Source organism: Ruegeria sp. CJ2, assembly GCF_056536745.1.
In genome coordinates, this window is the sequence record NZ_JBQFQF010000002.1 from 57,216 (window position 1) to 171,715 (window position 114,500).

The window sequence follows — 114,500 nt, forward strand, 5'->3', positions numbered from 1 at the left end:
TTTCGATCAAACGCACCGCCGACCTGCGCGCTCCGCGGTCGATGTAGTCAAAGAACTCGTTGGAATAGATATGCGACATGACCACTCTCTAAATTGAGTTTTCTTCGCGATAGACCCACAGACGCAGGATCACGAAGTTTATGATGGGAAGAACAACAACGACCAAACCGGCGGCAACCGGTTCGGCAAGGACCAGTCTGGGGGCAAGGACGCCCGTTATCATCGAGGAGACGACCAAGCCGATCGCGATCATGCACAAAAACCGGCCAAACTGACCGGGTGCCACCACGGGTTTGCCAAACGTCCAAGCGGTTTGGCCAATATATTGAATGACGATCGCGGAGCCGAAGGCCAGCAGGTTTGCGATCCAAGGGGAGTTGAACACCTGTAGCAGCCCCAGATACGCCAAAAAATAGTATGCGGCGACACCGGTTCCGACGACAGCAAACCGAAATATGCGTTTGCGCTCAGTCATGACGTCTTTTGCGCTCTTTCGGAGAGAGTTTCGACGCCGTTGCCAACCTGTTCATCCACAAAGAACAGCGGCCGCCCCTTTGCCTCGACATAGAGCCGTCCAAGATATTCACCGATAATGCCCAGCGTCAGCAATTGAATGCCTGAAAAGAAGCTGATGACCAGAACGGTAGACGCCCAACCAGCGACAGTGCTGTACAGGATCAGCGACCAGAACACGTAGACCGCCATCAATGCGGCAACGAGCAAGGTCAGAAAGGCCAGCCGGGTGGCCATCTGCAAGGGCTTGATCGAGAAACTCGACAAAGCATCAAACGCCAGCCGGATCATCTTGGACATGGGATACTTGGTCTCGCCTGCCACGCGGGGGTCGCGTACATATTCGATGCCAATCTGCTTGAACCCAGCCCAAGCGAACATTCCCCGGATGAACCGGGACCGCTCGGGCATATCCAATACCGCGTCCAGTGCGCGGCGGCTAACCAGACGGAAGTCGCCCGTATCGTTGGGTATTGGAACATCCGACAGTCGATTCAGCACCCGATAAAACCCATGTGCAGTCATCTTCTTGAACCAGCTCTCGCCCTTGCGTTCGCTGCGGCGCCCATAGACCACGTCATACCCGCGATCCATCATGGCCATCATATCTTGCAGCAGTTCGGGCGGGTCCTGCAAATCGGCGTCCAGCATGAAAATCCGCTGCCCCTTGGCCGCCATCAATCCCGCCGTCAAAGCGACCTGATGCCCACGGTTCGTTGACAGTTTTATGCCGCGCACGCCTGGGTGACTTTCACACTGCTTGCAGATTTGGTCCCACGTGGCATCGGTGGAGCCATCATCCACCAGCACAATCTCCCGGTCGGCTGACCAGGGATCAGTTGCCGCGACCAGACGCTCGACCAGCATCGGCACAGAGTCCTCTTCGTTCATACAAGGAACGACAACAGACAATAACATTTAACCTCCGAACGCGAACTGTCCTGCTCGATTATGTGCGATGGGATCGCTTTTTCTAGAACACGTCGCTTTGGTTTTTTTCTCGTTTTGGGTCGCTGCCCTTGATATCCCAACTGTCACAATTCGCTAATCGGTAAGTTCCAGTTTTCGAACCGTAGTTACCGCCGCGACACATCCTTAGGGCCAGCCGCAATCGACCAACCCAGTGACGCCTTACCGTACTTATTGCCGCCCCATGTGGCAGCAATGCGCCAATCTTGCGACATAGGACGGAAAGCTGGCGAAATCGGAAATTCCAGATGTCAAAAACCCGCTTGGACCAGAAAAAACTTAACACGAAAACAATATAGTTCCGCACAAGATGGAAATTTTGGAACATTCTTCCCGGCAGAGCGGTGGTCAATCACTTTCAAATCACATATTCAATGCCGCGAGTGTAAAACAGGCAGATATCAGACCCGTGTTCGACCTACCTGCGCAGCGTGCGCATCTTTCCGAAAAGTATGACCTTAGCCCCTCACCGGAACTGGCAGCCAGCATGGAAGATGTCTATGCGCGCATGTCCCGCGTTGTTTCGCCGATGGATTGGGCGATCTATGCGCCCTATGTCAAGGCGATCAATGATCTGAAAGCCGAACGCAACGCCGTCGTCCTGGGTCATAACTACATGACGCCTGAGATTTACCACGGCATTTCGGATTTCGGCGGTGACAGCCTGCAATTGGCGATCAAAGCAACCGAGGTCGAAGCGGACGTAATCGTGCAATGCGGCGTGCATTTCATGGCCGAGACGTCCAAAATCCTCAGCCCGGACAAGACGGTTCTCATGCCCGATATGGACGCGGGCTGTTCTCTGGCTGAATCCATCACGGCGGACGGCGTAGCCGAAATGCGCCGCCGTTATCCCGGTGCGCCAGTGGTGTCTTACGTCAACACCACAGCCGAGGTCAAAGCAGCCTCGGACATCTGCTGCACATCCTCCAATGCGGCCCAGATCGTTGCGGCGCTGGACAGTGACACGATCATCATGACGCCTGATCAGTATCTGGCGCAGAACGTGGCCCGGGACGTTCCGCAAAAGAACATCGTCTGGTGGGAAGGGTCCTGCATCGTTCACGAACAATACTCGGCCAGCGATCTGCGGGATTTCCGCGAATGGAACCCCGGCACCCGACTGATCGCGCATCCAGAATGTCCCCCGGACGTGGTGGCCGAGGCGGATTTCTCGGGCTCCACCAGCGGCATCATCAAATACGTGACGGATGAAAAACCCGAAAAAGCGTTGCTGATCACCGAATGCTCAATGGCATCAAACATTGCCGATGAATTGCCCGAGGTAGACTTTGTGGGCCCATGCAACATGTGCCCATACATGAAGAAAATCACCCTCGAAAAAGTGCTTTATGCACTGGATACCATGACCGGACAGGTCGAAGTTGACGCAGATGTGGCCGATAAAGCCCGTTTGTCAGTACAGCGGATGATCGACCTTTCGCGCAAACTGGGTATCTGACCGGGCGGATGCAACACGTCAGCACCAAGCGCGTGGTCATCATCGGCGCGGGGCTTGCCGCCGTCTATGCTGCGTTGAAGCTGGCGCCGCGCCCTGTCGTCATGATCTCGCCCGAGCCGCTGGGAACCGGTGCCAGTTCCGCCTGGGCGCAGGGCGGTGTCGCCGCTGCGATGGCCGAAACGGACAGCCCCGAGTCCCACGCCGACGACACAATGCGCGCGGGGGCAGGTTCGGTTCTGCAAGAGGTAGCCGATTTCGTCACGCGCGCCGCTCCAGACCACATTCTGGACCTGTCAGAGCTTGGCACTGGTTTTGACCGAACCAGCGACGGGGCCTTTGTTCAATCCCGAGAGGCGGCACACTCTGCCGCCCGCGTGGTCCGGGTGAAAGGCGATCAGGCGGGCGCAGAAATCATGCGCGCCCTGATTACCGCACTGCGCGCGACGCCGTCGATCCAAGTGATTGAAGGGGTGCAGGCCATCGGCCTGGAAAGTGATGGCCTGCAGGTTCAGGGCGTCTACCTGACCCCAGCGAATGGATCGGATACGCCCCCGATCGCCTTGCACGGGGCGGGCTATGTGTTGGCAACTGGCGGGTCCGCCGGGCTTTATGCCCAAACAACCAACCCTGCCCGCATTAGGGGTCAGGGCGTCGGCATGGCAGCACGTGCTGGGGCCCAAATCGCAGATGCAGAGTTCATTCAGTTCCACCCGACAGCGATCAACGTCGGCGAAGATCCCTGCCCGCTGGCCACAGAAGCCCTGCGCGGCGAGGGTGCAGTATTGATCGACAAGACCGGTCACAGGTTCATGCCGGAACTGCACCCAGATGGAGAGCTCGCGCCTAGGGATATTGTCGCCCGCGCGGTCTTTCTGCAAACCCAGTCCGGCCTGCAACCTGCGCTGGATACGCGGCAAGCTATCGGCGCTGAGATCGCCTCGCATTTTCCTGCGGTGACCGAGGCCTGCCGTCGCAATGGTGTCGATCCTGTTTTGTCGCCCATACCCGTCACGGCCGCAGCGCACTATCATATGGGCGGCGTTGCGGCAGACCTGTCCGGTCGCAGCACCCTCAAGGGGCTTTGGGTTTGCGGCGAAGCAGCCTCGACCGGGCTGCATGGGGCAAACCGGCTCGCGTCAAACGGATTGCTAGAGGCTTTGGTGTTTGCACGCACCTGCGCCCGGGACATCGCAAAGCATGTTCCTTGCACAAAGGCCGAACCGATAGATCTGACCTTTGCAGCCAGTTGCGAAACACCGATCTTGCAAGCCACGGCAGACCTGCGCGGGATCATGACGGATCTGGTCGGCGTCGTTCGCAAGGGAACAGGTTTGCGTCGGGCCTTGATCCGCATTGCTCAGCTCGAAGCCGAAAACCAAAACGCACCGGCATTTCTCAATATGACGGCGACCGCGACGCTGATCGCGGCGGCGGCTTTGATGCGCGAGGAAAGCCGCGGGGCGCATTACCGATCGGATTTTCCGCAGACGCATTCCGGCCCCGGACAACGATCAATGCTGACGCTTGAACAGGCGCTGGCATATCGAGAAAAATTCACAAAGGAAAACGTATGACCGTTCCCGCCCTGCCCGACCTGATCCTAGAACCGATTGTCCGCGCGGCGTTGATGGAGGATTTGGGTTCCAACGGCGACATCACCTCGTTGACGGTCATACCGCCAGAAACAACCTACTCTGCTCGGCTTAACGCGCGTGAAGATGCGGTGGTGTCCGGCATGCAGGTGGCAGAGCTTGCCTTTCGTCTGGTCGACCCTACGCTTGAGATCGTGCGCCACGTGCAAGACGGCCAACGCTGCACCAAGGGAGACACCTTGTTGGAGATACACGGCCGTGCAGCCTCGATCCTGTCTGGTGAACGCGTGGCGTTGAACTTTGCCGGGCGGCTCACGGGGGTGGCCACGGCGACTGCTGCTCTGGTTGCCGAAACCAAGGGCACCAAGGCGCGGATCACCTGCACCCGCAAGACAACGCCGGGCCTGCGGATCGTCGAAAAACAGGCTGTGCTGCATGGCGGTGGGTTTAATCACCGCTTCTCATTGTCCGACGCCATTCTGATCAAGGACAACCACATCGCCGCAGCCGGAGGCGTTCGGGCGGTCCTCGAAGCAACCAAGGCACGTGCGTCCCACATGATGAAGGTCGAAATCGAAGTCGACCATTTGGAGCAACTGGAAGACGTGCTCGAAGTTGGGGGTGCGGATGTCGTCTTGTTGGATAACATGACCCCGGACACCCTGACCAAGGCGGTTTCGATGGTAGACGGGCGGATCATGACCGAAGCTTCGGGCAACGTGACCAAAGAAACCGTGGCCGCGATCGCAGCAACGGGCGTCGACTATATCTCGTCCGGGGCGCTGACGCATTCCTACCGAACAATCGACCTGGGTCTGGATTTCTAGGCTGGGTGGCGGAGAGACAGGGATTCGAACCCTGGAGACGGTTTCCCGCCTACACACTTTCCAGGCGTGCGCCTTCGACCACTCGGCCACCTCTCCGTGGGCGCGATATTTGGACTATCGCTTGGGGATTTGCAAGGCCCGATTATAGCGAAAATTCAACCTTTTCGGATCGGGCTGAAACCGACCTCAGACCTCGTCCCCGTCGCCGTCGGGCATATCAGCCTCGGTCATCTCGATCGGGGAAGACTTGGCTGTGTCGGTCGGGGTGTTCCCCGCCTCATTTGCCGGTTCAGGCGTAGGCGCGGCTGACGATTCCCTAAGCGTCTCCGGATTACGCAGCCAGACATCGCGTTGGGCAAACGGAATCTCGATACCTTCGTCGGCAAAGCGCCGGTTAATCTCGTGATTCATGTCCGATTTTACCGAAAGCACCCAGTTTACATCGCGCAGGATGGCCCGGATTTCAAAATCCAGCGAATCCGCGCCAAACCCTTGGAACACAACGCTGGGTGCTGGGTTGGCCAATACCATTGGGTGGGCATTGGCAACCTCACCCAATATCTTTTCAACCAGCTTGGTATCCGTCCCGTATGCGACGCCAACAGGAACAATGACGCGCCCAATGGTATTGCCGCGCGTATAGTTGGTTACGACGCCGCTGATCAGGTCAGAGTTGGGAACGATCACATCCGTACGATCAAACGTCTCAATCCGCGTAGACCGGACCGAGATGTCGCGCACATAACCCATCATCCCGTTAACGTCGATCCAATCCCCTTTCGAGATCGGGCGCTCGACCAGCAGGATAATCCCCGACACAAAGTTTGAGACAATGGTTTGCAGTCCAAAGCCGATCCCAACGGACAACGCGCCAGCGACAATCGCCAGCGAGGACAAGTCGAACCCGGCAACCATGATGGCGATCAGTGCGGCCAGAAAAATGCCGACATACCCTGTGCCCGAGACAATCGCGTTCTGACCGCCGGGATCAATGCTTGTCTTGGGCAACAAAGAGTTCCGCAAACCGCCTTGCAGCATACGGGTCAGGCCATACCCGATCAGGAACACGATCACGAACACAAAGAAGTTGCTGGGCGATATCGTCACCCCGCCGATATCGAACCCCAAAAGCAGGCGCGACCATGCTTCAAGCAGATCGGTCTGACGCGCGCCCCAGTACAGCGCAAGGATCGGCAAGGCAAAAATGGCCAGAGCGAAACCGACCAGTACCGAAAACAGCGAGTCCCAGACGGCTTCGCCCTGCCCCGTAATCCAGCCATAAACCTGTGTGATAAAGCGCTGAAAGATCACCAGCGCGGCAATCAGGACCAGCGTTTTGACGGCTGGAAAGACGATAGCCTCGGCCGCATTCGTATACCCGAAGACGGCCAGAACAGGTGTCGCAATACCGAGAAGCAACAAGGCGCGACGCAGGAATTCGACCAATTGGCTAAAGCCCGCTGCCCGGCCCGTACTTGTGGCTTCGGCTTCATCCAGTTGCCCGTCATTGGTGCGGACATGGCGCACACGCAGCAGCAGCAAAGCCGTGGCCACAATGACAGGAAAGCTCACCACTGCACGCGTGGAATCCGAGATATTTTCGATCTGTTCGAACAGGATGGCCAGCTCGTGAAGGATGAGCATCAAGGCCAGCAAATCAATATAGACACGAAGTTCTTTGATCTCGGCGGCGGACAGGCGCTTGAACCCTCTGGCCTGCCCCATCAGGTATACTTGCCGCCCGATCCAGTCATAAAAGAAGATAATTCCGGCCCAGTATGGCACTTCCTCAAGCAGCAACGTGCCCCGTACACCCAACACCCCGGTCAGGTTAATTGCGACAACTGCGGCCAGAACGCCCAACCACGGAAGGATGATCCGCAACAGGGATATCACGAAGGTCCAGACACCGGTGCCAGAGCCCCCCAACATCCGCAGGTAATCTCCGCCCTTCTCGGACCAGTGCCGTCCAAAGACCAGCAGCACCGCCGAGATGACCAACAGCACAAAAATCCCCAACCCGCGCTCTCGCATTTGCTCGCGCGCGACGTCGGTTCTCAGGTTTTCGGTTATTTCATTGATCAGACCACGGGCGGCTTCTTTCACATCCACCCATGCAGGTGACCAATATGACGGGTTGAGCGGCGATGGGCCACGTTCCAACAGCTCTTTGGTCTGACGGTGCCGGATGATCTGGTCTATTTCACTGATCAGCCCGTTGGCCCTGCTATACGCCTCTTCGGATATAATGCGCGGGACCCGAAGGCTGTTGAGTTGTTCTTCCAGATGCTTGCGGATTGTCGCGATGTCTTCGGGTTCTGCGGCGTCCCCTTCGGGTTCCGGACCCAAGGCCTTGAGCTGACTTTCCAGCGTTTGGATACGCTCTGTATTCGCGCTACGCGCGCGATTGAAGTCGTCTCGGTACTCATTGATTTCGGAACGCAAGTTTTCCAACGCGGCATTCGAAGCACGGTTCGCTTCAATTACCGCTTCGGCCCGGTCCGCCGTGCTGATCCACCCCTGATAATACTCGCTTTGTCGATCCGTAAGCTGGGCGGCGACAGGGCCGCCCAAAACGGCAAAGCAAACCGATACTAAGGCGAGGAACAGGCGGACCTGCCGCAGCATCATACGTCCTCGAACACGCCGGGAATGCTGCGGGGCGCTTCGGTCATCCAATCAGGCACCGGCAATTCCTTTTCACGCAGGAATTCCGGGTTGAACAGTTTGGACTGATAGCGCGTGCCATAGTCACACAGGATGGTGACAATGGTATGTCCCGGCCCCAGATCCTTGGCCAGTCGCACGGCGCCAGCCATGTTGATCGCGGTCGAACCGCCCATGACCAGACCTTCCTCGCGCAGCAGATTAAAGATGTAGGGCAGCGCCTCGTTATCCGTCATCTGATAGGCGTAGTCCGGCTTGAACCCCTCAAGGTTCTTGGTGATGCGCACCTGACCGATCCCTTCGGCGATCGAGCTACCCTCCATCGCGATTTCACCGGTGGTGTAATAGGAATAAAGCCCCGCACCCATCGGATCGACCAGGCCGATCTTGACCCCCTTGGGCTGCAAAGCATCCGCGACGCCCGCCAATGTCCCGCCGGAACCCACGGCGCTTACAAAACCATCTACCTTGCCGCCGGTTTGCTCCCAGATTTCGGGGCCAGTGGTTTCCACATGCGCCTGACGGTTTGCCACGTTGTCGAACTGGTTGGCCCAGATCGCTCCATTGGGTTCGGTCTGCGCAAGTTCCTCGGCCAGTCGGCGCGAGTAATGCACAAAGTTATTGGGGTTGCGATAAGGCGCGGCGGGAACCTGAACCAGTTGCGCCCCGGCAAGCCGCAGCATGTCCTTCTTTTCTTCGGACTGGGTTTCCGGGATCACGATCACGGTCTTGAACCCCATCGACGCCCCAACCAGCGCAAGGCCGATTCCGGTATTGCCTGCGGTGCCCTCGACAATGGTTCCGCCGGGCTTCAACTCACCGCGCGCGATGGCGTCCTTGATGATATAAAGGGCCGCGCGGTCCTTGACCGATTGGCCGGGGTTCATGAACTCGGCCTTGCCAAGGATTTCACACCCGGTTTCTTCGCTGATGCGTTTCAGCCGGATCAACGGCGTTTTTCCTACTGCGTCAGCAAGGTCTCGTGCAATGCGCATGGCACCCTCTTTTCTTTACATATCAACGAAGATTTACAGTCGACGCGCGACAACCACAAGCCGCGATAGCTATGCCCGCAAACGGTTCCTGTGCCGCGCCAGCCAGTTGGCCAGCGCCAACAGGGGTAAGTCCTTGAACGCGTTACCGTCCACACGGTCCATAAATTCGATAAAAGGCAGGATTTGAGTGCGAATATCCTCACCTTCCGACGCAACCCCACCGTTTTCAACCGTCTTCGTCAGATCGGCCAGCCCGACGTAAAGATGAATATACTCGGTCGATGACCCGCTCGACGAATAGGCCCCGCCTACGTATTCTAGGCTGGTCAGGCTGACCTGCGCCTCTTCAAGCACTTCTCGCCGGGCCGCCAGTTCGGGGGATTCTCCGGGGTCGATCATTCCCGCCACCGGCTCCCACATCCAGGGTTCGGGATCGTCGATGAGGTAAACCGGCGCCCGGAATTGTTCCACCAGCAAGACCGTGTCCCGCGCAGGATCATAAGGCAACACCACAACCGCGCTGCCCTGCTTCAGCGCGCTCCGATTCAGGACCGGCCCCATTGTCCCATCATGCTGGCGGTGCTGAACCCGAATTTCGTCCATGCCGAAATAGCTGAGATAAGCCCGCTCGTGCTGATGCAGAACGACATCCGTCTTAACGTCGCGAAGATCACCGGTTTGTCGACGCCGCGCAGCCAGTCGCGCCCAAGCCCGCGTGCGGATCGACGGAAAGCTGCGGGAAATAGCGCCTGCATCCATCCGACCGTAAAAGCTCATCACCTCTTGCGCTGCGGCGATGGACAGTTCCCCCCACTGATCGGTCCAGCCCTGCAGGGACCACCTTTCGCCGGGAACCCATAGATCGGGTTCGGGGAAGAAAATGCTGGCCTGCGTTTTTGAGCCGTCTTCCAGATTGATCGTTCGGGGGCTGAGGTCATAGTCGAACCCGCCTTCATAAAACACCAGACGCCTCAGGTCTTCCGGACCCAGCCCCCGCACCAGCAGACCACCCGCATAGGAGGATTTTTCTTCGACAATCGTCGGGAACGGGTGCCCGTCGACGCCATAAACCGCGTGCCCCGGCAAGGTGGCCTGCGTTATCTCAAGCTGGGACAATGGACGCCCCAGCACCAATTCCAACAATGGCAGGTATCTGAGCGTTCCGTAGAAGAAGAGATTGGACAAAGAAAGAATTCTCGTGTGCAGGCAGTAGGTTAGCGCCAGCGGCGGCTGGCTTCTTCTGTAGCAAGACCTGCCACCAACGCCCCGATAGCCAAGGTCAACAGGATTTCAGGGGTCAAAAGCAACTGGCCATATTCAATGCCGATCTGGAAAATCGCAAGCAGGGCCTCAAATGGGCCATTGTACCGGTGACGCATCGCCAAGCTGAACATTTCGTAACAGCCCTGAATGAACAGCCCCCAGAAAACCAAGGTGGCAATCCCCGTGAGGCCGTTATTGATCGCCGCGGTCCACCCCTTGCCCGCGCGCTTGCCCATGACAGTCCAGCCACAAACGACGCCCAAGACCATGTTTACAAAGGTGAAAGCGCCGTAATCCTTGCCCTCTTCCCCATTCTCAATGATCATGCTCGACACGAGGAATGCCACCACCAAAAGACAGACGGCGGCAATAAGACGTGAGGCACTGGGCATTGGGCAGATCCGTTCACTACGCTGGTTTTGCTACGGTAATCTGTGTCACATCGCAATTGCCAGTGTCAAAGGCTGCGCCGCAGGCGGTCAAATAATAATTCCACATGCGGCGAAAACGCTCATCAAATCCCAGTTCGGAAATGACGTCCCATTTATCGTTGAACGTCTCGTACCAGCGTCGCAGAGTCAGATCGTAACTTTTGCCGAACTCCTTTGATGTTACGACATTCAGCCCGGCTTGGGTGACCTGCTCTTTCAACACAGACGGCGCTGGAAGCATTCCGCCCGGAAAGATATATTTCTGAATGAAATCAACGCCGTTACGGTAAACATCCCATCTGTGATCCGCGACGGTTATTATCTGTAACGTCGCCTGCGCCCCGGGCTTCAGACGCTCTCGCACCGTCTCAAAATACACAGGCCAGTATTTTTGCCCAACCGCTTCGAACATCTCAATCGACGCGATGCCGTCATACTGGCCCCGCTCGTCACGATAGTCCTGCAGCTTGAACTCAACCAAGTCGGAAAGACCTGCATTTTCAATTCTCTGCCGGGCAAACCTCAACTGTTCTTCGCTGATCGTCAACCCTGTGACCCGCAAGCCACGCTCCTTCGCGGCGTATTCTGCGAACCCACCCCAGCCGCAACCAATTTCAAGAATATGATCCCCCGGCTTTGCGCCCATTTCATCGACCAAACTGGCGTATTTTGCCGTTTGTGCATTTTCGAGACTTTCCTGCCCCGTCTCAAACAATGCGCTGGAATAGGTCATCGTATCATCCAGCCACAAGGCATAGAAATCATTACCTAAATCATAGTGATACGAGATGTTCTTTTTCGCCTGTTTCCGACTGTTGCCGTGCAACCAGAACCGCAGACGTTCATAGGCCTGAACGAGAAACTTACCGGTAAAGTCGTCATACACGGTCTCGGTACCCAAATGCACGAGATCCATGAAAGACCGCAGGTCCGGGGTACTCCAGTCTCCTTCCAGATAGGCGTCGGAAAAGCCCAGCTCACCTTCGCGGATCAGGCGTGCGAAAACGTCGGGGTTGTGAATATCCACCCGCGCGACCGGTCCGGGCTTGGCACCTTCCGAGCGAAAGATGCGACCATCCGGCAGAGCGATATCCAATCGCCCGGACTCCATCTTGTTCAGCATCTTCAGAACTTGCGCGAAATATCTCGGCAGGCCCTTTTGTCCCTCTGTCGTCGTATGGATCATCCGCTTTCCCCTGTGCGGTTGTTGTTTCAGGCTAGGATGAGATTGTGTTTCTGGCAAGTTTTCAGTTCCTTACTGGTTTATTCGGCCCTCGTACGCCGCAAGCGCTCGTGCGCGACCGACGGGTAATTCAACGATTGGGTCGGGATACAACTCCGTCTCCGCCAGGCCCCATGAACGTGGAACAGCGTCAAAATACGTACGTGCCGTTGCGGGCGGGTTTGATTGCCCTTCGGCGATCCATTTGCGCACATAATCCCCGTTGGGATCGAATTTCTCTTGCTGGGTCAGCGGGTTGAAAATCCGAAAAAACGGCGAAGCATCAGGGCCCGAGCCTGCGACCCACTGCCAGCCCATCGCGTTACACGCCGGATCCCAGTCGATCAGGCAGTCCTCAAACCACCGCATCCCAATTTTCCAGTGCGTCATCAGATGCTTGGTCAAGTAACTGGCTGTGATCATGCGCGACCGATTGTGCATCCGACCGGTCACGTACATCTGGCGCATCGCGGCATCCACCACTGGAATTCCGGTTCTGGCCGTTTGCCATGCAACCACTTCGGGACGAGTGACGTCCGTATTCCACGAAAACGCCTCCCACTCTGGCCTCCAGTTATCCGTTAACAGGTGGGGCGTATGAAACATCAGGTGGTACGCGAACTCTCGCCACGCAAGCTGGCGCAAGAAGGCATCGGTCTCTGACACGCCGGTCAACGCCGCGTTTTGAACCGAATGCCATACGGTGCGCGGACTGATTTCCCCCAAAGACAGGTATTCGGACAGATTGGACGTTGCATCACGATCCAGCCGGTCCCTGTTTTCGGAGTAACACGAAATCCGATCCAAAAAGCCGTGCAGCGCTTTGCTCGCAGCCACTTCGCCTGCCCGCACATATGGGGCCACGATTGCCGCCCCCCGGTTCATGCCCGAAGCCAGGTTCCACTCTGACAAGTCGTCGGAATTCGGCCAAATCTGCGGTCCGGTCAGTGTTGTAGGGGCAGGCTCGGGAAACGCGACATCCCGGCCTTTTATTGCCTTCCACATTGGCGTGAAAACGCGAAACGGCTGACCGGATTTGGTTGCTACGGTCCAGGGCTCGAACAAGAGGTGACCCGCGAAGGATCTCGCCTTAACGCCCTGCTCAGACAACCACGACTTTATTTCGGTATCCCGTGCAATCGCATCGGGATCGTATGCCCTAGACCAGTATACAGCCGTTGCTCCAGTCTGCGCGACGAGGTCTTCAAGAACAGCAAGCGCACGCCCGCGACGCAGAACCAAACGACTACCCAGATTGTTCAGTGCCCGCGCCAGAGCATCCACGCTCAATCCCAAACGCCATTTCGGTGCAGACCCAAGCGCTTCGGCCTGATCATCCAGAATAAACAGTGGAATAACCGGTCGCCCGGACGCAGCAGCTTCGGTCAGCGCGGGATGGTCCGACAGGCGCAAGTCCCGTCGGAACCAAACAATAATCGGTGGCCGCTCGTTTTCCATTTTCGCCCTGTTTTCTTCGATCTACGAAACAGAGCGGAAACTGGATCACAAAACGGCGTCAAGTGCATTCAATAATTGATCAATTTCCTGCTGAGAGGTGTAGTGCGTAAAGCTGACCCGCAGCACGCCTTGGGTCAGATCGACCCCCATCGCCTGCAACGGACGCACGGCGTAGAAGTCGCCGCCACCGGCCATGATGCCATAATCCACGAGATCAGCCGCGACCTGCTCGGCGTTGCGCGTGAGGGCCATCGCAACTGTCGGGGCACGTTTGCTTGCATCCGACGTTCCAATCAGCCGAATGGCGTTGCGATCCTTGACTGCGTCCAGAACCGGCTGAAGCAAGGCCACTTCTTGCGCGCGCATAAGGTCGTGAACAAAGGCACCGCGTTCCGTGGCGTCGCCGTCCGGCCCGTTGTGATGGTCACACAGAAGGTCGACGTAATCCGCCATACCTGCGCTCGCCGCGATTTGCGCGTGGTCAGGACCGGCAGGTGTAAAGCGTTTATACAGCGCATCCGCGTTGAAATAATGCGCCTGGTTGGGCAGCAGGTCCCCCAAAGATCGCCGGACAACCATGCAGCCCTGGTGCGGCCCATAGGTCTTGTAGGCGGAAAACAGATAGATATCCGGCCCAAGGTCCCCAACATTGGGAAACCCGTGCGGTGCATATGAAACGCCGTCAACGCAGACGAAAGCGCCCGCCGCATGCGCGATGGCGGTGATTTCGGTAACCGGGTTAATCTCTCCGATCACGTTCGAGCAGTGCGGGAAACAGACAAGACGCACCTTTTCGTCCAGCAGGTGTTCAAGATCGTGCGGGTTCAGGGACCCGGTCTCGGGGTCGATCTGCCATTCACGGATTTCGATGCCGTCATCCTCAAGCCGCCGCCAAGGGCCCGAGTTCGCTTCGTGATCCTGATTGGTCACAACAATCGCCTCGCCGGGCTTCATCCATTGGCGGAATGCCTGCGCCATAACATAAGTGTTCTGAGTTGTTGACGGGCCAAAGCTCAGCTCATCCGTTTCAACGCCCAAAATAGCGGCCATCCGGCTGCGGGCCTCGTCCATTTCCTCACCCGCCAAACGGCTGGCCTCATAGGGGCCATAAGGTTGAACCTTGCGCTTGGTATAATAACGGGTCAGCCGGTCGAGAACCGGTTTGCAGGTGTAAGAACCGCCCGCATTCTCAAAAAACGCCTGCCCTTGCAGGCTGGGTTCGGAAAACGCGGGGAACTGTGACCGAACAAAATTGATATCCAGAGTGCTCATGGCACGGGCCTCCTTGATCATGCGCATAAATCCATGAGGAGCCCGCGCATGATTTCGGTCCCCTCGAAAATCATGGCAGGTCTTCCAGCCCAGCCTGTGCCTTCGAAACACCGGCAGCCCTTGCGGATCACAAGGACGGGGCCAAATTGCCCAGAACAGCATTTGTCGTCAAGCGGGCCTGCAATCACGACACATAAAAAAGCCGGGCGTTTAAGCCCGGCTTTGCGACGTGAATTGGGTTATTTAACCCTGAACCTTGGTGTAAGTCCCCTCGCCCGCGAGAATACCGCGGAAGCCGCCCGGTTCATCCAGACCAAAAACGATCAGCGGCAGGTTGTTGTCTCGCGCAAGCGCAATGGCCGATGCATCCATCACCCGCAGTCGCTTGGCCAGCACATCGTCATAGGTCACCGTATCATAGCGCACGGCATCGGCGTGTTCTTTAGGGTCTTTGTCATACACGCCATCAACACCGTTTTTACCCATGAAGATCGCCTCGCACGCCATTTCATTGGCCCGCAGCGTCGCGGCAGTGTCCGTGGTGAAGTACGGGTTTCCGGTCCCGGCGGCGAAAATGCAAACCCGCTTTTTCTCAAGGTGGCGAACGGCGCGGCGGCGGATATAGGGTTCACAGACCTCGTCCATCCGAATGGCCGAGATAACGCGGGTAAATACGCCGACTTCTTCCAAGGCGGACTGCATCCCAAGCGCGTTCATCACGGTCGCCAGCATTCCCATGTAATCAGCGGTCGTGCGCTCCATCCCCTGTGCCGAACCGCTTAGGCCACGGAAAATGTTGCCGCCGCCAATGACCATGCAGATTTCAACGCCCAGATCGTGAACGGATTTCACCTCTTGCGCGATGCGCTGAACGGTTGGCGGATGCAGGCCAAAGCCCTGATCCCCCATAAGCGCTTCTCCGGATATTTTCAGCATCACGCGCTTGTACTTTGTTTTCGGGGGTTCAACGGTGTCGGTTGTCGGGGAAAGGCTCATGTTGCGCTCCGGGCTGGCACGGGTTTAATTCCGGCGCAAAATGAAGCAAAACCTCGGCAGGTTCAATGCGGATGGTAAGGAATGAGGCGTGCCGGGATGACCAGTGCAAAAACTCTGCAGATTTTGGATCGCCTGCCCAGAATTTCGGATGGTGTTCCGGTGCTGATCGCTGGCCCGACGGCGTCTGGAAAATCCGCATTGGCCTTAGAGATCGCTGAACGGTTCGGCGGCGCCATCGTCAATGCAGATGCCAGTCAGGTATATGACTGTTGGCGCGTGATTTCGGCCCGCCCTTCGGCCGAAGAAGAAGCACGCGCACCGCACGTTTTATACGGCCATGTCCGGTATGATCAGGAGTATTCAACGGGCCACTGGCTGCGCGACATCAAACCGATATTGGCAGGAGGTCAACGCCCGATCATCGTGGGCGGGACCGGGCTGTATTTCTCGGCCCTCACCGAAGGTATGGCGGATATTCCTGCCACCCCTGCCGACGTCCGGGCCGAGGCAGACGCTCTGGACCTGACCACCCTTATGGATGGGGTCGATGCCGAAACTCTGGCGGGCATCGACACACAAAACCGCGCCCGTGTTCAACGTGCCTGGGAGGTGCAACGGTCCACGGGCCGAAGCCTGCGCGACTGGCAGGCCGATACACCGCCCCCGATACTGCGGTTACAAGACACCGTGCCCATAGTTTTTGACGTGGACAAACAATGGCTTCTGGACAGGATCACGCGCCGTTTTGACATGATGCTTAACACTGGCGCCCTTGAGGAAGTGGAAGCCATGCGCGACAGGTACGATCCCGCGCTTCCTGCCTGTAAAGCCATCGGCGTACCCGAACTTGTGGCTTACCTTGATGGTCACATGTCGTTGGAAGACGCCCGTGAGCGCGCGACAATATCGACCCGGCAGTTTGCCAAGCGCCAGCGGACATGGTTCCGCGCACGGATGAAATCCTGGAATCGGGTAGATTTCTCAAAGTGATACCTTACGCGGGAAAGTCTCTGGCACCTGCAATTTCACCACGAGCGCAAATTCCCACGAATCCCTGATTCCGACGCAGGCAAAAGGACGGACCGAGGCGCGTTCGCCGGGCGGTGTTGCCGATAATCTCATACCGCCGATGTCGCTTTTGTGCCTCGAATGACGATTTCGAACATTGACCTGATTTAAAATCTGGTGCCGAATGTCGTCATGGGGATGGTCAAAATTCGAAAAACACGAACCCGAGAACCTGCTGCCCGACTTGTTCGGGTCTGAGCTGTTCGTAACTTTACCGACAAAAAATCTATGTCACAGGGAGAGACATAAATGGAAAACCAAACAATCACCGGAGCACCGATGCACTGGGCTGCAGAAATGCATGCGCAAGAGTATCGGGACGGTAAGCTTAGCCGACGCGAATTCATGGCGCGCGCAACAGCGTTGGGCGTCGCGGTGCCAGCCGCATATGGCATGATCGGTCTGCAATCACCCGCAGCCGCTCAGGAACCTCAGCGTGGCGGCACCATTCGCTATCAGATGGAAGTCCGCGCCCTGAAAGACCCGCGCACCTATGACTGGACACAGATCGCCACCTTCACCGCAGGCTGGCTGGAGTATCTGGTCGAGTACAACAATGACGGCTCATTCAAGCCCATGCTGCTGGAAAGCTGGGAAGCAAATGATGACGCGACCGAGTACACTCTGAACGTCCGCAAGGGCGTCAAGTGGAACAACGGTGACGACTTCACCGCCGAAGACGTCGCGCGCAACATCGAAGGCTGGTGTGACGCAGGGCTCGAGGGCAACTCGATGGCGTCACGTATGGCGTCGCTTGTGGATGAGAGCACTCAGAAAGCCGCTGATGGTGCCATCACAGTTGTCGATTCTCATACCGTAAAGCTGAAGTGCAGCGCCCCGGACATCACCATCATTCCGGGCATGGCCGACTATCCGGGTGCAATCGTCCACAGCAGCTTTGACGCAAACAACATTCTGGCCAACCCGGTCGGCACCGGCTTCATGATCCCCGAAAGCCACGAAGTTGGAGTCAAAGGCGTTCTTGTACGCAACGAAGGTTTCGAATGGTGGGGCTATGAGGCCGGCAAAGGCGGCTATATCGACCGGATCGAGTTCATCGACTACGGCACCGACCCTGCGGCATTCCTGGCTGCTTATGAGGCCGAAGAGATCGACATGAACTGGGAGTCGGTCGGCGAGTTTGTCGATATCTTTGACAGCATCGGCCTTGTGCGTTCTGAAATCCCGTCGGGCTTTACCATCGTCATTCGCCCCAACCAGCTGGCCGAAGATGAGAATGGCAACAAGATCTATGGCGACAAGCGTGTCCGTCAGGCTCTGGCCATGGCGGTCGATAACGAAATCTGTCTTGAGCTTGGTATGTCAGGTTACGGCATTCCCGCAGACAACTGCCACGTCGGTCCGATGCACCCTGAATATGACTCGGCCGTAACCCGCATCCCCTATGATCCAGCCGCGGCAAAAGCGCTGATGGATGAAGCGGGAATGGGCGACTTCGAGCATGAAGTTCAGTCCATCGACGATGACTGGCGTCGCAACACAACTGCGGCTGTCGTCGCACAGCTGAACGATGCGGGCATCAAGGCCAAGCACACGATCCTGCCTGGCTCGACCTTCTGGAACGACTGGACCAAGTACCCCTACTCGTCGACCAACTGGAACCACCGTCCGCTGGGCACACAGGTTCTGGCGCTGGCCTACAAGTCTGGGGTGGCCTGGAACGAATCCGGCTTTGCCAATGACGAGTTCGATACGCTGCTGGCCGAAGCGAACTCGATCGCGGACGTCGACAAGCGCCGCGAGGTGATGGCCAAGCTGCAGGCGATCATGATCGACGAAGGCGTCGTCATCCAGCCATATTGGAGGACCGCAATGCGCCACCACCGTGACAACATGGTGGGTGTCGAAAAGCACATCGCGGACCTGCCGCAACTGTATAAGTTCGGCATCGTTTCCTAAGCCAAAAAACACAAGGCCGCGCCCGTTGGGTGCGGCCTTTTCGTCCTGATTACGGCGACCAGAATAACAGCGATGCGTGCGGCGAACCCGCCGACACGCTAGCCTACCAACAGGGGCTACCATGGGACTTTTCATACTAAGGCGCGTCGGCATTATGCTGTTGACCGCACTGTGCCTTACCTTCCTGGTCTTCTTTCTGACCAACCTCTATCCGAACCTTGAAAAGCTGGCGAAGACGCAGGGCAATTTCAGGATGTCGGACGAGCAAGTCGAAAGCTTTCTGGAAAAAGGCGGCTACCTTCAGCCAACGCCCATAAAATATGGCGAATGGCTGGGTGTTTTACCTTCGTACAGACACACGAATGAAGACGGCACGGTGCAAGGCAGATGTATCCTGCCCGGCAAAACAGCCGAAGAATCTCCGAATTTCTGCGGGATTTTGCAGGGGTATTGGGGATATTCGACGGTCTTCAAAGAAGAAGTCTCAACTGTTGTTGGTAACCGGCTTGCACTGACGGGCCGTCTGATGTTCTGGGTCATGCTGCTGATGGTTCCATCCGCTTTGATCCTTGGAATTCTGGCGGGCATGAAAGAAGGGTCAGCCACCGACCGGACCCTTTCGACCTTTGCGATCACCACCACGGCAACGCCGGAATATGTGTCGGGTGTTATCTTCATCGCAATCTTCACCTCGTCTGCGGTCGGCTTGAAGTGGTTCAAAGGGACCGCCACGCAAGCCATGGAAAACCCAACGTTCGAGAACTTTTTCCTGCCGGTGCTGACCATTGCGCTATACGGAATGGGCTATATTGCCCGTATGACGCGCGCCTCGATGACCGAGGTGATGACGGCGCAATACATCCGAACCGCCCGACTGAAAGGCGTCTCGTTCCCCAACATCGTCATGAAACACGCGCTGCGCAACGCGCTGATCGCGCCGTTCACCGTAATCATGCTGCAGTTCCCATGGCTGCTGAATGGTGTGGTGATCGTCGAGACCCTGTTCAACTACAAGGGCTTTGGCTGGGCGCTGGTGCAGGCGGCGGGGAACAATGACATCCAGCTCCTGCTCGCGATTTCGGTCGTGTCGGTCTTTGTGGTGCTGGTGACGCAGCTGATTTCGGATATCGGCTATGTCTACCTCAACCCACGCATCCGTATTTCGTAAGGAGGGATAGATCATGGAACCACTTACCTGGACCGGCTCTATCGCCTTCCTGAACCCGTTACTGGCCATCGCCTTGGCGCTGATGGTTATTTCGATCCTGGCCTGGATACTGGCCAGCTTCATCCTGCCGGAACCCCAGATGACCGTGAACCCGGATGGGACGCTGACATCTGGATCGGGCGTGCGAAACCTCATTCAAACCGTGCTGCGCTTTAGCTTTCTGGCAAGCGTTGGTTTGGGCGTTGCCTATATCGTTTTAGGTGTCGTCATGGGGACAAGCGCAGGCATCATCGGGGCTATGGCCCAACAATTCCTGCCTGTCTGGTTGTCGTTGGTCCTTCTCTATGCCATGTCGATCGCGTTCAAACGCAAGCTGGGTTTGTACGGCAAACTGTTTGACAGCCCGATTGGTATGATCGGCTTTGGTCTTGTGATGTTCTGGGTGTTTACCGGTATCTTTGGCGCGCTTGACCTGATCGTGACGCATGACCCGCTCTCGCAGGTTTCGGGGATGAAAAACAAGGTGCCCGGAACGCCCCTGCCCAGCATCGAAGACGGGGAATATGCGTGGTATTTGCTAGGGGGCGACAATCTTGCCCGGGACGTGTTCAGCCGCATGGTCAAAGGGGCGTGGATCGTCGTTCAGATCGCTCCGCTGGCGACGATGTTCGCCTTCATGGTCGGGATCACGCTGGGCCTGCCCGCCGGTTACTACGGTGGTCGTTTGGACACGCTGTTGTCTTTCCTGGCGAACCTGATCCTGGCCTTCCCGGTGATCCTGCTGTTCTACCTGCTTGTGACGCCCGAGATCGTGGCAACAGGGGTGCCCAACTATATGGCGGCCATCCTGTTCATCTTCCCGATCATCTTCCTTGGTGTGCTTCTGAACTCGCGCTATTACACAAGGCCGACGTTCCGCACACCGCTTTTGATTGGCGTTCTGGGTGTCGCGCTGTGGCTGTATCTGTCGCTGATCTCTACAAGCGGATACATCGTTAACACCGACAACTACAGCATTTGGGGATTGCCCACCTATCTGGACCTTTTTGACGTGCCCGGAGGAATTCTGGTCGTCTTTGTCTCGGTGGTTTTTGTGAACTCACCAACCGTGTTCCGTATCGTGCGCGGATTGGCGATGGACATCAAAACCCGCGACTATGTCGCCGCCGCTCAGACACGCGGTGAAGGGCCGTGGTACATCATGCTGTGGGAAATCCTGCCAAATGCACGGGGTCCGCTGATCGTCGATTTCTGTCTGCGGATTGGCTATACCACTATCCTTTTGGGGACTTTGGGTTTCTTTGGACTGGGATTGCCGCCGGAGAGCCCGGACTGGGGGTCCACGATCAACGAAGGGCGTAAGCTGTTGTCGATCTATCTGCACCCGGCCCTACCGCCTGCTTTGGCCTTGTTGTCGCTGGTTCTTGGTTTGAACCTTTTGGCGGATGGTCTGCGCGAAGAAAGTCTGAAGGACTGATTGTGATCGAAGGCCGGGGGCTTTGCCCCCGGACCCCCAGGATATTTTTAGCCAGATGAAGGGGATCCCCTGACTCTCGCGAGGAGTAAGCAAGATGAACAAACTGGCGGATTATGACGGGCCAATTCTTGAGATCGACAAGCTGTCGATTTCGTTTTTCACCCGTTTGCGCGAGATACCGGCTGTGATGGATTTCTCGGTCAGTGTGCAGCCCGGAGAGGCTGTCGGACTGGTCGGAGAATCCGGGTGCGGCAAATCCACCGTTGCGCTGGGGGTCATGCAGGACCTTGGCAAAAATGGGCGCATCGTGGGCGGTACGATCAAATTCAAAGGGCGCGATCTGGCCGAGATGACATCCGACGAGCTGCGCGATATTCGCGGCAATGAGATCGCGATGATCTATCAGGAGCCGATGGCCTCGTTGAACCCGGCCATGAAGATCGGCAAGCAGTTGATGGAAGTGCCGATGATCCACGAAGGCGTCGGCGCTGAAGAGGCTTATGCGCGCGCGCTTGAAGTGGTCACCGACGTGCGCCTGCCTGACCCTGAGCGGATGCTGAACTCTTTCCCGCATCAGTTGTCGGGGGGACAGCAGCAGCGGATCGTGATCGCAATGGCGCTGATGTCGAAGCCCGCGCTTTTGATACTGGATGAGCCTACGACGGCGCTGGACGTAACGGTTGAGGCTGCCGTGGTCGAGCTGGTCAAGGATCTTGGCAAGAAATACGGCACCTCGATGCTGTTCATCTCGCACAACCTTGGTCTGGTGCTGGAGACCTGTGACCGGCTTTGCGTGATGTATTCCGGTGAGGCTGTTGAGCGCGGATCAATCCATGACGTGTTCGACGAAATGCAACACCCGTATACGCAGGCGCTGTTCCGCTCAATCCCCCTGCCCGGGGCGGATAAGAATGCGCGTCCTCTGGTGGCCATCCCCGGAAACTTCCCTTTGCCGCATGAACGTCCGCCGGGGTGCAATTTCGGGCCGCGCTGCGACTATTTCGAGGAAGGCCGGTGTGACGCGCAGAACATTCTGATGGAGGCCGTGCCGGGCAATGACCGCCACCATACGCGGTGCCTGAAGTTCAAGGAGATCGACTGGAACGCGCCGATCACAGTGTCTGAGCAGAAGGAAAAGGCCGAAATCGGTCGCACCGTTCTGAAGATGGACAACCTCAAGAAATATTATGAGGTGGCTGCGAATGCCCTGTTCGGTGGCGGTGAGAAGAAGGTTGTGAAAGCCAATGAGACGCTGAGTTTCGAAGCTCATGAGTCCGAGACCTTGGCCATCGTAGGCGAGTCGGGTTGTGGCAAATCCACTTTTGCCAAGGTTCTGATGGGGCTGGAGACAGCGACAGATGGTCAGATCCTGCTGGACAACCGCAACATCGAAGCCGTGCCGATCGAGGAGCGCGACGCCAAGACAGTTGGCGAAGTGCAGATGGTGTTCCAGAACCCGTTCGACACGCTGAACCCGTCCATGACCGTCGGTCGTCAGATCATTCGGGCGCTGGAGATTTTCGGCGTAGGAAATTCCGAGGCTGAGCGCAAGAAGCGGATGCTGGAGCTTTTGGACCTGGTGAAGCTTCCACGCGCCTTTGCCGATCGGATGCCGCGGCAGTTGTCAGGTGGGCAAAAGCAGCGTGTCGGTATTGCCCGCGCCTTTGCCGGGGACGCACGGATTGTTGTGGCCGACGAACCGGTCTCGGCGCTGGATGTGTCGGTGCAAGCTGCCGTCACGGACCTGCTGATGGAGATTCAGCGCGAACACAAAACCACGCTTTTGTTCATCAGCCATGACCTGTCCATTGTACGGTACCTGAGCGACCGGGTGATGGTGATGTATCTGGGTCATGTGGTCGAGTTGGGAACGACGGATCAGGTCTTCTCACCGCCGTATCATCCCTATACCGAGGCCCTGCTGAGCGCCGTCCCGATCGCCGATACGTCAATCGAAAAACAGCATATCGTTCTGGAGGGCGACATTCCGTCAGCCATGAGCCCCCCACCCGGCTGCCCCTTCCAGACACGGTGCCGCTGGAAATCCGAGGTGCCGGATGGACGGTGTGAGCATGACGTGCCGCCTGTGAAAACACTCGCCGACGGTCATCAGATTAAATGCCATCTGGCCGATGACATCCTGGCCCGGATGGAGCCCGTCATCAAAATCGCGGCGGAATAGACGCTCATTTCAAAAGAACCGGTCAAAGTGCCGGTTCTTTTTTTCGGAGTGGTTCGGTTAGCCGCCCCAGATGACCTTCACGTAGTTCTGGGTTTCCTTGTACGGCGGAACACCGCCGTGCTTTTCAACCGCCTTTGGACCCGCGTTATAGGCCGCCAAAGCCAAGCGCCAGGATTTGAACTTGCGGTATTGCCACGACAGATAACGCGCACCACCCTCAAGGTTCTGCTTTGGATCGTGTGGATTCACGCCCAAAAGCTGCGCAGTGCCGGGCATCAGCTGCGCCAGACCCAGCGCGCCCTTGTGCGATACCGCGTGGGGGTTCCAACCGCTTTCCTGCTGCACAAGCCGCAGAAACAACTCTTCCGGCACGTTGTGCTTGCGGGCCGCTTGACGTGCCAGAGACAGGTATTGGCCGCGGTACTTGCCGTTGTAGCGTTGATTGAACGTCCCCGTGGCTGTTTTTCGCTTGGGCTTCAGGCGTTCGGAATCGCGATACTGGGTCGCCGCACGGGTATCCAATATCTTGGCCTGCTTGAGAAAAATGTCTTTACGGCTTTTGGTAGACAATGTCTGAGCCGCAGCCGGAACTGAGACCAGCGCAAGGCAAAACCCTAAAAACCAACCAACCAGAAAACGCATTAATGCCAATCCCGCTCGTCCACGAACCCGACTGAGTATAGATATTTCATCAAAAAATGAAAGCTTGGTAAAAATATTCTGAGTGTTTTGCTGCCTGATGCCGTCTTCATCAACTGTGTTTTAACCGCGCCGCAGGCCGTATAGGGTCGCAGAGATACTCGGCGTCAGATTCGGGCGCATCAAATTCAGTCTAGAACGGGGAAATACATGGCAGGCTCAGTCAACAAGGTCATTCTGGTCGGAAATCTTGGGCGAGATCCCGAAGTCAGGACGTTCCAGAGCGGCGGAAAAGTCTGCAACCTTCGCATCGCCACCTCTGAAACATGGAAGGACCGCAACACGGGCGAACGCCGTGAGCGGACCGAGTGGCATTCGGTTGCGATCTTCAACGAAGGGCTTGTTCGTGTGGCCGAGCAATACCTGCGGAAAGGATCGAAAGTTTACCTTGAGGGTCAGCTGCAGACGCGCAAGTGGCAAGATCAATCCGGTCAGGATCGCTACTCGACCGAAGTCGTCTTGCAGGGCTTCGGTTCCACCTTGGTAATGCTGGACGCGCGCGGTGAAGGCGGCGGTGGCGGATACGGCGGTGGCCAGTCCGGTGGCTATGGCGGTGGTCAGGCTGGCGGCGGCTATGGTGACCCCTACGGCGCGCCCTCGGGCTCTCCTGCCCCTGCATCCGGCGGAATCGACGACGACGAGATTCCGTTCTAAGCAAAACGGAGATTGGTGATGACGTGGTCCTTCTCACTCGGCCGATTATTTGGGTCGGAGCTGAAGGTCCATGTCACCTTTTTCCTATTGCTGGCCTGGGTCGGGTTCGCGGCTTATTCCAGCGGCGGCGTATCGGCGGCCGTCCAAAACCTGATCTTCGTACTCGCGCTGTTCGCCTGTGTTGTGGCCCATGAATTCGGCCATGCACTTATGGCTCGGCGTTACGGGATCAAGACACCTGACATTACCCTGCTACCCATTGGCGGGCTGGCCCGGCTGGAACGAATGCCGGAGAACCCGATGCAGGAAGTCTGGGTCGCCCTTGCGGGCCCTGCTGTAAACATCGTCATCTGGATCATTCTGATCGCTTTTGGGGCCGGAATACCGTTGGAGACGATGGCCCAAATCGACAGCACAAGCCCCGGTCTTTTGAACCGGCTGGCCTATGTCAACCTGCTGTTGGCTGCCTTCAACATGATACCAGCCTTTCCGATGGACGGCGGACGAGTCTTTCGCGCCTTGCTTTGCCTGAAAATGGATCGCGTCAAGGCAACTCGGGTCGCCGCGCTTGCCGGACAAGCGGTCGCTGTGGGTTTCGGCTTTTTGGGTCTCAGCACGGGCAATCCGCTGCTGGTCCTGATCGCTGTATTTGTCTTCGTTGCAGCCAATGCGGAAAGTCAGGATGTGGCCATGCGCTCTGTCGCGCGGCAGGTTATGGCGCGCGATGCGATGATCACCGAATACCAGTCGCTTTCGCCTTCGGACACTCTGGCGACGGCTGCCCAAGCCGTCATACATACAACACAGCATGAGTTTCCGGTGCTGGACACAGACGGAACGCTCAAGGGGTTCGTTACCCGCAATCGCTTGTTTGCGGCCTTAGCCGCGGAAACCCCGCGATCAGACCTCGCCACATCCATAATGGAGGCCAATATTCCGCAGGTCGAACTCACCAGCGGGCTGGAGACTGTTCTGGAAGGTCTGCACAAGGGCGCGCCCGCCATAGCGGTCTGCACCAAAGCCGGTCACATGGTGGGCTACATTACGCGCGAAAACATCGGTGAGTTGATGGTCATCCGGGGACGCTGATCAAGCGACGGCCAGAGCATCCTCAAGCACCGACAGGACAGCTTCGCGCGGGACATCCGAGGTTACGAATGCCTGTCCGATTCCTCGTGCCAGAATGAAACGCAACTGCCCGTCTATGACCTTCTTGTCTTGCGCCATCAGGTCGACCAACGCCTCTGCGCCGGGAAGATCACCCGGAATGTCGGCAAGGTCCGTCTTCATGCCCATCTGACGCAGGTGCGCGCGAACGCGGCTGGGGTCTTCCTGCGCGCACAAGCCAAGGCGCGACGACAACTCAAACGCAAGCGCGCAACCTATCGCTACACCCTCACCGTGCAGCAAACGGTCGGAATAGCCGGTCGCGGCCTCCAACGCATGACAGAATGTGTGGCCAAGGTTCAGCAACGCACGATCGCCCTGCTCGGTTTCGTCACGCGCCACGATATCGGCTTTCATCTGAACCGATCGCGTCACGGCCCGGACGCGCGCGGCCATATCGCCGCCCGACACTTCGGTGCCGTTGGCCTCAAGCCATTCAAAGAACGCGGCATCGCCCAGCAGACCATATTTGACGACTTCGCCATAGCCTGACAGGAAATCCCTCTGGGTCATTGTACCCAAGACCGAGGTGTCGGCCAGAACCAGTGAGGGTTGGTGAAATGCCCCGATCAGGTTTTTCCCCTGCGGCGCGTTGATCCCGGTTTTCCCTCCGACCGAACTGTCGACTTGTGCCAGCAAAGAGGTCGGTATCTGCACAAAACGCACGCCGCGCCGCAACACAGCGGCGGCAAAGCCTGCCAGATCACCGATGACGCCGCCACCAAGGGCCACGACAACATCGCGGCGTTCGACCTTTTCGGCCAGCAGCCATTCGACCGCGCGCTCAAAATGCGGCCAGCTTTTGGTGGCTTCCCCAGCGGGCAAAGCCAGCGCCGACATCTCGATACCCGCAGCGGCCAGACCTTCGCGCAGGGCGTCCAGATGCAAAGCGGCCACGTTTTCGTCCGTCAAGACCGCAACCTTGGGACGGTTGAGCAAAGGCGCGATCATCTTCCCTGACTGGCCCAGCAAATCAGGCCCGATCTCTACATCGTAGGACCGCTCACCCAGCTCAACATGTACGGTTTGGTGCATTATTTCCGTTCCAAAACATCCGGGCGCGTCGTCAAAGCATCGACGACCCTGTCCACCATATTTTCAATCGACGTCTCACCATCCGAAGTCACGGCAAGGTCAGCCCGCGAATAGACCGGCACACGTTCCTCGTACAAGGCGCGCAACGTCGCATGAGGGTCCTCAGTGCGCAGCAAAGGCCGCGTGTCCTTGTGCTTGACCCGGTTCCACAGCACGTTCAGGTCTGCCTTTAACCAGACCGAAACCCCGCGCTCGGTAATCATCTGGCGATTCTGACCGGCCAGAAACGCGCCCCCGCCGGTGGACAAAACCCCTTTTTCCTCGTCCAAAAGCCGCCCGATGACCTGACTTTCCTTCGCACGAAAGAAAGGCTCACCGTCGCGTTCAAAGATTTCCGGAATGGTCATATTGGCCGCCGATTCGATCTCGGCATCGCTGTCGAGGAATGGAACGGCAAGCTTTGCGGCCAAGGCACGACCCACAGCAGTTTTTCCGGCCCCCATCATCCCCACCAAAACCACCGTTTTGTGCAGTTTGAAGCGCTGATCGGGTTCCGACGTCACGGTGTTATGCTTAATTTCGCTCATTTCACCGTGAATGACGTGATCTTGAGAAAAATGCCAGTTATAACTTGGTCAAAACACAAAATTGAGGCAGCGTTGAGCAATGGGTCGTCTGATCAAGTTCCTGATATATCTGGTTTGCCTGTGTTTCATCGGGCTGGTGGGCTACGCTTATCTGGGCCCAATCTTCGGCGTGGATTTTTCATCCCCGCAGCAAGAGATACGAGAGCCGGTAATCCTGAATGTCGAATAAGGCCGCAGTTGCTGCGCTGTTTCTCGCCACTTCGGTGCACGCGCAGCAAGAACCTCTTTCTGTTATTGAGTGGCTGAGCGAGCCACCCGAAAACCTGCCGGGCACTGTTTTGCTGGAACCACCGGTGACACAAACAGGTCTCGGGCCCGAGGTCGAGGTCACGCGGTTAGAGGCGCTGTCGCAACCCTTGGGCCTTGTCTCATCGACCGTAACCGGCCTGCCCGTCGGTCTTTGGCAGAACAGCGAAACGTATCGTCTGTCGGAACTGATTGCCCGTGTCCCGGTCAAGTACAACCCGGCCATGCAACGCCTTCTGTTTACCTTGCTGTTGTCCGAGGCGCGTGCGCCGTCCGGACCCGAGGCCGAAGAAACACTATTGCTGGCGCGTTTGGACCGGCTGATGCAGCTTGGGGCGGCTGATCCCGCGCAGTCACTGGTCCAGCTTGCCGGCCCGACCAACAGCCGCGAGCGGTTCAAACGCTGGTTCGACGCGACCTTGCTAACCGGTGACGAAGACCGAAGCTGCACCGCATTGATTGCCCAGCCCCACCTGTCGCAGGACTATGCCGCCCAGATTTTCTGCAAAGCACGCCGGGGGGATTGGCCCTCTGCCGCGCTCACCTTGGAAGCCGCGCACGCGCTGGAGGTCCTGCCCCCCGAGGATCTTGATGTCCTTGACCGTTTTCTCAGCCCCGAACTGTTCGAAGACGCGGAATACCTGCCGCAGCCGGAAAATCCGGACCCGCTGAGTTTCCGCCTGTACGAAGCCATTGGCGAGCGTTTGCCCTCTGCCCCGCTGCCTCGGGTCTTTGCAAATGCCGACCTGCGCGACGTGGCGGGCTGGAAAGCCCAGATCGAAGCGGCCGAGCGTCTGACCCGAATGGGTGCCCTGACACCGAACCAGTTGCTAGGCCTTTATACGGAACGATCCCCGGCTGCCTCGGGTGCCGTTTGGGACAGGGTTACAGCCGTTCAGCGATTTGAAACCGCGTTGAACTCGGGCGACCCGAACGCCATTGCAACAGCATTGCCCATCGTGTGGGAGCAAATGCGCAGCGTCGGGCTTGAGGTGCCTTTTGCCGAACTCTTCGCAGGTCAGTTGTCGCAGGTTACATTGGATGACCCGGCGGTCGAGCAACTGCGGTGGCGGATTGTTTTGTTGTCGGACCTTTACGAAACTGCGGCCCTTTCTGCCCCCGATCAATCAGAGGAAAGTCAGTTTTTGGCGGCGTTGGCGCAAGGTGATCCCGGTCGCGCCCCGTCCCCCTCTCCGTTAGCGGATGCGGTGGCAGAAGGGTTTGCATGGGCCGCGCCAGTGCCCTCGGACATCAATGCCCTGCTGTCCAACGACCAATTGGGCGAAGCGATCCTTGAGACGATGGAGCTTTTTGCGCATGGTTCACGCGGGAACCTTGTCGATCTGACGGCGGCCATTGCCACGTTGCGCCGCGTGGGTCTTGAGGACACCGCCCGCCGCGCTGCCTTGAACCTGCTGATCTTGCAGGGCACCTGATCATGACCGCCCCCGCCACTCAGGAGCTTTGGATTTCCACGTTTCTGCAGGCACAAGCGGCTGAGTTAGGTGCAGCCACGAACACACTGTTGGCATATGGCAGGGACCTGAAGGACTTTGCCGAGTGGTTGGACCGGCGAAAAACCGGTTTTGCAGAAGCAAGTCGCGACCAGATCGAGAGCTACTTAATCGACTGTGACGCTCAGGGGCTTTCCCAATCCACCCGCGCCCGCAGGCTTTCAGCGATCAAACAGATTTACCGATTTGCGTTTGAAGAAGGCTGGCGCGAGGCGAACCCTGCCATTCAGATCAAAGGCCCGGGCCGTCAGAAGCGCCTGCCAAAAACACTGGACGTGGCCGAGGTCGACCGGTTGCTTCAAGCAGCGCGCGAAACCGGCCGCACCAAGGCAGATCGCGTGCGCAACACTTGCCTGATGGAACTGCTATACGCCACAGGTATGCGCGTGACCGAGCTGGTTTCTTTGCCTGTGTCATCGGCACGGGGTGATCCGCGCATGCTGCTGGTTCTTGGCAAGGGCGGCAAAGAGCGGATGGTCCCCTTGTCCCCACCTGCGCGAGAGGCGCTTGCGGCCTGGTTGACTATTCGGGACGAAACCGAGGATCAAAAAGTTGCGGATGGCGGTCAGCGCTCAAAGTTTCTGTTTCCCTCGCGTGGTAAATCCGGGCACCTGACGCGACATATGTTCTTTCAACTGATCAAGGACCTGGCGGTTCAGGGTGGCGTCTCGCCGGAAAAAGTCACGCCGCACACGTTGCGCCACGCCTTTGCGACGCATTTGCTGGCCAATGGCGCGGATCTGCGTTCGATCCAGACCTTGCTTGGCCACGCTGATGTTGCGACGACCGAAATATACACGCATGTTCTGGACGAACGGCTTGCCGAACTGGTGTTAGAGCATCACCCGCTTGCCAAAGACCCCGGCGACAAGGGCTAACCCCTTGATCCGCAGGGGCCGCGCCCCCATAACCATTGCAGCAACACGAACAACCAAGGACCGATGGAACCCTCTTCTTCTCTGATCGACGGCGCATTCTGGTTTACGACCGGCGCCATTCTGTTTTTGCTTGTCCTATCAGGCTTTTTCTCGGGTTCTGAAACAGCATTGACCGCCTCGTCGCGCGGCAAGCTGCGGGCACAGGCCGACAAGGGATCACGCGGGGCGCAAAAGGCGCTGGACATCACCGATGACAACGAGCGTCTGATCGGCTCGGTCCTGTTGGGCAACAACTTGGTGAACATCCTTGCGGCGTCTTTGGCCACCGCGTTGTTTACGCGTCTCTTTGGCGAAAGCGGCGTCGCATTGGCGACACTGGTCATGACCCTTCTGGTTCTGATCTTTGCGGAAGTTCTGCCCAAAACCTACGCTATCACCAACGCAGAAAAAGCGGCCTCTTCGGTGGCCCCGCTGATCAGCGTAGTGGTGACCGTGTTCTCTCCGGTCGTAGCAGCGGTGCGTTTGCTGGTGCGCGGAGTTCTGCGCCTGTTTGGGGTGCAGATCGACCCCGACAGCAACATCCTTGCGGTACGAGAGGAAATTGCAGGCGCGCTGCAACTAGGACATTCCGAAGGCGTTGTCGAAAAAGAAGACCGCGACCGTATTCTGGGTGCCTTGGATCTGGGTGATCGGACGGTGGAAGAAATCATGCTTCACCGTTCGAACATTGAAATGATCGACGCGGACGACACGCCCGAGGTTATCCTGCAGCAATGCCTGAAAAGCCCCCATACCCGCCTGCCCGTTTTCCGGGATGAGCCCGAGAACATCGTGGGTGTCGTGCATGCCAAGGACTTGTTCCGCGCCATGTATGCGCATGCCGGAAGCAGCGAAGGTGATGCTAACCGCCTGAAAGAGTTCGATATTTCAAAGGTCGCCAACGACCCCTATTTCGTTCCCGAAACAACGACTTTGGACGATCAGATGCGGGAATTCCTGCGCATGCACAGCCACTTTGCGCTGGTCGTGGATGAATATGGCTCGCTGCGCGGTCTGATCACGCTGGAAGATATCCTCGAAGAAATCGTGGGTGAAATCGCCGACGAATTCGATCTGGATGAAGACGTCCCGGTTACACGAACCGAGGACGGTCAGTTTTTGGTCGAAGGCGCGATGACAATCCGCGACGTGAACCGCGCGATGGAATGGTCCCTGCCCGACGAAGAAGCCAATACCGTCGCAGGTCTGGTCATACACGAGGCGCAGATGATCCCGGTGAGGGGTCAGGTTTTCTCGTTCCACGGCTTCCGGTTTGAAGTCACCGCGCGCGAGGGGAACCGGATCACCGAGTTGAAAATCCGCCCTCTCTGACACGCGACCTGCGACACACCATGTCGGGAACGGAACAGTAAACCTCAGCCTGCGCTTGCAGGCTCGGGCCGAAACCGGATGGAGGCAGCAACGTGAAAACGACAACACAGGTGGCAGTCATTGGGGGTGGTGTTGTCGGATGCTCGGTCCTGTATCACCTGACCAAGCTGGGATGGTCGGACGTGATGTTGCTGGAGCGGTCCGAGCTTACCAGCGGATCCACATGGCATGCGGCAGGCGGTTTTCACACGCTCAACGGCGACACCAACATGGCCGCTCTGCAAGGCTATACGATCCGTCTGTATAAGGAACTGGAAGAGATCACCGGCATGTCCTGCGGCCTGCACCATGTGGGCGGAGTGACGCTGGCCGACAATCAGGACCGGTTCGACATGCTGCTGGCCGAGCGTGCCAAGCACCGTTTCATGGGCCTTGAGACCGAGATCGTCGGCCCCGAAGAGATCAAGAAAATCGCGCCCATCACCAATACCGACGGTATTATCGGTGCTCTTTATGATCCGTTAGACGGGCACTTGGACCCGTCGGGTACAACACATGCCTACGCCAAGGCCGCCCGAATGGGCGGGGCGACCATTGCAACGCATTGTATGGTACATGAAACGCTGCAACGGCGGGACGGTACTTGGGACGTCGTCACCGACAAAGGCACCATTCATGCCGAACATGTGGTCAACGCTGGCGGTCTTTGGGCGCGCGAGGTCGGGGCCATGGCAGGCGTGTATTTCCCGCTGCACCCGATGGAGCATCAGTATCTGGTCACCGACTCGATCCCTCAGATCGAAGCCATCATTGATGCAGGCAGCGAGCACCCGCATGTGATGGACCCCGCCGGGGAAAGCTATCTGCGGCAGGAAGGTCGCGGCCTTTGCATCGGATTTTACGAACAACCTTGCAAGCCCTGGGCCGTGGACGGAACGCCATGGGAGTTCGGACACGAGCTGCTGCCCGACGATTATGACAAGATCACCGACAGCATCGAATTTGCCTATCGCCGCTTTCCTGTTCTGGCCGAAGCCGGAGTGAAATCGGTGATCCACGGGCCGTTTACCTTTGCGCCGGACGGGAATCCTCTGGTCGGGCCTGTGCCGGGGCTGCGCAACTACTGGTCGGCCTGCGGTGTGATGGCCGGGTTTAGTCAGGGTGGCGGCGTGGGCCTGACGCTGGCCCAGTGGATGATCGAAGGCGAGCCCGAACGCGATGTCTTTGCCATGGACGTGGCCCGTTTCGGCGACTGGATCAGTCCCGGTTACACCCGCCCCAAGGTGGTCGAGAACTACCAGAAGCGCTTTAGCGTCGCCTACCCGAACGAAGAGCTACCCGCCGCGCGCCCGAACCGAACGACGCCGATGTATGACATCTTCAGCGATCTGGGCGCGGTCTGGGGACAGCAATACGGGCTGGAGGTGCCGAACTATTTCGCCCAAGCCGATGAGCCGGGATATGAAACGCCTTCCTTCCGACGCTCGGATGCGTTTTCGGCGACGGGGCGCGAGGTCAACGCTGTCCGCAGTGGCGTCGGGATTAACGAGGTGCACAACTTCGGAAAATACCGCATCACCGGAGCCAATGCTCGGGCGTGGTTGGATCGGATTATGGCCGGGCGCGTTCCACAACCGGGGCGATTGTCACTGACCCCCATGCTGTCGCCTAAGGGCAAACTGATTGGAGACTTCACCATATCCTGCCTTGGCGAAGAAGAATTCCAGCTCACCGCTTCCTATGGCAGCCAAGCGTTCCACATGAGGTGGTTCCTGCAAAACCAATCCGATGGTGTGAACATCGAAAATGTCAGTGATCGCCTGAATGGGTTTCAGATCGCAGGGCCCAAAGCCGATGAGGTGTTATTGGCCTGCACCCGGGACGACATCACGACCCTTGGTTTTCTGGATGTGCGGCGCATGACAATCGGTATGACGGACTGCATCGTTCAACGGGTCAGCTATACCGGAGACTTGGGGTTTGAGATCTATTGCGATCCGATGGCGCAGAGGCAACTTTGGTGGACTTTGTGGCAGGCTGGGCAGCCTCATGGCATGGTACCTTTTGGAATGCGCTCGATGATGAGCCTGCGTCTGGACAAGTTCTTTGGGTCCTGGATGCGCGAATACTCACCGGATTACACCGCGGCAGAAACAGGGCTGGACCGCTTCATTGCATTTTCGAAAAACGTGGACTTTATCGGCCGCGCCGCGACCGAATTGGAACGCGCAGAAGGTCCGACACGCAGGCTGGTGGCCTTCGAAGTCGACGCGGACGACGCCGATGTAAATGCCTATGAACCGATCTGGCTGGATGATCAGGTCGTAGGCTTCTGTACATCTGGCGGATATTCGCACTATGCCGGAAAATCGGTGGCGATGGGGTTCCTGCCTGTAGAGGAAATCCAAGACGGGTTGGAAGTCGCAATCGAAATTCTCGGCCAGTTCAGAAAGGCACGCGTGATCTCGGAACCCCTGTTCGATCCAGATGGTGCGCGCATGCGGGGATGACTTACGTCTTTCGGGGCGGCATTCTAGCGCTATGATTCCGTTACCCATTATCCTTTTGGCCGCCGGACAGTCGCGTCGTATGGGCGGTAAGGACAAGCTGCTGCAAGCCGTTGACAATATGCCTTTGCTGCGCCGTTCGGCAAAGACGGCGCTGCAGGCTGGCCCGGTTATTATCGCTCTGCCACCGAAGCCTCATCCACGCTACGACGCGCTCATGGGTCTGGATGTTCTTAAGGTAGAAATCCCGGATGCCATCGAAGGAATGAATGCCAGCCTGCGCAGAGCGATGCGGCATCTCCCGCCAGAGGCAAACGCCGTCATGGTTTTGTTGGCTGACTTGCCGGACATCACGCCCAACGACCTGACTGCAGTGATCGACGCGGTGCACACTCATCCAGACAACCTGATCTGGCGCGGCGCGACGTCCCAAGGGAAGCCCGGCCACCCGGTCATTTTCGACAAGGCGCTTTTCGATGACCTTGCAAGACTAACTGGCGATGAAGGCGCGCAGGCCGTCGTCCGGGCACATGCGGATCGCGTTCATCTCGTTCCCCTGCCCGGCCAAAACGCGTTACTGGACTTGGACACACCAGAAGACTGGGACGCATGGCGGCAAAAAAAGGGGGCCTGAAAAGAACGCGGCCCGGTCTTTTCAGACCGGGCCGGTGCCCAAAACAGGACTACCACTTTTCATCAATCCTGAAAGCGCGGCCATTTGTGCCGTGTAGCACGCTGGCTATTCCGCCGCTGAACCTAAACAAGACCCCCTCGTTAACATGCCGCTCAGCGCTTCCAGTGACTGTGACGGCCGTTGGCACCCCCTAGTGCCTTCGGCTCCCCTCGCTTGGGCCTGATCATCGTCACCCATCGCGCCGGGTCAGACAACGGGAAACTGGAAAGAACGGTTAATTTTCGACGTATCGGAATGGTTTTTGCGCAACATCCTGCCGAGGAAAAAACAATCAATGAGGGAACCGAAATTCGTGCTACCGACGCTAAAACCGCCCTTATGAGCGCTCTTATCCAGCAAAAGACCGGCTGCTTTTAGGCTTGTTGCGGCTGGCAAAGACTAATCGTTAGACCTAGTCACAACTAAAACACGAGCGATTGGCAAAGGGCCTGAGGAACCATTCCTTTGTTAACCAAACTGTTTCAATTCAGCCCTTTTCAGGTATTGCCTACTTACGCGTCAACAATCCAGTGATTCGAGCCATCGATTCGTCCGGCTGCACGACGTCGCATTGCCCAACCCGGACATAGGACTGGCCTATTGTGGCGAAATTAAGATTTCTTAATCTTTCAAACAGGAAACTCAAAGACTGATGCTTCATCTGCTGTTTTAACGCGCGGCCGCAACCGCGTGATACAAACAGGAGACCAAAATGAGCATCCGTAAATCCTCTCTTCTCATGCCACGCACGTCCAACTGGGTGGGTGTCACAGCGCTGAGCGCCGCTCTGCTTGCGACGACCGCCCTACCCTCGAAAGCGGACGAAGCCCTGGCCGATCTGGTTGAGAGCGTGTCACCTTCCGTTGTGACCATTATCGCGGAACAGGACGCCACCGCAGTTCCGGCCAGAGGTCAGGACTTTGATTTGGAAAGCCACCCGTTCGGTGAGTTCTTCAAACGCTTTGGTACGCCAGAAGGGTTCAACGCCCCACAACGCGGCCCGGCGCAAGGCTTGGGATCGGGCTTTGTTCTGGATGAGGCAGGATACATCGTCACTAATCACCACGTTGTCGACAACGCGTCGAACGTCACCGTTCGCCTGAGCGACGATCGCACCTTTGACGCCGAGGTTGTCGGAACCGACCCGCTGACGGACATCGCAGTCCTGAAAATCGACGCCGGTGAAGACCTGCAGGCCGTTGAATTGGGCGACAGCGACGTGATCCGCGTGGGCGAGGACGTTGTGGCAATCGGTAACCCCTTTGGCCTGAGCTCGACCGTGACAACAGGGATCGTTTCGGCCAAGGGTCGCAACATTTCCCAAGGGCCTTATGCCGAGTTCATCCAGACTGATGCGGCCATCAACAAGGGCAACTCGGGCGGACCGCTGTTCAACATGGAAGGCGAAGTAGTCGGCGTGAACTCGGCGATTTATTCGCCCAGCGGCGGATCCGTGGGTCTGGGCTTTGCAGTGACCTCGAACATCGTGGAACACATCGCGGCCGATCTGCGTGATGACGGTCAGGTCAGCCGTGGTTGGCTGGGTGTTTCGATCCAGAATGTCAGCCCGGAAATCGCAGCCGCGATGGGAATTGAGGCCTCAAAGGGCGCACTGGTGTCCGACGTGGTCGATGGAAGCCCGGCTCAGGGGATTCTGGAACAGGGCGATGTCATCCTGACCTTCAACGATGAAACAGTCGACTCAAGCAGTGACCTGCCCTTGTTGGTCGGCACGACGAAGGTGGGGACTGACAGCACCCTCACCGTTCTGCGCGATGGCAAGGAGCAACAGCTTGAGCTGACCATCGGCCAGCACCAAAGCGCCTCGGCAGACATCGACAAATCTGTAGATGAGACCGTCTCGGGAACCGCCTTGGGCGTTACCGTGGCGCCGCTTACCGACACGACCCGCGCCGAAATCGGCGTTGGTGAAAACGTCAACGGCGTGATCGTGACCGATCTTGCGCCCGAAAGCCCGGCGGCGAAGGCTGGTCTCCAGCGTGGCGACGTGATCGTGAAGCTCGGCGGGCAGGAAACCGTCACGCCGGACGCGCTCAAGGCCGCGTTGGACAGCGAAAAGACCGATCCTGCGCTGGTTCTGATCAATCGTGGCGGCAACCAGATCTTCGTTGCGGTGGAAATCGCCTGATCAGACACCCGCGCGCGCCACGTGATGGGGAATATCTGGCGTGCGCCTCCCCGGTGGATTGAATTGTCCGCTATCCACCGGGACTGCCGGGTGCGCAACGACGCACCCGGCACGTTCTGTCCCTAAAACCAGTGCTTTACCCCAAATTTTGTGTTTAAATACCAGTAGAAATAGGAGATCAGATCATGAGCCGTCGCCTGCTGATCGTTGAAGACGACGAAGACACCCGCGAGTTCATCGCCAAAGGGTTTGGCGAGGAAGGCTATGTGGTCGAACAGGCCGCGGATGGCCGTGAAGGTCTGTATCATGCCACCGACGGCGGGTTTGACGCCATTGTCCTGGACCGGATGCTGCCGGGGCTGGATGGTTTGTCCTTGATCCGTTCCCTTCGGGCCGCGGGTCTTAAAACCCCCGTCCTGATGCTTACCGCGATGAGCGCGGTTGATGAGCGGGTCAAAGGGCTGCGCTCGGGCGCGGATGACTACCTTGTAAAACCGTTTTCTTTCCAAGAGTTACACGCGCGCATTGAGGCTTTGTTGCGACGTCCTCAGGAATCTGAGGAAAACGCGACCTTGACCTGCCGCGACCTTGAGATGGACCTGCTGACCCGCAAAGTCACGCGCGACGGACACGAAGTGTCGCTGACCCCTCGCGAGTTCCAAATCCTTGAGTATTTTCTGCGCAGAAAGAACCGCGTCGTGTCGCGCACGATGCTGCTTGAGGGTGTTTGGGATTACCATTTCGACCCGAATACGAACGTGGTTGACGTCCATATCTCAAAACTGCGGCGTCAACTGGATGAAGGTGGCGGACCGCCTTTGATTGAAACCGTCCGGGGTGCCGGCTACATGATCTCTGATGGATAACCTTCAACTCTCCTTCAATAATTCCCGAACGAGATTGGTTTTCGCCAGCATGGTCCTCAGCACCTTGCTGACCGCGACGGTGCTGGCTTTGGTCTATGTCACGGCCAACCGCAGTATTGAAGGTGAGACACGATCGGTCGTGTCCGCCGAACTGACCGGGTTGGCCGATGAATACGAAAGACGCGGCCTTATCGGTCTGTTGACGGCCATCGAGCGACGCCTGCCCTCGGCATCCGAGCGCGATGCGCTGTACCTGCTAACTGATCGCTTCGGCGCGAAACTTGCAGGCAACCTCAAACAATGGCCTGCGGACGTCACCGCCGGCAGCGGATGGGTCGATCTGGAGCTGCGCCGCGCCGACAATGACGAGTTGGTTCCTATTTCCGCCGCCTCCATCCGCTTACCAGGTGGCGAGCGTCTTCTGGTCGGACGGGACGCCCTGGCGCGGCAACAGTTCGACAGGGTTCTCCTCCGCTCGGTTGGTATCGCGCTGGCGATTGCCCTTGCGCTTAGTGTCCTAACTGGGTGGTTGTTCACACGGCTGGTGTTCTCTCGCCTGTCGGACATAGCCAGCACTGCCGAGAATATTGTGTCCGGCGATTTGTCCCGCCGCATGCCCTTGCGCGGGACAGGTGATGAGTTTGATCAGGTGGCCCGCACGCTCAACACCATGTTGGACCGGATCGAGGAACTGATCAGCAACCTGCGCACAACCTCAAATTCAATCGCGCATGACCTCAGATCCCCTTTGTCACGCCTGCGTCAGAGAATTGAAACCCTGTCAGATCCAAGCAAAACGGATCTGGACCGCGAGATTGATGTGGCACGGGCCACAGCCGAAATTGACCATGTTCTCAGAGTTTTGGGACAACTTACTGACATCTCACGTGCCGAGGCCGGTGTGGGGCGCGAACAATTTGAAACCGTTGATCTGCAACAACTGGTCGGTGATGTTGTTGAACTCTATGAGCCCGTGGCCTCAGATCAGGGGGTTCAGATCACTGTCAACGGTGAGGCCACGCCAATACAGGGTCACCGCCCCTTGCTATCGCAGGCCCTGTCAAACCTTTTGGAAAATGCCTTGCGCTATGCGCCTGAAGAGACATCCATTGACATCACGATTTCCGAGGATGGCCCGTTCACCTGCATGAGTGTCCGCGATCACGGCCCCGGCGTGCCAGACGAGGACCTACCCCGCCTTCAAGTACCGTTCGTCACGCTAGACCCTGCGCGAACAGAACGAAATGCGGGGCTTGGGCTGGCGCTGGTTGCTGCGATCTCACACATGCATGGCGGCGCATTCGCAGCCAGAAACAGCGATCCCGGCCTGCAAGCGACCATCAAGCTGGGACGCCACTAGTCGCCATTGTTTTATTCTTGTACCGCTTGTCAGACGTCACATCCGTGCCGAACCAATCCGGGGGTGTAAAAGCCAGCGCCTCGGCCTCGGTCGAAAACTCAACCTCAACAAGCTGCAGCGGGGCAAGATCCCCTTGAAACACATCCAGCTCAAAGACCCGACCGTCTGTGAGCGCGCCAGTATAACGCTCTTTCTCGACCCGGCGTCCTTCAGTTTCAGGCCAGAAGGTTTCAAACTGTTCGGCCGAAATCTCCACCTCGCGCTCGACCCGAACCATTGTGCCACCGCCCTTTAGGGTCAGGTAGAACCGATCATTCTTTTGCCTAAGACGCAATTCAGCAGAATCGTCGAGTGATGTCAGATAGCCCTGCCGCACGATGGCTTTGTCCGCGCGGCTTAGATCCGGCAGGTCAGCCACAAGGAATTTACGTTCGATTTCGGTACTCATTTGTCTGAAACCACTCCGTTTTCCAACTCATCATAGAGCGTAAGATACGCGGCACTCGCCGCACTCCGACCGGCATAGATGCTGACGGGCGCCCTGTTCTGCCCCATCCGTTCGATATCCGCCGCAAACGGGACCGATGCCTGCAGGAACCGCTTTCGATACAGTTTTCGCATCGCAATCATCGTTTCAACATGCAACGTCTTTCGGCGCTGCACCATCGAGAAAAAGGCCCGCAGCTTTTTCTTAGGCAGTCCTTTCTGGTCAAAGAACGTCACCAGTTGGTCGAAGGTCCGTTCGGACAGAGTCGTTGGGATGACAGGTACGACAATCTGGTCCGCAGCCTTGAATATGTTTTCGGACAAGGTCGAAAAGTTCGGCGGACAATCCAGGATAATCACATCATAGTCGCTGCCTGCCGCAGCCAGCGCCTTCTTCAACCGCGATCTCTTGTTGCGCATGCGAGACAGAAACACATCAAAGTCGCGAAAGCTCATATTCGCCGGCAATACGTCCAGCCTTTCGAAATCACTGGCACGGATAGATTTGGTAAAACGCTCAACATCCTCGAAGAAACGAGCATCCGTCAGCTTTTTCGAAGGTTTGACCCGCAGGTAGAACCCAGACGCGCCCTGCGGATCCAGATCACATAGAAGAACAGTTCTCCCTGCCTTCGCATAGGCATAGGCCAGATTGACCGATGTCGCTGTTTTTCCAACGCCGCCCTTGTTGCTGTAACAGGCTATGATCTTCAATCCCTAGTCCTCCTTGTGGTGAAACAGGCTGCGAAACAGGTGTCTGATGTTCGCGCTGTCGAATTGCCGGAAATTTGCGATAACGCGGTCTCGTTCCGATTTCTGCCGTTGATCCAATACGGCGACCAACCCGCCGACAGACATGGCAAGTTGTGCGTTTGCCCGGTTTTGAGAGTTGCTTTGCCGTGCGACAAATTCCAAAAGCGCCTCTTGCTGGACCGAGCAGTCATTGAACAACCCAAGATTATCTTGCAGCTTTTTCAACGGCTTGATGATGGTTTTGAAGTCCCTCGCGTCGAAAAGAGGGCCAAAGAATTCCATCAGATACCGCAGCTTCTTGCAGTCGATCCGCAAATCATGCACCAGTGCATCCGGGGTCTCTGGCGTGATCTGCCGCGCCAGATTGCAGACTTTTCGGTATCGTTTCCAAATCAGGGCGCAGGCATACCCATAAGCCCCTCTGCTTGCATTCGGGCCGGGCTCCAGATTTCCCACATCCGAAAATAGCGTGGACAGGTCCTTCATCTGACGATCATATGCGGCGGACTTGAACCGGCGTGAGAGCGTGTTGAGGGCCTGCAAACGCTCTTCCTCAAACTGCGCGAACATGGCCTCAGCGCCGGGATGAAGTTTGGATGGTATTAGATTGAAATATCTTTCTTTATCCAACAAATAGACATCAAGATCACGAACCCGTCCCGTCGGGGCCATCAAGTCTGAGAACGTATGTTTCAGAGCGATCGTCTGTTCGGTCGAAAACACCCCTTTGAAAAGGCTCAACACCGATCTGACCCGCCGAAGGGACACGCGATAATCGTGCAGATATTCGGTATCAATGTCGGCAATCACACCAGCCTCGTTCTGGCGCGCAACGGCCAGGAATGTTCGAATGATGTCCGTTGCCACTTCGATGGATGGCTCTTCTTTGCCCAATGCGATATCCGGTTTTGCCCTGTATGGGGTTGCGTCGGGAAAGAGTGTCCCGAACAGTGTCTCTGCACTGCTTGCCTTCCCGGTCAGCTTTGTGCAGACCGCCTTGAATGCGCTGCTATATCCTTTCAACCGCTGAACAGACACGATGCTGAGTTGATCTGCCTCGGACTCCAAAGAATACACACAACCACGGACCTGTGTTTTTTCAAGGTCATCCAGTATCGAGAATGCTTGGGTTCGGAGCGTTCCTGTCCCAATGGCGGTCAACGCTCGTAATTCGGGGAAACCATGCAGGGCCGATTTTACGGCACCGTCCGGCAGGTTCTGAATAAACGTGCCATTCCCCTGAGCATCCTGCGTCGCCACTGCCCCATCGCACTTAAAAAGCAACAGTGACCCGGATGTTTCAATCAGGACATCTCCGGACATCCGGATAGACTGATCAAAGCAGTCCAGCACGTGAAAATTCTGAGCAGCCTTCGCCGGTGCAAGCCTCAAGCAAAGCTTCTTTAGCGGCTTTGCAATCAAGGATGGCTCGAATGCGCCTTGAATAACAAACAAGGCGTCCGCCTCTGTCATCTCGACTGTTCCTTCCGCGGCGTTTCAAGATACTCGTTCACCAGGTTTTCCACGATCTTCTGTACGCTGGTCCCCTCTTCAATCGCACGAATCTTGAGAGCCTTCAGGGTTTTTCCGTCCAGTCGCAGCGACGTGTTCTTCTTGTCCTTGGCTTTATTTTCTGCGGCTTCCTTGTTTTTGGACATGGACACCTCGCTTGACAGCATGACGTCATGAGATCGCATACGTCTGCCAATAGCAAGCCTGCCAACTGCATCCCCTACAGGCAAAAAGGAACAATTGGATGACAGCAGCAAAGGGTGGCGCTAGGACGCTGCTATGACTGATCCGGTTTCTTCCATCCGCAATCTTGGCCCCGCGTTCGAACAGGCCTGTGCACGTGCGGGCATACACTCGGCCCAAAACTTGCGCGAGTTGGGGGCGGATGCTGCCTATACCAAGTTGCTACAGTCCGGATCACGCCCGCATTTCATCGGCTATTACGTGCTGGTCATGGGCCTGCAGGGACGCCCCTGGAACGATTGCAAGGGCGATGAGAAAAAGGCGCTGCGCCAGAGGTTTGATGCGATCAAGGCCAGTGTGGGAACGGCGCCCGAGGCTCAGTTGATATCCGACCTTGATGCGATCGGCGTCCGGGTGTCACCGGATGATCTGAAACCCGCATAGAAAAAGCCGCCCTCACCTTCGGAGGACGGCTTTTCAAATTCTTCATGCGGCGCGTTAGCCGACCAGCTCGATACCCGAGAAGAAGTAGGCGATCTCGACCGCTGCAGTCTCAGGTGCGTCTGAGCCGTGGACCGAGTTTTCGCCAACCGATTCAGCAAACTCGGCGCGGATGGTGCCGGCTGCTGCGTCTGCTGGGTTGGTTGCGCCCATGACTTCGCGGTTCTTTGCAATGGCGCCTTCGCCTTCCAGAACCTGAACGACGACCGGGGCCGACGACATGAATTCGCACAGTTCGTCATAGAACGGACGCTCGGCGTGGACTTCGTAGAACTTGCCAGCCTGTTCCTTGGTCATGTGGATGCGCTTTTGCGCGACGATGCGCAGGCCCGCGTCTTCGAACTTGGCGTTGATCTTGCCAGTCAGGTTACGGCGGGTTGCATCGGGTTTGATGATCGAGAATGTGCGTTCCAGTGCCATGTCGGGCTCTCCTTAATGCTCGGCGCGACGCTCGCGCCCAAATCCATCGCGCGCCGCCTAGCACGGTATTTGGCCCAAGAAAAGCGTTATGATGACCTGACCGTCAGATCGCGTCAGGCAACGGCTCTACCCGGTCCACCCAGCGCACGTACAAAACGGCCAACAGCCCTGCGAAACTGCATGTGCTCATCATGCCCAGCACCAGGTAAGGTCCGTTTTCGGGGCTGACCAGCGCCCCCGTCATCGACGTCAGAACTGCGCCAAGTGCAACAATCATCGCGCCGGACAAACCAGCCGCGCTGCCTGCCAGTTTCGGGCGAACCGACATCACGCCAGCCGATGCATTTGCGTTGGTCAAACCGTTTCCGAAGCCCACACAGATCGCCGATCCGAAGAAAACCCAGACCGATCCCTTATCCGCCATAAACAGCAGCAGTCCAAAGAATGGCCCGGTGGATGCCACGACCCGCCCGATCAGGATCATCGTCGTCAAACGTGTTCGGGCAGCGATCCGCCCGGTGATGAAATTTCCCACCATGAACCCGCCAGTGATAATACCAATCCCCAGCCCCAGAAATGCCGGGCTAAGGTCGAACCACGCGGCGGCCACGAGGGGCGCACCGGTGATAAAGCTAAAGAAGCCTCCGATCGAAAACGCCGCGCACAAGGCGTACCCCCAGAACCGGCGGGCCCGAAACAGATGCGGATATTCGCGCAGTTGGGCGGCGAAGGTTGCTGATGGTGTGCTGTTCGTCTCACCCATATCTAGCCAAAGCAGGGCAAACATCCCTGCCCCCAGCACCGTGTACAAAATAAACCCGGCCCGCCAGCCGAATAGCATGTCCAAAGCACCCCCCAGCATCGGGCCCAGCATCGGCGCCAAGGCCATCGCCATGGCGACATATCCCAGTTTGCTGGCGGCTTCGTTTGGGGCGTACCGATCGCGGATCGAAGCGCTGGATAAAACCGGCCCGGCAACCACTGCCGCCTGAAGCAATCGAAAACCCAGAAAGACCCAGATCGACTCGGCCAGCACGCACCCCAGCGAGGCAAGAGCAAAGACGCCCAGCCCGATCAACATGATGGGCCTGCGCCCGAAACGGTCTGACAAGGGCCCTACGATAAGCTGCAATATTGCAGAAACCGCCAAGTACCCGGCCACCGAGAAGTTCACCAGCGCGTAGTCGACCTGAAAATCCCCCGCCATTTGCGCCAGCGATGGCAGGAACATGTTAAGCGACAGCACCGACAGTGCCGTCGCAAAGATCAAGGTTACCAAGGATGGGGGCGTTTGGGCCGCTCGCATGGGTCAAGAAACCGTCTGAAATCCAATCGGACCAGCGCTATCACATTGATCCCGGGATGAACATGCCAAGCCGCTGGCGGCGGCATCACGGCTCTGCTAAGAGCGGCTCATGTTACGGATCGAAGACATCAATTATGCCGTCGAAGGCCGCCCCTTGTTCGATGGGGCCAGCGCAACCATTCCCGATGGGCACAAGGTCGGCCTTGTGGGGCGCAATGGCACCGGCAAGACCACCCTGTTCCGCCTGATCCGGGGGGAGTTGGCGCTGGAATCAGGCAATATCGTGCTGCCCAAACGCGCGCGTATCGGCGGCGTGGCGCAAGAGGTGCCATCCTCCGATGTCTCATTGATCAACACCGTGCTGGCCGCAGATACCGAACGCAGCGCTTTGATGGCCGAGGCGGACAGCGCCGAGGACCCCGCTCGAATTGCCGAGATCCAGACTCGTCTGGCCGATATCGACGCTTGGTCAGCCGAGGCGCGAGCGTCCTCGATCCTAAAGGGCCTTGGATTTGATGATGAAGATCAGTTGAAACCCTGTTCCGATTTCTCGGGCGGCTGGCGGATGCGCGTCGCGCTGGCGGCGGTGCTATTTTCACAGCCCGACCTGCTGCTGCTGGACGAACCGACCAACTATCTGGACCTTGAAGGCGCGCTGTGGCTGGAAAGCTATCTGGCGAAATACCCTCATACCGTCATCATCATCAGCCACGACCGCGGGCTGTTGAACCGAGCCGTTGGCTCGATCCTGCATCTGGAAGACCGCAAGCTGACCTATTACGCGGTGCCCTATGACAAGTTCGCCGAACGCCGCGCCGAACGTCTGGCACAGGCGGAATCCGAGAACGCCAAGGCCAAGGCGCGTATTGCCCATCTGCAAAGCTATGTGGATCGCTTTCGGTATAAGGCATCCAAGGCTGTTCAGGCCCAATCGCGCCTGAAGATGATTGAACGTATCCAGCTTGTTTCCACCCCGCAGGAAGCCGCTTTGCGCGCCTTCAGCTTTCCTGAGCCCGAAGAGCTGTCACCGCCGATCATCCACCTTGAAGGCGGCGTGACCGGCTATGGCGACACCGAGGTGCTGCGCCGCCTGAATCTGCGTATTGATCAGGATGACCGCATCGCATTGCTGGGCAAGAACGGTCAGGGGAAATCGACTCTGTCCAAGCTGCTGTCCGATCGTCTGCCCCTGATGGCAGGCAAGATGACCCGCAGCTCCAAGCTGCGCATTGGCTATTTCGCCCAGCATCAGGTGGATGAGCTGTATGTGGACGAAACCCCTCTGGACCATCTGCGCCGCCTGCGCCCGGATGAGGCGCCGGGCAAGTGGCGGTCGCGTCTGGCCGGGTTTGGCCTGAACGCAGATCAGGCGGAAACGCAGGTCGGACGATTATCAGGCGGTCAGAAGGCGCGCCTGTCGCTGCTGATTGCCACGATCGACGCACCACATATGCTGATCCTTGATGAGCCGACCAACCATTTGGACATCGAAAGCCGCGAGGCGCTGGTCGAAGCGCTGACCGCCTATTCCGGCGCGGTGGTGCTGGTCAGCCACGATATGCACCTGCTGTCGCTGGTGGCGGATCGGCTGTGGCTGGTCTCGGATGGGACGGTCAAGCCGTTCGACGGCGATCTGGAAGCCTATCGCGCCCTGCTGCTGGCGCGGGACAAGCCGGTCAAGGAGAAACCTGCGGCGGCCAAGCCCAAACGCCCCTCGCGCGATACCATGCTGGCCCTACGCGCCGATCTGCGCAAATGCGAGGACCGGATCGAGAAACTGACGGATATGCATGAAAAGCTGTCCGCGAAACTGGCGGACCCGGCGCTTTATGAAGATGACCGGATCAGCGATCTGGAATCGTGGAACCGCAAGTTCGCCGAAGTGGTTGAAGCCATGCAAAAAGCCGAGGCCCTGTGGGTCGCCGCCGCGGAACGATTGGAAGAGGCCGAAGCGTCATGACGTCCCCCGTGTCCGAAACCAAAGCCATGATTTCCGGTATGCGCCCCGCGCTTCAGCCCGGTGAATTTGCCTTTGTGGTCTGGCCCCCAGACACGGAATGGCCAAAGGGCACGCGGGCAAGCTGTATTGAGGCCGAGGGCCTGTCGCTGATCGTGCCCCTTGAGGCAGCGCAGATCGGCGCGGTGGCTATGCGCTGCATCACCCTGCAGGTGCACTCCTCGCTCGAAGGTGTGGGCCTGACGGCCGCCGTCGCAGGTGCGCTTGCGCAGAACGGCATTCCCGCGAATATGGTCGCCGGGTATCATCATGATCACGTTTATGTTCCCAGTGACCTAGCAGAAAAAGCTGTGGCGGTTCTGATGGAACTTCAGCAAGGTGCCGCCGAATGATGGATCTGGCCTTTTTTGTCACCGCATTCACCACTTTATTCGTGGTGATCGACCCGTTCGGCACCACGCCGATCTTTGTGGCGCTGACGCAGGACATGGACGCCGCAACACGGCGCAAGACTGCGATCCGCAGTTGTCTGACCGCAGTTTGTATCCTGATCGCTTTCGCGGCCTTTGGCGAGGCCGTGCTGGGCTTTGTCGGTATCTCGATGGAGGCGTTCCGCGTGGCCGGGGGTGCCCTGCTGTTTCTGACCGCGCTGGACATGCTGTTTGACCGCCGCACCAAACGGCGCGAGGACCGGGCCGAGGAGGAGGAACACCCCGACCCGTCCGTGTTCCCGCTGGCCATTCCCCTGATCGCCGGGCCGGGGTCGATTGCAACGATCATTCTGTTGGCTGGTCAGCATCCCGGCGTGTTGGGTATCGTCGAGGCCTGCATTGTCATGTTGGCGGTCATGGCCGTTGTTCTGGCCTTTTTTCTGTCCGGAGGCGTAATCGCGCGCATTCTGGGCAAGACCGGCCTGAACGTCCTGACGCGCCTGCTTGGAATGCTGCTGGCCGCCCTGTCCGTACAATTCATTCTGGACGGCCTCAAAGCCTTTGGATTTGCGGCCTGACTCCCCATATGTCACTCAAGCGCATGGTTTAAGGTGAAAGTATGGACGGCGACAGCATCGCACGCATAGCGTATCTGGGACTGCTTGGCGCGGCTGTTGTCGCCTGGTTTATCTCGCAGAACAGACAGACGCTGAATAAGACGCTGCAACAGGCTATGGCCTGGGTGTTCATCTTTATCGGCGTGATTGCCGTTGTCGGCCTGTGGGAAGACATTCGCACAACCGTCGGCCCTGCCCCACAAATGACTGTAACGGGCGAAACGATCGAGGTGCCGCGCGCCCATGATGGCCACTATTATCTGCCCGTTGTGGTCAACGGAGAGCTGATCACCTTTCTGGTCGATACCGGTGCCAGTCAGATTGTTCTCAGCGCACAGGACGCCACCCGCGTAGGCATTGATCCCGATCAGTTGAACTATTTCGGCCGCGCGGCCACCGCGAACGGTGAGGTCCGGACAGCCCCCGTTCGGCTTGAGACCTTTACGGTGGGTCCAATCACCGACCAGAACGTCTCGGCCTGGATCAATGAGGGTGAGCTGCACAAATCCCTTCTGGGTATGGATTACCTGCACAGGTTCTCGAACATCCAGTTTGCAGACGGTCGGATGATTTTGTCCCGCTGAGGGCATTTCCAAATTGAGAACAAAATGAGAACATGCTAGATTGAAAGCATGTCTACTCATCTTCTTGGCCGCAAACCCGCGCGTGAAGCGCCGGGTATAAATCTTGATCCGCAGATCGCCCTGCAACTGGGTCGCGTGCACGAAGCCTGCGGCCCCGCCCGGCGCAGCTTTGCCATGTGGCTGGCGGGTCAGGCGCAGGGACCGGTGCTGTGGATTTCCCCTGCGTGGGAGCCCGGTCAGCTGAACCCAGACGGGATGATGCCCTTTGCGGATCCGGCCCGGTTCATCTTTGTCCACCCCACCCGCGCCGAAGACGTGCTGTGGTGCCTTGAAGAGGCGCTGCGCAGCGGGGCCATTCCGCTGGTGATCGGAGACCTGCCCGGTGCCCCCGGCCTGACACCCGTGCGCCGGATGCATCTGGCCGCCGAACAGGGCGGCGCGATGGGGCGGGCTCCGCTGGGGTTGCTGCTGACCCCCGGCGATGGCGGCGCGCAGGGGATCGAAACGCGCTGGCACATGGCAGCCGATCATCACGGCGAGGCCCGCCGCTGGACCCTGACCCGCCGCCGCGCCCGCGCCCTGCCCCCGGTCAGTTGGCACGCCACTCAGACCAAACCACGTGCAGGGCTAAACCTGCGCCAAGTGAAAACCCAAGACGCCCGCGTATGACACTGGCAGACGATCACACAAGATGTGACTAGCCAAAACCAAACCTGCACCCTAGCGTGCCGGAATGAGCCATCCTATCCACGACAGCCGCTATTCCTGGCTTCGCCTTTTGATCACGCTCGCCATTGCGACGGTGGCGAATGTGGGCATGTGGGCCGTGATCGTGGTGATGCCCGCAATCGAGGCGCAGTTCGACGCAGGCCGCGCCGAAGCATCGTTGCCGTATGTCCTGTCCATGATCGGCTTTGCGCTGGGCAATATGTGGCTGGGCCAACTGGTGGATCGACTGGGTGTGACCAAGGCGCTGATCGGAGCCGCGGTCCTGAGCGCAATCAGCTACCTGCTTGCAACATGGGCGCCGAACATGGCGCTGCTATCTGCGGCTCATCTGTTGCTGGGGCTGGGCACTTCGATCGGGTTCGGGCCGCTGATCGCCGATATCTCGCACTGGTTCATGAAGCGGCGCGGCATCGCCGTAGCGCTGGTAGCCAGCGGGAACTACTTGTCGGGTGCAATCTGGCCGACCTTGCTGTCCGGCATTCTGGCGCGCGAAGGCTGGCAGCAGGTCTATCTGACGCTGGCGATTATCACGGTGGTCGTTGTGATCCCCCTGTCCCTGCTACTGCGCCGTCAGGTCCCGGTCGAGGCCCATCAGACCGCAGCCGCAAACGCGCAGATCAAAGCGCACAGTGTCGGCATATCCCCCCGGGCCCTGCAATACATACTGGGTCTTGCCGGGATCGGTTGTTGCGTGGCGATGTCGATGCCGCAGGTTCATATCGTCTCGTACTGTGTCGGGCTGGGTTATGGCCCTGCTGTCGGGGCCGAGATGCTGTCGCTGATGCTGCTTGGCGGCGTGGTCAGCCGGGTTATCTCGGGGATGGTCGCGGATAAGCTGGGTGGTCTTTACACATTGCTGATCGGCTCGGTCCTACAATGCATCGCCCTGTTCCTGTTCCTTCCGTATGACGGGATGGTTTCCCTGTATGTCATCAGCCTCATGTTCGGGCTGGCGCAAGGCGGGATCGTACCCAGTTACGCTCTGATCGTGCGCGAATACATGCCTCCGCAAGAGGCTGGCGCGCGGGTTGGCTTCGTCATGATGATGACAATCATGGGTATGGCTCTGGGTGGCTGGATGTCCGGGTGGATTTACGATTTCACCGGAAATTACCAACTGGCCTTTATCAACGGCATTCTCTGGAACGGTTTGAACATAGCCATTGTTGTAACCCTGCTCAACCGATCACGCCCGCGCAGGCAAGAGGTACCCGCATGACCTTTCTGTCACGGCGCACTGTATTAGCCGGGCTTGCCACCCTGACGATGGTCCGCCCCGCGTGGGCCGCGTTACAGCCTTACGAACTGTTGCAGGACGGAACATCCGTTGACTTTACCTTTGCGCTTTCGGGCATCACCCAATCCGGCACGATGCCGATCCAGAGCGCGGATATTCAGATCGACCTTAGCAACCTGCCAAACAGCCGCGTTGCTGTTGTTCTGAGCGTTGCCGAAGCACGCACCAAAGTCCCGTTTGCCCGCAAGCCGATGCTGAGTGAAAGCGTTCTGGACGCCGCTGCCTTTCCGACCATTCAATTCGAGTCGACCAGTATTGTGTTGGGCGAAGGCGGGCGTATCTCACGCGGGGCGATGGTTATCGGCGATCTGACTTTGCGCGGCGTTACCCGCCCAATCGCGCTGCAGGCGAACCTGTTTCGGGAGCGTGGCAGCGCCACCGACAATCTTGACGATCTCTCGATCAACTTGACCGGAGCATTGAACAGGCACGACTTCGGCGCGTCTGGCTATGCCGATCTTGTGCAAGACACCGTTGGGCTGGACATTCAGGCCCGCATCAAACGTGTCGGATAGGCGAAAAACGACGCGACAAAGTCGATAAGCTGCGCGCGTCCCGTAGTGGATACGCCAATCTGAGGGCATTATGCGCACCATCATTTCTTTTGCCGCCCTGTTCCTCTCGGTCATACTGCTGCAGCTTTCGACCGGCGGCGTCGGCCCTTTGGATGCCATCTCGGGCCTCACGCTTGAGTTCACGACCGAGCAGATCGGTCTTTTGGGCTCGGCACATTTCATCGGGTTCTTTATCGGCTGCTGGTGGGCACCGCGCCTGATGGGAAGCGTCGGTCACTCGCGCGCTTTTGCTGTCTGCACCGCTTTGGGTGCAATGGGTCTTCTGGGGCATACGTTGACGGAAAACCCATATGTCTGGGCAGTACTTCGCATCGCGTCAGGCACCTGCGTCGCCGGGTGTTACACCGTGATCGAGGCCTGGCTGAACGCCAAGGTAACCAACGAAACACGCGGACGTGCGATGGGCACGTACCGGATTGCAGATATGGGCGCGTCCTTATGCGCGCAGTTGATCATCGCCGTTCTGCCGCCTGCATCCTATGTCTCATACAACCTGTTGGCTATTTTGTGCTGCGCCTCGCTGTTGCCCTTGACCCTGACCCGGGCAAGCCAACCGAAAACCCCTGACGCGCCGCGGTTGCGACCCAAGCTTGCCTGGCACAGCTCTCCTTTGGCCGTGGCAGGCGTGATCGTGGCTGCACTAAGTTCGGCATCGTTTCGGATGGTCGGGCCGGTTTACGGGCAAGAAGTTGGATTGGACGTAGACCAGATCGCTTTCTTCCTGGCGTCCTTTGTCTTGGGCGGGGCACTGGCCCAGTACCCTCTGGGCTGGCTGGCCGACAAATATGACCGCCGCTGGGTGTTGATCTGGCTGTCGGTCGCGGCCGTTCTAAGCTGCGGCGTGACCATGGCCGCAAGCGGTGCCGGGACGTTGGGCGTGATGCTGGCCGCCGGACTGTTCGGCCTGACGACCTTTCCCATCTTTTCGGTCTCGTCCGCCCACGCCAATGACTTCGCCACTACGGAACAACGGGTCGAGCTTTCTGCGGCGTTGATGTTCTGGTACGCGCTCGGGGCCATTGCCTCGCCATTCATTTCGTCCACCTTGATCCAGCAGTTCGGACCCGGTGCCCTGTTTGCATTTGTGGCAGTTGGTCATGTTGGGTTGATCGTCTTCGGCCTTGCCCGGATGCGGTCGCGCCCAACACCGGAAGAGCGCACGAATTACGTCTATGCACCGCGCACCTCTTTCACAATCGGGCGGCTGCTGAAGAAGTCGCGGGAAGAGCACAAGTCCTAGCCCTGATCGCCGAATTTTCGCATCCAAACCGGCAAGTAAGCAAAAGCCGGGGTTTTGCTGGCCGGTCACATCATGTAGACGGGCGCGCAGTTAGATACGTGGAAGCGCAAAATGGCTCGGATTCTCATCACCTCGGCGATCCCCTACATCAACGGGATCAAGCACCTCGGCAACCTGATCGGCTCGCAACTGCCTGCTGATCTGTACGCACGCTATCAGCGTGGCCGGGGGAATGAGGTCATGTTCCTGTGCGCCACCGACGAGCACGGCACTCCGGCAGAACTGGCCGCGGCCAAAGCAGGGCAGCCCGTGGCCGAGTATTGCGCCCAGATGCACGGCGTGCAGGCCGATATCGCGCGGCGCTTTGGCCTCAGTTTCGATCATTTTGGCCGTTCCTCCAGCGATCAGAACAAGCACCTGACCCAGCATTTTGCGGGTAGGCTGGACGACGCGGGCCTGATCCGTGAGGTCAGCGAAAAACAGGTCTATTCCAACGCCGATGGCCGCTTCCTGCCCGACCGCTATATCGAGGGCACCTGCCCCAATTGCGGCTATGACCGCGCGCGCGGCGACCAGTGCGAGAACTGCACCAAGCAATTGGACCCGACCGACCTGATCGAGCCGCGCAGTGCCATCAGTGGCTCGACTGATCTTGAGGTCCGCGAGACCAAGCACCTGTATCTGCGCCAATCCGCGATGAAGGATCAGTTGGATGCGTGGATCGACAGCAAGACCGACTGGCCGATCCTGACCACCTCGATTGCCAAGAAATGGTTGCATGACGGCGACGGGTTGCAAGATCGTGGCATCACCCGTGATCTGGACTGGGGTGTGCCGGTCAAGAAAGGCGATCAGGACTGGCCGGGGATGGAGGGCAAGGTCTTCTATGTCTGGTTCGACGCCCCGATCGAATATATCGCCTGCGCCAAGGAATGGGCCGATGCCAGTGGCAAACCGGATGCCGAGTGGGAGCGCTGGTGGCGCACCGACAAAGGCGCGGATGATGTGCGGTATGTGCAGTTCATGGGCAAGGATAACGTCCCCTTCCACACCCTGTCCTTCCCCGCCACCATTTTGGGCTCGGGCGAGCCGTGGAAGATGGTCGACCACCTGAAATCCTTCAACTATCTGAACTATGATGGCGGCCAGTTCTCGACCAGCCAAGGGCGCGGCGTGTTCATGGATCAAGCGCTTGAGATCCTGCCTGCCGACTATTGGCGCTGGTGGCTGCTGAGCCATGCGCCCGAAAGCAGCGACAGCGAGTTCACGTGGGAGAACTTCCAGCAATCGGTGAACAAGGACTTGGCCGACGTGCTGGGCAATTTTGTCAGCCGGATCACCAAGTTCTGCCGTTCGAAATTCGGTGAGGCCGTGCCCGAGGGCGGCACATTTGGCGAGCGTGAGCAAGAGCTTATCGCAGAACTCACCCGCCGCACCCGCGCCTATGAAGGCTTCATGGAGGCGATGGAGGTCCGCAAATCGGCGCAGGAATTGCGCGCGATCTGGGTTGCGGGCAATGAATATCTGCAATCTGCGGCACCGTGGTCGACCTTCAAAGAAGACCCTGAACAGGCGGCAGCGCAGGTGCGTCTGGGCTTGAACCTGATCCGTCTCTATGCGGTTTTGAGCGCGCCGTTCATCCCCGAAACCTCGGCCAAGATGCTGAGTGCGATGAACACGCTGGACACAAGCTGGCCGGATGACGTGGCCGAGGCGCTGAGCGGGCTACCTGCGGGACACGAGTTCGCTGTGCCGGACGTTCTGTTCGCCAAAATCACGGATGAACAGCGAGAAGACTGGCAAACCCGCTTTGCAGGCACACGCGACTAAAGTCGCGCATCATCTGAGAATACCAACACGAGGGGGCAATTTGCCCCCTTTTCTATTTCCATTTTCTTCTCTGACGTATGCGTCAGCCTACCTGACACACGATCTTCGCCCGAAGCGGCCAGGTAACCCTGCGCGCCACCGCAAGAAATTCCGCCTGCGGTCCGGCGCAAACGCGTCAACGTGCTTGAGAAATAGAAACAAACCCGCCATCCTGCCTAAAAGTTCACTCGACTCGGGCCGCGTTCGGCAATCCGGGTCGCGTTCAGTTTAATTTTATGAGGCAATTGCCATGTCCCTTGCATCGACGTTGTTGAAACTTGGCCAAAGCGGAACGAAACCCGGTTTTCTGAGGTACGCCGTGGCTTTGACCGCAATCGGACTGGCAAACCCCGCCATGGCCCAGGATCAGGGCGACGCAGCACCGCCCAAGGTGTCCATCGCCGCAGCCTACACGCAGGAAATCACTGAAGAAGCCGTTTTCATCGGGCGGGCCGAGGCACTGAACAAGGTCGACATTGTCGCGCGTGTCAGCGGATTTCTGGAAACCCAGAACGTCGAAGATGGCGCGCTTGTAAAACAGGGTGATCTGCTGTTCACCATTGAACCCGACCTCTATCAGGCGACCTTGGATGCCCGGAATGCGGACCTTGACCGGGCCGAGGCCAATCTGGAACTCGCCAAGGTCGAGCTGACGCGAAAACAGGAACTGTATGAGCGGGACGCCACGCCGGAATCGGAACGCGATATTGCGCGGGCCAATGAATTGGTTGCCGAAGCTGAGGTGAAAGCCTCGAAAGCGGCCATCCAACAGGCCCAACTGGACCTGAGCTATACCGAAATCCACGCCCCGTTTGACGGACGAATTGGCCGCGTTGCCATCAGCGTCGGGGATGTGGTCGGCCCGAATAATCCACCCTTGGTCAATATTGTCAGCGAAGCGCCGATTTACGTGAATTTTTCAGTCAACGAAAAGCAATTTACCTCGGTTTTGGAAGCTGTTGGTGAAAATCCTGCATCCCTCGCAGAAAGCGATAAAAGCCCAAATGTTCGCATCACCCTGCCTAACGGAACAGAACTGGATGAGACTGGCAAGATCGTGTTCGTCGATAACCGGATCGACCCTCTGACCGGTGCCATTTCGATGCGGGCTGAATTCGCGAATGCCAAACGGCTGATCGTCGACGGGGCGTTTTTGCACGTCCGGATCGAAGCACTGCAACCCACGCTCGAAGTGCTGATCCCGCAAGCCGCGCTGCAACGTGACCAGCGGGGCGAGTTCGTGCTGGTCGTCAATGACAAGCAGATGGTCGAACAGCGCTATATCACGACTGGCAACAACGAAGGCACCGCCGTAATCGTCAAAGACGGGTTGCGTGAAGGGGAAAGCGTCATCGTCGAGGGCCTGCAACGGGTCCGCCCCGGCGTCGCAGTCGACGCTGTCGTGGCGTCTGAGCAGCCGGGAGAATAACCCATGTTCTCAGCCCTGTTCATCAGCCGGCCAAAGCTGGCCCTTGTTATTTCGCTTGTCCTCACAATTATGGGCGCCATCGGCTATATGGTTCTGCCGGTCGCTCAGTTCCCCGACATCACGCCCCCCGTGGTCAGCGTGACAACAAACTATACTGGGGCCAATGCCGAGACTGTCGAGAATACCGTCGCTGCCCCGATCGAGGCGCAGGTAAACGGCGTCGACGACATGATTTACATGACGTCGACCTCCTCGGATAACGGAAGTTATTCGCTGAATATTACCTTTGAAGTGGGCACCGACCCGGATATCGCTTCGGTGAACGTGCAAAACCGCGTGGCGCAGGCCATGTCGTCGTTGCCGTCCGAGGTGACAGCATCTGGGGTGGTGACCCAAAAAGCCTCGACCAACATGCTGTTGCTGGTCACGCTGACTTCGCCAGAGGGCACATATGACAGCGTATTCCTGTCGAACTATGCGTCCATTAACCTGAAAGATGCGCTGGCGCGGGTTCAGGGTGTCGGTAAGGCCGATGTTCTGACCAATCTGGAATACGCCATGCGGATTTGGATGGACCCGGATCAGATGGCTGCGCTGTCTATCACACCCGGCGATGTAATCAGCGCCATTCGTGAGCAGAACGCCGAAGTGTCTGCGGGTTCGATCGGTGCCCCGCCGGTGCCGAAAGGACAGACATTCCAGTACACGATCAAAACCAAGGGCCGTCTGACCTCGGCTGAAGAGTTTGGTGACATTGTCATTCGGACCGGGGATGCGGGTTCGATTGTCCGCGTCAAGGATATCGCTCGGGTCGAGCTGGGGGCCGAGTACTACGCCGCCTCGGGCTATTTCCAAAGCGTCCCCGCGACCGTCATCGGCATTTACCAGGCCCCCGGTGCGAACGCGCTTGCCGTATCCGAACGCGTTGAGGCGGAACTGGAACGCCTTTCCCGCTCTTTCCCGACGGATGTGGAATATCAGGTTCCGTTCAACACCACCGACTTTGTCGAGCAATCTCTGAATGACGTTGTCTCAACCCTGATCCTGACCTTCATTCTGGTGATCTCGGTCGTGTTCGTCTTTTTGGGCAGTTGGCGCGCGACTATTATTCCTGCCGTTGCGATCCCTGTTTCGCTTATCGGGACGTTTGCGTTCCTGCTGGCTTTTGGAATGTCCCTGAACACGATCTCATTGTTCGCCTTGGTGCTTGCAATCGGGATCGTGGTCGACGACGCCATTGTTGTTGTTGAAAACGTCGAACGCATTATCGCGGATGAGGGGCTGCCCCCGGCGGAAGCGACCCGTAAAGCGATGGGACAGATCACCGGGCCGGTGATTGCAACCACGCTGGTTCTTCTGGCGGTGTTCGTGCCTGTGACCTTCATGCCCGGAATTTCAGGGCGGCTGTATTCTCAGTTCGCCGTGACGATTTCGACGGCCGTCGTTATCTCATCAATCAACGCCCTGACGCTGTCCCCGGCCCTGTGCGGGCTTGTGCTGCGCGCCCGCTCTGGCCCGCCCAAGGGGTTGCTGGCCGTCTTCGAAAGGTTCATTGGCACAGTTCGATCCGGCTATGTCGCGATCGTTCGCAAACTGCTGATCCTGCCGGTCATCGCTTTGGGGATCGTTGTCGCCCTTGCGATGGGGACAGGGACAATTATGTCCAAAACCTCGAGCGGCTTTATCCCGCTTGAGGATAACGGATACCTGTTCGTTGACATCCAGTTGCCCGACGCCGCAACGCTTGAACGGACCGAGGCGGTCTCTGACCGTGTGGACAAGCAAATCCAACAAATCCCGGGCGTTGCAAGTACGGTTCTGATCAACGGTTTCTCGCTGTTGAACGGAACGATCACCAATGGTGCCGCGATCTTTGTGAACCTGGATAACTGGGATGAGCGTCAGGAAGACGACCTGAGCGCCAATGCCATCCTTGGTAAGGTGCTGGCGATTGCAAATGGCGAATCCGCAGCCTCGATCGTGGCCTTCAACCCGCCACCGATCCAAGGTTTGGGCATGTCTGCGGGTGTCGAGATGGAAGTGCAGCAGACCGGGGGTGGCACACCTCAGGATCTGGCGTCGGCTGTTGGCTCGTTTGTATATTCAGCCAACCAGCGGCCCGAGATTGCGCAGGCCTATACGACGTTCCGGGCAAACGTGCCGCAGTTGTTTGTTGATCTGGACCGGGAGAAAGCCAAAACGCTGCAAGTGTCGGTTGCCGAAGTCTTCCAGACCATGCAGGCGCAGTTGGGTTCATATTACGTGAACGACTTCAACCTGTTTGGACGGGTCTACCGCGTGATGATCCAGGCCGACGGAAGCTATCGCGATAACGTCGAGGATATTTCGAACCTCTATGTCCGTTCCACCAAGGGCGAGATGGTTCCGCTTGGGACGCTGGTTGATGTCGAAAACGTGCTTGGCCCGGTTCTGCTGAAACGCCATAACCTGTTCCGTTCGGCAACGGTTACGGCGGTGCCTGCCGCAGGGCTATCGACCGGAGACGCCATCAACACGATGACCGAAGAGTCGGCCACCGCCCTGCCCCCGGGATACGCGTTCGAATGGACCGGTACAGCCCAGCAGCAGCTTGCGACCGGAGGATTGGTCATCGTGATCCTGGGTCTGGCAATCCTGTTTGGGTATCTGTTCCTTGTCGGGCAATACGAAAGCTGGACGCTTCCGGTCTCAATCCTGCTTTCCGTGGTGGTCGCCCTGTTCGGGGCTGTCGCTGCGGTGGCGATCGTGGGCAGCGACATCAACCTGTATACGCAGATCGGGATGATCATGCTGGTGGGGCTTGCGTCCAAGAACGGCATTCTGATCGTTGAATTCGCGATGGAACAGCGCGCGAACGGCCTGCCGATCAAAGAGGCCGCAGCCGAAGCCGCGTTTCAGCGTTTCCGCGCGGTTATGATGACCGCCCTCTCGTTCCTGCTTGGCGTTGTGCCGCTTCTGGCTGCAAGCGGCGCTGGCGCGGCGAGTCAGAAAGCCATCGGCGTGGCGGTGTTTGGCGGCATGCTGGCGGCGACATTGGTCGGGGTGATTGTCGTCCCGGTCCTCTACGCGCTTCTTCAGGGGTTGAGAGAGTGGCTGAAGGGCACCAAGAACGATCCCGGGCCGTCGGAAAAAACAGCCTGACCAAAAAAAGGCCCCGCTGAAACAGCGGGGCCTTTTGGTGTCGGCAGGGTTACGCCGCCGGTCTTAGGCGCGTTTCCAACCATTGTCCGATCTGGTCGATTTGTTCGGTGGTCAGTTTCAGCCCAAGTTTGTTACGCCGCCACACGACGTCTTCGGCGGTTCTGGCGAATTCTTTGTCGACCAACCATTCCAATTCGCGCTCGGTCAGAGTCGCCCCAAAATCTTCGCCCAGATCGCCGACGTTCTTTGCATTTGCAAGAATGGAACGGGCATCCGTGCCGTAGGCGCGTACCAATCGCTCTGCCCAGGCCCGGTTCAGAAAGGAATAATCGGCTTCAAGCCCGGCGATCAAATCCTGCACGCCATCTACTGGAAAGTCACCGCCGGGTAAGGATACGCCTGCCGTCCATGGACCCGGCAGGTTTGGAAAATGGTCCGCCACCTTTTCCAGCGCGCTTTCGGCAAGGCGACGATAGGTGGTGATCTTTCCACCAAACACGTTCAAAACCGGCGCACCACCCTGCGCATCAACCTTCAACGTATAATCCCGCGTGGCGGCCGTGGCGCTGCTGGCCCCGTCATCATACAGGGGACGCACGCCGGAATAAGTCCAGACGACGTCTTCCCGCGTGACAGGCATTTTGAAGTATTTCGACGCAAAGGCACACAAATAATCCTGCTCGGCCTCGGTACAAACCGGTGGCTCTGCGGGATCCGGATGGTCCTGATCCGTGGTGCCAATCAAGGTAAACTCACGCTCGTAAGGGATGGCAAAGATGATGCGGCCATCTTCGCCCTGAAAGAAGTAGCATTTATCGTGATCGAACAACTTGCGGGTTACGATATGGCTGCCGCGCACCAAACGCACACCCTCGCGTGAGTTCACACGGATCTTGGTCTGAATGATGTCACCAACCCACGGACCACCGGCGTTGATCAACATCTTCGCCTGCACCATCCGCGTCTCACCGCTGTTCTCGTCGCGGATTGTGATATGCCACAGATCATCCACCCGTGCAGCCGACATCACTTTGGTTCGGACCATGATCTTTGCACCACGGGCCTCGGCATCGCGGGCGTTCAGGACAACCAGTCGCGAGTCTTCGATCCAACAATCCGAATACTCGTAGGCCGTTTCAAACCTATCCTGTAAGGGGCCGCCTTCCGCCGCGGTCCGAAGGTTTAGCGACGTCGTACCCGGAAGAATTTTGCGCCCGCCAAGGTGGTCATACATGAACAGGCCCAAGCGGATCAGCCACGCCGGTCGCCTTCCGCGCATCCATGGCATGGCGGTGCTTAACAAGCGGGAGGTCGGCGTATCCGATTCAAACCGCATATCCTCGTGATAGGGCAGCACGAAACGCATCGGCCAGCTAATGTGGGGCATAGCCCGCAACAGGGTTTCGCGTTCAACCAAAGCTTCTCGGACCAGTCGGAACTCGAAATACTCGAGATACCGCAATCCGCCATGAAACAGTTTGGTTGAGGCCGACGATGTTGCCGAGGCCAGGTCGTTCATTTCAGCCAGCGCAACCGACAGACCACGCCCCGCTGCATCCCTGGCGATCCCGCACCCGTTGATCCCTCCACCTATGATGAAAAGATCGGTGACCTGTTCACTGCGCCCTGCCATATCCTGTCGATTCCCTTTGTCGGCGTATTCGCCGTCATTAACCCGGTGAGCACTCGGTTCGTCAATGTTGATTTTCGTTTTTGTTCGTTTTGGGAGTAATAGGAAATCTCCAACCCACTTCTAACTGGTAATCGAGCCATCGAGAGCAAATCCTTGCAATTTCCCCGAAAGCGAACAAAAACGAATTCACCACATTCCGGAGACGCCCGTGTCACTTTCATTCCGCCAGTCTGACATTCTGAAAATCGCCAAACAGAACGGGCGCGTCATGGTTGAGGAACTGGCCGAAACCTTCGATGTCACGGTGCAGACCATTCGAAGGGACCTGTCAGAGCTTGCGGATATGGGAAAACTGGACCGCGTGCATGGCGGCGCTGTGCTGCGGTCAGGTGTTTCGAACATTGGATATGAAGACCGCCGCGCGCTGAATGCGGATACAAAGATCAGCATCGCGCAAGCCTGCGCCGAGGACATCCCGGATGGCGCGTCGCTTTTCATGAACATCGGAACCTCGACCGAAGCGGTCGCGCGCCAATTGCTGAACCACAAGGACCTGATGGTCGTGACGAACAATATGAATGTTGCGAACATCCTTGTCGAAAACACGGAGTGCGAGATCGTTGTCGCCGGGGGCGTTCTGCGTCGTTCCGATGGCGGCCTGATCGGAAATCTGACGATATCGACAATTGAACAGTTCAAGTTCGACTATGCCGTGATTGGGTGTTCCGCCCTTGATGCGGAAGGCGACCTGCTGGACTTTGACTTTCAGGAAGTCCGGGTCAGCCAGACAATCATCGCGCAGGCGCGCCAGACCCTATTAGTGGCCGACCACTCCAAGTTCCAAAGAACTGCGCCGGCAAGAATAGCTTCACTCGCTGAGGTTGACGTATTCTATACGGATTTACCGGTGACCGGAGACCTACGAAAAAAATGTACGGATTGGCAGACGCGACTGAATATCAGTCAATAAAACGCTGCATCAGCGTATGTGGAGTTTATTACAAAACCGGTTCTTGTCAGGTGCGGCTTAGCCTGACACTATCACAACGTATTGCAATCGTTGCACGGCAGGGAGGGTCCGGGCCATGATCGCGCTTTTATTCGCGTTGCTTACGGCCACAATGGGGCTGAATTACTTTCGATTGACCACAGCGGCCAATGTGCTGTTTTTCATCACTCTTGCGATGAGTGTCTACTGGTTCAAGTTCCATGCAACCAGCCAATTGACGATTCAACTCTAGGGGGCTGCGATGACACCCGATCTGTCCCGGAACCTGAACGCCCTTGGCACTCTGGCTGTCAGTCTGGTTTTGCTGCTGGCCTATGTCTATCAGTTGACCCTCTACGAACTGCCCTGCCCCCTTTGCCTGCTGCAACGCGTTGGTTTTGTTGCCGTTGGGGTTGGGCTGGGGTTGAACCTTCTATACGGCGCGCGGCCCAGGCATTATGCGCTGATGCTGATTGCCGCCCTCTTTGGTATCAGCGTTTCGGTGCGGCAAATCCTGCTGCATATCGTGCCGGGCACGGGGCATTATGGCTCACCCGTACTGGGCTACCACTACTACACTTGGGCGGCGATTTGCTTTTTCCTGATCCTGCTGGGAACCGCCATCATGCTGATGTTCGACCGGCAGTATGCTGACGACACAACCGATCAGCCTCGGTTCGGCGGCAGCGCACTGGCGAAGGTCGCGTTCTTCATAATGCTGGGCTTGGCCGCCTTGAACGCAATCTCGACCCTGCTGGAATGCGGCCCGGGCATCTGCGCCGACCCGCCGACGGACTACAAACTGATTGACGAACTGGGGACCAACAACTGAGGATGGGTCAACCGTCCCTCAAGGAGGCACGAGCATGGGACTATTGGGGCAGCCGCTTGGCTACTATGACTACCTGACATTTCTTGCGCTGATATTGCTGCTTGCTGCGGTTATGGGGCTGTTTCTGTTCCTGATGGGGCTTCCGGGCCGTATTGCGATCAAGCGCAACCATCCTCATGCCGAGGCGGTCAAGATCATGGGCTGGATGGGGTTTCTGGCAATCGTGCCTTGGGTCCATGCCTTTATCTGGGCTTTCCACGACGGCACAACCGTCGACATTCGCCGTATGCCAGACGATGAACGGGATGCCGTGCGCAAAGAAATCAAGCGGTTGGGTGGAACTCTGACCGACGAATATCGCGACCGGCTCGACCCCGACGAGACGCAGAAGAGCTGAGCCAAAGGAACTGAAACACCATGTTTGTCGCCCTCGGCATTACGCTTTTCTACATCATTTTTGTCTGGTTCATTTTCTTCAAAATGCAGTGGCTGCGGTTCAACATCGCCTGGGGCATCGTGTCCTTCTGGGTGGGTGCGCACCTGCTGCTGATTTTCCTCGTTGCCTTACGGTTCTTTCAGCCGTTTTCCATCGACAGCCACGTTGTCCGCTCGACCATCCAGATCGTCCCCCGCCTGACCGAGCCGACGATCCTGACGGAGGTTTTGGTTGAACCCAACACCGAGGTCAAAAAAGGCGACCCGCTTTATCGTTTCGACGACACTGTTTTTTCGCTGGAGGTTGAGGAAGCCAATGCGCAACTGGTTGCCGCACAGCAGAACGCGAAGATCCTTGAACAGGACGTCATCGTGGCCGCAGAAGCCGTCGAACGCGCGAACGCAAAGCTGGCCTATTCACTGACGCAGCAGGCGCGATACGAAAACCTCGTCCCCGCAGGCGGCGCGCGTCAGGATGAGTTGGATCGCTGGAACGAACAGGTCACCGAGGATCAGGCTTCGATCAAGGAAGCCGAAGCAAACCTTGAGAAGGCGGAACTGGCGCTGAATTCTCAGATCGACGGGGTGAATACGGGCATCCTGCAAGCGCAGGCACAGTTGGAAAAGGCTGAGTATTTCCTTGAGAATACCACGATCTACGCCCCGGAAGACGGCATGATCGTGTCGCAACAGGCGCGACCCGGCCTTGTTGTCGGAGATATCCGTCTGGGCGCGATTGCCAGCTTTGTGACCAAGGATAACCCCTATATTCTTGCGACCTATCGTCAGCAGAACCTCAAATTTGTCGAGCCCGGCCAGGATGTCGAGGTCGCGCTGGACCTGTATCCCGGCGAAATCCTCACCGGCAAGGTCGAGGCGATCTGGTGGGCCACACGCCAAGGTCAGTACCTTCCATCCGGCCGTCTGCCAGGTTTTGAGCTGCCCAAACTACCGGGCCGCATTGCGGTGCAGATCTCGGTCGATCTTCCTGACGGCCACACGTTCCCCGCTGGTGGGCACGCGGCGGTGGCGATCTACACAGGTCAAGGCAAAAGCTTTGAGTTCCTGCGGCGCATCAATATCCGCCTATATTCCTTCGCCAACTTCATCCGGCCACTGGACATCTGAGGACGCGCAGCATGAACCGGACCAAATTCCGCAGCAGGATCATCGGTACAGCACTGAGCGCGGCATTGCTTGTGGCGTGTACTCCGGTCGGTCCTGATTTTGTGCGGCCGAATTCTCCGGTCGTGAAGGAATGGATCGAGGTGAACGACCCCAGCGCAGGACCCAGTGGCCTGACGTCACGCAGCGCGCCGGTGGTGCGCTGGTGGGAGACATTCAACGACCCGACCCTGAACAAGCTGATTGCAGAAGCTTATGCCCAAAACCTTGACCTACAAGTGGCGGGAGCACGCGTTTTGCAGGCCCGCGCGCAATTGGGCATCGCGTTTGGCGAACTCTATCCGCAATCACAGGCTATCGGGGCCTCGATCGAACGGCGTCAGATCAGCGAAAACCTTGGGCCGATTTCGGACATTAACCGGATTATCCCTTTGGACACCGAATTTTCGACCTCGCAAGTCGGCTTTGACGCGCAATGGGAGTTGGACGTCTGGGGCGCGCAACGACGAGGCGTGCAGGCTGCACGCTCGAACCTGGCGCTGCAGGTCGCGAATTATGACGACGCGTTGGTTACCCTGACCGGCGATGTGGCCGCGCTATACGTCAATATCCGTGCATTGCAGGAATCTTTGGCCGTGGCGCGCGAGAACATTCAGTTGCAGCAGGAGAGCGCGGATCTGACCGAACTCCGGTTCAAAAACGGCGTCACGACTGAGCTGGATGTACAAGAATCCCAAGCGCTATTGAACAATACCAAGGCTTTGGTCCCGGCAATCGAAAGCGACTTGCAGCAGGCCAAGAACGCGCTGGCCGTGTTGCTGGGCGCAACGCCGTCAAGAATGGCCGGCTTGCTGGGGAATTCAGGTCGTATCCCCACGGCGCGGTCCAATGTATCCGTCGGCGTTCCGGCAGAGTTGCTGCGACGACGCCCGGATGTGCGCGCGGCTGAGCTGGCGGCGGCCACGCAATCGGCGCAGGTCGGGATCGCACTGGCGGACCTTTATCCCCAGTTCATCCTGTCGGGTGCTATCGGAGTGCAGGCTTCGGGTGGCCGCGATTTGTTTTCGGCGGCCAGCACGACGGGGCTTGCCAATGCCGGGGTGGTCTGGAACGTCCTGAACTATGGCCGGATCAAGAACAATGTCCGCGCGCAGGACGCCGCCTATCAAGCCCTGATCGCGAATTATCAGAACACGGTCCTGACGGCCTATTCCGAAGTTGAAAGCGCGATGGTCGCGTACACTCAATCCCGCAAACAGGTCGGGTTTTATGAAAACAGCGTCGCTGCCTCGCGCAAGGCAGCCGAGATTGCGGTGGACCAATACCGCGATGGGGCTGCCAGCTACTCTCGCATCCTGAACACGCAAACGGCGCTGCTGCGGTCACAGGCGAATTTGATTGAAGCCAGACAGCAGGTCTCCAGCAATCTGGTCGCAGTCTACAAGGGCCTTGGCGGGGGCTGGCAGATTCGTCAGAATCAGGAGTTCCTGCCCGAGACCGTCCTTGCAGAAATGGCATATCGCACGGATTGGGGCGACCTGCTGCAAGAAACACCGACTGGGATCAGCCTGAACTGATCGCTATTTCGTCAGGCCCTTCAACCCGCCTGAAATAAGGATGTTCACCTCATACAATATGCGGGGGGCTGCCAGACCACCGGGGCTGGCCAGATAGTTCGGGCTCCACTCCGGGTCGAACTTCTGCTTGAAGGACCGCAGCCCCTCAAAGTGATAGAACTGCTCACCGTGCTCGTACACGAACCCACCAATGCGGTTCCAGATCGAGGCAAGCTGGCGGTTTTCGATCCCTGAAAATGGGGCCGCTCCCAGCGAGAACCATTGGAACCCCTGCTCTGCCCCCCACGACATCATCTCTGCAAACAGAGCGTCCATGACAAAGCTGGGGCTGTCGGGCTCATACCGCATAAGGTCCAGTGACAGTTCAGACTTGTGCCCCCCCTGAAACAGATTGGCAAACGCAACGATTTCGCCCGTATCCCCGTTGCGCAGAACCGCATGGTCGAAATACGAGAGGTATTCGTTGTCAAACCCACCAAGGGCGAACCCTTTTTCTTCGCCCGCTTTTTGGGCGAGCCAATCATCGGAAATCTTTCGCAACTCGGGCAGAACCGGCGCCAGTTGCTCTTTCGGGATGATTTCAAACACATACCCCTCCCGCTCGGCCCGGTTCTTGGCCTGACGGAAGCGTTTGCGCGACTTTCCGTCCAAGGAAAAGTCACTCAGCGGCACGCGCGCGACCTCACCGATTTTCAGGATCGACAGGCCCAGATCAAGAAAGGTCGGCAGGTATTTGGTCGAAACGCTGTAAAACGCGCAGAGCTTGCCTTCACGGTCTGCCATTTCGCGAAGTTGCCAGATCAGTTGCTGACCGGCCGTTTCATCACCAACAGGCTCTCCCTTGGTGATCAGGGCGTTACCGGTATCGGCGTAGGCCAGAAAAGCGTCTTCCTCGGGCGAGATTAGGAACTGCTTGTCGCCGGTCAGAGAGATTTGCGCCTCGGTATCTTCGCTTTCCATTACCAGACGTTCGACCGCCGCAGGGATTTCCGTGCGAACCGGTGGCGGAATGTCCCTTCCAAACAAAGAGTTCACGGCTACTACGCCCAAAATGACCGCCACAATCAGGCTTGAGCGCAGGAAACGCGACGCGTCGCCGTTCCACGCGAATTCCCACCAAAGGGAATTCTGATATTCCACATGAGAATAGGCGAACAACCCAATCCAGAATATGACGGCCAGCAGAGCAATCACACTGACAAGCCACGGGATATTCAGTCTGAAAATCGACGCACCACTCACACGGTAGAACGCACCCCGGAACATGGCAAGCAAGGCGATTGTGCCCAGCATGCTGATCGCCTCATGCGTATTCAGCCCTTTGGTCAGGGACGCCACGAACCCAACAACCATCAGCAGCATGGCCACAACCCACGCCCGATAGAGTTTTCGGAACAATCCGCGCGAGACAAGGATCAGCAAGACACCGACCGCACTGCCCGCAAGGTGAGACGCCTCGACAAAGGACAAGGGCAGGAAATCCCGCAGAACCCCTAGGTTTTGGCTACTGGTCGGCAGCGCGCCAGAGACCAGCAGGATCACCCCGGCAATGGCTGACACACCCGCAGCAACCATCGGCACGATCGGACGCAGGACTCTGTAAACCCAGGTGGCGGCTCCGCCAATTCTGCGGCGATGCGTCAACGCCGAAGCGACAGCGATTGACAGACTGGCAATAGCGAACGGCAGGAACGTGTAAACCAACCGGTACAACAACAACGCTGCAATAACGTCCGAGCGGCCCGAGGCCCCCAACCCCGCGATCAGCGTGGCCTCAAACGCACCAATCCCACCCGGTGCGTGGCTTAGGATGCCTACCGCGATGGCGCCGATGTATACGGCAAAGAAGAACGGGAAGCCAATTCCCAGATCATCGGGCATCAGGACATAGAGCGTCATGGACGCACCGAACAAGTCACCAATGGCCGCGAGGGTCAGCAATCCGGCCAATTTTCCACCCGGCAGATTGAACCCCAGCCCCCCGTAGGCCAGCCTGCGCCCGCCCTTTGCCAGCCAGATCAACAGCGTCGCAAGGCCGATCAGAAGACAGATGCCAATGACGGTTTCGACGGTTTCGTTGATCGGTAGAATTTTGGAAATCCCATCGGGATGAAGGGTCAACAGACAGCCTAGCAACAGGACCATACCCGACCAGAACGCAATCCAGGACGTCGCGATGACACCCGCGACCCGCCCAAGGTCCAATCCCAGTGAGGCATAAATGCGATACCGGATCGCTGTTCCCGTGATGTAGGAAAAGCCCAGACAGTTCGACACGGCATATCCACACGCCCCTGCCATCCCCGCAACGGGCAACGGAACCTCACCATCTGCCACGCTTTGAACCGCGAAAACGTCGTACAGGGACAGGGAAACAAAACTGAACGCCGTCCAGCAGACGGCAAAGAACATGAGTTTCCAAGACGTGTTCGCCACGTCTGTCTGAACGTCAGACCATTTCACATGCGACGACAATTCATGCAAAACGACCAATGCGATCAATGTAACCAAAACCGGAATTGCGATACGGACCAGAGGTCGCTCAAGAAATCCCGTCGCACGTTCGGCCCAGCGAACCGCCCACAGTTCTTCGCCTGTGTCCTGCGTCGTCATATTGTTCCCCTGCTCTCAGGCCCGGTCATGGTCACTCGGGCGTATCGCTACGCCCGGAAACTGTTGCACAATTTCTTTGAACGTCAAAGCACTACGGCCGTCAGACGCGCCCTTTGCGGGTGGACAGCAATAGATTGGTTTCTGAGCGGGTGATCCCTTCCATCCGGCGGATTTGAAAGAGGATCTCATCCAACTCGGCCAAAGTTTCGGTGCCGATTTCAGCGATCAAGTCCCAGCTTCCATTGGTCGAATGCACAGCACGCACTTGCGGCAACGCTGCGATCCGCGACATTGTCCGCTCTGTGCCGCGGCCTTCGATTTCAAGCATCATCAAGCCGCGAACCGGGCTTTGCGCCACGTCCCGGCGGGTCAGCACAGTAAACCCAACAATTTCTCCTGACTGCTTAAGGCGCTGCAGGCGGCTGCGCACTGTTGCGCGCGTTACACCCAGAGTTTCGGCAAGCTCGGACAATGACGCGCGCGCGTCACGGTGCAGAGCACTCAGCAAGCGACTATCCAAATCGTCCATAGCTGCTTTCCATTTTGTTATGTTATCTACCTTTTTGAACAATTTGAAGCCTGTTCGCAACCCGCTACGAGTGACTAGATATTCATATGGATACAGGAAACGTAATATTGGTCGGCGCTGCGATGGACGCGGGGAAACGCCGACAGGGTTGTCGAATGGGTCCTGACGCCTATCGGGTGGCGGGATTGGAACACGCTCTGTCCACCTTGGGGCATGTGGTTCACGACGTCGGTGACATCCGCCCGGATGACACTGACGCCCCACCACATGATCACCTTTTTGCCCTGCCTGAATGCGTGGGCTGGACACGCGCCCTAAGCCGCGCTGCCCGTGACGCCGCCGCCAAGGGACTGCCGATCTTTATGGGCGGTGACCACGCTTTGTCGATGGGCACGGTCAAAGGCATGAGCGAATATGCCAAAGGGATTGGCCGCCCAATGTTCGTGCTCTGGCTGGATGCGCATAGCGACTTCCACACTCCCGGCAGCACCGACAGCGGCAATCTTCACGGCACACCTGTCGCCTATTTCACAGGGCAACAGGGGTTTGATGACTTTCCGACTGTAACGGTCCCGATCCCAACTGACCGGGTCGGCATGATCGGTCTGCGGTCTGTGGACCCGGCAGAGCGTCAACGGCTTGAACAGGACAACGCAATGCTGGCTGATATGCGCAGCATCGACGAACACGGGATCAAGGCCCCCTTGATGGCATTTCTGGACAAGGTGCGAGCCGCCAATGGTATGCTGCATGTTTCGCTGGATGTGGACTTTCTCGACCCCTCCATCGCACCGGCTGTCGGCACAACCGTTCCTGGCGGCGCAACCGAACGCGAGGCACATCTGGTCATGGAGCTTCTACACGAAAGCGGGCTTGTCTGCTCGCTGGATCTGGTCGAATTGAACCCCTTTTTGGATGAACGCGGTCGAACCGCAAAGCTGATGGTCGATCTGGCTGCCTCATTGCTGGGGCGTCGAATCTTTGATCGCCCGACCCGGAGTTTCTGATGACACAACCATCTGACAAGGCGCTGGTGCCATTTGTTTCTGTCGACAACATGATGCGATTGGTGCACCACATCGGTGTCGAACGCATGATCACGCAGATCGCTGCCCAGATCGAAGCAGACTTCAAAAGGTGGGAAAGTTTCGACAAAACTCCACGTATTCCTGCGCATTCACCGCACGGCGTGATCGAGCTTATGCCGACATCGGACGGTGAAGCCTATGGGTTCAAATACGTTAACGGCCATCCGAAAAATACCTCGGAAGGGCTGCAAACGGTCACGGCGTTTGGCCTGCTGGCTGACGTGTATACCGGTTACCCGACATTGCTGACCGAGATGACCCTTCTAACCGCGCTGCGCACGGCCGGGACATCAGCGCTTGTCGGCAGCTATCTGGCGCCGAAATCGGCGACAACAATGGCGATGATCGGAAACGGAGCGCAATCAGAGTTTCAATGTCTGGCTTTCAAAGCAATGTGCGGCATCAATACAGTGCGCCTGTATGACACCGACCCGAACGCAACCGAGAAATGCGCGGCAAACCTCAAAACGTCGGGCCTGACCGTCGTTTTGTGCAAAACACCTGAAGACGCTATTGAAGGCGCACAGATCATCACGACCTGTACTGCCGACAAGAAATACGCAACGATTCTGACCGACAACATGGTCGGACCCGGTGTTCATATCAATGCCATCGGCGGAGACTGTCCCGGCAAGACCGAGCTTCACCGGGATATCCTGCTAAGGTCGGACATTTTCGTCGAATATCCGGAACAAACGCGCGTTGAAGGTGAAATTCAGGCGCTTAGCCCGGATCACCCGGTTACGGAAATGTGGCAAGTGATAACCGGCCAGGCACCAGGCCGACGTGATGACCGGCAGATCACCCTGTTCGACAGTGTCGGCTTTGCAATCGAAGATTTCTCGGCCCTGCGCTACATCAAAACCGCGATTGACGGGACGGATTTCTACGAGCCGCTTGATATGCTGGCTGATCCTGACGATCCGCGCGATCTATACGGAATGCTGATGCGGGCACGTTGAATTGGGGGCTCTGCCCCCGCCACCCTGCGGGCGTCTCCCCCGGGATATTTGGGGCCAGATGAAGCAAGGGATCCGTTCTTCATCTGGCTAAAAATATCCCGGAGCGCGAGGCAGAGCCTCGCAAAATACAAGCTACTATCCGGCGAGCGACGGAAGATAGAGAACAATGCCCGGGAACGCGACAAGCAATGCGATCGTGACCGCATCTGCTACAAAGAAAGGGGTCACCCCTTTGAACACGTCCTGAACACTCAGGTCTGGACGTACTCCCGCGACGACGAAGCAATTCAAACCAATCGGGGGTGTGATCAGGCAGAATTCAGCCATCTTGACGACAAGGATTCCAAACCAGATGGCGCACATCGGCCCTGACATGCCAAAAGCACTATCTGCCGCGCTGACAGTCTCGCCCCCGTTCAAAGCCATGACCGCCGGGTAGACAACTGGCAGGGTCAGCAGCAACATCCCGATGGCATCCATGAACATCCCCAGCACCGCATAGGCGAGCAGGATACAAATCAGGATCAACATCGGAGACATTTCCAACCCGGTGATCCAATCGGAAAACGCACCCGGCAGGTCAGCAAAACCCAGAAAACGGACATAAATCAGAACGCCCCAGATGATCGAGAAGATCATCGCCGTCAGCTTTGCGGTTTCAAGCAGTGCGGACTTCAACTCGGTCCAGCGCATTCCATGGAAAAGAGCGAAGCAGAACACGATAAACGCTCCGATTGCTCCGCCTTCGGTCGGGGTACCCCAGGCTTTTTCACCAAATGGGTTGTAGACAAAACAGATGATGATCAAGATCACGGCCACGATCGGAAAGGCACCCGGCAGCGCGGCAAAACGCTGTTTCCACGTAAAGCCCGTGACCGGTGGGCCAACGGTCTTGAACACAACCGCAATTCCCACGATCAGCAATCCGTAGACCAGGGCCGAGAACGCGCCCGGAATGAAACCGGCCAACAGGAGTTTTCCCACGTCCTGTTCAACGATGATTGCATAGATCACGAGGATCGCGGAAGGCGGGATCAAGGACGCCAGCGTCCCCCCAGCCGCCACCACGCCCGCAGCGAATTGCTTGTTATACCCGACCTTCAGCATCTCGGGGATCGCGATGCGCGCGAACACTGCAGATGTCGCAACCGAGGCGCCGGAGACGGCCGCGAAGCCCGCCGTGGCGAATACGGTCGATACGGCCAAACCTCCAGGCACCCAGGCGACCCAGCGCTTGGCCGCCTCGAACAACGCGCGGGTCAGGCCCGCATAGTAGGCAAGGTAACCGATCAGGATGAAGGTCGGGATCAGGCTAAGAGTGTGGGCTGCTACCTTGGAATGTGGCACCTGCCCCGCCGTCTTGACTGCAACCGTCAGAGCTTTGCCAAACCTGTCTGGATCGTAGCCAAACTTGGCCCAGAAGATCCAGACGAGCCCTACCAAGCCGGCTAGTCCAGCAGCAAAGGCCACGCGCATGCCGGTGACGACCAATACAAGCAGGCCACCGGTGACCCAGAGCCCGATGTCAATACTGTCCATCTACTCGTCCTGCCCTTCAAATTGTTCGGCTTCGGCTGCGGCTTGTGCAGCGGCATCCTGGATCAATGGCACGGCGACAGGGCTTTCCAACCCAAGAACAAAAGCCCGGCCGTATCCCCAGATTTGAAGAACCAAGCGCACGCACAGTACCGAAAACGCGACGGGCGCCAACAGTTTTGCAGGCCAAAGCGGGATACCGATGTCGATCGAGCTGTCGCGGCTCCACAATGGCGCGCCGAAATCGAACGACCGGTCGAAATGGGACCAGCTTCCCCAGACAAGGGCCAGCATCAGCACAAGGATCAAAATGACCGAGATCAGTTCGAACAGCCACAGCGCCCGCCCGTGCAGGCGTGAGATCACGATGTCCATACGGATATGCCCGCCATCACGCTGAACGAAAGAGACACCGAGAAACGCAATCAGTGGCATGGCCTGCTCGATCCAGTCCACGTAGCCGGGTAAAGGTGCGTTGAATGCGTTGCGTCCACTGACCGACACAACAGCAAGAACCATCAGGCCAAAAACGGCAATACCGCTTATCAGGGCAAGAAACTGCTCTATCCTCAGCAGATGGTGATCCAGCCGGCTGAGGCGACTGCCATCTTCCAACACCGTGGCCTGTCCTGCCATTCCGGTGATCCCCTTGTTTATGATTGGTATCCGGGTGCCCTGTCAGGCACCCGGAACATTCAGGTCAGTTACCACCGCGCTGCTGTTGCAGCGTCGTTTGGACCAGATCATACAAGTCCTGTGCAGGCAGGCCCTGTGCAGTCATGTCCGCGATCCACTGTTCACGGATCGGATCGGCGGCCTTGGTGCGGAACTCTTCGATCACGGCGTCGTCGATCATGACCTTTTCAACGCCCTTTTCGGACAGAACGCCGTCCCACTGCTCCAACAGCCCGCCATAGTTGGCAAGGTAATGTTCGATTGCCTCGTCGATCGAACTGTTGAGCGCTTCGCGGTGCTCGGCCGGCAAAGCTTCATACGCTTCGATGTTCACGACGACCGGGCAGTTCACCGTGCCGGGGTTCAGGTTGGCGGTCCACCAATCGGCTTCGTTAATGGTGCCGAAGGACAGGTGCGCGTGCTGGGCAAACGCAACAGTGTCAACAACGCCCGATTCCATCGCGTTGAACGCTTCGGTCGCGGGAACCGATGTCGGTACGCCGCCAACGGCCTCGAACGCCTGTCCCAGGCCGCCCGTGGCACGGACCCGCATTCCATCGAAATCCGCCAAGGTCGCGCGCGGATCGCCTGTACCAACAAGGTTATACTGCGGCATCGGCGAGGTCATGATAATGCGCGCGTTCCACTGGGCCATCTCATCCTTGACCGCGGGATGGTCATAAACGGCGTGGCTTACGGCCACTTCTTCGTCCAACGTGTTCACGCCGAGGAAGGGCAGTTCCAGAACCGTGATCGCGCGGTTCTTGTCACGGTGATACCCCGCGCAGAACTGGGCCATCTCAAAGGCTCCGATCTCGATTCCGTCCAGGTTTTCGCGCGGTTTAGACAAACCGCCATAGCTGACATTGATCGTGAATTCGCCGCCGGTCTTTTCGCTGACAAGCTCAGCCAGCTTTTCAACATGTTCGGTAAAGGCGCGGCGCTTACCCCAGACCGAGGCACTCCATTCCGTGGCTGCGGCTTCCGAGACGAAGGCAACCGTCAAGGCGGCGACGGCGGCGCCGCTCAACATTTTTTTCATCATGAATTCTCCCTTTGCTGCGCCTCCTGTCGGGGCGCTTGGGAACAAAGCTAGCGCCAACATCCAGAAGTGCCAACCCCCGGACCCTGTTCAAAAATTAAGCAAGGAACAACAGTCATGCGCTAACAACCAAAAGGTGAGTTTCAAATGCAAGAAACCGGGACAAAGACCTCAGACCCGTTACCACAAAATACCTTACATTTTTCCTTTTGTTTTAATTGTATTTTTCCAGATATGACGGCTTGAAATTTACTAAATCAACGATGACGCAGAAAGAACTTTACAAACTAATCCATAGATTTCTGTAATTTATTTCCTTGTTTTCAGTTCTCCGTATTATTCGGTACCGGGAGGAAGCGGGTCGACATTGCAGGTTCAGCAGGCAAAATCGACCTTGTGAATTTTAGTCCAGAGGGAGGAGCCTCAGAATGACAACCGCTGCCCAGGCAGATGCCAAAGTCTATCCGCCATCCGCAGATACTGTTGCGCGTGCACATGTCGACGCTGAAAAATACAACGAGATGTACGCGGCCTCCGTCAATGATCCCGTCTCGTTTTGGGGCGAACACGGCAAACGTGTTGACTGGATCAAACCTTACACGCAGGTCAAAGATGTCAGCTATGATTTCGGATCGGTCGGAATCAATTGGTATGCCGATGGCACATTGAACGTGTCGGCCAATTGTCTGGATCGCCACCTGGAAACGCGCGGTGATCAGACGGCGATTATCTGGGAACCGGATGATCCGAACGACGCGGCACAGCACATCACTTACGCCGAATTGCACCGCCGCACCTGCCGGATGGCTAATATTCTCGAATCGATGGGCGTGCGCAAGGGCGACCGCGTGGTGATCTATCTGCCGATGATCCCTGAAGCGGCTTATGCAATGCTGGCCTGCGCACGGATCGGCGCGATCCATTCGATTGTGTTCGCAGGTTTCTCGCCGGACGCTCTGGCGGCACGAATCAATGGCTGCGACGCGAAGGTTGTCATCACTGCGGACGAAGCACCGCGTGGGGGTCGCAAGACACCTTTGAAATCCAACGCGGATGCGGCTCTGCTGCATTGCAAGGACACCGTGAAATGTCTGGTGGTCAAGCGTACCAACGGACAGACCACGTGGATCAGCGGCCGTGATTTCGACTATAACGAAATGGCGCTTGAGGCGGACGACTATTGCGCGCCCGCCGAAATGAACGCCGAGGATCCGCTGTTCATCCTCTATACTTCTGGCTCGACAGGCCAGCCTAAAGGTGTTGTGCACACGACAGGCGGTTATCTGGTCTACGCTGCGCTGACGCATGAGGTCACGTTCGACTACCACGAAGGCGATATTTATTGGTGTACCGCTGACGTGGGCTGGGTCACCGGCCACAGCTATATCGTCTATGGACCGCTGGCCAACGGTGCGACCACGCTGATGTTCGAAGGTGTTCCCACCTACCCGGATGCGGGTCGCTTTTGGGAGGTTTGCGCCAAGCACAAGGTCAATCAGTTCTACACCGCCCCAACCGCGATCCGTGCGCTGATGGGACAAGGCAACGAGTTTGTTGAAAAGCACGACCTTAGCGATCTGCGTCTGCTGGGCACGGTGGGCGAGCCCATCAACCCCGAGGCGTGGAACTGGTACAACGAGGTTGTCGGCAAGGGCAGATGCCCCATCGTTGACACTTGGTGGCAAACCGAAACCGGCGGCCACATGATGACCCCCCTGCCCGGCGCACATGCAACCAAGCCTGGATCGGCCATGAAACCCTTCTTTGGCGTTCAGCCGGTGGTCTTGGACCCGCAATCGGGCGTCGAGATCAGCGGAAACGGGGTCGAAGGTGTTCTTTGCATCAAGGATAGCTGGCCCGGTCAGATGCGCACCGTCTGGGGCGATCATGAACGGTTCGAGAAGACCTATTTCTCGGATTACAAAGGCTATTACTTCACCGGCGACGGCTGCCGCCGCGATGAGGGCGGCGATTACTGGATCACCGGCCGCGTCGATGACGTGATCAACGTTTCGGGTCACCGGATGGGTACGGCCGAGGTTGAAAGCGCGCTTGTGGCTCATGCTGCCGTGGCAGAGGCCGCAGTGGTTGGCTACCCGCACGACATCAAGGGTCAGGGCATCTATTGCTATGTCACCCTGATGAATGATCGCGAACCTTCGGATGATCTGCTGAAAGAGTTGCGCACTTGGGTGCGGACCGAGATCGGACCGATTGCCTCGCCGGACGTGATCCAGTGGGCGCCAGGGTTGCCGAAGACCCGTTCGGGCAAGATCATGCGCCGTATCCTGCGCAAGATCGCCGAGAATGACTTTGGCTCGCTGGGTGACACGTCGACGCTGGCTGATCCGTCGGTGGTCGAAGACCTGATCGAAAACCGCGCGAACAAGTGAGGATGTGATGGACGCTGCCACGATCACCACACCCGCAGTTCTGATCCTTCTCGGCCCTCCGGGTGCCGGGAAGGGAACGCAGGCCCGGATGCTGGAGGACAAGTTCGGTCTGGTTCAACTCAGCACCGGTGACCTGCTGCGCGCAGCGGTCGCTGCGGGGACAGAGGCAGGCAATGCCGCCAAAGCCGTCATGGAAGCCGGTGATCTGGTCAGTGACGACATCGTCATCGCCATCCTGCGCGACCGTCTGGCCGAACCGGATTGCGCCAAGGGTGTCATTCTCGACGGCTTTCCGCGCACCACGGTTCAGGCGCAGGCACTGGATACGCTGCTGTCCGAGACCAGCCAGAAGATCAACGCCGCGATCAGCCTTGAGGTTGAGGATGCGGAAATGGTCACGCGCATCTCGGGCCGGTACACCTGCGCTATGTGTGGCGAGGGGTACCACGACACGTTCAAAATCCCTGCCACCGACGGGAAATGCGACAAGTGCGGTAGTTCCGAGTTCAAGCGTCGCGCGGATGACAATGCCGAAACCGTCGCCTCGCGTCTTGCGGCCTATCACGCGCAAACGGCGCCTCTGATCACCTATTACCAAGACCACGGCGTTCTGAAAGGTCTGAACGCCATGGGCAATATCGACGACATCGCCAGCCAGCTTGAGAAAGTTGTCAGCACCGCGATGACCTAAGGGAATACAGCCCGCCCTGAACAAGGGCTGAATTCCTAAACGAATACTTCATCGGACCCGCCTTGGCGGACCGGAGAGGTTTTGCCTGATGCCAACCGGCCTTGGGCGTTTCGAAAAGCGGCCCCAAGCGCTGGAGGATTGGGCAAAGGGTCGCAACAGGAGGAAGCGAAGGAGGACCCCGCGATGGCGGATCAATCAACAAACTCCGCGCAGACTGCCGAGGCCGACAAGGGCTATTGGCAGGCCAATCTGCGTCTCATCTACATCAGCCTCGTGATCTGGGCGCTGGTGTCTTTTGGATTCGGCATTTTGCTGCGTCCGCTGCTGTCGGGTATTTCCGTGGGCGGCACCGATCTGGGCTTTTGGTTCGCCCAGCAGGGTTCGATCCTGGTCTTTCTGGTGCTGATCTTCAACTACGCCTGGCGCATGAACAAGCTGGACGCCGAATTCGGCGTGGATGAGGAGTAAGCCCCATGGACCAGTTTACCATCAACCTGCTGTTTGTCGGCGCATCCTTCGCGCTCTACATCGGCATCGCGATCTGGGCCCGTGCGGGGTCTACGTCGGAATTCTACGCCGCCGGTCGCGGCGTTCACCCGGTCACCAACGGTATGGCGACAGCGGCGGACTGGATGTCGGCGGCCTCGTTCATCTCGATGGCGGGCCTGATTGCCTTTACCGGCTATGACAACTCGACCTTCCTGATGGGTTGGACCGGTGGCTACGTGCTGCTGGCGCTGCTGCTTGCGCCCTACCTGCGCAAGTTCGGCAAATACACCGTTTCGGAATTCATCGGCGACCGTTTCTACAGCCAGACCGCACGTGTTGTTGCGGTGATCTGTCTGATCGTTGCCTCGGTGACCTACGTGATTGGCCAGATGACCGGCGTGGGCGTGGCTTTTGGTCGTTTCCTTGAGGTATCGAACACATCCGGTCTGCTGATCGGTGCCTGTGTCGTGTTTGCCTACGCCGTATTCGGCGGGATGAAGGGTGTGACCTACACTCAGGTTGCTCAGTACTGCGTGCTGATCACAGCCTACACGATCCCGGCCATCTTCATCTCGTTGCAGCTGACCGGCACACCTGTTCCGGCACTAGGTCTGTTTGGTGACACCGCCAGTGGTGAACCCCTGCTGACCAAGCTGGACGCCATCGTGACCGAGCTGGGCTTTAACGAATACACGGCCCACCACTCGAACACGCTGAACATGGTGCTGTTCACGCTGTCGCTGATGATCGGTACTGCGGGTCTGCCGCACGTCATCATGCGCTTTTTCACCGTGCCCAAAGTGTCAGACGCCCGCTGGTCGGCTGGCTGGACGCTGGTCTTCATCGCGCTGCTGTACCTGACCGCCCCTGCGGTTGGCGCAATGGCTCGCCTGAACATCACCGACATGATGTGGCCCAATGGTGGCATCGACGGTGGCGCTGTGACGGTTGAACAGATCGACAACGACGCCCGCTATGACTGGATGCAGACATGGCAGAAAACCGGTCTGCTGGACTGGGAAGACAAGAATGGCGACGGCAAGATCCAGTACTACAACGACAAGTCCGAAGCCATGCAGGTCATCGCGGAAGAAAAAGGCTGGGTTGGCAACGAGCTGACCAAGTTCAACCGTGACATCCTGGTTCTGGCCAACCCCGAGATTGCCAACCTGCCGGGTTGGGTGATCGGTCTGGTCGCAGCCGGTGGTCTTGCGGCTGCTCTGTCGACCGCTGCGGGTCTGCTGCTGGCGATCTCGTCGGCTGTGTCCCACGACCTGATTAAAGGTGCGATCAATCCGAATATCTCGGAAAAAGGCGAGCTGATGTCGGCCCGTGTCGCGATGGCTGTGGCCATCGTCGTGGCAACCTATCTGGGTCTGAATCCTCCGGGATTTGCGGCGCAGACGGTGGCGCTGGCCTTCGGTCTGGCGGCGGCCTCGATCTTCCCGGCGCTGATGATGGGCATCTTCTCGACCCGCATCAACAACACCGGCGCGGTCGCGGGTATGCTGGCCGGTCTGACCGTCACGCTGATCTACATCTTCCTGCATAAGGGCTGGCTGTTCATTCCGGGCACCAACTCGTTCACCGATGCTGATCCGCTGCTGGGTCCGATCAAGTCGACCTCGTTCGGCGCAATCGGTGCCATGGTCAATTTTGCCGTCGCTTATGTGGTGGCTGGTGCGACCAAGGAAACCCCGCAGGAGATCAAGGATCTGGTCGAAAGCGTCCGCATTCCCCGTGGCGCGGGTGCAGCTCAGAATAAATGAGCGTGATGCGGCCCAAAGCGTACTTGCCAAAGGCCGCGCCTTTCGACTGACTACTCCCGCCCGGCACACCACCGGGCGGGATTTTTCACCCCGAAACCGAGGAGTATTCCATGCCCCTGTCCCATGACGAGATCACCCGGTTTCTGAAATCCGTACACCCCTATGATGCCTTGCCTGCCGATGTCCTGGACACGGTGGCAAAACAGATCGAAGTCTGGGAAGTTGAAGAGGATTTCCCGGTTTACGAGCTGGGCCATACGCTGCCCGGCGTCTTCGTGATTTATGAAGGACAGGTTGAGATCAAAGATGAGAATGACGCGGTCGTGTCTCATCTTGGACTGCGCAATTCCTTTGGTGAACGGGGCCTGCTGAAGGACGGAAAGGCCGCAACCAAGGCCAAGGCGCATACTCCGTCGGTGCTGCTGGTTTTGCCCCCCGATCTGGTGCGTGATCTGATCGGCGGGCATCCGGTCGTTTCTAAATTCTTCAACCGAACCCGCGACACCCGGTCCGGTCCTCAGAGTTTGGCGACAAGCTCCATCGACGTTTTGATGGCGCATAACCCGGCCACCTGTTCGCCTGCGACAACGGTTCGCGAAGCGGCGCAAATAATGCGCGACAAACACATTTCATCGCTTTGCGTGACCCAAGGCGAAGCGCTGCTTGGGATTGCGACGTTGCGCGACATCTCGGGCAAGTTCGTGGCCAATGGCTTGCCGAACGACACACCTGTATCGGCTATTATGACCGCTGATCCGATCACCCTCTCCCCCTCGGATATCGGGTCCGACGTTCTGCATATCATGATGGAACGCGGAATTGGGCACATCCCGATCTCGGAAGGCGGACGTCTTGTCGGTATCGTCACGCAGACCGACCTGACCCACTATCAGGCGGTCAATTCCGCCGAGCTTGTCCGCCGGATCGCTTCGGCGCAGACGGCGCAACAGATGGCGGCCGTGACAGCGGAAATCCCGCAGTTATTGGTGCAACTTGTCGCCGCCGGGAACCGGCACGAGATCGTGACACGTCTGATCACGGACGTTGCGGATACAGCAACGCGCAGATTGTTGACGCTTGCCGAGGCAGAACTCGGCGCGCCGCCCGTCCCTTACCTCTGGCTGGCTTGTGGATCGCAGGGACGGCAGGAACAGACCGGCGTGTCGGATCAGGACAACTGCCTGATGCTGGATGACAGCGTCACGGATGACGACATGGCCTATTTCGCGGCTCTGGCCAAATTCGTCTCGGATGGGCTGGACACGTGTGGGTATTTCTATTGCCCCGGCGACATGATGGCGACGAACCCGCGCTGGTGTCAGCCGGTGCGCATCTGGCGCGATTATTTCAAAGGTTGGATTGCCAAACCCGATCCCGAAGCGCAGATGCTGGCCTCGGTCATGTTCGACCTGCGCCCGATCGGTGGTGCCTACCACCTGTTCGACGACTTGCAAGCCGATACGCTGGCTGCGGCAAGGGCAAATTCGATCTTTGTGGCGCATATGATCTCGAACTCGCTCAAACACACACCACCTTTGGGACTGCTGCGGGGCTTCGCGGCGATCAGATCAGGAGAGCACCGCAACACATTGGATTTAAAACACAACGGCGTTGTCCCCGTTGTCGATCTGGCTCGCATATACAGCCTGCAAGGGGAATTGCCCGAGGCCAACACCCGCGCCCGGCTCAAGGCCGCAGCCAGTGCGGGTATCCTCAGCGACTCTGGCGCGCGGGACTTGCTGGACGCGTATGACCTGATCGCTGAAACCCGGTTGGAGCATCAGGTTCGGCTTGTGAAAGAAGACATGGCACCGGACAATTTCCTGCCCCCGTCTGACCTGTCGGACTTTGAGCGAAGTCATCTGCGCGATGCCTTCGTTGTGGTAAAAACGATGCAATCCGCGGTAGGCCACGGAAAAGGAATGCTCGGCTGAACCGGCCGGAATTGGGAGAGAGTGAATGTTCCTCGAACTGATCGCCACCATCTTTGCAGGCATCGCCTTTGCAGGCGTTGTGATGCTGGTGAACAAACTGCTCAGGGGGCGCCTGCCCAAATGGATGGCCCCTGTCGCCGCCGGGCTGGGCATGATCGCAGCGACAATCAGCAGCGAATATTCGTGGTACGACCGCACCTCTGACACGCTGCCCGAAGGCATGGAAGTCATCCAAGAGGTTGAAAGCCGCGCCTTCTATCGCCCCTGGACGTATGCGGTGCCGTTTGTGGAACGCTTTGCGGCAATCGACACCGCTTCGGTGCGCAGCAACGACCAAGTGCCGGATCAACGGCTGGTCGATATCTATTTCTTTGGCCGCTGGTCCCCGGTTTCGAAACTGCCCGTTGCGGTCGATTGTGCACAGAACCTGCGGGCAAATCTGGCAGACGGGGCCGAGTTTGGCACGGACGGTCAGTTGCTGAACGCCGACTGGATCAAGGGCGAGACCAACGATCCGATCATCGAGGCCACCTGCGGAGTGTAACATGCTGACTCGGCTAAGCCTGCGCCTTCGCATTTTCCTGTTCTTCTGCCTGCTGGCTATTGGTGGTCTGGCGGTCAGTTCGACCGCGCTCTGGATCAGTTATCGACGCGTCGCGGACCCAGAACTTATCAATGCGTTCATTTTTGCGGAAATCCTCATGGCGTTCGGCTTCGTCGCAATGATCGTCGCCGTCTGGCTTTTGTTCGACGACAACGTCGCAAAACCGATCGAGCGTCTTTCGGCCGAGCTGCGCGCCCGGGCGCACGCGGGGGTCAGCACCGATATGGACGTTCAGACCGCAAGATACCTGGGGGACCTGGCCCCTGCTGCCGCTGGGTTGGCAGGCCAGTTGTCGGAAAAGACCATGGGTGTCGCCGAAGCCGTTGCCGCCGAAACCGCACATCTGGCTGCCGAAAAGCAAAGGCTGACCGCCCTTCTGACCGAAATCCCGGTCGCCATGGTTTTGGCCAGCCCAACGCATAAGATCGTTTTGTATGACGGTCAGGCCGCGCAGGTTCTGGCGCAAATTGCCCACCCGCGCCTGAATGCATCGCTGTTTGAATACCTGAAGCCGCGCCCACTGGAAGACGCCTATGCTGCACTGACCAAAACGGGGCGGGAAGTCGTCTGCGAGCTGACGAGCATTGACGGGGCGCAAACATTTTCTGCCCGGATGAAACCATTAGGCGACGCGCCGGGATATATGCTCATCCTCGAAGACAGCGCGGCCAACATTTCCCCCGAAGCAGCCCGACCGCTGGTTTATGATTTCGACCTCTTGAACTCTGCCGCCGACGCTGCGTTTGACTCCAAGGCGTTGAGGGACCTGTGTTTTGTTGTGTTCGACACAGAAACCACCGGGCTCTTGCCGCATAAGGATGAGATTGTTCAGATCGGAGCAGTCCGGGTCGTGAATGGGCGCATCGTGTTGGGCGAAAACCTCGATATGCTGGTGAACCCCGGCATCCCCATCCCTCCGGCCTCGACCAAGGTGCACAAGGTTAGTGACCGAATGGTCCAAGGGGCACCGGACATTGCGGAAGCCGGGCGCGTGTTTCATCAATTCGCGCGCGATGCGGTCATCGTCGCCCATAATGCGCCGTTCGACATGGCGTTCCTGCGGCGACACGCGAAACGGATGGATGTGGATTGGAACCACCCGATTCTGGACACGGTTCTTTTGTCAGCCGTCCTGTTCGGAGCCAGCGACAAACACACGCTGGACGCTTTGTGCGACAGGCTCGACATCACCATCCCGGTCGAGCTGCGCCATACGGCCTTGGGTGATGCAGTAGCAACGGCTGAGGCCCTCGTCAAAATGCTGCCGATGCTACAGGCACGCGGGATGAACACGTTCGGGGCAGTCGTCGAGGCGACGCGGCAACACGGTCGCCTGCTGGAAGACCTGAACTGAGCGGGAAAAATACGCCGCAGACTCAGCTTTTCGTGGACAATCCCTGCATGCCGTGGCACCTGATGCGCGGCCACGGATTGAGCGCAAGATGACGGAAAACACTTTTACACCAACCACAGATCAAAGCATCGCGTTTCGCGAAGCCTTGGGGTGCTTTGGCACAGGTGTAACCGTTGTCACCACCAATACCGCGCAGGGGCCGCGCGCGATCACCGTGAATTCATTCTCGTCCGTGTCTTTGGATCCGCCGCTCGTGTTGTGGTGTCTGGCCAAGGACTCGAACCGATACGATGCGTTCAAAGATTGTCAGCACTATTCCATCCACGTAATGGCCGAGGAACAACAGGAACAGGCCCTGAAATTTGCGCGGAACGGCGAGGATTTCTCGCACGCGGATTGGGTATCTGACCACACCGGCCGTCCGCAACTGGCGAAGTGCCTGGCGCGTTTCGACTGTCACCTGCACGCCTGTCACGAGGCGGGCGATCATCTGATCCTTGTGGGTCAGGTCGAAAAAGTCATGTATCGCACCGGCAAGGGCCTGATCTTCAAGCGCGGTCAATTTGGCGGCTTTGCCGACCTGCTTTAGACGTCAGTCGTCAAGCGAGCCGTGAACGGCCAATGCCTCAAGCTGCGTTTCTTGCGGTGTGATTAACCGATACGCCTCATGAACGCCCGTGTCCGACAACTCACGCGCCACCGTCAGCAATGTATTTGGCGCGTGTTCTTCACACAATTCGGTCATATGCGCGATTTCGGACTGCGCAACCTCCAACGCCGCATCGACGGACGGCGCTCCGTAGAGTTGGACGAAGTGTTCAGCAAGGTTCCGGGTGATCTGGTCAATCTCGGCCTGTTCAATCTGCGTTACCGCAACAAAGGTCACGCGACCAAAGGTTTCCAGACCCAACCACCCGTTTGCAAAGGCCTGCCGCGCTTTGCCCTCCAGATCGCCTTCGCCCCAGTTCGAGAACTCGAACCCGCCGGAAATACACCACTCACCCGTTCGGGCCGGAGAATGGAACACGTTCAAGTCGCTTTCATCGAAATGGATAGCTCGGGCCAGTTTCATCGTCCGTTCTCCAATAACTCCGTCAGCGGCACAAGGCGCGTGTCTGCCCCGTCGCGGATCAGCATACCGAACCTCTCATCCGTTCCCAGAAACACGCCCTTATCGCCATAGGGCTCGCCAACCCCACGCAACAGGCCCATCCATTCCGCGTGGAGCGAGGCGTTGCCGTCCTCCTGCCAGCGGTTGAGCCATGTCAGCGTGTGGCGCGACCAGCTTTCGACCAACTGAGTCGCCGAAACCTCGGCGCACCCTTCGTCATAAAGCGCTGTGATATCTGGGTTTTCACCGGGCGCGTCACTGGTTTGCAGCAAGGCCAGTTCCCACCCCACGATCAACCAATCCGGCTCTTCATCCGGCGCATGAGTTGATGCCGCGACGTGAAAGGTGCCGCATTTGGCACCGTTCACGCAGATCGGTCCGTCCCAATCCAAATGCACCGCAACCTCGGGCGGGGCCAAGGCCCCCAGCGCATTCTGGAACCCAACCGAACAAAGCGGCACCATTGCCATTGCATCCTGCAAGGGAACTTCGGGGGCAAAGACAATGGCAACACGCAGGCGGTCCGCCTGAATATTGTAAAGCACGGTTCCTGCATCACATCCCAATGCAGCCATGGCCTGAGCACGCTGGAACGGGTCTTCCCCGCCCTGAACCGGATGACCCGTCAGCAATGGGGGAAAGACCGGTTCGCTCATGCGTTGCCCTTGGCAATCAGGTCACGGGCAATCTTGCGGAATGCCTCGGCCTGAGGGCTGTTGGGTTTACTGACCACGATGGGGGCACCGCCATCCGCCGCGACCCGAATATCCAGATGCAAGGGAATTTCCCCCAGCAACGGAACACCCAGCGACTCGGCTTCGGAGGCAACACCGCCGTGACCGAACACGTGTTCCTCATGCCCGCAGTTTGAGCAGATATGAGTGGACATATTTTCGATCATCCCGACGATCGGCGTCTTGAGTTGATTGAACATGTCGATCCCCTTTCGGGCGTCGATCAGGGCTACGTCCTGCGGAGTCGACACGACGATCGCGCCATCCACCTTGAACTTCTGACTCAGCGTTAGCTGGACATCGCCAGTACCGGGCGGCAAGTCGACGATCAGCACGTCGAGCACACCCCACTGCACCTGGTTCATCATCTGCTGCAACGCGCCCATCAGCATCGGCCCACGCCAGACAACCGCTTGACCTTCGTTTGTCATCAATCCCATCGACATCATGGTGACGCCGTGATTGCGCAGCGGCAGGATCGTTTTTCCATCCGGGCTGGCAGGACGACCAGAGACGCCCAGCATCCGGGGCTGCGACGGGCCATAGACATCGGCATCCAACAAGCCCACGCGTCGCCCTTCTGCTGCAAGTGCGCAGGCTAAGTTGGCGGAAACAGTAGATTTACCCACGCCCCCTTTGCCTGACGCCACGGCAATGATCCGGTCAACACCTGCCACAGCCTGCGGGCCGGTTTGCGACGGCTTAGGCTTGGGCTTAAGATCGGGCGGAGCCTTGTCTGAATGCGCCGTCATCAGCGCCGACACCTTGGTAACCCCGTCCACCATCTGCGCAGCCTGTTCCGCAGCAGCGCGAACCGGCTCCATCCGCTCGGCCTGTTTCGGGTCGATTTCCAGAACGAACCTCACGGTATCGCCTTCGACATTCAGGGCGCGCACGACACCCGCGCTGACGATATCCTGCCCGGAAACAGGATCCGTGATCTTCTTCAGGTTCGCCAGAACCGCGTCACGCACGCTCATGCCGGAAACCCACTTAGTTGACCTACCATGTGTCTTTGTCTCTTTCTGTTTATTTGACGCATCCGGGGCGGTGCCCTTAGGCTGCTGCCATGCGCCGTGTCCTTTTGTGCCTGAGCCTGACGCTCTCCGCTACCCCCTCTTGGTCGCAAGAGGCGTTGGGGCTTGCCGCCCCAGCCGAGGTGACAGACTCCGGTCTGTTGCAACATATCCTTCCGCGCTTCTCTCTCAAGACCGGGATACGCGTTATTGCGGATGATACGGGCGTTCTTGTGCTGGAAACGGCCCCGCCAGGTGATCCCGTCTTTGCCCGGAACGGCGTAATTTACCATTTGCGCATCCAGGACAACGCCAAGCACGAACGGTTCCGCGACTGGCTGCTGTCGGATATCGGTAAACGCACTGTCGAGGGGTTCAGCCCTGAAAGCGGTCCGCCGTTCTCTGCCAGCTTCGAGGTCGCCGCCGTCCGGCAGGAAGCCGTGATCGACGGCAATGCAGCACTGGGCGAGGAACTGTCGATGACGCATTGCGGACGGTGCCACGTGATCGGCCCCAAAAACAGAATGAACGGTCTGGGCTCTACCCCGTCTTTTGCGGTGCTGCGCGCGATGCCCGACTGGTCGGAACGCTTCGAGGCGTTTTTTGCCCTCAACCCCCATCCGGCCTTCACGCAAATCGAAGGGCTGACTGCTCCGTTTGACCCGGAACGCCCGTCCCCCATCCATCCGGTCGAGATGACCCTGGACGAGCTGGAGGCGATTTTGGCTTTCGTATCCGTCATAAAAGCCGCCGATCTTGGCGCGCCGTTGCAGCTTCAGTGATCCTTTCTTTTTGAAAAATAGTCTTCGGTGGTGACGACCTTTGGCTTCGGATTAGACTGGAACGGATTGTCCGTCTGCTGAAACTGCGCGTTCACGCGGCAGTTGTCGCACATCTGGATCATGCGGGCCTTGTCCGAGGTCGCAAACATCGGGTGCGCGCCCGACAGTTTCTCCATGATCCGCTCGACCGTCGATTTGACGCCGAACAATGCACCGCATTCCACGCAGGCGAAGGGTTCTTCCTCATTCAACACCTGCTGGGACAGGGCCGCATCGCTGAGGTCCAGTTGCGGAACGAGCGCTATCGCGTTCTCGGGGCAGATCGTTTTGCACATCCCGCATTGCAGGCAAGCGTCCTGCTGAAAGTTCAACTGTGGTTTGTCCGGGTTGTCGATCAATGCCCCGGACGGGCACAGCGAAACGCAACTCAGGCACAAGGTACAGGCGTCGGTATTGACCGCGACAGCCCCATACGGCGCGCCATCGGGCAGTTGCAATGGCGCGTCGGCTTCTGGATTAAGGGCCTGAGCCGCCAATCGCGCGATCTGCCGTCGGTTGCCAAGCGGCAGAACCGGATCAGCCAGCGGAACCGGGGTTTTTTGTTCATACAGCACATCCGACAGCGCATCCGGGTCGGTCTCGTCGATCAAACCAAGCGCGTCCGTTCCGGCAATCGCCTGCGCCAGTTCAAGCTCACGACCCAAAGCGTCCCGTTCTGTGGTCGGCGCAAGCACGACATCGACCCGCGCAAATCCATGCGCCAGCGCTGCCAGCATTTCGGCATGACCAAAACCGGAAATCGCAGTCAACTCTATCGGAATCACATCCGACGGTAGCCCCCTGCCGAAACGCGCAGCCAACCGGATCATTTCCGCCCCATGTGCATCGTGGACCAACAGCCGCGGGGCCTGCCCTCCGGCCCGGCGATAGGTCCGCGCGAGGATATGCATCCGCGACAGCAGGGCCGATACAGGCGGGTCTTCATACGTGATTGCCGTCGATGGGCAGAGGGCCGCGCACGCCCCGCACCCCGCACAAATCATCGGGTCAATTGCAACATGCTCACCTGCCGGAGCGATTGCTCCGGTCGGGCAGATATCCAGACAATTCGTGCATCCCACCTGCTCGGCCCGTGAATGGGCGCAAAGGCTTTCCTCTAACCGAACATAAAGAGGTTTCTCAAACGTACCCACCAGTTGCGCGGCGTCGAACATCATCCGTTCGACGGCGACAGAATCCTTGGGGTCAGCGCTCAGATACCCTTCCCGTTTGGCAGGGGCCTGCACAAAGGGCGTGCCGCCCGTGAGGTCCAACACGATGTCGCAGGACGATTTGGCCTTGTCGCGCGGCGCGCTCCACGCAAAGGCACCTCGCCCACCGGGTTCAAGTTGCTGCAAAGCGTCCATCGACAGGGTGAACCCGCCCAACGCTCCGTTCAGCGATTTGATGCGCCCCCGCACAACGTCGTAGGCGCGCGACATTGGTTCGGCGTCGTCTGTTACCAATACCGTTACGGCCAGCGTGGTCGCCAGCCGCTCGGCCACATCAAAGGCGACTGCGCCGGGCCCAATGACAAAACAAGTGCCTTCGCTGAACACATCTACACTTGGCGTTATAGGCTGAGGCAGCAGAGCCTCGGCAGCCAAGGCTGCCATCTTGGGTGCTGCATCTTTCCCCTGCTCGGACCAGCCCGCGCGATCCCGCAGATCGACGAACCCCGGCGCATCCAGTTCCAGCTCTTCCGCCAGCGCCCGAAACACATCCTGTTCTTGCCCGCAGGCGACAATCGTGTCGCCTTCCTGCATCAGCGCAGCCGCCGCTTCGATCTCTTGGGTGCACAGCGCCGTGTGAACCTTTGAACACGCGAAATCACAGGCCGACGTTATTTTTTCGGCGTCAATGGATTGAGACCCCGCGCAGTCGCAAAGAAGTATCTTGGTGCTCATATCCCCTCCCCGGACGTCGCGCCTTTCATCAGCACAGTAGGCTGTATTCCCAAAGTGGCAATGTAAACCCCACCCCCATAACCAGTGGGAGCAGATCAGAGATACCATATTGGCCATAAAACCAAGGCGTCCCGTGGGCTCCTCACGAACTCGCTATCGCGGCATACGACTAAGGTCGTAGGCATCGGGCTTGGCACAGAGCTGTTTTGTGTACCATAGTGGACGCAGGGGAAGGTAGGGGAGAGCCTTCCGGGGAGGATTACGTGGCGAAGGCCGCTAACCAGATCGAAATGCCGATTGGCGTCGTCGTGCGCAAAACACCCGGTGTAACACGCTGGGCCAAGTGGAACTGGCGCGCCGTCGCCGTTCTGCCCGGTGCGGGGCCAGCCGATTGGCTTGAAATGCGACGCGAGGGTGAGGCAATTGAATATCACGCTGCCACCCTGCCGCTGACCCTTTGGGCGGACGAAACCGAAGCTTACATGGTGAACCTGTCGGACGGCCAACCGTCGATCTATTTGGTTTTGCGTGACGCCTTGGATGGCCAGCGCCCGATGGACGCGGTTCTGGTCACCGCATCCCCGTTCGAGGGGCAGGACTATGCCGATACCGGAGAAGAGATTGTCGAAAAGATCCCGATGACCGAAGGCTTGATTGCCTGGGTTCGGGATTTCGCTCTGGAACATCACCGTGACGAGGTTTTCGTAAAACGCCGCCGGGACAAAAAGCGCACCGATCTGGTCGAGGATGGCAAAGGCGACGCGCGTATCCGGCAAGCGTCAGACGTCTACCGCGCACCTCGGAGGATCGTGCAATGACCGAAGCGCGCGATTTCTGGTCCCGTCGCAAGGCTGCTGTACAGGCCGAAGCCGATGCCGAGGTGCTGGCTGTCGAGGAACAGGCCATCGCTGCTCAGAAAGCAGAGCTGGAAGAAAAGACAGACGCCGAAATTCTGGCCGAGTTCAACCTGCCCGATCCCGATCAGTTGCAAGCTGGCGATGACGTCTCGGGCTTCATGGCCAAGGCCGTGCCGGACCGCCTGCGCCGCCGCGCGCTGCGTCGTTTGTGGCGGCTGAACCCGGTGCTGGCCAATGTCGACGGGCTTGTCGATTATGGCGAAGATTATACCGACGCCGCTTGTGTGATCGAAAACATCCAGACCGCCTATCAGGTCGGTAAGGGCATGCTGGCTCATGTCGAGGCGCTGGCGGCTGAGGCCGAAAAAGATGCGCCCGATGTTGAGATTGCAGACACGCAGCCCGAACCCGAAGAGATCGACGCGCCTGCCCCGGAACCCGTTCTTATGACGACCGAGGCAGAACCCGAAGAGGTGGAAGAGGCTGAAATGCCCCCTGCCCCGCGCCGCATGAAATTTGAATTTGAAGGATGACCTAATGACCGCAAGCGAAGCGCAACAGATGGATATCTCGACCGAAGATCGTCTGCGCGCGGATTTCTACAACTTTCTCGGACTGCTTCTGGCGGCACCGCCGGACCAGTTGCTACTCGATCAAGTGACCGGCCTGACCGGTGACGACACTGATCTGGGACAGGCAGTTCAGGCTATGTCGCGTGTTGCCAAGGTAACGAAACCGGCTGCGGCCGAGCGTGAGTTCAATGCGCTGTTCATCGGGTTGGGGCGCGGGGAATTGCTGCCTTATGCAAGTTACTACCTGACAGGGTTTCTGAACGAAAAACCCTTGGCACAGCTTCGCAACGACATGGCCGCGCGGGGCATAACCCGCGCGCAGAACGTGTTTGAACCGGAAGACAACATCGCCTCGCTGATGGAGATGATGGCGGGCATGATCGTCGGTCGATTTGGCGCGCCCGCCTCATTGGATGACCAGAAAGCGTTCTGGAACAAACATATCGGCCCTTGGGCCACACATTTCTATTCGGATTTGGAAGGCGCCGAGAACTCGGTCCTCTATGCCTCGGTCGGCACTGCTGGTCGGGTCTTCATGGAGATTGAGCGCGAAGCTTTCCGAATGTCGGCAGCGTGAAGCGTTGTCATTCGCCAGCGTCCCTTGCGGGGCGTTAAACTGCAAATGGGAAAGGAGACACCCATGAGCAAGACCAAGGAAGAAGGCGCAACGCGCCGCGACTTCCTCAAACTGGCCGGAACCGCAGCGCCCGCTGCTGTCGCCGCCGCCAGCCTGACCGGGAAAGCCGAGGCAGCCGAGCTGCCGACGGACGAAACCCGGATGCAGGATACAGCGCACACACGCGCCTATCTCGACAGCGCCCGGTTCTAAGCCGGACGAGGTCACACCCGACTGACGGTTGCGATTGGCCCTGACGTCGGTTTGCGAAGTACCAAGCCAGCCGTGGCTGACACGGCGCGCAAGGGAGGAAAGAAATGCTTAGGAAAAAGACCAACGGGGTTGCGAGACGCCCCCAGCGGACAAGTATCCTGTCCCAGGTCGGCGAGAAAACCGTCGATCGCCGCGCATTCCTGCGTGGCTCGGGCCTGACGATCGGCGGCCTTGCCGCGATCAGCGCCACGGGTGGAACCGTGACGCAAGCCAGTGCCCAGACAGCGGCAAACCAAGCCGTTGAAAATATCAAATCCGTCTGCACGCACTGCTCGGTCGGTTGTACCGTCGTTGCCGAAGTTCAGAACGGCGTCTGGATCGGGCAGGAACCCGGTTGGGACAGCCCGTTCAATCTGGGTGCACACTGCGCCAAGGGCGCCTCGGTCCGCGAGCACGCCCATGGCGAGCGCCGCCTGAAATACCCGATGAAAAAGGAAGGCGGAGAGTGGAAACGCATCAGCTGGGAACAGGCGATCGACGAGATCGGCGACGGCATGATGAACATCCGCGAAGAATCCGGACCGGACAGTGTTTACTGGCTTGGATCCGCGAAACATAACAACGAACAGGCCTATCTGTTCCGCAAGTTCGCGGCCTACTGGGGCACGAACAACGTGGACCATCAGGCCCGTATCTGCCACTCGACCACTGTTGCGGGCGTTGCGAACACATGGGGCTACGGCGCCATGACCAACTCGTATAACGACATGCACAACAGCCGGGCCATCTTTATCATTGGTGGTAACCCGGCCGAGGCGCACCCCGTCTCGCTGCTGCATATCCTGCGTGCGAAAGAGCAGAACAATGCCCCTCTGATCGTCTGCGACCCGCGCTTTACGCGCACCGCGGCCCATGCGGATGAATATGTCCGTTTCCGCCCCGGTACCGACGTCGCACTGATCTGGGGTATCCTGTGGCACATCTTCGACAACGGTTGGGAAGACAAAGAGTTCATCCGCACCCGTGTCTGGGGTATGGACCAGATCCGCGAAGAGGTTGCCAAGTGGAACCCCGACGAAGTTGAGCGCGTCACCGGCACGCCCGGCTCGCAACTGCGTCGCGTCGCCCGGACCATGGTGAATAACCGTCCCGGCACCGTCGTATGGTGCATGGGCGGCACTCAGCACACCAACGGCAACAACAACACCCGCGCCTACTGCGTGCTTCAGCTTGCGCTGGGCAACATGGGCACCTCGGGTGGTGGCACCAACATCTTCCGCGGCCATGACAACGTGCAGGGCGCGACGGACCTTGGTGTTCTGTCCCACACCTTGCCCGGCTACTATGGCCTGTCCGCAGGTGCATGGGGTCACTGGAGCCGCGTCTGGGGTGAAGATCTGGATTGGCTAAAGGGTCAGTTCGCCACGATCAAGGACAAGGAAGGCAAGGACAAACCGCTCATGAATGAGCGCGGTATCCCTGTTTCCCGTTGGATCGACGGTGTTCTGGAAGACCCGGCCAACATGGATCAGGACAACAACGTCCGTGCCATGGTTCTGTGGGGCCACGCGCCCAACTCGCAGACCCGAATGACGGAAATGAAGACGGCGATGGAGAAGCTGGACATGCTGGTCGTGATCGACCCGTATCCCACCGTCTCGGCCGTTCTGCATGACCGCACCGATGGTGTCTACCTGTTGCCCGCCTGTACGCAGTTCGAAACACGTGGTTCGGCCACGGCATCGAACCGCTCGCTACAGTGGCGCGACAAGGTTGTTGATCCGCTGTTCGAAAGCTTGCCGGACGAGGTCATCATGGCCAAGTTCGCCAACAAGTTCGGCTGGGCGGACCGCTTCTTCCGCAATATCGAGATGGAAGATGCCGAAACCCCGAATGTTGAAAGCATCACGCGTGAGTTCAACTCGGGCCTCTGGACCATCGGCTATACCGGTCAGTCGCCGGAACGTCTGAAAAGCCACATGGCCAACCAGCACACGTTCGACAGAACCACGCTGCAAGCCATCGGTGGACCAAACGACGGCGAGTACTACGGCCTGCCGTGGCCCTGCTGGGGCACACCGGAAATGGGTCATACGGGGACACCAAACCTCTATGACATGTCCAAACCGGTGGCCGAAGGCGGCCTGACCTTCCGCGCCCGTTTTGGTGTGGAGCGTGATGGTGACAACCTGCTGGCCGAAGGGGTCTATAGCGTTGGGTCGGAAATTCAGGATGGGTATCCCGAATTTACGATGCAGATGCTGATGGACCTTGGTTGGGATGGCGACCTTACGGCTGAGGAACGCGCGGCTATCGACGCTGTCGCGGGTCCGGAAACCAACTGGAAGACCGACCTTTCGGGCGGTATCCAGCGGGTTGCGATCAAGCATGGTTGTGCGCCCTTCGGGAACGCCAAAGCCCGCGCGGTCGTCTGGACCTTCCCGGATCCGATCCCACTGCATCGCGAGCCGCTCTATACCAACCGGCGCGATCTGGTGGAGGACTATCCAACCTACGAGGACCGACAGGCCTATCGCCTGCCCACCCTTTATGCTTCGATCCAAAAGAACGACTTTTCAAAGGATTACCCGATAATCCTCACGTCTGGTCGTCTGGTCGAATATGAAGGCGGTGGCGATGAATCGCGGTCGAACCCGTGGCTGGCCGAGCTTCAGCAGGACATGTTCGTCGAGATCAACCCACGCGACGCCAACAACCTTGGTATTCGCGACGGATCGCAGGTCTGGGTCGAAGGTCCTGAGGGTGGCAAGGTCAAGGTGATGGCGATGCTGACCAACAGGGTCGGTGCCGGTGTCGCCTTCATGCCATTCCACTTTGGCGGCCATTTCCAGGGCGACGATCTGCGGTCGAAATACCCCGCAGGTGCAGACCCCTATGTCTTGGGTGAAAGTTCCAACACCGCCCAGACCTATGGCTATGATTCAGTGACCCAGATGCAGGAGTCCAAGTGTACTCTCTGCAAAATCTGGGCAGCGTAAGGAGGACGATAATGGCTAGAGCAAAGTTTCTCTGCGACGCTGAACGCTGCATCGAGTGCAACGCCTGCGTAACCGCGTGTAAGAACGAGCACGAAGTGCCATGGGGTATCAACCGCCGCAGGGTGGTAACGATCAATGATGGTAACCCGGGCGAACGCTCGATCTCGGTGGCCTGTATGCATTGTTCGGATGCGCCTTGCATGGCGGTGTGCCCGGTCGACTGCTTCTATCAGAACGAAGAAGGGGTCGTCCTGCACTCCAAAGACCTGTGCATTGGCTGCGGCTATTGCTTCTACGCGTGCCCCTTCGGCGCGCCGCAATATCCGCAGGCGGGCAACTTCGGATCGCGCGGCAAGATGGACAAATGCACCTTCTGTGCCGGTGGTCCCGAAGAAACGCACTCGACCGCAGAGTTCGCCAAATATGGTCGCAACCGGATCGCCGAGGGCAAACTGCCCATCTGCGCCGAGATGTGTTCCACCAAGGCCCTGCTTGCCGGTGACGGCGACGTGGTCTCGGCCATCTACCGCGAGCGCGTTGTTGCGCGCGGGTTTGGCTCGGGCGCGTGGGGTTGGGGCACTGCCTACGACCAGAAAGACGGCTAAGGTCTTCAAACGAAACGACAGTCCCCGCGTCACGTCGGGGGCTGTCGCACTGGTTTGCGTGGCATGCCCTGTTCGGGTCGGCCGTACAATTTGATCGCGACGGAGTTGAAATGACCGAAGATATTTACTGGCTGCTGAAGCTGGACCTGAGCCCCGAAAAACAATCCGAATTCGAGGCGCTGATGGCTGAAATGGTGACGGCCACCCTGCAGGAAACCGGCGCCAAAAGCTATGAATGGCACCAGAACGGCAATGCGATCCACATCTACGAGCGTTACGCCAGTTCCGAGGATGCCCTGATCCATATGCAGAATTTCGGTGCCAACTTTGCCCAGCGTTTCATGTCGCTGCTGACACCTGTTCAGCTTGATGTCTACGGACCCGCGAAAGATGACCTGCGTGCGGCCTTGTCCCCGGTCGGCGCAGTCTTTCACCAACAAATCGGCGGGTTCGACCGTTAAGCCACCAACCCACAGGAGGGTTTCCATATGCGCCTGATCCACTTCCTGCTTGTTTCGATATTCCTGACTGGGGTCGCTTGGGCGCAGGACAGTTCCGAAGCGCAAGCGCCCGAGCGCGCTTCGACAGGCGGTGCAACCACGCTGGAAGACATCCTTGCCCGTCAGCGTGGCGAAAAGGTCGACAACGCGTACCGGTCCGAAAATACCGGCCAAGGCAATGCCGAGGGCCTTTTAGGTCAGCTTGGTACGCGGGGCGTTGCGTCGGACAGCGACGTCTATCGCGCGCTGCGTTATGGGTCGGCCGATGTCACGGTTTCGTCGAAAGGGCCTGCCGCCAGTGTCCTGATTCAGGACGGCGGCATGTGGTGGCTGAACTTTCGCACCGGCCCTCTGCGCGAATATGGCAGCTATATCATTGCTGGCATGGCCGCGATCATTCTGCTGTTCTTCCTGATCCGGGGAAAAATCCGCATCGACGGAGAGAAAACGGGCCGTACCGTCCTGCGGTTCAATGGGTTCGAACGCTTTGGCCACTGGCTTTTTGCAGGCTCGTTTCTGATCCTCGGGATAACCGGGCTGCTGACACTTTATGGTCGCGATTTCCTGATACCGATTTTCGGCAAGGAAGGCTTTGCGACGATCGCACAGGGATGCAAGTGGCTTCACAACAACCTTGCCTGGGCCTTCATGATCGGGCTGGTTATCGTCACTATCAACTGGATTTCACACAACATCCCGAACCGCACCGACCTGAAATGGCTGGCGGCGGGCGGCGGACTTTTCACCAAGGGATCGCACCCCCCCGCCAAGAAGTTTAACGCGGGTCAAAAGATTATCTTCTGGTCCTGCATCCTGTTGGGTATTTCGATCAGCCTGTCTGGTTTGTCTTTGCTGTTCCCGTTCGAGATGCCGCTATTTGCCAAAACCTTCTCGGTTGCAAATGCGACGGGCCTGCCGCAGCTGATGGGACTGGACTTGCCGACGCAGATGTCCCCGCAGGAAGAGATGCAGTACGCGCAGGTGTGGCACGTGATGGTCGCCTACATCTTCATCGCCATAATCATCGCGCATATCTACCTTGGGTCTGTCGGCATGGAAGGCGCGTTTGACGCCATGGGCACCGGAGAGGTTGAAGAGCAATGGGCACGGGAACACCATTCCCTGTGGCTGGAAGAGGTGCAGGAAAAAGAGGCAGGAAAAGCAGCGGCCTCCCCTGCGGAATAGATGCGCGCTCTGGCATTTGCACTGGTACTGCTTCCCCTGCCCGCCTGGGCCGAGTTCTTTACGCTCAAGGGTCACGGCGGCCCGATCATGGGCATAGCCACGGCACCTGACGGGCGCATCGCAACGGCAAGTTTCGACAACTCCGTGGGCATTTGGTCCGGCCAGACCCCCGAATGGCTGGAAGGCCACGAAGCAGCGGTGAACTCTGTGGTGTTCAACGGCACGTCCATTTATTCGGCGGGCGATGATTTTACGCTCAGACGTTGGCCCGGCGGCGAAGTCGTGGGACGGCATCAAGGCAAAATCGTCAGTATCGCGGCCTCAAAAACCCATGTTGCAACGGCAAGCTGGGACGGCACGATAGGCATTTGGCCGGTGGACGGATCAGCCCCCATGGTGCTTGGTCCCACCGGAAGCGGCGTGAATACGGTGGTGTTTTCACCTGACGGCTCTCAGCTTTATTCCGCGGGCAGGGATGGCGCGCTGCGGGTGTGGGACCTGAGCACCGGTCAGGAACACCTGCGTTTGGTGGAACATGGCTTCGGCATCAACGAACTGATCCTGAATTCACAGGACAATTGGATCGCCTATGGCGCCGTTGATGGTGTCACCCGAATCCGCGATCTGACCACAGGGGAAGAACGCGACTTTACCCTGGATCGTCGCCCGATCCTCGCTTTGGCCCTTAGCCCAGACCGGAGCCTTTTGGCGGTGGGCGACGGCGAGGGCTTTATCATGGTCATCGACACGGTCGAATGGCGCATCGCGCGGGATTTTCGCGCCACCTTGCGCGGCCCTGTCTGGGCCCTGGCTTTTTCAGCAGATGGCCGCAATATCCACGCCGGAGGCATTGATGAGGCCATGTATAGTTGGCCAGTTGCCAGCCTTGGCGATCAGGAGCAGATGGCGTCGTCCGAACCAAGCTTCCTGAAAGATCCTAACGAAATGGGAAATGGTGAACGTCAGTTCGCCCGCAAATGCTCGATCTGTCACAGTCTGACACCGGATGGTCAGCGGCGCGCCGGACCGACGTTGCACGGTGTATTCGGGCGCAAGGCGGGTACGCTGCCGGGATATTTCTACTCGGAGACGCTGCAAGACTCTGATATCGTTTGGAATGACGAGACGATAAATGCTCTTTTCGATGAAGGACCTGACCACTACATTCCGGGGTCAAAGATGCCGATGCAGCGGATCACGCAACCCAGCGACAGGACTGATCTTATCGCATTCCTGCGCCGCGCCACGGCACCGGAAAACTGAGCCGGAGGAGAACATGAAAGCCTTTCTTGCCGCTGTCGCAACGATGGTCGTGATTACCGTGGCGGCCCCGTACGCTCTGGGCCAGCTTGGTTTCAGCGCCGCAGATGCCGGGACCGGATCGTCCGTGCGATTGGACTAGATGCCTGAATACCTGACGACGAAAGAGCTGGCCGATCTGCTGCGCATTGGCGAGCGTAAAGCCTATGACCTTGCCTCTTCGGGCGAGGTGCCTTGCGTGCGAGCGATGGGAAAGCTGTTATTTCCACGGGCCGAGATTATCGCTTGGTTGAACGCGTCGCGGACTGGCCCGCAAGTGGCCGAACCACCCCTGCCCCCGATTGTCGCGGGCAGCCATGATCCATTGCTGGATTGGGCCTTGCGCGAAAGCGGTTCGGGCCTTGCGACATATTACGATGGCTCGTTCGACGGGCTGAACCGGCTCAGGGACCGAACCGCGCAGGCCGCAGCCCTCCACATTCACGAAGATGACGGGTTCAACGAAGGCGCTTTGCGGGATCAGTTGGGTGAAGCCCCTGTCGTCTTATACGAGATAGCACAGCGGCAACGCGGATTGCTTCTTGCTCCCGGAGTTACTGGAATTTCTGAGTTCGGCGACCTGAAAGGCCGACGTGTCATTTTAAGGCAGGACAGCGCGGCCAGCCAAAGGTTGTTTGATACTCAGCTCGCCACCCTCGGGTTGACGCGCGATGATCTGGACACCCTTCCAACCTGCGCCCGAACCGAGGAAGAGTTGGCCATCGCCCTGCATGATGGCAAGGCCGAAGCGGGTTTTGGCCTTGGCGCATTGGCCGGCCTTTACGATCTTGGCTTTGTGCCGACCCACAGTGAACGGCTGGACCTCGCCATCTGGCGGCGGGCCTATTTTGATGAGCCTATGCTCAAACTCCTCAGCTTTGTTCAATCCGACAGGTTCGCGACACGTGCCGCCGAGTTTGGCGGATATGACCTGTCAGGTCTGGGCTCGATCCACCATAACGGGGCCAGCGGCTGAACTTACTCGGCGTTGGGGAAAAATAGCTGCTGACCATCCAATTTGTAGGATTCGATCGCGGCCTGCCCATCAGGACCGGTTAGCCAATCAATGAACCGCTGCCCTGCGGCGGCCCGAACACTTGGGTGCTTTTCTGGGTTAACCAGAATGATACCGTACTGGTTGAACAAGCGCGTGTCGCCCTCGACCAGAATATCGAGGTCTCCCTTGTTTCCGAATGACTGCCACGTCGCGCGGTCCGTCAGGACATAGGCCCCCATTCCGCTTGCTACGTTGAGCGTCGCGCCCATGCCGGACCCGGTTTCGCGGTACCAGGTGCCCGACGCCTCGGTCGGGTCAATTCCTGCCGCCGCCCAATGGCCCAGTTCTGCCTTGTGCGTCCCGCTGTCATCCCCGCGCGAGGCGAACGGAGCCTTCGCCTGTGATACCGCTGCCAAAGCGGCGACAACATCTGAACCACCTTTGATGTTTGCAGGATCCGATTTTGGCCCGACGAGGATAAAGTCGTTGTACATCACGTCCAGCCGCTCGACCCCCCAGCCATCGGCCACGAATTTCTCTTCGGCTGGCTTTGCGTGGACCAACAGTACATCGCCGTCCCCGTTGATCGCATTGCGTATCGCCTGCCCCGTTCCGACGGCAACAACCCGGACGTCGATCCCGGTTTCTGCCTCAAAGCCCGGCAAGATATAGTCCAGCAAGCCCGAATTCTGCGTCGAGGTTGTGGATTGCACGACGATAAATGGCGCTTCGGCAAGGGCTGGCGTTCCTGACAGGCCGAGCGTTACCAATGCTGCCCGAACGAATTTCCGGATCATTCTGATCTCCGCTAATTGATTATGTTACCAACCCACCGGCAAGATAACGGCGCGATGCATCGCTTTCTGGCGCATCCAGTACTTGTTTCGCGACCCCATGTTCAACCACGCGTCCGCCTTGCATCATCACGATATCTGCGGCCAAGCGGCGCGCCTGTCCGATATCGTGGGTGACCATAACAATGCGCACCCCCCGGTTTGAGGCCCGCTGGATCATTCTTTCAATCGTTTGGGTGGCTCCGGGGTCCAGTGCGCTGGTCGGTTCATCCAGGAACAGAGTTTCAGGGTCCAGTGCCAGTGCACGCAGGATCGCAAGGCGCTGCGCCTCACCCCCCGATAAAGAGCGTGCAGACTGGCGTGCCTTGCCTTCAAGCCCGCCTTCGTTCAGCAATTCCTCGATCCGGGTTCTGCGGATGCGGCGTGGAACGCCCTGTCGTTTCAAAACAAAATCCAAATTGGCAGCAACGGACCGCCGCAGCAATACGGGTTGCTGAAACACCATCGCTTGCCGCGCTTTGTGTTCGGCCCCCAGCGGCGCACCATCTTGTTCGACCCATCCGCGATCCGGTGCAATAAGCCCGTGCAGGCACCGCAAAAGCAGGCTTTTTCCCGATCCGTTCGGTCCAAGGATCAATGTCGGTCCCGGACCGTTCAATAACAGGCGTGGCACCACCAGCAGCGCTTTGCCGTTGCGCGCAATCTCAAGATTGCGAACGGACAGGCGTCGGATTGTTTCGGGGGCCAGATCACGCATGGCGCAGCCCCTCCTGCTCGGCGCGCAGGCTTAGCGTGCTGACCATTGCATTCACCGCCACCGCGATACCGATCAGGATCGCGCCCAGTGCCAATGCCAGCGCAAGATTGCCCTTGGATGTCTCAAGCGCAATGGTCGTGGTCATCACTCGCGTCACGTGGTTGATATTTCCACCAACAATGATGACTGCGCCCACCTCGGCAATCGCGCGTCCAAACCCGGCCAGCAACGCCGTTACCAGAGCCAGCCTTGCATCCCACAAAAGCACGGGGACGGATGCCAGACGTGACACCCCAAGCGACCGCAATTGTTCCGAGTATTCTTCGGCGAGCATTTCAATCACCTGCCGGGTCAGCGCGGCAACGATTGGCGTGACCAAAACCACCTGAGCGATGATCATCGCGGTCGGGGTATAGAGCAATTCCAACACGCCCAACGGCCCCGATCGTGACAGCATCAGATAAACCAACAACCCAACAACAACCGGAGGGAACCCCATCAAAGCGTTCATGACTATGATCAGAACCCGCCGCCCCGGAAACCGTGCAACGGCAAGCGCCGCGCCAACGGGCATCCCGATCAGCGCTGAAATCAGCACCGCAAATACCGAAACCTTGAGGGATAGCAGCACAATCGACCAAAGCTCTGAATCGCCTTCCAGGATCAGAGATATTGCTGCGCTGAATTCTGATGCAAAACTCTGCATAATTTCCCCATGACAGCAAAATACGCATTAATTGCCGTTCGTTTCAGGAGAATACTAGGCGATTTTTGACTCAAATACACACACATTTACGACACTGGAAACAAGAAACGCGGCCCCAAATGGGACCGCGTCGCTTTGGTCTAATTGACGGGCTTAGTTCAGGGCCGCATCGGTAATTTTATGGGTCCAGGCACCGTCAGGCTGCTTGGTGATCACCGGGTCAGACCCACCTGCCAAAAGCGTTCCAACCGTCCGCTCGAAATCGGCCGGATCCAGCGCGCCATTCGAACCCGCGGTCAGCTTGGCAATCTCGCCCATCATACGCTTTTGATGCTCTTCGGTCTGAGCGCCCGTGGCGTCGTTTTCCAGAACGATGTCCGCTGCCTCATCCGGGTTTTCTTCGGCATATTTCCAACCCTTCATCGAGGCGCGCACGAACCGCTCCATCTTATCGACGAAGGCTTCATCGCTCAGGTTTTCTTCCAGAACGTACAGACCGTCTTCCAGCGTCGCGACGCCCTGATCCTCGTATTTGAAGGTCACCAGCTCACCGGGGCTGACGCCTGCATCAATGACCTGCCAGTATTCGTTATAGGTCATTGTGCTGATGCAATCGGCCTGACGCTGCAGCAGCGGGTCAACATTAAAGCCCTGCTTCAGAACCTCGACACCGGACTCGCTCTTGCCGCCTGTGTCGATACCCAGTTGGCTCATCCAGCTCATGAACGGAAACTCATTGCCAAAGAACCAGACGCCCAGAGTGCGGTTCTTCAGATCCTCGGGCGAGGAAATCCCTGCGTCCTTCCAGCAGGTCAGCATCATGCCCGAGCTTTTGAACGGCTGCGCAATGTTCACCAACGGCAGACCCTTTTCCCGCGCAGCAAGCGCTGCAGGCATCCATTCGACGGTCACATCCGCACCACCACCAGCGATTACCTGAGTGGGCGCGATATCGGGACCACCGGGCAGAATTGTAACGTCCAGTCCCTCTTCCTCGTAGAACCCTTTGTCCTTGGCCACATAGTACCCCGCGAACTGAGCCTGCGTGACCCACTTAAGTTGCAATGTCACTTCATCCGCCGCCAGTGCAGCACTGGCTGCCAAACTAAAGGCGGCGACCGCCCCGCTAAGTAGCTTTTTCATCTTCATGTCTCCTAGTTGCAGTTGATGCCCCGTTTTCGGGGTCTGTTACGGTTTTGTTGTTATCCTCGTTGTGACGGATGCCAGAACGTCACAGCCTTTTCGATCATCGCCATCAAGCCATAAAACGCAGTTCCGGCCAAAGCCGCGACCACGATTTCCGCCCAGACCATATCCAGCGAAAGCTGACCGACACTGGTCGAAATCCGAAAGCCCATTCCCAATGTTGGCGAGCCAAAAAACTCGGCAACAATAGCACCGATCAAAGCAAGGGTCGTCGAGATTTTCAAGCCATTGAAAATAAACGGCATTGCGGCAGGCAGGCGCAGCTTGAGGAAACTCTGCCAATAGGTTGCGGCATAGGTCTCCATCAGATCGCGCTGCATGGCAGTCGCCTCGCGCAGCCCTGCGACCGTGTTTACCAGCATCGGGAAGAACACCATGACAACGACAACCGCCGCCTTGGACTGCCAATCAAACCCGAACCACATGACCAGAATGGGCGCCGTGCCGACAATCGGCAGGGCCGCCACAAAGTTCCCGACCGGCAGCAGGCCCAGGCGCAGAAAGTCCCAGCGATCCACAGCGATTGCTGTCAGGAAGGCCGCACCGCACCCAATGACATACCCGCTCAAGGCCCCCTTGATGATGGTCTGCACAAAGTCAGCCCACAAGATCGGCAGGCTGTCGGCAAACCGCACAGCAATAACCGATGGGGCCGGCAGAATAACCAGTGGCACCTCAAGCCCCCGGACGACCAGTTCCCAAATCCCGATAATCGTCAGACCAAAGATCAACGGCGCAAGAAAACGCACCAGTCGCGTATCCGCATATGGCCCGCTGGCCAGGCGGCCATTTAGCCACCAGCCAAACAACCACAGCAGGATTGCACACAAAACCAGTATCATTGCGCCATCCCCATCCGCTTTAGAACTGTCCGTTCGATCAGCCCAAGCAAACCGACAAGGCAGGCCGCAAGGATCGCAGCGGCAAACAGCGCCGACCAGATTTGCACCGTCTGACCATAGTAGCTACCGGCCAGTAGACGCGCACCCAGTCCGGCGACGGCACCGGTCGGCAGTTCTCCAACAATAGCCCCGACCAGCGAGGCAGCGATACCGATCTTCAATGAGGTGAACAGGTACGGCATCGACGCGGGCAGACGCAGCTTCCAGAAGCCCTGAGACCGGCTGGCGTTATAGGTGCGCAACAGATCAAGTTGCATGGCATCTGGACTGCGAAGCCCTTTGACCATTCCTACGACGACCGGGAAGAAACTCAGATAAGCCGAAATCACGGCCTTCGGGATGATCCCCTGAATGCCTACGGAATAGAGCACAACAATGATCATGGGCGCCAATGCGATGATCGGGATCGTCTGACTGACGATGGCCCAAGGCATCACCGACATATCCATAACGCGGCTATGAACAATCCCGACCGCCAGCAAAATGCCCAGCCCTGTCCCAATCGCAAAGCCCAAAACCGTCGCGCTGAGCGTCACCCAGCCGTGATAGATCAGCGACCGTTTCGAGGTGATCTTCTTCTGAACCGTCGTCTCCCACATCTCGATCGCGACCTGATGCGGCGCGGGCAGACGGGGACGGTCCTGTTCCCATGTTGCGGGAATGGCGAAACTGTTGTTCAGCACCAGACCCATCTCGGACATATCCCGTCGGTCCTTGGCTGACGGAGGCTGCACTTGCGCACCCGCGCGTTCCTGTTCCGTCAAAACCCCTTTGATATTCATCGGAACACACGCCGCGTACCAGATGGCCACGATCACGGCGAGGACTGTAAGAACTGCCCAGAACGCTTTGAAACCAGAACTATTCATCCGAATGCCCCGCCCGCAGCCCTTCACGCACGCGATGGGCAACTTCGATGAATTCCGGCGTGTCGCGGATATCCAAAGGCCGCTCTTTGGGCAAAGGGCTGTCGATCACATCCGTAATCCGCCCGGGCCGGGGGCTCATGACCACGATCTTCGTGCTCAGATATACCGCCTCGGGGATCGAGTGCGTCACGAAACCGATGGTCTTTTCGGTCCGCGCCCAGAGCGCCAGGAGTTGTTCATTCAGGTGATCCCGCACGATCTCATCGAGCGCGCCAAAAGGCTCATCCATCAGAAGGATATCGGCGTCAAAGGCCAATGCCCGCGCGATACTGGCCCGCTGCTGCATACCACCTGACAATTGCCACGGGAATTTACCGCCAAACCCTTCAAGATCAACAAGTTCCAAGACTTTCTTCACACGACTTTCCTGCTCAGAGGCGGAATAGCCCATGATCTCAAGCGGCAATTTGATGTTCTTGGAGATGGTGCGCCACGGGTACAGCCCGGCGGCTTGAAACACATAGCCATAAGCCCGCTTGCGCCGCGCCTCATCCGGGGTCATGGCGTTGACGGTCAAAGAACCTGCTGTCGGCGTCTCAAGCGCCGCGATACAGCGCAAGAAGGTGGTCTTGCCGCACCCCGAAGGGCCGATGAAACTGACAAAATCCCCCTTGTCAATGGTCAGGTTCACGTCCTTCAGCGCATGGACGGGGCCGTCGTTTGTCTGGAAGGTGAGGTCCAGTTGTTTCGCCTCTATTACAGGCTGCGTGGTGCTTTCAGTATTCATTCCAGTGCCTTGAAAAGGTTCGGTTATGGGCCGCACCCAAAGCGGCCCAACCAGATCACACGCCCGTCGCCGGGATACCCGTCCGTTCAACTGGCCGCGGTGCGGTCAGTTCCTTCCACGTACTAAGCGCCCGGTTCACATGCCCGTTCGGTTCACGCGCCACGAACTCACCATGGCCTTCCTGCGTGCGGATTTCCCCGTCATGCACCGCCACTTGCCCCCGCGTCAGGGTAAAGCGCGGCAGACCCTTGACCTCTTTGCCCTCGAACACATTGTAGTCGATCGAAGACTGCTGCGTATCCGCGCTGATCACCTTGGATTTCTCGGGGTCCCAAACCACGATATCCGCATCCGCGCCCACAAGGATAGCACCTTTTTTAGGATAGCAGTTCAATATCTTGGCAATGTTAGTTGATGTAACAGCCACAAACTCATTCGGGGTCAGACGCCCGGTATTCACCCCATAGGTCCACAACATCGGCATCCGATCTTCCAACCCGCCGGTGCCGTTGGGGATCTTGGTGAAATCACCCACGCCATAGCGTTTCTGCTCGGTCGTAAAGGCGCAATGGTCGGTCGCCACCACGCTCAGCGTTCCTGAATGCAGCCCGTTCCAAAGGCTGTCCTGATGCTGTTTATTCCGGAACGGAGGGCTCATGACGCGCCGCGCCGCGTGGTCCCAATCCTGATGGAAATATTCGCTTTCATCCAAGGTCAGGTGCTGGATCAGAGGCTCCCCCCACACCCGTTTGCCCTGCATCTTGGCCCGGCGAATGGCCTCATGCGCCTCTTCGCACGAGGTATGTACCACGTAAAGCGGCACTCCAGCCATGTCCGCAATCATGATGGCGCGGTTCGTGGCCTCACCCTCAACCTGCGGCGGGCGGGAATAGGCGTGGGCCTCGGGGCCGGTATTCCCCTCAGCCAGCAGTTTCGCGCTCAACTCGGCCACCACATCGCCATTCTCGGCATGAACCATCGCGATCCCGCCCAGCTCGGCCAGACGCTTGAACGAGGCGAACAATTCGTCGTCATTCACCATCAGCGCGCCCTTATAGGCCATGAAATGCTTGAACGTGTTGATCCCGCGCGTCTCGATCACGGTCTTGATGTCGTCAAACACCTGCTCACCCCACCAGGTTACGGCCATGTGGAAGGAATAATCACAATTCGCCCGCGTCGATTTATTGTCCCAGCGTTTCAGCGCATCCAGCAGGCTTTCCCCCGGATTGGGCAGCGCAAAATCCACCACCATCGTGGTGCCCCCGGCCAAGGCCGCCCGCGTCCCGCTTTCGAAGTCATCACTGGAATAGGTCCCCATGAACGGCATTTCCAGATGCGTATGCGGATCAATCCCGCCCGGCATCACATAGCACCCGGTCGCATCCAGTTCCTTGTCACCCTTCAGATCCATCCCGATCTCGGTGATCACACCATCTTCGACCATCACATCCGCCTTATATGACAAATCCGCTGTCACGACGGTCCCGTTCTTGATCACTGTACTCATTTTAAACTCCCTGATGCGGTCTGCGCCGCTTGCTTCATCTGGCTAAAAATATCCCGGGGGAGTCGCCCTCGGGCGACGGGGGCAGAGCCCCCTATTCCACGATTTCCGCTGTTTCCACGACCGCATGAAACAGAACATCCGCCCCGGCAGCAGCCCAGTCCTTGCTGATCTCTTCGGCCTCATTATGGCTCAACCCATCCACGCAAGGGCACATCACCATCGCCGTCGGAGCCACCCGATTGATCCAGCATGCATCATGCCCCGCGCCCGAAATGATATCCGTATGCGAATAGCCCAGCCGCTCGGCCGCATCCCGCACCGCTGCGACGCAACCGTCGTCAAACTTCACAGGGTCGAACCCGCCGACCTTCTCGAACTCAATCTCAAGGCCCATTTCTTCCACGATATCCTCGGCGGCGACACGCAGACGGTTCTCCATATCCGTGATCACCTCCAGTTCAGGTGACCGGAAATCGACCGTGAACACCACCTTGCCGGGAATCACGTTGCGCGAGTTCGGAAAGACATCAATATGCCCCGCCGCGCCAACCGCATGAGGCGCGTGGGACCACGCAATCTCATCCACTTTTTCAAGAATACGCGCCATGGCGAGGCCCGCATTCTTGCGCATCGGCATCGGGGTCGAGCCAGTATGCGCGTCTTTTCCGGTGACCGTGATTTGCGTCCAGCTCAGGCCCTGACCGTGGGTAACGACACCTATATCCTTACCCTCGGCTTCCAGAATCGGACCCTGCTCGATGTGCAACTCAAAGAAGGCGTGCATCTTGCGTGTTCCGACCTCTTCATCGCCACGCCAGCCGATCCGCTGCAATTCGTCTCCGAATTTCTTGCCCTCGGCATCCTCGCGATCATAGGCCCAGTCCTGTGTGTGCATCCCGGCGAACACGCCCGAAGACAGCATCGCCGGTGCATAGCGCGTGCCCTCTTCATTGGTCCAGTTGGTCGCAACAATTGGATGCTTGGTCTTGATCCCAAGATCGTTCAGCGTGCGGATGATCTCCAACCCGCCAAGAACACCCAAAACACCATCATACTTTCCACCAGTGGGCTGCGTATCCAGATGCGAGCCAACATAAACCGGCAAGGCTTCGGGGTCCGTCCCCGCGCGATGCGCGAACATGTTGCCCATCTGGTCCAGCCCCATCGAGCATCCCGCGTCCTCGCACCATTTCTGGAACAACGCCCGCCCTTCGGCATCCTCATCCGTCAGCGTCTGACGGTTATTGCCGCCCGCAATGCCGGGGCCAATCTTGGCCATCTCCATCAGACTGTCCCACAACCTGTCGCCATTGATCCTGAGGTTCTGCGCCGGAGCTGCCATCTTGTTCTTCCCTGTTGCTTGCGATTTGGCTCGCTTTTGGTGTCTTGATTTGACCATCTGGTCAAACTCACGCTATCACGGGTTCGAGATCAGTCAAGAAATTGCAGGACTCAGCCAGAATTTTTGCCCTATTCAGCACCCGCCTGCCGGAAAAAGAGACACCCTGAAAACATGCCTGAAGACCGTGCCCCTACCAGAATTCAGAAAAAGAACCGTGCCGCAATTCTCGAAGCTGCTTTGAACGTGTTCTCGGCCCATGGATTCCGTGGTGCAACCGTTGACCAGATTGCCGCCGAAGCCGGATTAAGCAAGCCCAACCTGCTGTATTATTTTCCGTCGAAAGAGGCGATTCACACCGCCCTTTTGTCTGGTCTTCTGGACACATGGCTGGCCCCTTTGCACGATTTGAACGCGGACGGCGACCCGATGGAAGAGATCCTCGCCTATATTCAGCGCAAGCTGGAAATGAGCCGCGATCTGCCTCGCGAAAGCCGCCTGTTTGCAAATGAACTGGTACAGGGCGCGCCACGCATTCACGAATCCCTGTCCAGTGACCTGAAAGCGTTGGTCGATGAAAAAACCGCGATTTTGACGGGTTGGATGGATCAGGGCAGAATCGCGCGACTGCATCCTTATCATCTGATCTTTTCGATCTGGGCACTGACCCAGCATTACGCGGATTTCGACGTTCAGATCCGGGCGATCCTGGGGGACGAAGACCCGTTTGAAGGGGCCGAGCCGTTCATTGATACGCTCTATCGCAAGCTTCTGACACCATAAAAAGGGGCCAATTTCCAGCCCCTTTCTTTGTTTACTCGGCAGCTTTTGCCATTGGGTTGTTCGGGTGCGTCGTCCAGTTGGCATAGTCTGGCTGAACTTCTCGCCCTGTGCGTGGATCGACCTCTCCGGCGGCCATCGGCACCATCGAGATACAACCGTCCACCGGGCAGACATCCACGCAAAGGTTACAGGCGACACATTCGTCATCCATAACCTCGAACACGCGATCCTCGGACATCGAGATTGCCTGATGGCTGGTGTCTTCGCATGCGGCATAGCAGCGGCCGCACTTGATGCACTGGTCCTGATCAATTTTGGCCTTCGCCACGTAGTTCAGGTTCAGGTACTGCCAATCCGTCACGTTCGGCACGGCCAGACCGACGACTTCGGAAACGTCCTTATAGCCCTTCTCGTCCATCCATTTAGACAGGCCCGCCGTCAACTCGTCGATGATCTTGAAGCCATAGGTCATTGCAGCGGTACAGACCTGCACCGTGCCACAGCCCAATGCCATGAACTCTGCCGCGTCACGCCACGTGGTTACGCCTCCGATACCCGAGATCGGCAGGCCATGTGTTGCTTGCGCCCGCGAAATCTCGGACACCATCGACAGGGCAATCGGCTTCACCGCGGGGCCGCAATACCCACCATGGCTGCCCTTGCCATCAATCGACGGCTCGGGGCTGAACGTGTCCAGGTTCACGCTGGTGATCGAGTTGATCGTGTTGATCAGCGACACCGCATCCGCGCCGCCGTTCTTTGCGGCCTCGGCGGGTTTACGAATGTCGGTGATGTTCGGCGTCAGCTTTACGATGACCGGGCGGTCATAGTATTTTTTGCACCAACGCGTGACCATCTCAATATATTCCGGCACCTGCCCCACGGCAGATCCCATGCCACGTTCGCTCATCCCGTGGGGACAGCCAAAGTTCAGCTCGATCCCGTCTGCGCCGGTTTCCGCCACGCGCGGCAGGATCGCTTTCCACGCGTCTTCCTCACACGGCACCATGATCGAGGCGATCAGCGCGCGGTCCGGGTAATCCGATTTGACCCGTGCCATTTCCTCAAGGTTCACCTCCAACGGGCGGTCCGTGATCAGCTCAATGTTATTGAGCCCCAAAAGCCGCCGATCTGCCCCGTAGATCGCACCATAGCGCGGCCCGTTCACATTCACGACCGGAGGCCCCTCGGCCCCTAACGTTTTCCAGACCACACCGCCCCATCCGGCCTCGAATGCGCGGCGGACGTTGTATTCCTTATCGGTCGGTGGTGCCGAGGCCAACCAATACGGGTTCGGGCTTTCGATACCCAAGAAGTTTGTTTTTAAATCAGCCATTTATCCGGCCTCCCTGATGCGGTTCAGCATCTTTATCTGTGGGTTTCACGCAGTCAGGCTTGCGTGGATATCCATTGCGGCATCGCGGCCCTCGGCCACGGCTGTCACGGTCAGGTCTTCACCACCGGCGGCACAGTCGCCCCCGGCCCAGACACCGGCGATTGAAGTACGCCCGGCCCCGGTGACGGCGATCTTGTTGCCATCCAACTCCAAGCCTTCAGGCGCGCCTTCCAGTGTCTGACCAATCGCCTTGAGCACCTGATCAGCGGGCACGCGAACAATCTCGCCTGTTCCGGTCAGTTGACCGTCTTGGCTCGCAGTATACTCCAGTTCGATCTCTGCGGCTGCCCCGTTTCCGTGCACGGCCACAGGCTGTACGTTGGTCATGATTTTGACGCCGTGCGAAGAAGCCAAGTCCTGTTCGTATCGGCTGGCGCCCATCGCGTCACGGCCACGCCGATACGCGATTGTGACGTGCTCGGCACCAAGCAGCTTGGATTTCACCGCTGCATCCACGGCCGTCATACCGCCACCGATGACCACGACATTCCGACCGACCGGCAGGTCAGCCAAGTCACCGGCCTGCCGCACATCGGCGATAAACTCGACCGCAGCCCGCACACCGTCTTTGTCAACACCACCCGCGCGCAGGGCATTCACCCCGGACAGACCTATTGACAGAAAGACAGCGTCGTAATTTGCGGACAGACCTTCCAGCGAGATCCCCTCGCCCAGAACCGAACCGGTCTCGATGGTGATCCCGCCAATACCAAGCAACCAATCCACCTCGGCCTGCGCGAAGTCGTTTGTCGATTTGTAGGCCGCGATTCCGTATTCGTTCAATCCGCCCGGCTTGGGCTTGCTTTCGTGAATGACAACGTCATGACCCAGCATGGCCAGCCGATGCGCACAGGCCAGACCCGCTGGGCCAGCGCCGACCACCGCGATAGTCTTGCCAGTAGGTGCCGCACGTTCAAACGGGTGTGCGCCATCCGCCATCACGCTATCCGTCGCATAGCGCTGTAAACGCCCGATTTCCACCGGCGACCCCTCGGCGGTTTCCCGAACGCAGGCTTCTTCGCACAGCGTTTCGGTTGGACACACGCGGGCGCACATTCCTCCGAGAATATTCTGCGCCAGAATAGTTTCCCCCGCCGCTTCGGGCTGTCCGGCCTGAATCTGTCGCATGAACAGCGGTATGTCGATGTCCGTGGGACAGGCCGTCACACATGGCGCGTCATAGCAAAAATAGCACCGATCAGCAGCCACGGCAGCCTCATGCGGGGCCAATGGCGGATGCAGATCCGTGAAATTCGAGGTCAGCTCATCGCTGGAAAGCCGCCCGGAAACTATGCCGGGGACCATCTGGCCCTGTGCCATCGCTCTACTCCCTGTAGATATGTTCGTTATGACCTCAGCTTGCCACAATCTGATTTTTTATCAATTGGTAAAATTTGCCAATTGGTCAAAAAATGAAAAAACCGGGCCAAAAAGCCCGGCTTCACCGTTTTACTGCCTGCTTTTAAAGCAATTGCGGAATTCAGATCATCTGGCTCAAATGGCCGGATTTCACCCAGATACGTGCACCTGATGCCCCGGCCTGCGCGCTGGACGCGTTACCAGGTGGCAGTCTGAGCCAGTCCCAGGCCCCGAAATCCTCGGACGATTCCTGCACGGAGCCTTCGATTACGAACAGCTCAATCCCTCCGGCAGCGTCCAACTCCATCGTCTCGCCGGGGCCTAACGTCAGAACGCGCACGTCCTCTTGCGCGTCTTTGAAGAGTTGCATGTTGCCCTCTCCGTCAATTGACCGCCGCACTTGGGTACGATCCTCGGGATCGAATTGATGCAGTTTGACCAATATCGTTGCACCTTCCTTTGCCGAAGGCGTATGGGATGAGGTCGGTGGGTTCCGCACGTAACTGCCAACCGGGAAGTCACCTGTTTCATCCTGAAAGACGCCGTCCAGAACAAGATATTCCTCACCCCCGTCATGGGTATGTGCGGCAAACGCGCTGCCCGGCGCAAACCGGACAATGGTCGTTGCGCGCGCCACCTCCTCGCCGATCCGGTCAAGCATTTTGCGTTCAACCCCAGCCGCCGGGGACGCGACCCAATCGTTTTCGTCGAAATGAACTGCCACGCGTCTGGTAAAATCTGCGTTGACCCTCATGAGGCTTCTCCTGTTTCGTCACGTGTTCAATAGATGGGCGCGTCGCCGCCAATTTCAAATTTCCAACACTCGGTGCCGCGTGACCTCTGGTTTTGGCGGGCCTCGCTGCGTACAGTGCGTGCAACACAAATAGAGCGCCGATGAGCGGTCAAGTTCCGAAAGTCCCCCGATGCAGGCCAATACCCCGAAGTTCAACGTCGTCATCGTCGGACAGAACAACCGCCTCCAGTACGAGGCGCTTTTGTTTGCCGCTTCGTTGCGGCACAGTTCGCCGGATTTTGCGGGCAGATTATTCGTTGCCTCACCCAATTCCGGGCCGCGCTGGTCCCAAGACCCCAGCCTGCAAAACGAGGATGTCCTCAAGGCGTTGAAGCAGGTGGACGCCGAAGTTTTGCCATTCGACAACCACGTATTTGGGGAAAGCTATCCCAACGGCAACAAGATTGAAGCCTTGCTTGCGCTGCCCGAGGGTGAGCCTTTTGTGTTTTTTGATACCGACACGCTGATCACCGGGAACCTGAACGGTGTGCCCTTCGATTTTGATCGTCCCAGTGCATCGCTAAAAGTCGAAGGGACATGGCCCCGCCCAACGCTTTATGGTCCCGGCTTCGATGGTATCTGGGTCGCATTGTATCGCCGGTTCAGGCTTGATTTTGACAGTTCTTTGGACAGATCGCAGCCGCATGATTACTGGCGGCGGTATCTGTATTTCAATGCCGGTTTTTTCTTTTACCGCTGTCCCAAAGAGTTCGGAGAACGCTATTTGGAGTATGCCCGCGCCATCCGGGACGAAGACATCCCGGAACTGGCAGGGCAAACGCTGACCCCTTGGTTGGATCAGATCGCACTGCCTCTTGTCATCCACTCTCTTGGCGGTGGGCGTGACACCCTGCCTGCGGGCCTGTTGGATGGATCGGTAAGCTGCCACTATCGCTTGTTTCCACTGCTTTACGCACGCGAAAGCGACCATGTGGTCGAGGTGCTGGAAACCGTCGTTGCCCCGAACAAGATCAAGAAAGTGCTCAAGGGGTATGAGCCGATCAGGAAACTGGTGATCCAGCGCAAGGGGCGTAAAATCCGTGACATGTTCGACCGCGCCAACCTGCCCCAACGCGAACAAGCCATTCGCAACCGGATCAAAAGCAGCGGCCTTTGGATGCGTTGACTGGGTTGTTGTGCGCAAGCGCCCAATCGCCTAGAGATTCAGCAACATACATTCCAAAGGGAGATTTCAACGATGTCAGACGGTCCAACCTACGGCTTTGACACGCTTCAAATTCACGCCGGTGCGCGCCCCGATCCGGCAACTGGTGCGCGTCAGACCCCAATTTACCAGACAACCGCGTATGTATTTCGTGACGCGGACCATGCGGCCGCCCTGTTTAACCTACAGGAAGTCGGCTTTATCTATTCCCGCCTGACCAACCCAACCGTGGCCGTCCTGCAGGAACGTGTCGCCACCTTGGAAGGCGGCGTGGGCGCGGTCTGCTGTTCCTCGGGCCACGCGGCGCAAATCATGGCGCTGTTCCCGCTGATGACTCCGGGCTGCAATATCGTTGCTTCGACGCGGCTTTATGGGGGAACCGTTACGCAGTTCAGCCAAACCATCAAACGCTTTGGCTGGTCCGCCACATTCGTGGATACGGATGATGTAGACGCGGTGAAAGCCGCCATCGACGAAAACACCCGCGCGGTCTTCTGCGAATCCATCGCCAACCCTGGCGGATACGTCACCGATATCCGTGCGCTGGCGGATGTAGCCGACGAAGCGGGCATTCCGCTGATCGTCGACAACACCTCGGCCACGCCATATCTGTGCCGCCCGATTGAGCACGGCGCGACGCTGGTAGTGCATTCAACCACCAAATACCTGACCGGCAACGGCACAGTCACAGGCGGCTGCATCGTGGATTCCGGCAAATTCGACTGGTCGGCGAATGACAAGTTCCCCTCGCTCAGCCAACCCGAGCCCGCCTATCACGGCCTGAAGTTCCACGAGACGTTCGGCCCGCTGGCCTTCACCTTCCACGGCATCGCCATCGGGCTGCGCGATCTGGGTATGACAATGAACCCGCAGGCTGCGCATTACACGCTGATGGGGATCGAGACCCTGTCGCTGCGGATGGAGCGCCACGTCGAGAACGCTCAGAAAATCGCGGCCTGGCTCGAAGCGGATGACCGGGTGGAATACGTGACCTATGCCGGACTGCCCTCGTCCCCCTACCATGACCGGGTCAAGGCGCAGTACAAGAAGGGCGCAGGCGCGCTGTTCACCTTTGCGGTCAAAGGCGGATATGACGCCTGTATCAAGCTGGTGAACGCATTGGAAATCTTCAGCCACGTGGCCAATCTTGGCGATGCGCGCTCGCTGATCATCCACTCGGCCTCGACCACCCACCGCCAGTTGACCCCCGAACAGCAAGAAGCGGCAGGTGCCGGCCCGGGCGTTGTGCGTGTGTCCATCGGCATCGAAGACGCCGACGACCTGATCGCTGATCTGGATCAGGCGCTGGCAAAAGCGTCGGCCTGAACCATGGTCGCGCACGTAACGAACGCATTGGGTCAACCCATCGGCTTACCGGTCACGGACGAGTTTCCTCGCCCGACCCCGCCCTATACGCCGATGGAGGGTCGCTATTGTTCGGTCGTGCCACTGGATGTGAACAGGCATGCGCCCGGTTTGTACCGGGCGTTTGCCAACGATACTGACGGTCGAAACTGGACCTACCTGCCCTACGGACCATTCGAGGCGGAAGAAGACTTTGAGGCGTGGGCGCGTGCATCCTGCATGGACGCTGATCCCATGTTTCACACCGTGCTGGATCACGAGGGCACTCCGGTTGGGATGGCCTCGTTCCTTCGGATTGACCCCGCGGCGGGTGCGATCGAGGTTGGGCACATCCATTTTTCGCCGCTCTTGCAGCGCAAACCGCCTTCGACCGAAACGATGTTCCTGATGATGCGCCGCGTGTTCGATGAGTTGGGTTACCGGCGGTATGAGTGGAAATGCGACGCCCTGAACGCCCCGTCACGCAGCGCAGCCGAACGGTTGGGCTTCACGTTCGAAGGGATTTTCCGGCAGGCGACGCACTATAAGGGGCGCAACCGGGATACGGCTTGGTATTCCATACTCGATACCGAATGGCCCCGCATCCGCTCGGCGTTCGAGGCATGGCTGTCCCCCGACAATTTTGATCAAACGGGCCAGCAACGGCAACCGCTGCAAGCCCGCGCCAAACGCTAGGATTACTCTGAAATTTCGAACTCCATCGAGACGGTGACAGAGACCGAGATTTCGCCGCCTGCGACTGGCACTCCGCCGGAATCCGCCATGTTGAACTCTCGCATCTGAGCGGCGG

General features: G+C 58.2%; 107 protein-coding genes and 1 tRNA gene (2 of these 108 cut by a window edge). 64 read left to right on the forward strand and 44 right to left on the reverse strand.

Going from position 1 to position 114,500, the window contains the following annotated elements:
• The 3 genes in view from ACR0MS_RS02665 to ACR0MS_RS02675 are tightly spaced (at most 9 nt apart) and all read right to left on the reverse strand, a layout consistent with a single transcriptional unit that may run on beyond the window.
• Positions 1-79, reverse strand: partial view of a methyltransferase domain-containing protein gene (locus ACR0MS_RS02665; RefSeq protein ID WP_480569587.1) — the 5' end (the start) only. 668 nt of this gene lie to the left of the window's left edge; the window shows 79 of its 747 coding nt (coding positions 1-79); its start codon is at positions 77-79; the stop codon falls past the left edge of the window.
• A gap of 9 nt (positions 80-88) precedes the next feature.
• Entirely contained in the window at positions 89-475 is a 387-nt protein-coding gene (locus ACR0MS_RS02670) for a GtrA family protein (RefSeq protein ID WP_480569584.1), read from the reverse strand.
• The gene (locus ACR0MS_RS02675) at positions 472-1,431 is read right to left on the reverse strand and encodes a glycosyltransferase family 2 protein (protein ID WP_480569581.1); all 960 of its coding nucleotides are present in this window, start codon (positions 1,429-1,431) and stop codon (positions 472-474) included. Before ACR0MS_RS02675 ends, ACR0MS_RS02670 begins: the two co-directional genes overlap by 4 nt.
• A 460-nt stretch (positions 1,432-1,891) precedes the next feature.
• Here ACR0MS_RS02675 and nadA point away from each other — a divergent pair, with 460 nt between their 5' ends.
• Genes nadA through nadC form a run of 3 tightly spaced genes read left to right on the forward strand, consistent with a single transcriptional unit; the run spans position 1,892 to position 5,363 of the window.
• Positions 1,892-2,944: a quinolinate synthase NadA gene (gene nadA / locus ACR0MS_RS02680; RefSeq protein ID WP_480569578.1), complete on the forward strand. Its 1,053-nt coding sequence runs from the start codon at positions 1,892-1,894 to the stop codon at positions 2,942-2,944.
• An 8-nt stretch (positions 2,945-2,952) separates the two neighbouring features.
• Positions 2,953-4,518 (forward strand): L-aspartate oxidase, encoded by a 1,566-nt coding sequence (locus tag ACR0MS_RS02685; RefSeq protein WP_480569575.1) that lies wholly within the window; start codon positions 2,953-2,955, stop codon positions 4,516-4,518.
• Positions 4,515-5,363 carry a carboxylating nicotinate-nucleotide diphosphorylase gene (nadC, locus tag ACR0MS_RS02690; protein WP_480569572.1) on the forward strand — a complete coding sequence of 283 codons (849 nt, stop codon included), beginning with the start codon at positions 4,515-4,517 and terminating at the stop codon, positions 5,361-5,363. The genes ACR0MS_RS02685 and nadC overlap by 4 nt, the downstream gene beginning before the upstream one ends.
• A 6-nt stretch (positions 5,364-5,369) precedes the next feature.
• Here the strand turns inward: nadC and ACR0MS_RS02695 are convergent.
• From ACR0MS_RS02695 to pyrH, 9 genes are all read right to left on the reverse strand, one after another.
• Positions 5,370-5,459: transfer RNA gene (locus ACR0MS_RS02695), tRNA-Ser, on the reverse strand.
• 90 nt (positions 5,460-5,549) lie between these two features.
• The gene (locus ACR0MS_RS02700) at positions 5,550-7,991 is read right to left on the reverse strand and encodes a DUF3772 domain-containing protein (RefSeq protein ID WP_480569569.1); all 2,442 of its coding nucleotides are present in this window, start codon (positions 7,989-7,991) and stop codon (positions 5,550-5,552) included.
• A complete protein-coding gene (locus ACR0MS_RS02705) occupies positions 7,991-9,025 on the reverse strand; it encodes a cysteine synthase A (RefSeq protein WP_171123066.1) in 1,035 nt (344 codons plus the stop codon). The genes ACR0MS_RS02700 and ACR0MS_RS02705 overlap by 1 nt, the downstream gene beginning before the upstream one ends.
• 69 nt (positions 9,026-9,094) lie before the next feature.
• Positions 9,095-10,210 (reverse strand): NUDIX domain-containing protein, encoded by a 1,116-nt coding sequence (locus tag ACR0MS_RS02710; RefSeq protein ID WP_480569565.1) that lies wholly within the window; start codon positions 10,208-10,210, stop codon positions 9,095-9,097.
• 29 nt (positions 10,211-10,239) lie between these two features.
• Positions 10,240-10,680, reverse strand: a complete 441-nt coding sequence (locus ACR0MS_RS02715; protein WP_480569562.1) for a TrgA family protein — start codon at positions 10,678-10,680, stop codon at positions 10,240-10,242.
• A 16-nt stretch (positions 10,681-10,696) separates the two neighbouring features.
• Positions 10,697-11,905 carry a class I SAM-dependent methyltransferase gene (locus tag ACR0MS_RS02720; protein WP_480569559.1) on the reverse strand — a complete coding sequence of 403 codons (1,209 nt, stop codon included), beginning with the start codon at positions 11,903-11,905 and terminating at the stop codon, positions 10,697-10,699.
• A gap of 69 nt (positions 11,906-11,974) precedes the next feature.
• Positions 11,975-13,399 carry a cryptochrome/photolyase family protein gene (locus tag ACR0MS_RS02725; protein WP_480569556.1) on the reverse strand — a complete coding sequence of 475 codons (1,425 nt, stop codon included), beginning with the start codon at positions 13,397-13,399 and terminating at the stop codon, positions 11,975-11,977.
• Positions 13,400-13,444: 45 nt separating this feature from the next.
• Positions 13,445-14,671, reverse strand: a complete 1,227-nt coding sequence (locus ACR0MS_RS02730) for an aminotransferase class V-fold PLP-dependent enzyme (protein ID WP_480569553.1) — start codon at positions 14,669-14,671, stop codon at positions 13,445-13,447.
• Between the two features lie 243 nt (positions 14,672-14,914).
• Positions 14,915-15,667 carry a UMP kinase gene (gene pyrH, locus ACR0MS_RS02735; protein ID WP_480569550.1) on the reverse strand — a complete coding sequence of 251 codons (753 nt, stop codon included), beginning with the start codon at positions 15,665-15,667 and terminating at the stop codon, positions 14,915-14,917.
• A gap of 96 nt (positions 15,668-15,763) precedes the next feature.
• On the opposite strand from pyrH, the gene miaA reads away from it, so the two are divergent.
• The 5 genes from miaA (at position 15,764) to ACR0MS_RS02760 (ending at position 23,482) form a co-directional block, all read left to right on the forward strand.
• Complete coding sequence (gene miaA / locus ACR0MS_RS02740) at positions 15,764-16,657, forward strand: tRNA (adenosine(37)-N6)-dimethylallyltransferase MiaA (protein ID WP_480569547.1); 894 nt, start codon at positions 15,764-15,766, stop codon at positions 16,655-16,657.
• Between the two features lie 327 nt (positions 16,658-16,984).
• A complete protein-coding gene (locus ACR0MS_RS02745; RefSeq protein ID WP_480569544.1) occupies positions 16,985-18,655 on the forward strand; it encodes an ABC transporter substrate-binding protein in 1,671 nt (556 codons plus the stop codon).
• 121 nt (positions 18,656-18,776) lie between these two features.
• Complete coding sequence (locus ACR0MS_RS02750; protein ID WP_171121212.1) at positions 18,777-19,823, forward strand: ABC transporter permease; 1,047 nt, start codon at positions 18,777-18,779, stop codon at positions 19,821-19,823.
• 13 nt (positions 19,824-19,836) lie between these two features.
• Positions 19,837-21,300, forward strand: coding sequence for an ABC transporter permease (locus ACR0MS_RS02755; RefSeq protein ID WP_480569541.1), 1,464 nt, complete (start codon positions 19,837-19,839; stop codon positions 21,298-21,300).
• Positions 21,301-21,394: 94 nt separating this feature from the next.
• Complete coding sequence (locus ACR0MS_RS02760; protein ID WP_180883508.1) at positions 21,395-23,482, forward strand: dipeptide ABC transporter ATP-binding protein; 2,088 nt, start codon at positions 21,395-21,397, stop codon at positions 23,480-23,482.
• Between the two features lie 57 nt (positions 23,483-23,539).
• On the opposite strand, the gene ACR0MS_RS02765 is transcribed toward ACR0MS_RS02760, so the two are convergent.
• Positions 23,540-24,124 carry a lytic transglycosylase domain-containing protein gene (locus ACR0MS_RS02765; RefSeq protein WP_480569537.1) on the reverse strand — a complete coding sequence of 195 codons (585 nt, stop codon included), beginning with the start codon at positions 24,122-24,124 and terminating at the stop codon, positions 23,540-23,542.
• Between the two features lie 207 nt (positions 24,125-24,331).
• Here ACR0MS_RS02765 and ssb point away from each other — a divergent pair, with 207 nt between their 5' ends.
• Together ssb and ACR0MS_RS02775 are read left to right on the forward strand one after the other, a co-directional pair.
• Positions 24,332-24,835 (forward strand): single-stranded DNA-binding protein, encoded by a 504-nt coding sequence (gene ssb / locus ACR0MS_RS02770; RefSeq protein WP_480569534.1) that lies wholly within the window; start codon positions 24,332-24,334, stop codon positions 24,833-24,835.
• A gap of 18 nt (positions 24,836-24,853) precedes the next feature.
• Positions 24,854-25,924, forward strand: a complete 1,071-nt coding sequence (locus ACR0MS_RS02775; RefSeq protein WP_480569531.1) for a site-2 protease family protein — start codon at positions 24,854-24,856, stop codon at positions 25,922-25,924.
• Here the strand turns inward: ACR0MS_RS02775 and aroB are convergent, their stop codons facing one another.
• Both aroB and ACR0MS_RS02785 read right to left on the reverse strand, forming a co-directional pair.
• Complete coding sequence (gene aroB, locus ACR0MS_RS02780; protein WP_480569528.1) at positions 25,925-27,037, reverse strand: 3-dehydroquinate synthase; 1,113 nt, start codon at positions 27,035-27,037, stop codon at positions 25,925-25,927.
• Positions 27,037-27,624 carry a shikimate kinase gene (locus tag ACR0MS_RS02785; RefSeq protein WP_480569525.1) on the reverse strand — a complete coding sequence of 196 codons (588 nt, stop codon included), beginning with the start codon at positions 27,622-27,624 and terminating at the stop codon, positions 27,037-27,039. The genes aroB and ACR0MS_RS02785 overlap by 1 nt, the downstream gene beginning before the upstream one ends.
• A 79-nt stretch (positions 27,625-27,703) precedes the next feature.
• Here ACR0MS_RS02785 and ACR0MS_RS02790 point away from each other — a divergent pair, with 79 nt between their 5' ends.
• From ACR0MS_RS02790 to ACR0MS_RS02835, 10 genes are all read left to right on the forward strand, one after another.
• Positions 27,704-27,853 carry a hypothetical protein gene (locus ACR0MS_RS02790; protein WP_480569522.1) on the forward strand — a complete coding sequence of 50 codons (150 nt, stop codon included), beginning with the start codon at positions 27,704-27,706 and terminating at the stop codon, positions 27,851-27,853.
• Positions 27,843-29,366 (forward strand): hypothetical protein, encoded by a 1,524-nt coding sequence (locus tag ACR0MS_RS02795; RefSeq protein WP_480569519.1) that lies wholly within the window; start codon positions 27,843-27,845, stop codon positions 29,364-29,366. Before ACR0MS_RS02790 ends, ACR0MS_RS02795 begins: the two co-directional genes overlap by 11 nt.
• Positions 29,367-29,368: 2 nt before the next feature.
• Positions 29,369-30,322, forward strand: coding sequence for a site-specific tyrosine recombinase XerD (locus ACR0MS_RS02800; protein WP_480569516.1), 954 nt, complete (start codon positions 29,369-29,371; stop codon positions 30,320-30,322).
• Between the two features lie 63 nt (positions 30,323-30,385).
• The gene (locus tag ACR0MS_RS02805; protein WP_480569513.1) at positions 30,386-31,693 is read left to right on the forward strand and encodes an HlyC/CorC family transporter; all 1,308 of its coding nucleotides are present in this window, start codon (positions 30,386-30,388) and stop codon (positions 31,691-31,693) included.
• A 92-nt stretch (positions 31,694-31,785) separates the two neighbouring features.
• On the forward strand, positions 31,786-34,203 hold the full coding sequence (locus ACR0MS_RS02810) for a GcvT family protein (RefSeq protein WP_480569510.1): 2,418 nt from the start codon (positions 31,786-31,788) through the stop codon (positions 34,201-34,203).
• 31 nt (positions 34,204-34,234) lie between these two features.
• Positions 34,235-34,834: a nucleotidyltransferase family protein gene (locus tag ACR0MS_RS02815; protein ID WP_480569507.1), complete on the forward strand. Its 600-nt coding sequence runs from the start codon at positions 34,235-34,237 to the stop codon at positions 34,832-34,834.
• Between the two features lie 213 nt (positions 34,835-35,047).
• Entirely contained in the window at positions 35,048-35,251 is a 204-nt protein-coding gene (locus ACR0MS_RS02820; protein WP_480569504.1) for a hypothetical protein, read from the forward strand.
• A gap of 334 nt (positions 35,252-35,585) precedes the next feature.
• A complete protein-coding gene (locus ACR0MS_RS02825; protein ID WP_480569501.1) occupies positions 35,586-37,022 on the forward strand; it encodes a Do family serine endopeptidase in 1,437 nt (478 codons plus the stop codon).
• A 185-nt stretch (positions 37,023-37,207) separates the two neighbouring features.
• On the forward strand, positions 37,208-37,888 hold the full coding sequence (locus tag ACR0MS_RS02830; protein WP_170383970.1) for a response regulator transcription factor: 681 nt from the start codon (positions 37,208-37,210) through the stop codon (positions 37,886-37,888).
• Positions 37,889-37,937: 49 nt separating this feature from the next.
• The gene (locus ACR0MS_RS02835) at positions 37,938-39,248 is read left to right on the forward strand and encodes a sensor histidine kinase (protein WP_480569497.1); all 1,311 of its coding nucleotides are present in this window, start codon (positions 37,938-37,940) and stop codon (positions 39,246-39,248) included.
• On the opposite strand, the gene ACR0MS_RS02840 is transcribed toward ACR0MS_RS02835, so the two are convergent.
• The 4 genes from ACR0MS_RS02840 to ACR0MS_RS02855 form a co-directional block, all read right to left on the reverse strand.
• Positions 39,229-39,696, reverse strand: coding sequence for a CYTH domain-containing protein (locus ACR0MS_RS02840; RefSeq protein ID WP_480569494.1), 468 nt, complete (start codon positions 39,694-39,696; stop codon positions 39,229-39,231). The genes ACR0MS_RS02835 and ACR0MS_RS02840 overlap by 20 nt on opposite strands.
• Positions 39,693-40,448 carry a ParA family protein gene (locus tag ACR0MS_RS02845; RefSeq protein ID WP_480569491.1) on the reverse strand — a complete coding sequence of 252 codons (756 nt, stop codon included), beginning with the start codon at positions 40,446-40,448 and terminating at the stop codon, positions 39,693-39,695. Before ACR0MS_RS02845 ends, ACR0MS_RS02840 begins: the two co-directional genes overlap by 4 nt.
• A gap of 3 nt (positions 40,449-40,451) precedes the next feature.
• Positions 40,452-41,879, reverse strand: a complete 1,428-nt coding sequence (locus ACR0MS_RS02850) for a CHAD domain-containing protein (RefSeq protein WP_480569487.1) — start codon at positions 41,877-41,879, stop codon at positions 40,452-40,454.
• 77 nt (positions 41,880-41,956) lie between these two features.
• The gene (locus ACR0MS_RS02855) at positions 41,957-42,145 is read right to left on the reverse strand and encodes a hypothetical protein (protein WP_480569484.1); all 189 of its coding nucleotides are present in this window, start codon (positions 42,143-42,145) and stop codon (positions 41,957-41,959) included.
• Between the two features lie 133 nt (positions 42,146-42,278).
• Here ACR0MS_RS02855 and ACR0MS_RS02860 point away from each other — a divergent pair, with 133 nt between their 5' ends.
• On the forward strand, positions 42,279-42,626 hold the full coding sequence (locus tag ACR0MS_RS02860; protein WP_480569481.1) for a TfoX/Sxy family protein: 348 nt from the start codon (positions 42,279-42,281) through the stop codon (positions 42,624-42,626).
• A 54-nt stretch (positions 42,627-42,680) separates the two neighbouring features.
• Here ACR0MS_RS02860 and ndk read toward each other — a convergent pair whose 3' ends face one another.
• Together ndk and ACR0MS_RS02870 are read right to left on the reverse strand one after the other, a co-directional pair.
• Positions 42,681-43,103 (reverse strand): nucleoside-diphosphate kinase, encoded by a 423-nt coding sequence (gene ndk, locus ACR0MS_RS02865; protein ID WP_170352964.1) that lies wholly within the window; start codon positions 43,101-43,103, stop codon positions 42,681-42,683.
• Positions 43,104-43,206: 103 nt separating this feature from the next.
• Positions 43,207-44,409 (reverse strand): multidrug effflux MFS transporter, encoded by a 1,203-nt coding sequence (locus ACR0MS_RS02870; protein ID WP_480569478.1) that lies wholly within the window; start codon positions 44,407-44,409, stop codon positions 43,207-43,209.
• A 109-nt stretch (positions 44,410-44,518) separates the two neighbouring features.
• On the opposite strand from ACR0MS_RS02870, the gene ACR0MS_RS02875 reads away from it, so the two are divergent.
• The 11 genes from ACR0MS_RS02875 to ACR0MS_RS02925 all read left to right on the forward strand — a co-directional run bounded on the left by ACR0MS_RS02875 (position 44,519) and on the right by ACR0MS_RS02925 (position 58,278).
• Positions 44,519-46,369, forward strand: coding sequence for an ABC-F family ATP-binding cassette domain-containing protein (locus ACR0MS_RS02875; RefSeq protein WP_480569475.1), 1,851 nt, complete (start codon positions 44,519-44,521; stop codon positions 46,367-46,369).
• Positions 46,366-46,758 (forward strand): ACT domain-containing protein, encoded by a 393-nt coding sequence (locus ACR0MS_RS02880; RefSeq protein WP_480578880.1) that lies wholly within the window; start codon positions 46,366-46,368, stop codon positions 46,756-46,758. The genes ACR0MS_RS02875 and ACR0MS_RS02880 overlap by 4 nt, the downstream gene beginning before the upstream one ends.
• Complete coding sequence (locus ACR0MS_RS02885; protein WP_480569469.1) at positions 46,755-47,375, forward strand: MarC family protein; 621 nt, start codon at positions 46,755-46,757, stop codon at positions 47,373-47,375. The genes ACR0MS_RS02880 and ACR0MS_RS02885 overlap by 4 nt, the downstream gene beginning before the upstream one ends.
• A 41-nt stretch (positions 47,376-47,416) precedes the next feature.
• Positions 47,417-47,998 (forward strand): retropepsin-like aspartic protease family protein, encoded by a 582-nt coding sequence (locus tag ACR0MS_RS02890; RefSeq protein WP_480569466.1) that lies wholly within the window; start codon positions 47,417-47,419, stop codon positions 47,996-47,998.
• A gap of 48 nt (positions 47,999-48,046) precedes the next feature.
• A complete protein-coding gene (locus tag ACR0MS_RS02895) occupies positions 48,047-48,667 on the forward strand; it encodes an ImuA family protein (RefSeq protein WP_480569463.1) in 621 nt (206 codons plus the stop codon).
• Between the two features lie 64 nt (positions 48,668-48,731).
• The gene (locus ACR0MS_RS02900; protein ID WP_480569460.1) at positions 48,732-49,946 is read left to right on the forward strand and encodes an MFS transporter; all 1,215 of its coding nucleotides are present in this window, start codon (positions 48,732-48,734) and stop codon (positions 49,944-49,946) included.
• Positions 49,943-50,539, forward strand: coding sequence for a YceI family protein (locus ACR0MS_RS02905; protein ID WP_480569457.1), 597 nt, complete (start codon positions 49,943-49,945; stop codon positions 50,537-50,539). The genes ACR0MS_RS02900 and ACR0MS_RS02905 overlap by 4 nt, the downstream gene beginning before the upstream one ends.
• Positions 50,540-50,609: 70 nt before the next feature.
• A complete protein-coding gene (locus ACR0MS_RS02910; RefSeq protein WP_480569455.1) occupies positions 50,610-51,839 on the forward strand; it encodes an MFS transporter in 1,230 nt (409 codons plus the stop codon).
• A gap of 111 nt (positions 51,840-51,950) precedes the next feature.
• Complete coding sequence (metG, locus tag ACR0MS_RS02915; protein WP_480569451.1) at positions 51,951-53,669, forward strand: methionine--tRNA ligase; 1,719 nt, start codon at positions 51,951-51,953, stop codon at positions 53,667-53,669.
• A gap of 289 nt (positions 53,670-53,958) precedes the next feature.
• Positions 53,959-55,137: an efflux RND transporter periplasmic adaptor subunit gene (locus ACR0MS_RS02920; protein ID WP_480569448.1), complete on the forward strand. Its 1,179-nt coding sequence runs from the start codon at positions 53,959-53,961 to the stop codon at positions 55,135-55,137.
• A gap of 3 nt (positions 55,138-55,140) precedes the next feature.
• Positions 55,141-58,278, forward strand: coding sequence for an efflux RND transporter permease subunit (locus ACR0MS_RS02925; RefSeq protein WP_480569445.1), 3,138 nt, complete (start codon positions 55,141-55,143; stop codon positions 58,276-58,278).
• Positions 58,279-58,327: 49 nt separating this feature from the next.
• Here ACR0MS_RS02925 and glpD read toward each other — a convergent pair whose 3' ends face one another.
• Positions 58,328-59,911: a glycerol-3-phosphate dehydrogenase gene (gene glpD / locus ACR0MS_RS02930; RefSeq protein WP_480569442.1), complete on the reverse strand. Its 1,584-nt coding sequence runs from the start codon at positions 59,909-59,911 to the stop codon at positions 58,328-58,330.
• 208 nt (positions 59,912-60,119) lie between these two features.
• Here glpD and ACR0MS_RS02935 point away from each other — a divergent pair, with 208 nt between their 5' ends.
• From ACR0MS_RS02935 to ACR0MS_RS02960, 6 genes are all read left to right on the forward strand, one after another.
• On the forward strand, positions 60,120-60,881 hold the full coding sequence (locus ACR0MS_RS02935; RefSeq protein ID WP_480569440.1) for a DeoR/GlpR family DNA-binding transcription regulator: 762 nt from the start codon (positions 60,120-60,122) through the stop codon (positions 60,879-60,881).
• 115 nt (positions 60,882-60,996) lie between these two features.
• Positions 60,997-61,152, forward strand: coding sequence for a DUF5993 family protein (locus ACR0MS_RS02940; protein ID WP_171121178.1), 156 nt, complete (start codon positions 60,997-60,999; stop codon positions 61,150-61,152).
• Between the two features lie 9 nt (positions 61,153-61,161).
• Complete coding sequence (locus ACR0MS_RS02945) at positions 61,162-61,731, forward strand: disulfide bond formation protein B (RefSeq protein ID WP_480569437.1); 570 nt, start codon at positions 61,162-61,164, stop codon at positions 61,729-61,731.
• A 34-nt stretch (positions 61,732-61,765) separates the two neighbouring features.
• Positions 61,766-62,128: a DUF3302 domain-containing protein gene (locus ACR0MS_RS02950; RefSeq protein ID WP_480569434.1), complete on the forward strand. Its 363-nt coding sequence runs from the start codon at positions 61,766-61,768 to the stop codon at positions 62,126-62,128.
• Positions 62,129-62,148: 20 nt separating this feature from the next.
• Complete coding sequence (locus tag ACR0MS_RS02955) at positions 62,149-63,294, forward strand: HlyD family secretion protein (RefSeq protein WP_480569431.1); 1,146 nt, start codon at positions 62,149-62,151, stop codon at positions 63,292-63,294.
• An 11-nt stretch (positions 63,295-63,305) separates the two neighbouring features.
• On the forward strand, positions 63,306-64,868 hold the full coding sequence (locus ACR0MS_RS02960; protein WP_480569428.1) for an efflux transporter outer membrane subunit: 1,563 nt from the start codon (positions 63,306-63,308) through the stop codon (positions 64,866-64,868).
• Between the two features lie 3 nt (positions 64,869-64,871).
• Here ACR0MS_RS02960 and mprF read toward each other — a convergent pair whose 3' ends face one another.
• Together mprF and ACR0MS_RS02970 are read right to left on the reverse strand one after the other, a co-directional pair.
• Complete coding sequence (gene mprF / locus ACR0MS_RS02965) at positions 64,872-67,481, reverse strand: bifunctional lysylphosphatidylglycerol flippase/synthetase MprF (RefSeq protein WP_480569425.1); 2,610 nt, start codon at positions 67,479-67,481, stop codon at positions 64,872-64,874.
• Between the two features lie 100 nt (positions 67,482-67,581).
• Positions 67,582-68,010 (reverse strand): Lrp/AsnC family transcriptional regulator, encoded by a 429-nt coding sequence (locus tag ACR0MS_RS02970; RefSeq protein ID WP_170482371.1) that lies wholly within the window; start codon positions 68,008-68,010, stop codon positions 67,582-67,584.
• 86 nt (positions 68,011-68,096) lie between these two features.
• Between ACR0MS_RS02970 and rocF the strand changes: the two genes are divergently transcribed.
• Both rocF and ACR0MS_RS02980 read left to right on the forward strand, forming a co-directional pair.
• Positions 68,097-69,017, forward strand: a complete 921-nt coding sequence (gene rocF / locus ACR0MS_RS02975; protein ID WP_480569422.1) for an arginase — start codon at positions 68,097-68,099, stop codon at positions 69,015-69,017.
• Positions 69,017-70,060: an ornithine cyclodeaminase gene (locus tag ACR0MS_RS02980; protein ID WP_480569419.1), complete on the forward strand. Its 1,044-nt coding sequence runs from the start codon at positions 69,017-69,019 to the stop codon at positions 70,058-70,060. The genes rocF and ACR0MS_RS02980 overlap by 1 nt, the downstream gene beginning before the upstream one ends.
• 135 nt (positions 70,061-70,195) lie before the next feature.
• On the opposite strand, the gene ACR0MS_RS02985 is transcribed toward ACR0MS_RS02980, so the two are convergent.
• The 3 genes from ACR0MS_RS02985 to dctP form a co-directional block, all read right to left on the reverse strand.
• Positions 70,196-71,599, reverse strand: coding sequence for a TRAP transporter large permease (locus tag ACR0MS_RS02985; RefSeq protein ID WP_480569416.1), 1,404 nt, complete (start codon positions 71,597-71,599; stop codon positions 70,196-70,198).
• Positions 71,600-72,232 (reverse strand): TRAP transporter small permease subunit, encoded by a 633-nt coding sequence (locus tag ACR0MS_RS02990; protein ID WP_480569413.1) that lies wholly within the window; start codon positions 72,230-72,232, stop codon positions 71,600-71,602.
• A gap of 64 nt (positions 72,233-72,296) precedes the next feature.
• Positions 72,297-73,313: a TRAP transporter substrate-binding protein DctP gene (gene dctP / locus ACR0MS_RS02995; RefSeq protein ID WP_480569781.1), complete on the reverse strand. Its 1,017-nt coding sequence runs from the start codon at positions 73,311-73,313 to the stop codon at positions 72,297-72,299.
• A gap of 428 nt (positions 73,314-73,741) precedes the next feature.
• On the opposite strand from dctP, the gene acs reads away from it, so the two are divergent.
• The 8 genes from acs to ACR0MS_RS03035 all read left to right on the forward strand — a co-directional run bounded on the left by acs (position 73,742) and on the right by ACR0MS_RS03035 (position 83,136).
• The gene (gene acs, locus ACR0MS_RS03000) at positions 73,742-75,706 is read left to right on the forward strand and encodes an acetate--CoA ligase (RefSeq protein WP_480569410.1); all 1,965 of its coding nucleotides are present in this window, start codon (positions 73,742-73,744) and stop codon (positions 75,704-75,706) included.
• 7 nt (positions 75,707-75,713) lie between these two features.
• Positions 75,714-76,397 carry an adenylate kinase gene (locus tag ACR0MS_RS03005; RefSeq protein WP_480569407.1) on the forward strand — a complete coding sequence of 228 codons (684 nt, stop codon included), beginning with the start codon at positions 75,714-75,716 and terminating at the stop codon, positions 76,395-76,397.
• A 183-nt stretch (positions 76,398-76,580) separates the two neighbouring features.
• A complete protein-coding gene (locus tag ACR0MS_RS03010) occupies positions 76,581-76,865 on the forward strand; it encodes a DUF4212 domain-containing protein (protein ID WP_170383899.1) in 285 nt (94 codons plus the stop codon).
• A 5-nt stretch (positions 76,866-76,870) separates the two neighbouring features.
• Positions 76,871-78,655 carry a sodium:solute symporter family protein gene (locus tag ACR0MS_RS03015; protein ID WP_480569404.1) on the forward strand — a complete coding sequence of 595 codons (1,785 nt, stop codon included), beginning with the start codon at positions 76,871-76,873 and terminating at the stop codon, positions 78,653-78,655.
• Between the two features lie 110 nt (positions 78,656-78,765).
• Positions 78,766-80,589 (forward strand): DUF294 nucleotidyltransferase-like domain-containing protein, encoded by a 1,824-nt coding sequence (locus ACR0MS_RS03020; RefSeq protein WP_480569401.1) that lies wholly within the window; start codon positions 78,766-78,768, stop codon positions 80,587-80,589.
• A gap of 25 nt (positions 80,590-80,614) precedes the next feature.
• A complete protein-coding gene (locus ACR0MS_RS03025) occupies positions 80,615-81,133 on the forward strand; it encodes a hypothetical protein (RefSeq protein ID WP_480569398.1) in 519 nt (172 codons plus the stop codon).
• 1 nt (position 81,134) lies between these two features.
• A complete protein-coding gene (locus tag ACR0MS_RS03030) occupies positions 81,135-82,547 on the forward strand; it encodes a 3'-5' exonuclease (protein WP_480569395.1) in 1,413 nt (470 codons plus the stop codon).
• A gap of 88 nt (positions 82,548-82,635) precedes the next feature.
• Positions 82,636-83,136 carry a flavin reductase family protein gene (locus tag ACR0MS_RS03035; protein WP_480569392.1) on the forward strand — a complete coding sequence of 167 codons (501 nt, stop codon included), beginning with the start codon at positions 82,636-82,638 and terminating at the stop codon, positions 83,134-83,136.
• A gap of 3 nt (positions 83,137-83,139) precedes the next feature.
• Here ACR0MS_RS03035 and ACR0MS_RS03040 read toward each other — a convergent pair whose 3' ends face one another.
• From ACR0MS_RS03040 to ACR0MS_RS03050, 3 genes are read right to left on the reverse strand one after another with little or no spacing between them, the layout of a single operon-like run.
• Positions 83,140-83,619, reverse strand: coding sequence for a DUF6505 family protein (locus ACR0MS_RS03040; protein ID WP_480569389.1), 480 nt, complete (start codon positions 83,617-83,619; stop codon positions 83,140-83,142).
• Positions 83,616-84,314 carry a biotin/lipoate--protein ligase family protein gene (locus ACR0MS_RS03045; RefSeq protein WP_480569386.1) on the reverse strand — a complete coding sequence of 233 codons (699 nt, stop codon included), beginning with the start codon at positions 84,312-84,314 and terminating at the stop codon, positions 83,616-83,618. The genes ACR0MS_RS03040 and ACR0MS_RS03045 overlap by 4 nt, the downstream gene beginning before the upstream one ends.
• Entirely contained in the window at positions 84,311-85,372 is a 1,062-nt protein-coding gene (locus ACR0MS_RS03050; RefSeq protein ID WP_480569383.1) for an Mrp/NBP35 family ATP-binding protein, read from the reverse strand. The genes ACR0MS_RS03045 and ACR0MS_RS03050 overlap by 4 nt, the downstream gene beginning before the upstream one ends.
• Positions 85,373-85,461: 89 nt before the next feature.
• On the opposite strand from ACR0MS_RS03050, the gene ACR0MS_RS03055 reads away from it, so the two are divergent.
• The gene (locus ACR0MS_RS03055; RefSeq protein ID WP_480569380.1) at positions 85,462-86,190 is read left to right on the forward strand and encodes a c-type cytochrome; all 729 of its coding nucleotides are present in this window, start codon (positions 85,462-85,464) and stop codon (positions 86,188-86,190) included.
• On the opposite strand, the gene ACR0MS_RS03060 is transcribed toward ACR0MS_RS03055, so the two are convergent.
• Positions 86,184-88,136: a 4Fe-4S binding protein gene (locus ACR0MS_RS03060; protein ID WP_480569377.1), complete on the reverse strand. Its 1,953-nt coding sequence runs from the start codon at positions 88,134-88,136 to the stop codon at positions 86,184-86,186. The genes ACR0MS_RS03055 and ACR0MS_RS03060 overlap by 7 nt on opposite strands.
• A 263-nt stretch (positions 88,137-88,399) precedes the next feature.
• Here ACR0MS_RS03060 and ACR0MS_RS03065 point away from each other — a divergent pair, with 263 nt between their 5' ends.
• The 11 genes from ACR0MS_RS03065 to ACR0MS_RS03115 all read left to right on the forward strand — a co-directional run bounded on the left by ACR0MS_RS03065 (position 88,400) and on the right by ACR0MS_RS03115 (position 97,958).
• Entirely contained in the window at positions 88,400-88,954 is a 555-nt protein-coding gene (locus ACR0MS_RS03065; RefSeq protein ID WP_170696081.1) for a DUF3305 domain-containing protein, read from the forward strand.
• Positions 88,951-89,526 carry a DUF3306 domain-containing protein gene (locus tag ACR0MS_RS03070; protein WP_480569374.1) on the forward strand — a complete coding sequence of 192 codons (576 nt, stop codon included), beginning with the start codon at positions 88,951-88,953 and terminating at the stop codon, positions 89,524-89,526. Before ACR0MS_RS03065 ends, ACR0MS_RS03070 begins: the two co-directional genes overlap by 4 nt.
• A gap of 4 nt (positions 89,527-89,530) precedes the next feature.
• Positions 89,531-90,142, forward strand: a complete 612-nt coding sequence (locus ACR0MS_RS03075) for a TorD/DmsD family molecular chaperone (protein ID WP_480569371.1) — start codon at positions 89,531-89,533, stop codon at positions 90,140-90,142.
• Between the two features lie 63 nt (positions 90,143-90,205).
• Positions 90,206-90,394 carry a ubiquinol-cytochrome c reductase iron-sulfur subunit N-terminal domain-containing protein gene (locus tag ACR0MS_RS03080; protein WP_039530250.1) on the forward strand — a complete coding sequence of 63 codons (189 nt, stop codon included), beginning with the start codon at positions 90,206-90,208 and terminating at the stop codon, positions 90,392-90,394.
• Positions 90,395-90,498: 104 nt separating this feature from the next.
• Complete coding sequence (locus tag ACR0MS_RS03085) at positions 90,499-93,393, forward strand: formate dehydrogenase subunit alpha (RefSeq protein WP_480569367.1); 2,895 nt, start codon at positions 90,499-90,501, stop codon at positions 93,391-93,393.
• Positions 93,394-93,404: 11 nt separating this feature from the next.
• Entirely contained in the window at positions 93,405-93,998 is a 594-nt protein-coding gene (fdh3B, locus tag ACR0MS_RS03090) for a formate dehydrogenase FDH3 subunit beta (RefSeq protein ID WP_037307340.1), read from the forward strand.
• A gap of 110 nt (positions 93,999-94,108) precedes the next feature.
• Complete coding sequence (locus ACR0MS_RS03095) at positions 94,109-94,459, forward strand: putative quinol monooxygenase (protein WP_480569364.1); 351 nt, start codon at positions 94,109-94,111, stop codon at positions 94,457-94,459.
• Positions 94,460-94,486: 27 nt separating this feature from the next.
• The gene (locus tag ACR0MS_RS03100; protein ID WP_480569361.1) at positions 94,487-95,683 is read left to right on the forward strand and encodes a formate dehydrogenase subunit gamma; all 1,197 of its coding nucleotides are present in this window, start codon (positions 94,487-94,489) and stop codon (positions 95,681-95,683) included.
• Complete coding sequence (locus ACR0MS_RS03105) at positions 95,684-96,946, forward strand: c-type cytochrome (RefSeq protein ID WP_480569358.1); 1,263 nt, start codon at positions 95,684-95,686, stop codon at positions 96,944-96,946.
• Between the two features lie 13 nt (positions 96,947-96,959).
• Positions 96,960-97,085, forward strand: a complete 126-nt coding sequence (locus tag ACR0MS_RS03110) for a hypothetical protein (RefSeq protein WP_480569354.1) — start codon at positions 96,960-96,962, stop codon at positions 97,083-97,085.
• Positions 97,086-97,958: a substrate-binding domain-containing protein gene (locus ACR0MS_RS03115; protein WP_480569351.1), complete on the forward strand. Its 873-nt coding sequence runs from the start codon at positions 97,086-97,088 to the stop codon at positions 97,956-97,958.
• A 2-nt stretch (positions 97,959-97,960) separates the two neighbouring features.
• Here ACR0MS_RS03115 and ACR0MS_RS03120 read toward each other — a convergent pair whose 3' ends face one another.
• The 9 genes from ACR0MS_RS03120 to ACR0MS_RS03160 all read right to left on the reverse strand — a co-directional run bounded on the left by ACR0MS_RS03120 (position 97,961) and on the right by ACR0MS_RS03160 (position 106,852).
• Complete coding sequence (locus tag ACR0MS_RS03120) at positions 97,961-98,776, reverse strand: ABC transporter substrate-binding protein (protein WP_480569348.1); 816 nt, start codon at positions 98,774-98,776, stop codon at positions 97,961-97,963.
• A 19-nt stretch (positions 98,777-98,795) separates the two neighbouring features.
• Positions 98,796-99,530, reverse strand: a complete 735-nt coding sequence (locus ACR0MS_RS03125) for an ATP-binding cassette domain-containing protein (protein WP_480569345.1) — start codon at positions 99,528-99,530, stop codon at positions 98,796-98,798.
• A complete protein-coding gene (locus ACR0MS_RS03130) occupies positions 99,523-100,236 on the reverse strand; it encodes an ABC transporter permease (RefSeq protein WP_480569342.1) in 714 nt (237 codons plus the stop codon). The genes ACR0MS_RS03125 and ACR0MS_RS03130 overlap by 8 nt, the downstream gene beginning before the upstream one ends.
• 153 nt (positions 100,237-100,389) lie before the next feature.
• Positions 100,390-101,379, reverse strand: a complete 990-nt coding sequence (locus tag ACR0MS_RS03135; protein ID WP_480569339.1) for an ABC transporter substrate-binding protein — start codon at positions 101,377-101,379, stop codon at positions 100,390-100,392.
• 59 nt (positions 101,380-101,438) lie between these two features.
• The gene (locus ACR0MS_RS03140) at positions 101,439-102,284 is read right to left on the reverse strand and encodes an ABC transporter permease (RefSeq protein WP_480569336.1); all 846 of its coding nucleotides are present in this window, start codon (positions 102,282-102,284) and stop codon (positions 101,439-101,441) included.
• On the reverse strand, positions 102,281-103,213 hold the full coding sequence (locus ACR0MS_RS03145; RefSeq protein ID WP_480569333.1) for an ABC transporter permease: 933 nt from the start codon (positions 103,211-103,213) through the stop codon (positions 102,281-102,283). The genes ACR0MS_RS03140 and ACR0MS_RS03145 overlap by 4 nt, the downstream gene beginning before the upstream one ends.
• The gene (locus ACR0MS_RS03150; protein WP_480569331.1) at positions 103,206-104,000 is read right to left on the reverse strand and encodes an ABC transporter ATP-binding protein; all 795 of its coding nucleotides are present in this window, start codon (positions 103,998-104,000) and stop codon (positions 103,206-103,208) included. The genes ACR0MS_RS03145 and ACR0MS_RS03150 overlap by 8 nt, the downstream gene beginning before the upstream one ends.
• A 55-nt stretch (positions 104,001-104,055) precedes the next feature.
• A complete protein-coding gene (hydA, locus tag ACR0MS_RS03155; protein ID WP_480569328.1) occupies positions 104,056-105,510 on the reverse strand; it encodes a dihydropyrimidinase in 1,455 nt (484 codons plus the stop codon).
• Positions 105,511-105,601: 91 nt separating this feature from the next.
• Positions 105,602-106,852 carry a Zn-dependent hydrolase gene (locus ACR0MS_RS03160; RefSeq protein WP_480569325.1) on the reverse strand — a complete coding sequence of 417 codons (1,251 nt, stop codon included), beginning with the start codon at positions 106,850-106,852 and terminating at the stop codon, positions 105,602-105,604.
• Between the two features lie 171 nt (positions 106,853-107,023).
• Between ACR0MS_RS03160 and ACR0MS_RS03165 the strand changes: the two genes are divergently transcribed.
• Positions 107,024-107,632 carry a TetR family transcriptional regulator C-terminal domain-containing protein gene (locus ACR0MS_RS03165; protein ID WP_480569323.1) on the forward strand — a complete coding sequence of 203 codons (609 nt, stop codon included), beginning with the start codon at positions 107,024-107,026 and terminating at the stop codon, positions 107,630-107,632.
• Positions 107,633-107,663: 31 nt separating this feature from the next.
• On the opposite strand, the gene preA is transcribed toward ACR0MS_RS03165, so the two are convergent.
• The 3 genes from preA to ACR0MS_RS03180 all read right to left on the reverse strand — a co-directional run bounded on the left by preA (position 107,664) and on the right by ACR0MS_RS03180 (position 111,141).
• Positions 107,664-108,968 carry an NAD-dependent dihydropyrimidine dehydrogenase subunit PreA gene (gene preA, locus ACR0MS_RS03170; RefSeq protein ID WP_480569320.1) on the reverse strand — a complete coding sequence of 435 codons (1,305 nt, stop codon included), beginning with the start codon at positions 108,966-108,968 and terminating at the stop codon, positions 107,664-107,666.
• A gap of 45 nt (positions 108,969-109,013) precedes the next feature.
• Positions 109,014-110,348 (reverse strand): NAD(P)-dependent oxidoreductase, encoded by a 1,335-nt coding sequence (locus ACR0MS_RS03175; protein WP_480569317.1) that lies wholly within the window; start codon positions 110,346-110,348, stop codon positions 109,014-109,016.
• Between the two features lie 160 nt (positions 110,349-110,508).
• Entirely contained in the window at positions 110,509-111,141 is a 633-nt protein-coding gene (locus ACR0MS_RS03180) for a cupin domain-containing protein (protein WP_480569314.1), read from the reverse strand.
• Between the two features lie 169 nt (positions 111,142-111,310).
• Here ACR0MS_RS03180 and ACR0MS_RS03185 point away from each other — a divergent pair, with 169 nt between their 5' ends.
• The 3 genes from ACR0MS_RS03185 to ACR0MS_RS03195 all read left to right on the forward strand — a co-directional run bounded on the left by ACR0MS_RS03185 (position 111,311) and on the right by ACR0MS_RS03195 (position 114,385).
• Entirely contained in the window at positions 111,311-112,306 is a 996-nt protein-coding gene (locus tag ACR0MS_RS03185; protein ID WP_480569312.1) for a hypothetical protein, read from the forward strand.
• 72 nt (positions 112,307-112,378) lie between these two features.
• Complete coding sequence (locus ACR0MS_RS03190) at positions 112,379-113,671, forward strand: O-acetylhomoserine aminocarboxypropyltransferase/cysteine synthase family protein (RefSeq protein ID WP_480569309.1); 1,293 nt, start codon at positions 112,379-112,381, stop codon at positions 113,669-113,671.
• Positions 113,672-113,674: 3 nt separating this feature from the next.
• The gene (locus tag ACR0MS_RS03195) at positions 113,675-114,385 is read left to right on the forward strand and encodes a GNAT family N-acetyltransferase (protein ID WP_480569306.1); all 711 of its coding nucleotides are present in this window, start codon (positions 113,675-113,677) and stop codon (positions 114,383-114,385) included.
• Between the two features lie 2 nt (positions 114,386-114,387).
• Here the strand turns inward: ACR0MS_RS03195 and ACR0MS_RS03200 are convergent, their stop codons facing one another.
• Positions 114,388-114,500 carry the end of an SIMPL domain-containing protein gene (locus ACR0MS_RS03200; protein WP_480569304.1) on the reverse strand. Its footprint extends 583 nt past the window's final position, so only the last 113 of its 696 coding nucleotides appear in the window; its start codon lies beyond the right edge, outside the window; its stop codon occupies positions 114,388-114,390.

What these genes read in the sequence shown, in the direction of transcription:
- ACR0MS_RS02670 (WP_480569584.1), bottom strand. Translation starts at nt 475, where the DNA reads ATGACTGAGCGCAAACGCATATTTCGGTTTGCTGTCGTCGGAACCGGT.
- ACR0MS_RS02675 (WP_480569581.1), bottom strand. Translation starts at nt 1,431, where the DNA reads ATGTTATTGTCTGTTGTCGTTCCTTGTATGAACGAAGAGGACTCTGTG.
- ACR0MS_RS02685 (WP_480569575.1), top strand. Translation starts at nt 2,953, where the DNA reads ATGCAACACGTCAGCACCAAGCGCGTGGTCATCATCGGCGCGGGGCTT.
- nadC (WP_480569572.1), top strand. Translation starts at nt 4,515, where the DNA reads ATGACCGTTCCCGCCCTGCCCGACCTGATCCTAGAACCGATTGTCCGC.
- ACR0MS_RS02700 (WP_480569569.1), bottom strand. Translation starts at nt 7,991, where the DNA reads ATGCTGCGGCAGGTCCGCCTGTTCCTCGCCTTAGTATCGGTTTGCTTT.
- ACR0MS_RS02705 (WP_171123066.1), bottom strand. Translation starts at nt 9,025, where the DNA reads ATGCGCATTGCACGAGACCTTGCTGACGCAGTAGGAAAAACGCCGTTG.
- ACR0MS_RS02715 (WP_480569562.1), bottom strand. Translation starts at nt 10,680, where the DNA reads ATGCCCAGTGCCTCACGTCTTATTGCCGCCGTCTGTCTTTTGGTGGTG.
- ACR0MS_RS02720 (WP_480569559.1), bottom strand. Translation starts at nt 11,905, where the DNA reads ATGATCCATACGACGACAGAGGGACAAAAGGGCCTGCCGAGATATTTC.
- ACR0MS_RS02725 (WP_480569556.1), bottom strand. Translation starts at nt 13,399, where the DNA reads ATGGAAAACGAGCGGCCACCGATTATTGTTTGGTTCCGACGGGACTTG.
- ACR0MS_RS02730 (WP_480569553.1), bottom strand. Translation starts at nt 14,671, where the DNA reads ATGAGCACTCTGGATATCAATTTTGTTCGGTCACAGTTCCCCGCGTTT.
- pyrH (WP_480569550.1), bottom strand. Translation starts at nt 15,667, where the DNA reads ATGAGCCTTTCCCCGACAACCGACACCGTTGAACCCCCGAAAACAAAG.
- miaA (WP_480569547.1), top strand. Translation starts at nt 15,764, where the DNA reads ATGACCAGTGCAAAAACTCTGCAGATTTTGGATCGCCTGCCCAGAATT.
- ACR0MS_RS02745 (WP_480569544.1), top strand. Translation starts at nt 16,985, where the DNA reads ATGGAAAACCAAACAATCACCGGAGCACCGATGCACTGGGCTGCAGAA.
- ACR0MS_RS02750 (WP_171121212.1), top strand. Translation starts at nt 18,777, where the DNA reads ATGGGACTTTTCATACTAAGGCGCGTCGGCATTATGCTGTTGACCGCA.
- ACR0MS_RS02755 (WP_480569541.1), top strand. Translation starts at nt 19,837, where the DNA reads ATGGAACCACTTACCTGGACCGGCTCTATCGCCTTCCTGAACCCGTTA.
- ACR0MS_RS02760 (WP_180883508.1), top strand. Translation starts at nt 21,395, where the DNA reads ATGAACAAACTGGCGGATTATGACGGGCCAATTCTTGAGATCGACAAG.
- ACR0MS_RS02765 (WP_480569537.1), bottom strand. Translation starts at nt 24,124, where the DNA reads ATGCGTTTTCTGGTTGGTTGGTTTTTAGGGTTTTGCCTTGCGCTGGTC.
- ssb (WP_480569534.1), top strand. Translation starts at nt 24,332, where the DNA reads ATGGCAGGCTCAGTCAACAAGGTCATTCTGGTCGGAAATCTTGGGCGA.
- ACR0MS_RS02775 (WP_480569531.1), top strand. Translation starts at nt 24,854, where the DNA reads ATGACGTGGTCCTTCTCACTCGGCCGATTATTTGGGTCGGAGCTGAAG.
- aroB (WP_480569528.1), bottom strand. Translation starts at nt 27,037, where the DNA reads ATGCACCAAACCGTACATGTTGAGCTGGGTGAGCGGTCCTACGATGTA.
- ACR0MS_RS02785 (WP_480569525.1), bottom strand. Translation starts at nt 27,624, where the DNA reads ATGAGCGAAATTAAGCATAACACCGTGACGTCGGAACCCGATCAGCGC.
- ACR0MS_RS02790 (WP_480569522.1), top strand. Translation starts at nt 27,704, where the DNA reads ATGGGTCGTCTGATCAAGTTCCTGATATATCTGGTTTGCCTGTGTTTC.
- ACR0MS_RS02795 (WP_480569519.1), top strand. Translation starts at nt 27,843, where the DNA reads ATGTCGAATAAGGCCGCAGTTGCTGCGCTGTTTCTCGCCACTTCGGTG.
- ACR0MS_RS02800 (WP_480569516.1), top strand. Translation starts at nt 29,369, where the DNA reads ATGACCGCCCCCGCCACTCAGGAGCTTTGGATTTCCACGTTTCTGCAG.
- ACR0MS_RS02805 (WP_480569513.1), top strand. Translation starts at nt 30,386, where the DNA reads ATGGAACCCTCTTCTTCTCTGATCGACGGCGCATTCTGGTTTACGACC.
- ACR0MS_RS02815 (WP_480569507.1), top strand. Translation starts at nt 34,235, where the DNA reads ATGATTCCGTTACCCATTATCCTTTTGGCCGCCGGACAGTCGCGTCGT.
- ACR0MS_RS02825 (WP_480569501.1), top strand. Translation starts at nt 35,586, where the DNA reads ATGAGCATCCGTAAATCCTCTCTTCTCATGCCACGCACGTCCAACTGG.
- ACR0MS_RS02830 (WP_170383970.1), top strand. Translation starts at nt 37,208, where the DNA reads ATGAGCCGTCGCCTGCTGATCGTTGAAGACGACGAAGACACCCGCGAG.
- ACR0MS_RS02835 (WP_480569497.1), top strand. Translation starts at nt 37,938, where the DNA reads ATGGTCCTCAGCACCTTGCTGACCGCGACGGTGCTGGCTTTGGTCTAT.
- ACR0MS_RS02840 (WP_480569494.1), bottom strand. Translation starts at nt 39,696, where the DNA reads ATGAGTACCGAAATCGAACGTAAATTCCTTGTGGCTGACCTGCCGGAT.
- ACR0MS_RS02855 (WP_480569484.1), bottom strand. Translation starts at nt 42,145, where the DNA reads ATGTCCAAAAACAAGGAAGCCGCAGAAAATAAAGCCAAGGACAAGAAG.
- ACR0MS_RS02860 (WP_480569481.1), top strand. Translation starts at nt 42,279, where the DNA reads ATGACTGATCCGGTTTCTTCCATCCGCAATCTTGGCCCCGCGTTCGAA.
- ndk (WP_170352964.1), bottom strand. Translation starts at nt 43,103, where the DNA reads ATGGCACTGGAACGCACATTCTCGATCATCAAACCCGATGCAACCCGC.
- ACR0MS_RS02870 (WP_480569478.1), bottom strand. Translation starts at nt 44,409, where the DNA reads ATGCGAGCGGCCCAAACGCCCCCATCCTTGGTAACCTTGATCTTTGCG.
- ACR0MS_RS02875 (WP_480569475.1), top strand. Translation starts at nt 44,519, where the DNA reads ATGTTACGGATCGAAGACATCAATTATGCCGTCGAAGGCCGCCCCTTG.
- ACR0MS_RS02880 (WP_480578880.1), top strand. Translation starts at nt 46,366, where the DNA reads ATGACGTCCCCCGTGTCCGAAACCAAAGCCATGATTTCCGGTATGCGC.
- ACR0MS_RS02885 (WP_480569469.1), top strand. Translation starts at nt 46,755, where the DNA reads ATGATGGATCTGGCCTTTTTTGTCACCGCATTCACCACTTTATTCGTG.
- ACR0MS_RS02890 (WP_480569466.1), top strand. Translation starts at nt 47,417, where the DNA reads ATGGACGGCGACAGCATCGCACGCATAGCGTATCTGGGACTGCTTGGC.
- ACR0MS_RS02895 (WP_480569463.1), top strand. Translation starts at nt 48,047, where the DNA reads ATGTCTACTCATCTTCTTGGCCGCAAACCCGCGCGTGAAGCGCCGGGT.
- ACR0MS_RS02900 (WP_480569460.1), top strand. Translation starts at nt 48,732, where the DNA reads ATGAGCCATCCTATCCACGACAGCCGCTATTCCTGGCTTCGCCTTTTG.
- ACR0MS_RS02905 (WP_480569457.1), top strand. Translation starts at nt 49,943, where the DNA reads ATGACCTTTCTGTCACGGCGCACTGTATTAGCCGGGCTTGCCACCCTG.
- ACR0MS_RS02910 (WP_480569455.1), top strand. Translation starts at nt 50,610, where the DNA reads ATGCGCACCATCATTTCTTTTGCCGCCCTGTTCCTCTCGGTCATACTG.
- metG (WP_480569451.1), top strand. Translation starts at nt 51,951, where the DNA reads ATGGCTCGGATTCTCATCACCTCGGCGATCCCCTACATCAACGGGATC.
- ACR0MS_RS02920 (WP_480569448.1), top strand. Translation starts at nt 53,959, where the DNA reads ATGTCCCTTGCATCGACGTTGTTGAAACTTGGCCAAAGCGGAACGAAA.
- ACR0MS_RS02925 (WP_480569445.1), top strand. Translation starts at nt 55,141, where the DNA reads ATGTTCTCAGCCCTGTTCATCAGCCGGCCAAAGCTGGCCCTTGTTATT.
- glpD (WP_480569442.1), bottom strand. Translation starts at nt 59,911, where the DNA reads ATGGCAGGGCGCAGTGAACAGGTCACCGATCTTTTCATCATAGGTGGA.
- ACR0MS_RS02940 (WP_171121178.1), top strand. Translation starts at nt 60,997, where the DNA reads ATGATCGCGCTTTTATTCGCGTTGCTTACGGCCACAATGGGGCTGAAT.
- ACR0MS_RS02945 (WP_480569437.1), top strand. Translation starts at nt 61,162, where the DNA reads ATGACACCCGATCTGTCCCGGAACCTGAACGCCCTTGGCACTCTGGCT.
- ACR0MS_RS02950 (WP_480569434.1), top strand. Translation starts at nt 61,766, where the DNA reads ATGGGACTATTGGGGCAGCCGCTTGGCTACTATGACTACCTGACATTT.
- ACR0MS_RS02955 (WP_480569431.1), top strand. Translation starts at nt 62,149, where the DNA reads ATGTTTGTCGCCCTCGGCATTACGCTTTTCTACATCATTTTTGTCTGG.
- ACR0MS_RS02960 (WP_480569428.1), top strand. Translation starts at nt 63,306, where the DNA reads ATGAACCGGACCAAATTCCGCAGCAGGATCATCGGTACAGCACTGAGC.
- mprF (WP_480569425.1), bottom strand. Translation starts at nt 67,481, where the DNA reads ATGACGACGCAGGACACAGGCGAAGAACTGTGGGCGGTTCGCTGGGCC.
- ACR0MS_RS02970 (WP_170482371.1), bottom strand. Translation starts at nt 68,010, where the DNA reads ATGGACGATTTGGATAGTCGCTTGCTGAGTGCTCTGCACCGTGACGCG.
- rocF (WP_480569422.1), top strand. Translation starts at nt 68,097, where the DNA reads ATGGATACAGGAAACGTAATATTGGTCGGCGCTGCGATGGACGCGGGG.
- ACR0MS_RS02980 (WP_480569419.1), top strand. Translation starts at nt 69,017, where the DNA reads ATGACACAACCATCTGACAAGGCGCTGGTGCCATTTGTTTCTGTCGAC.
- ACR0MS_RS02985 (WP_480569416.1), bottom strand. Translation starts at nt 71,599, where the DNA reads ATGGACAGTATTGACATCGGGCTCTGGGTCACCGGTGGCCTGCTTGTA.
- ACR0MS_RS02990 (WP_480569413.1), bottom strand. Translation starts at nt 72,232, where the DNA reads ATGGCAGGACAGGCCACGGTGTTGGAAGATGGCAGTCGCCTCAGCCGG.
- dctP (WP_480569781.1), bottom strand. Translation starts at nt 73,313, where the DNA reads ATGAAAAAAATGTTGAGCGGCGCCGCCGTCGCCGCCTTGACGGTTGCC.
- acs (WP_480569410.1), top strand. Translation starts at nt 73,742, where the DNA reads ATGACAACCGCTGCCCAGGCAGATGCCAAAGTCTATCCGCCATCCGCA.
- ACR0MS_RS03005 (WP_480569407.1), top strand. Translation starts at nt 75,714, where the DNA reads ATGGACGCTGCCACGATCACCACACCCGCAGTTCTGATCCTTCTCGGC.
- ACR0MS_RS03010 (WP_170383899.1), top strand. Translation starts at nt 76,581, where the DNA reads ATGGCGGATCAATCAACAAACTCCGCGCAGACTGCCGAGGCCGACAAG.
- ACR0MS_RS03015 (WP_480569404.1), top strand. Translation starts at nt 76,871, where the DNA reads ATGGACCAGTTTACCATCAACCTGCTGTTTGTCGGCGCATCCTTCGCG.
- ACR0MS_RS03020 (WP_480569401.1), top strand. Translation starts at nt 78,766, where the DNA reads ATGCCCCTGTCCCATGACGAGATCACCCGGTTTCTGAAATCCGTACAC.
- ACR0MS_RS03025 (WP_480569398.1), top strand. Translation starts at nt 80,615, where the DNA reads ATGTTCCTCGAACTGATCGCCACCATCTTTGCAGGCATCGCCTTTGCA.
- ACR0MS_RS03030 (WP_480569395.1), top strand. Translation starts at nt 81,135, where the DNA reads ATGCTGACTCGGCTAAGCCTGCGCCTTCGCATTTTCCTGTTCTTCTGC.
- ACR0MS_RS03035 (WP_480569392.1), top strand. Translation starts at nt 82,636, where the DNA reads ATGACGGAAAACACTTTTACACCAACCACAGATCAAAGCATCGCGTTT.
- ACR0MS_RS03040 (WP_480569389.1), bottom strand. Translation starts at nt 83,619, where the DNA reads ATGAAACTGGCCCGAGCTATCCATTTCGATGAAAGCGACTTGAACGTG.
- ACR0MS_RS03045 (WP_480569386.1), bottom strand. Translation starts at nt 84,314, where the DNA reads ATGAGCGAACCGGTCTTTCCCCCATTGCTGACGGGTCATCCGGTTCAG.
- ACR0MS_RS03050 (WP_480569383.1), bottom strand. Translation starts at nt 85,372, where the DNA reads ATGAGCGTGCGTGACGCGGTTCTGGCGAACCTGAAGAAGATCACGGAT.
- ACR0MS_RS03055 (WP_480569380.1), top strand. Translation starts at nt 85,462, where the DNA reads ATGCGCCGTGTCCTTTTGTGCCTGAGCCTGACGCTCTCCGCTACCCCC.
- ACR0MS_RS03060 (WP_480569377.1), bottom strand. Translation starts at nt 88,136, where the DNA reads ATGAGCACCAAGATACTTCTTTGCGACTGCGCGGGGTCTCAATCCATT.
- ACR0MS_RS03070 (WP_480569374.1), top strand. Translation starts at nt 88,951, where the DNA reads ATGACCGAAGCGCGCGATTTCTGGTCCCGTCGCAAGGCTGCTGTACAG.
- ACR0MS_RS03075 (WP_480569371.1), top strand. Translation starts at nt 89,531, where the DNA reads ATGACCGCAAGCGAAGCGCAACAGATGGATATCTCGACCGAAGATCGT.
- ACR0MS_RS03080 (WP_039530250.1), top strand. Translation starts at nt 90,206, where the DNA reads ATGAGCAAGACCAAGGAAGAAGGCGCAACGCGCCGCGACTTCCTCAAA.
- ACR0MS_RS03085 (WP_480569367.1), top strand. Translation starts at nt 90,499, where the DNA reads ATGCTTAGGAAAAAGACCAACGGGGTTGCGAGACGCCCCCAGCGGACA.
- fdh3B (WP_037307340.1), top strand. Translation starts at nt 93,405, where the DNA reads ATGGCTAGAGCAAAGTTTCTCTGCGACGCTGAACGCTGCATCGAGTGC.
- ACR0MS_RS03095 (WP_480569364.1), top strand. Translation starts at nt 94,109, where the DNA reads ATGACCGAAGATATTTACTGGCTGCTGAAGCTGGACCTGAGCCCCGAA.
- ACR0MS_RS03100 (WP_480569361.1), top strand. Translation starts at nt 94,487, where the DNA reads ATGCGCCTGATCCACTTCCTGCTTGTTTCGATATTCCTGACTGGGGTC.
- ACR0MS_RS03105 (WP_480569358.1), top strand. Translation starts at nt 95,684, where the DNA reads ATGCGCGCTCTGGCATTTGCACTGGTACTGCTTCCCCTGCCCGCCTGG.
- ACR0MS_RS03110 (WP_480569354.1), top strand. Translation starts at nt 96,960, where the DNA reads ATGAAAGCCTTTCTTGCCGCTGTCGCAACGATGGTCGTGATTACCGTG.
- ACR0MS_RS03115 (WP_480569351.1), top strand. Translation starts at nt 97,086, where the DNA reads ATGCCTGAATACCTGACGACGAAAGAGCTGGCCGATCTGCTGCGCATT.
- ACR0MS_RS03120 (WP_480569348.1), bottom strand. Translation starts at nt 98,776, where the DNA reads ATGATCCGGAAATTCGTTCGGGCAGCATTGGTAACGCTCGGCCTGTCA.
- ACR0MS_RS03125 (WP_480569345.1), bottom strand. Translation starts at nt 99,530, where the DNA reads ATGCGTGATCTGGCCCCCGAAACAATCCGACGCCTGTCCGTTCGCAAT.
- ACR0MS_RS03130 (WP_480569342.1), bottom strand. Translation starts at nt 100,236, where the DNA reads ATGCAGAGTTTTGCATCAGAATTCAGCGCAGCAATATCTCTGATCCTG.
- ACR0MS_RS03135 (WP_480569339.1), bottom strand. Translation starts at nt 101,379, where the DNA reads ATGAAAAAGCTACTTAGCGGGGCGGTCGCCGCCTTTAGTTTGGCAGCC.
- ACR0MS_RS03140 (WP_480569336.1), bottom strand. Translation starts at nt 102,284, where the DNA reads ATGATACTGGTTTTGTGTGCAATCCTGCTGTGGTTGTTTGGCTGGTGG.
- ACR0MS_RS03145 (WP_480569333.1), bottom strand. Translation starts at nt 103,213, where the DNA reads ATGAATAGTTCTGGTTTCAAAGCGTTCTGGGCAGTTCTTACAGTCCTC.
- ACR0MS_RS03150 (WP_480569331.1), bottom strand. Translation starts at nt 104,000, where the DNA reads ATGAATACTGAAAGCACCACGCAGCCTGTAATAGAGGCGAAACAACTG.
- hydA (WP_480569328.1), bottom strand. Translation starts at nt 105,510, where the DNA reads ATGAGTACAGTGATCAAGAACGGGACCGTCGTGACAGCGGATTTGTCA.
- ACR0MS_RS03160 (WP_480569325.1), bottom strand. Translation starts at nt 106,852, where the DNA reads ATGGCAGCTCCGGCGCAGAACCTCAGGATCAATGGCGACAGGTTGTGG.
- ACR0MS_RS03165 (WP_480569323.1), top strand. Translation starts at nt 107,024, where the DNA reads ATGCCTGAAGACCGTGCCCCTACCAGAATTCAGAAAAAGAACCGTGCC.
- preA (WP_480569320.1), bottom strand. Translation starts at nt 108,968, where the DNA reads ATGGCTGATTTAAAAACAAACTTCTTGGGTATCGAAAGCCCGAACCCG.
- ACR0MS_RS03175 (WP_480569317.1), bottom strand. Translation starts at nt 110,348, where the DNA reads ATGGCACAGGGCCAGATGGTCCCCGGCATAGTTTCCGGGCGGCTTTCC.
- ACR0MS_RS03180 (WP_480569314.1), bottom strand. Translation starts at nt 111,141, where the DNA reads ATGAGGGTCAACGCAGATTTTACCAGACGCGTGGCAGTTCATTTCGAC.
- ACR0MS_RS03185 (WP_480569312.1), top strand. Translation starts at nt 111,311, where the DNA reads ATGCAGGCCAATACCCCGAAGTTCAACGTCGTCATCGTCGGACAGAAC.
- ACR0MS_RS03190 (WP_480569309.1), top strand. Translation starts at nt 112,379, where the DNA reads ATGTCAGACGGTCCAACCTACGGCTTTGACACGCTTCAAATTCACGCC.
- ACR0MS_RS03195 (WP_480569306.1), top strand. Translation starts at nt 113,675, where the DNA reads ATGGTCGCGCACGTAACGAACGCATTGGGTCAACCCATCGGCTTACCG.